This is a genomic window from Mesorhizobium sp. B3-1-8 (assembly GCF_006439495.1).
In the GTDB taxonomy this organism is placed as follows: domain Bacteria; phylum Pseudomonadota; class Alphaproteobacteria; order Rhizobiales; family Rhizobiaceae; genus Mesorhizobium.
In genome coordinates, this window is the sequence record NZ_VFTK01000027.1 from 1 (window position 1) to 95,359 (window position 95,359).

Genomic DNA, 95,359 nt, shown 5'->3' on the forward strand with positions numbered 1-95,359 from the left:
GGTCGGGCGGGTGAAAGGGACACGAGAGCTGGTCCTGGCTGACATGCCATATATAATTCCCTACCGCGTGGTCGGCGGCGAGATCGAGATACTCACCGTGATGCATGCGGCCCAGCGATGGCCGCGCCAGTTGTAGACACCGCCGCCAGCCTTTGCCTGCAGGCTTGAAACACAATTCGGGATCGTCTATATCAACCTCAAATTCTTGGTCGGTATGACGAAGAGTGGGTCCACCCGGTCCCGCTCTTTTTTATTACCTGCCGGCCGGAAGTGAAAAGCGACAGGGATCTGATGACTGCAGCGGCAAGCGAGGCCGACGACCGTATCATCCGCGAAAGCGGCATCGATGCGCGCATTGCGCTGATCGTGCAGCCGGTGCTCAAGGCCATCGGCTTCCGGCTCGTGCGGGTGCAACTGACCGGCCAGAACGGACTGACGCTGCAGATCATGGCCGAACGCGAAGACGGCACGATGACCGTCGAGGGTTGCGAAGAGGTGAGCCGCGCCGTGTCGCCGGCGCTCGATGTCGATGATCCGATCGAAAAAGCGTATCATCTCGAAGTTTCGTCGCCAGGCATCGACCGGCCGCTGGTGCGCAAATCGGATTTCACCGCCTGGACCGGACATCTGGTCAAGCTGGAGACATCGGTTCTTGTCAGCGATCGCAAGCGCTTCAAGGGCAAGATCGCCGAGGCGGATGCCGACGGCATCCTGATCGAGCGCGACAAGGCGGCCTATGGCGAAGAGCCGACGGTGCGCGTGCCTTACGACGCGATCGCAGAGGCCCGGCTGGTGCTGACCGACGATCTCATCCGCGATGCCCTGTCGAAGGACAACCGAGCACGCAAGGAAGCCAGGAAGCGCCGCGGCGAGGCGGAAGACGCCGCCGCCGGCGAGGAAAATGAAACCGAACAGGAAAGTTGATTGAGTAGCCGGGCTGCATGCCCGGCGCGAAATCGGGAGAAAGACAATGGTTGTAAGCGCCAACAGGCTTGAACTGCTGCAGATCGCCGATGCGGTCGCGCGTGAAAAGTCGATCGACAAGCAGATCGTCATCGCCGCCATGGCCGATGCGATCCAGAAGGCGGCGCGCTCTCGTTACGGCCAGGAGACCAACATCCGCGCCGACATCAACCCGAACACCGGCGAGATGAAGCTGCAGCGGCTGATGGAGGTGGTCGAGGCGGTCGAGGACTACGCGACGCAGATCGCGCTTTCCACGGCCCGCGAGCGCAATCCCGATGCCCAGGTCGGCGACTTCATCGCCGAGCAGCTGCCGCCGATGGATTTCGGCCGCATCGCCGCCCAGTCGGCCAAGCAGGTCATCGTGCAGAAGGTGCGTGAGGCCGAGCGCGATCGCCAGTATGACGAATACAAGGATCGCATCGGCGAGATCGTCAACGGCACCGTCAAGCGCGTCGAGTACGGCAATGTCATCGTCGATCTCGGCCGGGGCGAGGCGATCATCCGCCGCGACGAGCTGATCCCGCGCGAGAACTACAAGTATGGCGACCGCGTGCGCGCCTATGTCTATGACGTGCGCCGCGAGCAGCGCGGGCCGCAGATCTTCCTGTCGCGCACGCATCCGCAGTTCATGGCCAAGCTCTTCACCATGGAAGTGCCGGAAATCTACGACGGCATCATCGAGATCAAGTCGGTCGCCCGCGATCCAGGCTCGCGCGCCAAGATCGCCGTCATCTCGCGCGACAGCTCGATCGATCCGGTCGGCGCCTGCGTCGGTATGCGCGGCAGCCGCGTCCAGGCGGTGGTCGGCGAATTGCAGGGCGAGAAGATCGACATCATTCCGTGGTCGCCATCGGCCGCGTCCTTCATCGTCAACGCGCTGCAGCCGGCCGAGGTCGCCAAGGTGGTGCTCGACGAGGATGCCGAGCGCATCGAGGTGGTGGTGCCGGACGATCAATTGTCGCTGGCCATCGGCCGTCGCGGCCAGAACGTGCGGCTTGCCTCGCAGCTGACCGGCTGGGATATCGACATCCTGACCGAGCAGGAAGAGAGCGAGCGTCGCCAGAAGGAATTCGTCGAGCGTTCCGCACTCTTCATGGAAGCTCTCGACGTCGACGAGATGGTCGGCCAGGTGCTCGCCTCCGAAGGTTTCACCAGCGTCGAGGAAGTCGCTTATGTCGACTCGGGCGAAATCGCCTCGATCGACGGCTTCGACGAGGACACCGCTTCGGAAATCCAGACCCGCGCCCGCGAATATCTGGAAAAGATCGAGGCCGAGCACGACGAAAAGCGCAAGGCGCTGGGCGTCCAGGACGAGCTGCGCGAGATCCCCGGCGTTACCACCGCCATGATGGTGACGCTCGGCGAGGACGGCGTGAAGACGATCGAGGACTTCGCCGGCTATGCCGCCGACGATCTGACCGGCTGGAAAGAGCGCAAGGACGGCGAGACCAAGGTCTATCCGGGCGTGCTTGCCAGCCACGGTGTCTCGCGCGCCGATGCCGAGCAGATGGTGCTCGCCGCCCGCAAGCAGGCCGGCTGGATCACCGAAGACGAGCTTGCAGCCGAACAAGTCGCGGCTGACGAAGCCGTTGGTGCGTGAGGTGAACCCGCATCGCACACAACCCGCCCCAGGACGAGATGAACGATCGCACTTGCATCGTTACGCGCAGGCAGGCCGAACCGGATGAACTGATCCGTTTCGTCGTCGGCCCGGATTCGGCCGTCGTTCCGGATATCAAGAGAAACCTGCCCGGCCGTGGTTGTTGGGTGAGCGCTGACCGCCTACATATCGAGAAGGCAGCGGCGAAGAACCTGTTTGCCCGCGCCTTCAAGGCGCAGGTGACCGTGCCGACCGATCTTGGCGGCATGGTTGACGGGCTGCTCTCCAGATCCGCTCTGGGTATGCTTGGCCTTGCCCGCAAGGCTGGCGCTGTCGTTCTTGGCACCGCCAAGGTCGAGGGTGCGGTGCGCGACGGCCAAGCGCTTCTAGTGCTGCATGCGACCGAGGCTTCGGACGACGGTGTCCGCAAGATCAGTCAGGCACGGCGGGCAACCGTCCATCTCGGCGGCCCGGCCATCCTTGCCTACAAACTTTTCCCTGAAGCCGAGTTGAGCTTGGCATTGGGGGGTACAAATGTGATACATGCTGCCGTCCTCGCGCAGGACGCGGGACAGGCGGTTGAGAAGCGCGTTGTTGCGCTCGACCGATATCGGGGCGGTACCCCGAACGATCTGGCAATGCTTGCGGCCGTTGCTGACGAAGATGATGCCGCAGAGGATATGGAATGAACGATACGAAATCGGGCGACGACAAGACGTTGAGCGTTACGCCGAAGAAGACCTTGACGCTGAAGCGCCCCGGCCTCGAGCAGGGCACCGTGCGCCAGAATTTCTCGCATGGCCGCACCAAGTCGGTCGTGGTCGAGACCAAGAAGCGCAAGTTCTCGCTGCCCGGCGACAAGCCGGAGCCGGTGGCTGCGTCCGTCTTCACGCCGAAGCCCGCCCCTGCCCCTGTTGCCGTCGCCCCTGTCGTGCAGGAAGCACCGAAGGCGCCGCCTCCGCCGCCGGAGCGTTCCGGCATGGTTCTGAACGAACTCTCGCGCGGCGAGATGGAAGCGCGTCGCAAGGCGCTGGAAGGTTCCAAGGTCCGCGAGGCCGAGGATCGTCAGCGCGCTCAGGAAGATGCCAAGCGCCGCACCGAGGAAGAAGAACGCCGCAAGCGCGAGCGTGACGAATCCGCGCGCCGTCAGGCCGAGGAGGAAGCACGCCTGCAAACTGAGGCCGAGGCCCGCCGGCGCGCCGAGGAAGAGGCTCGCCGCCGCGCGCCGCTGGCGGCGGATGTCGCCACGGCTGACGACGAGGAAGAGGCCAAGCCGAGGCGTACCGGCGCCGGCGCCGGGGCGAGTGCGCCGCCGCGCCGTCTTGCGACGCCGGAAGTGGCGCGGCCGGCCAAGCCGACAAAGGGCGAGGAAGATCGCCGCCGTGGCAAGCTGACGCTGAACTCGGCGCTGTCGGATGACGACGCGCGCGCCCGCTCGCTGTCGTCGATGCGTCGCCGCCAGGAAAAATTCAAACGCGCGATGCATAACGAGCCGCGCGAGAAAGTCATGCGCGAAGTGATCCTGCCCGAAACCATTACCATCCAGGAATTGGCGCAGCGCATGTCCGAGCGCGCCGTGGACGTGGTCAAGTTCTTCATGAAGCAGGGCCAGATCCTCAAGCCGGGCGACGTCATCGACGCCGACACGGCCGAGCTGGTCGCCTCCGAATTCGGCCACACGGTCCGCCGCGTTGCCGAGTCCGACATCGAGGAAGGCCTGTTCAACATCGCCGACCGCCCGGAAGACCTGGTGTCGCGTCCGCCGGTCGTGACCATCATGGGCCATGTCGACCACGGCAAGACCTCGCTGCTCGACGCCATCCGCAACGCCAATGTCGTCTCCGGCGAGGCCGGCGGCATCACTCAGCATATCGGTGCCTACCAGATCGAGAAGAACGGTCAGAAGATCACCTTCATCGACACGCCCGGCCACGCCGCCTTTACAGCGATGCGCGCCCGCGGCGCGCAGGTCACCGACATCGCCGTGCTGGTGGTGGCGGCCGACGACAGCGTGATGCCGCAGACGATCGAATCGATCAATCACGCCAAGGCGGCCGGCGTGCCGATCATCGTGGCGATCAACAAGATCGACAAGCATGACGCCGACCCGCAGAAGGTGCGGACCGAACTGCTGCGCCACGAAGTGTTCGTGGAATCGATGGGCGGTGAGGTGTTGGACGTCGAGGTTTCGGCGACCAAGGGCACCAATCTCGACAAGCTGCTGGAAGCGATCCTGCTGCAGGCCGAAGTGCTCGACCTCAAGGCCAATCCTGACCGCACCGCCGAAGGCGCGGTCATCGAGGCGCAGCTGGACAAGGGACGCGGGCCTGTCGCCACCGTGCTGGTGCAGACCGGCACGCTGATGCCGGGCGACATCATCGTCGCCGGCAACGAGTGGGGCCGTGTGCGCGCGCTCGTCAACGATCGCGGCGAGCACGTTCCGGAAGCGCCGCCGGCAATGCCGGTCGAGGTGCTTGGCCTCCAGGGCACGCCGCAGGCGGGCGACCGCTTCGCCGTCGTCAACAACGAGGCGCGCGCCCGTGAGATCACCGAATACCGCCAGCGCCTGGCGCGCGACAAGGCGGTGGCCAGGCATGCCGGCCAGCGCGGCTCGCTCGAGCAGATGATGTCGCAGCTGCAGACGAGTGGATTGAAGGAATTCCCGCTGGTCATCAAGGGCGACGTGCAGGGCTCGATCGAGGCGATCAATGCCGCACTTGAAAAGCTCGGCAATGACGAGGTGCGCGCGCGCATCGTCCATGCCGGTGCCGGCGGCATCACCGAAAGCGACGTCTCGCTCGCCGAGACGTCCGGAGCGGCGATCATCGGCTTCAATGTCCGCGCCAATGCGCAGGCGCGTGCGGCCGCGGTCGCGGCCGGCATCGAGATCCGCTACTACTCGATCATCTACAACCTCGTCGATGACGTGAAGGCAGCGCTTTCCGGTATGCTTTCGCCGGAGCGGCGCGAGACCTTCATCGGCAATGCCGAGATCCTCGAGATCTTCGACATCTCCAAGGTCGGCAAGATCGCCGGCTGCCGTGTCACCGAAGGCAAGGTCGAGCGTGGCGCGGGTGTTCGCCTGATCCGCGACAACGTCGTTATCCACGAAGGCACGCTGAAGACGCTGAAGCGCTTCAAGGACGAGGTTTCGGAAGTGCCGGGCGGCCAGGAGTGCGGCATGGCCTTCCAGAACTACGAGGACATGCGTGTCGGCGACGTCATCGAGTGCTTCCGCATCGAGATGGTAACCAGAACGCTCTAATTCAGGTATACTTGCCGAATAATAACGGGCGGCGGCCGAAAGGCTGCCGCCCAGACCCCTTATGCATGTTGAGACATGTGGCGCGGTCCCATCCCGCGCCTCACGATTTCAGGACCAGAGAAAAATGCCCCGTTCGACACCGTCAGGCCCCTCCCAGCGCATGCTGCGCGTCGGCGAGCAGGTGCGCCATGCCCTTTCCGAGACCTTGCAGCGCGGTGAAATCATCGATCCGGTGATCGAGAACAGCGTCGTCTCGGTCTCCGAGGTGCGCATGTCGCCCGATCTCAAGATCGCCACCGCCTTCGTCTCGCTGCTTGGCGCCGGCGACGACGGCGCCGTGATCGAGGCGCTCAACAGGCACGCCAAGTTCATCCGCGGCCGTGTTTCCGGCGCGCTCAGGCAGATGAAGTACATGCCGGAGTTTCGTTTCAGGCTTGATACCTCCTTCGACAATTTCGCGAAGATCAATGAACTGCTGAAGTCGCCCGAAGTCGCGCGCGATCTCGGTGACGGCAAGAACAACGATAAGGACGAGGAATAGGTGGCGCGTCGCGGCAAGAAGAAGGGGCGGCCGGTCTCCGGCTGGGTGGTGTTGGACAAGCCCGTCGGCATGGGTTCGACCGAAGCGGTCTCCAAGATCAAATGGCTGTTCCAGGCCGAGAAGGCCGGCCATGCCGGCACGCTCGATCCGCTGGCCTCCGGCATGCTGCCGATCGCCTTGGGCGAGGCGACCAAGACCGTTCCTTACGTGCAGGACGGCGCCAAGGTCTATCGCTTCACCGTCGCTTGGGGGCAGGAGCGCTCGACCGACGACCTCGAAGGCCCGGTGACCAACAGTTCCGACCGTCGGCCGGACGAGGCGGAGGTGAGGGCGCTGCTGCCGAAATACACCGGCGTCATCATGCAGACACCGCCGCAATTCTCGGCCATCAAGATCGCCGGCGAACGCGCCTATGACCTTGCCCGTGAAGGCGAGACGGTCGACATACCAGCGCGCGAAATCGAGATCGGCCGCCTCGACATCGTCGAGCATGATGCCGGCAAGACCGTCTTCGAAGTCGAGTGCGGCAAGGGCACTTATGTGCGCTCGCTGGCCCGCGACATGGGCCGCGACCTCGGCTGCTTCGGCCATATCGCCGAATTGCGCCGCGTCGAGGTCGAGCCGTTCACGCCGGATGATTTCGTCACGGTCGCCGAGCTGGAAGCGGCCCGCTTTGGCGAAAAGAATGACGACAAATCGGACGAAATGGACGCCCCGATCGATTTCAGCGCCATCGATGCGCTGCTTGTCGAAACGGCGGTGGCGCTCGACTGCCTGCCGCAGGTCGCGGTCAGCGACGATGCGGCGACGAAGATCCGCCTCGGCAATCCCGTCATCATTCGCGGCCGCGACGCACCGGTCGAGGCCGAGGAGGCCTGCGCCACAGCGCGCGGCAAGCTCGTCGCCATCGGCGCCATCGAGCAGGGCATGTTCAAGCCCAAGCGGGTCTTTGTCGGGTGAATCCGGTCTAAAGCGCGACGCGCTGAAACGGATTCAGGCGACGCGCTTTAAGCCTTTGTTTTGCTGCATGTCGTCGTCCCAGAACCGCTGCACACTTCTGGGCGACATGCATTAAGTGTTTGTTATTTACGCAATTCCGGACAGAAAACCGCTGCGCAGTTTTCCTGGAATTGCTCTAATCTCGGCCGAATGCTGAGTCCCGAGGATATCTCATGGCCAAGGCTGATGCAGGCAAGAAGCGGGCATCGCTGAAAACCCGACGGCCACCGGTCGGGGCGTCGCCCGGCACGCTTATCGCCGATCCCGCGGCGCGACGCAGCGAGCTTCGGCTGACGCTGATCTCGCCCGAGAAATACAAAACCATCGACAATGCCTCGATCGACGATCTCAACGCCCATTGCGAGAAATGGCCCGTCGTCTGGCTGGATTGCACCGGACTTGCCAATATCCCGCTGATCGAGGAGATCGGCCGCATCTTCAATTTGCACCCGCTGGCGCTGGAAGATGTCGTCAACACCGGACAGCGGCCCAAGGTGGATTTCTTCGAGGATCATGCCTTCGTCGTCATGCGCATGATCGACGATGTCACCTCGCATCGTTACGAGCAGATGTCGCTGTTCTTCGGCGGGAATTTCGTCGTCACCTTCCAGGAGCGCGAGGCCGACCCGTTCGATCCGGTGCGCAAGCGCATTGCGGGCGCGATGCCCAACCGCCTGCGCTCGCGCGGCGCCGATTATCTGGCCTATGCGCTGATCGATGCCATCGTCGACAGCTATTTCCCGCCGATCGAGGCGGCGAGCGAGGCGGTCGACGGCATCGAGGACGAGATGCTGAACAAGCCGCACAAGCACCAGATGCAGCAGCTGCATGAACTCAGGCGCGACGCCAACGTGCTCAAAGGAGTGCTGTGGCCGATGCGCGATGCGCTGGCGACGCTGATCCGCAACGACGTGGCCTTCGTGAAGGCGGAGACCAAGATATTCTTCAACGACACGCTCGACCATTCGCTGCGTCTGATCGAACTGGTCGAGAACCAGCGCGACATGCTCACCGGCCTGATCGAGATGCATGTCTCGCTGACCCAGGCCCGCACCAACGACGTCATCTCCTATCTGACGATCGTCTCGGTGATCTTCATGCCGCTGACCTTCCTGGTCGGCGTTTGGGGAATGAATTTCGATCCGGAAAGCTCGCCCTGGAACATGCCGGAGCTGAAAACCTATTACGGTTATCCGGCGGCAATTCTGTTCATGGCGCTTGTCGCTGCCGGACTGATCTTCTTCTTCAAATGGAAGAAGTGGCTATAGCCGCCTGAAGCCTTTGTTTTCATGGCAAGACCTGCGACAAGCCGGCTTGATATTTGGGCTGGTGTTTTTTCCGGAATTGCACTATATGCGCCGCAGCTTCGCGCCCTGACGCGTCGCTTGCACTGGCCCCTGCTGGACGACATCCCGGCTGTGGGCGTCCCGTTTCCTCCAACAGATAAGGAAAAGCACGATGTCGATTACTGCCGACCGCAAGAAGGAATTGATGACCGAATTCGCAACCACCAAGGGCGACACCGGATCTCCGGAAGTCCAGGTTGCCATTCTTTCCGAGCGCATCAAGAACCTGACCGAGCACTTCAAGGACCACAAGAAGGATAACCATTCCCGCCGTGGCCTGCTTGCTCTGGTTTCCCAGCGCCGCAGCCTGCTTGACTACCTCAAGCGCAAGGATGACGCGCGCTATCAGACGCTGATCGACAAGCTCGGTCTCCGTCGCTGACGAATTGACCGGCGGGCTCTCCTCGGAGGGCCCGCCGGTCGCGCATTGGCGCATCGGTCGATCCGGTGCGATAATGCCGGAGCGCGACGCGCTCTTGAAATTCGCATTCGCGCAGGGCGCGTTCCGGAAACAGCGGTTTCCGGCGTCATGCGCAAGCCGGCCGATCGGTCGGCCAAACACGGTTCCGGACGCGCAGAGGGCCATTCGGAACCGCCCCATGGACGGTCATGGGGCAGGATTGCAGGATGCTCGCTTGGCTTATGAGCCGAACCTACGAGCCTCCCGTTGTCTTGCCCGTGGCTGCCCGAAGGAAGCCAGGAAAGGGAGAACCCGTGACCGTTAGGACGGCGCGGCCCTTTCCGCACATGAAGGACAAGACATGTTCAATCAACACAAAGTGGAAATCGAATGGGGCGGCCGTCCGCTCATCCTGGAAACCGGCAAGATCGCACGCCAGGCTGACGGCGCGGTGCTCGCCACCTACGGCGAGACGGTCGTTCTCGCCACCGTCGTTTCGATGAAGGAGCCGAAGCCCGGCCTCGATTTCTTCCCGCTTACCGTCAACTACCAGGAAAAGACCTATGCCGCCGGCAAGATCCCGGGCGGCTACTTCAAGCGTGAGGGCCGTCCGAGCGAAAAGGAAACGCTGGTTTCCCGTCTGATCGACCGCCCGATCCGCCCGCTTTTCGCCGACGGCTACAAGAACGACACCCAGATCGTCGTCACCGTCGTCCAGCATGATCTCGAGAACGATCCGGACATCCTGTCGATCGTCGCCACCTCCGCCGCGCTGACCCTTTCCGGTGTGCCCTTCATGGGCCCGATCGGCGGCGCCCGCGTCGGCTACATCAACGGCGAATATGTGCTCAACCCGCATATCGACGAAATGCAGGAATCCAAGCTCGACCTCGTCGTTGCCGGCACCGGCGACGCTGTGCTTATGGTCGAATCCGAGGCCAAGGAACTCTCCGAGGACCTGATGCTCGGTGCCGTCGTGTTCGGCCACAAGGGCTTCCAGCCTGTGATCGACGCGATCATCAAGCTGGCCGAGGTCGCCGCCAAGGAGCCGCGCGACTTCACCGCGCCGGATCATTCCGCACTCGAAGCCGAGATGCTGAAGATCGTCGGCGACGAGCTTCGCGAAGCCTACAAGATCACCGACAAGCAGAAGCGCTATGCCGCCGTCGACGCCGTCAAGGCGAAGGTCAAGGCCGCGTTTGCGCCGGCCGAAGGCGAAGAGGCCAAACACACCTCAGAGCAGATCGGCTCGGTGTTCAAGGAGCTTCAGGCCAAGGTCGTGCGCTGGAACATCCTCGACACCGGCTCGCGCATTGACGGCCGTGATCTCAAGACGGTCCGCAAGATCGTCTCCGAAGTCGGCGTCCTGGCGCGCACCCATGGTTCGGCGCTGTTCACGCGCGGCGAGACCCAGGCGCTGGTCGTTGCCACGCTGGGCACCGGCGAGGACGAGCAGTATGTCGATTCGCTGACCGGCATGTACAAGGAGAAGTTCCTCCTTCACTACAACTTCCCGCCCTATTCCGTCGGCGAGACCGGCCGCATGGGTTCGCCGGGCCGCCGCGAAATCGGCCACGGCAAGCTCGCCTGGCGGGCCATCCGCCCGATGCTGCCGAGCGCGGACCAGTTCCCCTACACGCTGCGCGTCGTTTCGGAGATTACCGAGTCCAACGGCTCGTCCTCGATGGCGACCGTCTGCGGCACCTCGCTGGCGCTGATGGATGCCGGTGTGCCGCTGGCAAAGCCGGTCGCTGGCATCGCCATGGGCCTGATCAAGGAAGGCGAGCGCTTCGCGGTGCTCTCCGACATCCTCGGCGATGAGGACCACCTCGGCGACATGGACTTCAAGGTCGCCGGCACTGCCAATGGCGTCACCTCACTGCAGATGGACATCAAGATCGATGGCATCACCGAGGAGATCATGGGCATCGCCCTGGCCCAGGCCAAGGATGGCCGCCTGCATATCCTCGGCGAGATGGCGCATGCGCTGTCCGGCGCCCGCGCCGAGCTCGGCGAATTCGCGCCGCGCATCGAGGTCATGCATATCCCGACCGACAAGATCCGCGACGTCATCGGCTCCGGCGGCAAGGTGATCCGCGAGATCGTCGAGAAGACCGGCGCCAAGATCAACATCGAGGACGACGGCACGGTCAAGATCGCCTCGGCGAACGCCAAGGAGATCGAGGCGGCGAAGAAGTGGATCCACACCATTGTCGCCGAGCCGGAAGTCGGCGAGATCTACGAAGGCACCGTCGTCAAGACGGCCGACTTCGGCGCGTTCGTCAACTTCTTCGGCCCGCGCGACGGTCTCGTCCACATCTCGCAGCTCGCCAATGAGCGCGTCGCCAAGACCTCCGACGTCGTCAAGGAAGGCGACAAGGTCTGGGTCAAGCTGATGGGCTTCGACGAGCGCGGCAAGGTCCGCCTGTCTATGAAGGTTGTCGACCAGGCGACCGGCAAGGAAATCGTCCAGGAAAAGAAGAAGTCGGACGGCGAGGAAGACGCCGCCTGATCGGTTTTACCGGATAATCCAAGACGGGCGCGCCGCGAGGTCGCGCCCGTTTTGTTTCGGGGCAACTCCAGGAAAAGCGGGAACCGGTTCTCCGTCCGGAATTGCGTCCAAGCAAAAAGTTCTACGGAGCTAGGTGAATGGCCGCGGAGCCGCTTAAGACGTTGTTCTACCCGTTCGAGGCCGAAGCGCTGCCCCTGCCGCGAAAGGATGCCCGCGTCCTGTTTCTCGGCGCCGAGCCCGGCTTCCGCTTGCCCGCCGGCTTCGAGGCGGCGCTGCATCTCGTGCAGGGCTTTCGGCCACATTTTCGAACGCTGCAGGCGTCTGGCTATGCGGTCACGCCGCGCGCCGAGGGTACCGGCTTCGAGCTGGCGCTGGTGCTTGCGGGCCGTCATCGTGGGCAAAATGAGTTGCGCATCGCCGACGCCATCGAACGCACCGTGCCGGGCGGGCTGATCGCGGTCGCGGGTGGCAAGGAGGACGGCATCGACAGCCTGCGCAAGCGGATCAACGCGCTGGCGTCGCTGGAAGGCCATCTGCCGAAGCACCACGGCGTCGCCTTCTGGTTCAGGCGAACCGGTACGGAGGCGGCCGCGACCCTGCGCGCCGGCAACCCCGACCTTGTCGTTGACGGCGGCTTCAAGACCGCGCCTGGCATGTTCTCTTTCGACCGTGTCGATGCGGGATCGAAATTGCTGGCCGCGCACCTGCCTGGCGATCTCAAGGGCAATGTCGCCGATTTCTGCGCCGGCTGGGGTTATTTGGCGGCCGAGGTGACAGAACGTTCGCCTGGCATCTTTGGTCTGGATCTCTATGAGGCGGACTTCGAGGCCCTGGAGGCTGCCAGGCTCAATGTTCATGCGGCAGCGGTCGAGCCCCGTTTCTTCTGGACCGATCTGCTCACCGAGACGGTCGAGCGGCGCTACGACGCGATCGTCATGAACCCGCCCTTCCACAGTGGGCGTGCGGCTGAATCCGGCATCGGCGCCGGCATGATCCGCGCCGCGTCGAAAGCCTTGAGGCCGGGCGGGCGCCTGTTCATGGTCGCCAACCGCCAGCTTCCTTACGAGCAGGTGCTTTCGGCGGCCTTTGCCAGCCATGCCGAGATTGCCCGCGACGGGATGTTCAAGGTGTTTTCGGCGCGCCGCTGAAGCAATTCCAGGGAAAGTGTGGAGCGGTTTTCCGTCCGGAATTGCGTCAGGAAAAGAGCTAGGTGCTTTATTGCACGCTGACGATGCGGGCGGGTTCGTGCGTGCCGAAGGCGGGCCGCGCTTCGCCAAGCTCGACCTTGAGCGGCGCCGGCCGGCCGAACAGATAGCCCTGCACGACCTCGCAGCCGGCCGCTCGGAGCAGGGTGGCCTGGTTCTCGGTCTCCACGCCTTCGGCGATGATGCCGACGCCCAGCGCCCGCGACAGGCCGACAATGGTCGAAACGATCGCGCCGGAGCTGGAGTCGGTGTCGATGCGGCTGACGAACGAACGGTCGATCTTCAGCTTGCCGAAGGAGAAATCGATCAGGTAGCTCAAATTGGAATAGCCCGTTCCGAAATCGTCGACGGCCACGGAGATGCCCATCTCGGCAAGCTGCTCTAGGATCGCCGCGGCGCGGTCGCGGTCCTGCATCATCGCCGTCTCGGTGACCTCGAGCTCCAGCCGCGACGGCTTGATGCCGGTCGATTCCATCACTTCCCGCACGATGCCGACGAAATCCCTGGTCATGAACTGGGCCGGCGAGATGTTGACGGCGACGAAGCAGTCCTCCGGCAGGTAGCGGGCGTCGCTGCAGGCCTTGCGCAGCACCCACTCGCCGATCGGATTGATCATGCCGGTTTCCTCGGCGATCGGAATGAATTCCATCGGCGGGATCATGCCGCGCTCCGGATGCTTCCAACGGATCAGCGCCTCATAGCCGACGATGCGGCCGCTCGGCAGGTTGAGCTGCGGCTGATAGTGAAGGCTGAAGTCGCCGCGGTCGAAGGCGGTCTTCAACTCCGACTCGATCCACTGCCGGTAGTCCGCCACCCGGCCCATGTCGGCGTGGAAGACAGACCAGTTGCCGACGCCGCTGGCGCGCGCGTTCTGCAGCGCCAGGTTCGAGCGGCGCAGGATGAGCACTGGGTCGACGCCGTCCTTCGGCATCGCCACGATGCCGACCGACAGGCTGACCGACTGCAGATGGCTCTGCAGCTGATAGGGCTCCATCATCTCGTTGATGAGCTTCTCGATGAGCCGCTCGATCGAACCCCTGATGTCGCGATCCGGCAGCAGCACGCCGAATTCGCCGGCGCCGAGGCGCCCGATCACCGCGTTCTTCGGCATGTTGTTCTTCAGCCTGCTGGTGAAGGCGCGGATCAGTTCGTCGCCCTGGCTGTAGCCGATGGCGTCATTGATCTGCTTGAAGCGGTCGATATCGATGTCGATGAGGAACACCGGCTCGCCGGTTCGGATCGTCCCGGAGGCGGCCTCGGCGATCTTGCCGACCATGGCCTGGCGCGACAAAAGGCCGGTCAGCTTGTCGAAATGGGTTTCCTTGAAGACATAGGCCGCCGATTCATCGACGCCCGCGAAGAACGACAGCGCGGCACCGCCGGCGGCCAAAGCGCAGAGCGCGGCGATGACGCCGGCCATCGTTTCGGCCGGCATGCCGGCCATGCCGTCGCCGAAGCCGAACCGCAGGCCCCATAGTCCAAGGATGAAACTGCCCATGCCCGAACTGGCGATGGTGATCAGCCGGAACAGCGGAGTCCGTTTCGGATTGCTGACTGCAGGCATGCATTGTCCCTAGATTAGGGGACCTTATAGCGGATATCTCCTTAAAATGAGTTTCCGCCAATGCATCCAATTTTACTGGAACGCTACTGTCGCGACTGCAAACTATTCGTGCGTGCCGTCGTTCTGCTTCAGTTCCTCCAGTGCCGGCATCGAAACGATGTGATAGCCGGAATCGACATAGTGGATTTCACCGGTGACGCCCGACGACAGGTCGGAGAGCAGGTAGAGCGCCGAGCCGCCGACTTCGTCGATGGTCACGGTGCGCCGCAAAGGCGAGTTGCGCTGCTGGTAGGAGAACATGTGGCGGGCATCGGACACGCCGGAGCCGGCCAGCGTCCGCACCGGACCCGCCGAGATGCCGTTCACCCTGATACCGCGTGGGCCGTAGTCGTTGGCAAGGTAGCGCACGCTGGCCTCCAGCCCGGCCTTGGCGACGCCCATGACATTGTAGTTCGGCATCACCCTGACCGAGCCGGCATAGGTGAGCGTGATCATCGAGCCGCCATTGCCCATCAGCGCGGCGGCGTTGCGGGCGATCTCGGTGAAGGAATAGCAGGAGATCACCATTGTGCGCACGAAATTGTCGCGGCTGGTGTCGGCGTAAAGGCCCTTCAGCTCGTTCTTGTCGGAAAAACCGATGGCGTGCACCACGAAGTCCAGCCCGCCCCAGGCCTTGCCGAGGGTCTCGAAGGTCGCGGTGACCGAGGCGCTGTCCTCGACATCGCAAGGCACAATCAGCGAGGCCCCTACCTTCTCGGCGAGCGGCTTGACCCGCCGGCCGAAGGCGTCGCCCTGGTAGGTGAAAGCGAGTTCGGCCCCGTGTTCCGACAGCTTCTTGGCGATGCCCCAGGCAATCGAATGGTCGTTGGCGACACCCATGACAAGCCCGCGCTTGCCCTTCATCAACCCTTCCATGCCTTGGCAATCCTTATGAAAAACGCTGGTCCTATGCGGAATAGCGCTGGAAAATCAGCGTTGCGTTGGTGCCGCCGAAACCGAATGAGTTGGACAGGACGGTGTCGATCCTGGCATCGTCGATACGCTTGCGCACGATCGGCATGCCCTCGAATTCCGGATCGAGCTCCTCGATATGGGCGCTCTCGCCGATGAAACCGCCCTGCATCATCAGAATCGAATAGATCGATTCCTGCACGCCGGCCGCCCCCAGCGAATGGCCGGTGAGCGACTTGGTCGAGGTGATGTAAGGCATCTTGTCGCCGAACACCTCGCGAATGGCCCCCATTTCCTTGGAATCGCCGACCGGCGTCGAGGTGCCGTGGGTGTTGATGTAGTCGACCGGCGAAGACACCGTGGCAAGCGCCTGGCGCATGCAGCGCATGGCGCCTTCCCCCGAAGGGGCAACCATGTCGTAGCCGTCGGAAGTCGCGCCGTAGCCGACGATCTCGGCATAGATCTTGGCGCCGCGCGCCCTGGCATGTTCCAGCTCTTCCAACACCAGCACGCCGGCGCCGCCGGCAATGACGAAGCCGTCGCGGTTGACGTCATAGGCGCGGGAAGCGGTCGATGCGTTGTCGTTGAACTTCGACGACATGGCGCCCATGGCGTCGAACAGGTCCGACATGGTCCAGTCGAGATCCTCATGGCCGCCGGCGAACATCACGTCCTGCTTGCCCCACTGGATCAGCTCATACGCATTGCCGATGCAGTGCGCCGAGGTCGAGCAGGCCGACGAGATCGAATAATTGACGCCGTGGATCTTGAACCATGTGGCCAGGGTGGCCGACGCCGTCGACGACATGGCCTTCGGCACGGCGAACGGGCCGATGCGCTTGGGGCTGTTGTTCTTGAGCGTGGTTTCGGCCGCTTCGACGATGGTTCGGGTCGACGGCCCGCCGGAACCCATCACGATGCCGGTCCGCTCATTGGTGACGTCGCCTTCGCTTAAGCCGGCATCAGCGATCGCCTGGTCCATGGCGACGTGGTTCCAGGCAGCGCCTTGGCTCAGGAAGCGCATGGCGCGGCGGTCGATCATCGGAGTGGGATCGAGCGTCGGCGCGCCCCAGACCTGGCAGCGGAAGCCGTGTTCGGCGAAGGAATTGGAAAAGCTGATGCCTGATTTGGCATCGTAAAGCGAGCTCTGCACCTCGTTGGCATTGTTGCCGATCGACGACACAATGCCGAGCCCTGTCACTACGACCCGTCTCATTCGCAACTCCTTCCCGCGTATTCGGGCGAAAGACCTAGCCGGTTTTCCCCTTGATCATACGCAAACAAACTGACGTGGCATCCGTTGGCTACGCGGGCGCCGTGGCGGAAAACGGTCAGGCGGCCGGCTGCTTGGACAGGCCGACCTTCAGATCCGTAGCCGCATATATGGGTTCGCCATCCGCCTTGAGCCAGCCATCGGCGATGCCAAGCACCAAACGGCCGCGCATCACGCGCTTGAAGTCGATGCCGTATTCGACCTTCTTCACCGACGGCGTCACCATGCCCTTGAACTTCACCTCGCCGGTCGACAGCGCCATGCCCTTGCCGGGTTCGCCCAGCCAGCCGAGATAGAAACCGGTCAACTGCCACATGGCGTCGAGGCCGAGGCAGCCCGGCATGATCGGGTTGCCGATGAAGTGGCAGGCGAAGAACCACAGGTCCGGCTTGATATCGAATTCTGCGCGGATGAAGCCCTTGTCGAAAGCGCCGCCGGTCTCGCTGATCTCGGTGATGCGGTCGAACATCAGCATCGGTGGGTAGGGCAGCTGGGCATTGCCCGGCCCGAACAGGTCGCCGCGGGCGCAGGCGAGCAGTTCTTCGTAATCGTAGCTGGACTTTTGACCCGCCATCAAATTTCTGTCCCCGTGTTCTTCGCGGGCGGCAGGGCGCCCTTGTCGTTGGTTTCCTAACACACTCTGTTTGCGGCCGGAAACCGGCGTTTGCGCTTAACCCGTGCGCCTGCCCGGGTCAATGCGCGCTATTGATCGCATTCGGACTACAGAATATATGTCGGCTGATGTCCGGTTTTGGCTTTTGACGTCTTTTTGCCATGCTGGACCTGTTGATGGGCTGGGCAACAAAGCTTCGACGTGAAGATGGATTCGGGCTATCGGAAGGAAAATGTCGCTGTGGACAAGCGGGTTCGCGAAGCCGGCCTGAGGCCGACGCGTCAGCGCATTGCGCTGGCCGACCTGCTGTTCGCCAAGGGCGATCGCCACCTTTCCGCCGAGGAACTGCACGAAGAGGCGATTGCCGCCGGCGTGCCGGTTTCGCTGGCGACGGTGTACAACGCGCTCCACCAATTCACCCAGGCCGGCCTGTTGCGCATCCTGGCGGTCGAAGGCTCGAAAACCTATTTCGACACCAACACCTCCGACCATCATCACTTCTACGTCGAGGGCGAGAACCGGATTTTCGACATCGAGAGCGGACCGGTCACCGTCTCCAACCTGCCGGCGCCGCCGGAGGGCATGGAGATCGCCAATGTCGACATCGTGGTGAGATTGCGTCCCAAACGCTGCGATTGATCCCGTGGCGATGCGGGCCGTCGACCTAATTGTCCGGTTTGAATGGGTCGCCGTCGCCGCGTTGGCTATCGTTTGCTACGCAATGTCCGGCTTTTCCTGGTGGCTGTTTGCGCTGCTCATCCTTGCGCCGGACCTGTCGATGCTGGGCTACCTCGCCGGGCCAGGCGTCGGCGCCGTCATCTACAACGCCTTGCATATCCTGATTGCCCCGCTCGCCCTTCTGCTTGCGGGCGCCTTGCTCGCCGGCCCGATCACGACCGCCGTGGCGCTCATCTGGATCGCGCACATCGCCATCGACCGTGCCCTCGGCTACGGCCTCAAGCTGCCTACCGGTTTTCAGGATACGCATCTCGGCCGCATCGGCCGCGAGCGCCCTGGCGCGGCCCAATAGGGGAGTGCCGAGATTCAGGTCAGGCCGAGCCGAGAACGGTGGGCTCCGAGAACCGGAGCGGAGCGTACTAAAAAGTACGTGAGCACCGGAAGCGCAGGAGACCGCCGTTCGCAGGCCGGCATCACCTGAATCTCGGCATGCCCTAGTTCTTGACCTTCTCGCCGGGATAAGCGCCCCACACCTGCGACTGGGCCATCCAGCCGGTATGGCCGTCGAAGGTCATCTCGCACCATTGGCCGTCGCATTTCTTGATCGAGCCGATCACGCCCGGCTCGATGATGGCGACGACACCGGCATCCTTGTCGGGCTCGTTGAGCAGGTTGATTCGCCCGCCCTTGCCGCGCTGCCAGGGCGCGACGATGGCGGTGCGGCGGCCCGAGAGCAGCGACTGGTTGATCCAGCCTTCCGAGCCGTCGGCATCGCGCACGCGGCGCCAGGTGTCGAATTCCTGGATGACTTCCATCGGCAGGCCGGCCTTCAGATACATCCAGTTGACGGAATAATTGGCGCCGGGCCCGACGCGCGAGTTGACGCGAGCCGGCTTCAGGCTGACGAAGCGCGGCAGCGGCAGGCCGCTTGGGCCGAGCGTTATGGTCTGCGCGGGAGCGGCGGCACTCTGGGCGAACGCCTGCGGCGCGCAAAGCAGGGCGCCAAGAAGGGCTGCGCTGAAGGCCAGGCGAAGCGACGCGAAACCAGACACTTTCGTTCCTTTCGGCGCCGGCCCGTCGGGACGGGCGCCCCTTTTTCTTTGTCTTCGGCGGCACCGCTTGTTACAGGAGTGGGCTGGTGCCGCGATTGGCTGCAAGTTTCGCCGGTCTTGGTTAAAGAGGTCTCAACGAGATCGGTTTCGAGGAAGCTTCGGGGATAAAATGGCAGGTAAAAAACGGCCCCTCGTCGTCATCACGCGCAAGCTGCCCGACCCAGTCGAAACGCGCATGCGCGAGCTGTTCGACGCGCGCCTGAATGTCGAGGACCGGCCGATGACGCAGCCGGAGCTGGTCGCGGCGGTCAAGGAAGCCGATGTGCTGGTCCCTACCATCACCGACCATATCGATGCCGCGCTGATCGCCCAGGCCGGCGAAAACCTCAAGCTGATCGCGAATTTCGGCAATGGCGTCGACAAGATCGACGTCGCGGCGGCGGCCAAGAAAGGCATCACCGTCACCAACACGCCGAACGTGCTCACCGAAGACACCGCCGACATGACCATGGCCCTGATGCTCGCCGTGCCGCGCAGGCTGGCCGAGGGCGCCAATGTGCTGACCGGCGAGAAGAAATGGGCCGGCTGGTCGCCGACCTGGATGCTCGGCCGGCGCATCTGGGGCAAACGTCTCGGCATCGTCGGCATGGGCCGCATCGGTACGGCCGTCGCCAGGCGGGCCAAGGCCTTCGGCCTCTCGATCCACTACCACAACCGACACCGCGTGCTGCCGGCGGTCGAGGAGGAACTGGAGGCGACCTACTGGGAAAGCCTCGACCAGATGCTGGCCCGCATGGACATCATCTCCGTCAACTGCCCGTCGACGCCGGCGACGTTCCACCTGCTGTCGGGTCGTCGCCTCGCGCTGATGCAGCCTTCGGCCTACCTCGTCAACACCGCGCGCGGCGATATCATCGACGAGGAATCGCTGGTCAAGCTCATCCATGACGGCAAGATCGCCGGTGCCGGCCTCGACGTCTACGAGCACGAGCCGGCGCTGAACACCAAGCTCATGAAGCTTGCCGCCAAGGGCAAGGTGGTGCTTTTGCCGCACATGGGCTCGGCCACGCTCGAGGGCCGCATCGACATGGGCGAGAAGGTGATCATCAACATCCGCGCCTTCTTCGACGGCCACCGTCCGCCGGATCGTGTCCTGCCGCTGAGGACCTGAAAAGGTTTAAACGGCGGTCACTGCGCCGTCCGAAGCGACCGTGACGGTGGCTCCGCGGTAGCTGTCGAACGTGCCGCGTTCGAGCCGCACCGCCATCGGCGTTGCCCAGCCCATTTCCCGGGCGACGATCAGGCCGAGCAGCAGGATGGCGTCCGGCTCCTGCAGCACCAGGGCGGCCGGCGCTCGGCCGTTGTGGACGAGCTCCATCAGCACCGCCGAAGCGGATGACGAGCCGATCGTGCCCGGCAGGAACAGCACCCGGCCGGCAATGACTTCGCCATGCTGCGGGTGGCGGACATCGGCGATGCGGCCTGTCTTCGGATCGACGCCGCCCCAGAAGCTGATCGGCGCCGTCAGCACCAGCGCGTCGCCTTCGCCTGCTCTGCCCGGCACCAGGATTTCGGCCATGGCGCTCATGCGGCGATCTCCGTGAAGACCGGCCTGCCGAGGACCGCGCTTTCGACGCAGTCGGCAAGCGAGGCGTAGAGCACCGCATAGCCGGTGTTGCCCGGCGCGTAATGCGCGAACTTGCCCGAATTGGTCATCAAAACGCCGTTGCCGAGCTCCGGCATGATCGGCGTCACCACCACGCAGGTGTCGGCGACGATGACGACGCCGCTGGCTTCAAGCTGCTTCCGCCGGCCATTCTGCTCCAGCAGGGCAAGCGCATGGCGGCCGGTGCAGGCATAGATCGGCACGGCAAGCTTGCGTCCTGCGATCAGCCGCTCCAGGCTGTCGAACTCGGCGTGCGACAGATGCGGGCTGCCGATCGCCACCGCGTCGATGGTTTTTGGCGCTGCCGCGGTCGACAGGCCGGCGCGCGCCTTCGCCACCATGTCGGGCGTCACGCGGATCACCGCTTCCGGCTCCTGCCCGGCCAGGATGGTTTCGACGTCGGGTGCCTCGGGCGTCACGCCGGCAATGTGGAACAGGCCGACCGCGCCGGACGACGCGGCCGCCGCGCCGAAGGCCTTCAACGCGTCCTCGCCGGGATGACCGGTCACGCCTCTGACGACACCGATCGTATTGCCCACTTCGCGGCCATAGAGGCTGCCCAACACCGGCCATGCGATCTCCGAAGCGAGGAAGAATGGCGACAGGCTCGAGACATCGAAGACAAGCCGCGCCCGGCGGTTATCAGGCCGGTGCAGGCCATAGTCCGGCGCGCGGCCGACAATCGCGCAGGCGATATCGAGAAAATCGCCGTAGCGGTTGGTGCGCGCGCCCAGCACCGAATTGCAGAAGACGACCGCGTTGGACTCACCCCAGGCGACGTCGCTGCCGAGCGCGGGTCTGTGTCCGGCCTGGTAGGGGGCGCAGGTCCAGCTCTGCTCGCAGCCGAGCTTGCGATAGGCCTCCATCATCCGCCGCGCCATGCCACGACGCGGCTCTTCGAGGCGGATGCGCGAGCAACCCATCAGGTCGAGCGCCCCGACATTGAGCGTCGAGCGCACCGCGACCTTCGCGCCGCCTTCGACCAGCCGCTCGGCGAACAAGGTACCGGAATCGCCGTGGTAAAGCGCTCCGTCGATATGGGTGGAAGCGATCGGGATGAGCCGCGGCGCGCCGAGCAGGCGGGCGCTTTCGGCGACGATGCGCATCGCAATTGCCGCGCCATCCTGGCCGGCGGTGATCGCCTGTTCTTGCGGGCTAAGTGCGAGGCTCAAGACAGCACCTTGCGCATGGTGACGGAGGTTGGCCTGTCATAGCCCGCATGCGCCGTGCGCGCGGTCTCGCCAAAGCCGAGCCGGGCGAAGGCCGCATGGTTTGCGGTCAATTCGATACGGGTCTGAAGCTCGATCGCGTCCTTGCCGCGCTTGCGGGCAAGATCCTCGACCGCCCGCATCAGCCGGGTTCCGATGCCTTGGCCCTGAAGCCGTGGCTCGACGGCGAGCTTGCCGACATAGAAATCTTGCGGCCGTTCCAGCGCGAAGACGCACCCGAGGATGCGGCCGTTCTCGACGGCCAGGAACCCCGTCTCCCGCTTCGCCTTCTCGCCAAGCGCCTTGGCGGTCAAAAGATACGCCGATGACGGCGGGTCGATGACGCCGTCCATATAGGCAAAAGCGCGCCGGATCAGCGCGAGCAAGTCGCCCCATTGGTCGAAATCCGCGGCAAGGCGAATTATAGAGATGCCGACGATCTGGTCCATGCTTACACGGCCTTGTAGCGGATGGTGTCGAAGCGGGCCGTGAGGCCGTCATAGAGCAGCAGCCGGCCGATGAGCGGCTCGCCTATGCCGGTGATCAGCTTGATCGCCTCCATCGCCTCCAGCGTGCCGATGACGCCCGTCAGCGCGCCGACGATGCCGGCGACGGCGCAGGATGGCACCAGCCCTTCGGGCGGCGCTTCCGGGAACAGGTCGCGATAGCTCGGATTGCGCTTGCCGTCGGCGCCGGCCTCGAACGGCTTCAGCACCGTCACCGAGCCGTCGAAGCGGCCGACGGCCGCGGTGACGAGGGGTTTCTTCTCGCCGGCACAGGCATCGGCGACCGCGTAGCGCGTTTCGAAATTGTCCGAGCCGTCGACGACGACATCGTAGCGGGCGACGAGGGCAGGGGCATTCTCCTCCGTCAGCCTCAGGCGATGCGATTCCACCGCGACGTTGGGGTTGATGCGCATGATCGCTTCCCGCGCGCTGTCGGTCTTGGCCATGCCGATCGTGTCGCTTCCATGAATCACCTGCCGTTGCAGGTTGGACAAGGAGACCGTGTCGTCATCGACGATGCCGAGCGTGCCGACACCGGCGGCGGCAAGATATTCGAGCACCGGCGCGCCGAGCCCGCCGGCGCCGATCACCAGCACCCGGGCCCGTTTCAGCTTCTGCTGGCCGGGGCCGCCGATCTCGGGCAGCACGATGTGGCGGGCGTAGCGTTCGAGCTCTTCGTCGGTCAGCGCGGCATTGGTCATCGTCGAACCATATCGCCAGCGCAGAGCCTTGTCATGTATGGGCAAGGCGAAGCCTTGTCCCGCAGCGCAAGCCGAAGCCGGGTTCTTCAAGAGATCACCCGGTCACGCCGACGCTGCCGTGATCGACCGTCAGGAACTGCGCTCTGCCCTCAAGGCTGGAAAACAGCGCGGCATCCGTGCCTGTCATGAAGGTCTGGCAATTCAACTCCTCCAGGATGGAGAACAGCGCCGCGCGCCGGCCCGCGTCGAGATGCGCGGCGATCTCGTCCAGGAGAAGGATTGGCGTCAAGCCTGACATCTCGCCGGTCAGCCTGGCATGCGACAGCACGATGCCGACCAGCAGCGCCTTCTGCTCGCCGGTCGAACAGAGCTCTGCCGGCATCGACTTCGGCCGATGCCGGACCACGAGATCGGAACGATGCGGGCCGTCCAGCGTGCGGCCGGCGGCGCGGTCGCGCTCGCGGCCATTGGCAAGCGCGCGGCGGAAGTGCTCCTCGACATCGACGGCCGGCGCGACGGCGACCTCGCTCTCCAGATCACCGGCAAGGCTGATGTCGGCCTGCGGAAACGGCCCGCCGCCAGGCAACCTGTCGATCATGGCGGCAAGCAGACGCACCAGCTCGGCCCGCGCCGCGGCGATCGCCACCCCGGTTTCGGCCATCTGCGTCTCGATCGCGTCGAACCAGGCGCCATCGCGGGAACCTTCGGTAAGCAAGCGGTTACGGCTACGCATGGCCTTCTCATAGTCGAGCGCGCGCTGGCCGTGGCCGGGGTCGATCGCCAGCACCAGCCGGTCGAGGAAGCGGCGGCGGTCCGCCGCCGGTCCAGGGAACAGCCCGTCCATCGCCGGTGTCAGCCACACGACCCGCAGCCATTCCAGCATATCCTCGGCCGATCGCGCCGGCGCGCCGTTGATCCGCACCTTCCTGCCGCCTTCACCGGCGGCGTCGCCGCCGGAAATTCCGGTGCCGATCTCCACCTGTCCCTCGGGTCCCTCGATGCGAGCATGCAAGGCGAAGCCGCCGTCGCCGCCTTCGCGCGCCACATCGCCATAGGGCGCGCGGCGCAGGCCACGGCCCGGCGTCAGGAACGAGATCGCTTCCAGGAGATTGGTCTTGCCGGCGCCATTGTCGCCCGACAGCACCACCGCGCCGGGCGCGAGTTCAAGCGAGAGCGCTGCGTAGTTACGGAAATTTGTAAGTGTTAGCTTACTTAAATGGCTCTGTTGCCGAAGCTGTTTCGCATCCGCGGTCACGACGACATATATGTCCGTGCCGAACCTAGACCCGCATCGGCATCAGCACGTAGAGCGCCGTTTCGTCGGCCATGTCGTGGATCAGCGTCGGCGAGCCGGCATCGGCCAGCATGAACTTGGCTTCCGAGCCGGTGAGCTGGGCTGCGACGTCGAGCAGGTATTTGGCGTTGAAGCCGATCTCGATCGGGTCCGACGAATAGTCGGCCGCCAGTTCCTCGGTGGCGCTGCCCGAATCCGGATTGTTGACCGCGAGCGTCACCTGGCCCTCATTGATCGAAAGCTTCACCGCCCGGCCGCGTTCGGAGGAAATGGTCGAAACGCGGTCTACCGCCGCGGCGAAGCTCTGCCGGTCGATGATCAGCTTCTTGTCGTTGCCGGTCGGAATGACGCGCTGATAGTCGGGGAAGGTGCCGTCGATCAGCTTCGAGGTCAAAACCACGCTGCCGATGGTGAAGCGAATCTTGGTGTCCGACAGCTCCGTGGTCACAGCGACGTCGGGGTCGTCGACCAGCTTCTGCAGCTCGCTCACCGTCTTGCGCGGAATGATGATGCCGGGCATGCCTTCGGAGCCTGCCGGCGCGTCGATCTCGGCCCGCGCCAGGCGATGCCCGTCGGTCGCCACCGAGCGCAGTTTCAATTTGCCGCCCACCTCATGCGTGTGCAGGAAGATGCCGTTGAGATAGTAGCGCGTCTCTTCGGTGGAGATGGCAAATTGGGTCTTGTCGATCAGGCCCTTGAGCGCCGCCGATTCCAGCCGGAAGATATGCGAGAACGAACCGGCCGAAAGCTCCGGGAAATCGGATTGCGGCAGGCACTGCAGACGGAAGCTCGAACGACCGGAGGTGACGGTCATCGCGTTGCCGTCCTCGTCCGTCTTCAGCATCACCTCGGCGCCGTCGGAAAGCTTGCGCACGATGTCGTAGAGCAGATGCGCCGGCACCGTCGTTGCGCCGCCGCGCTCGACCTTGGCGGGCGTCGCTTCCGTCACCTCAAGGTCGAGGTCGGTGGCCTTCATCTCGAGGCTGGCGCCCTCGGCGCTGAGCAGCACGTTGGACAGGATCGGTATGGTGTTGCGCCGCTCGACCACGCGGTGGACGTGGTTGAGGGACTTCAAGAGATTTGACCGTTCCAGGATAACACGCATGACGAAACAGGCTCGCTTCAATGAATGAACGGGTCACCGGCAGGCGGCATCCCGCGAAAGCCCTGAAAGGCTTTCAGAATCTGTGTAAGCTGACAGTAAAAAGCCTGCGAACGCAAGCCCGCGGCACCGGTTCCGGCCGGTAGCGCGGGCTTTCTGGGGATAAAGCCGGCGAAGCGCGTCGCCGATTATTTCTGCGCCCCTTCAGGCCTGGTCGTTGATCAGCCTTCTGAGCAGCTCGAGTTCCTGCGCCAACGTGTTGTCCCCGCCCGAAAGGTCCTCGATCTTGCGCACGGCATGCAGCACGGTCGTGTGGTCGCGGCCGCCGAAGCGGCGCCCGATCTCCGGCAATGAGCGCGGCGTCATCACTTTCGACAGATACATCGCCACCTGCCTCGGCTTGACGATGGTGCGCGTGCGCCGGTTGGACAGAAGCTCCGTCTTCGACACGTTGTAGTGGCGCGCCACGATGCGCTGGATGTCCTCGATGCGCACCCGCTTCGGCTCGCCGGAGCGGTAGATGTGGCCGAGAATCTCGTCGATGCGGTCGATGGTGATCTGCGGCTCGAAGGACTGGCGGAACAGAAGCTGGTTGAAGGCGCCTTCGAGCTCGCGCCCGCTGCCGGTCACCGTGCGCGCGACATGCTCCAGGATCTCGTCCGAGATGTCGAGCGAGGTGTCGTCGGTCTTGGTGGTGGCGCGGCGCAGTTTCAGCATGCCGAGCCGCATCGCGAAATCCGGCGCCGACATTTCCAGCGCCACGCCGCCATTGAGGCGCGAACGCACGCGCGGCTCCAGCGATTCCAGTTCCGAGGGCGGCCGGTCGGCCGCGACCACCACCTGCTTGGCGCTGTCGAGCAGCATGTTGATGAGGTGGCAGAATTCGTGCTGGATCGACTTGCCCTGCAGGAACTGCATGTCGTCGATGATCAAGAGATCGATGTCGCGCAGTTGCTCCTTCAGGGTCAGCGCGTTGTTGTCGCGGATCGCGGTGGCGAAGCGCCACATGAAATATTCCGCCGTCAGATAGACGACGCGCGACTTCGGGTTGTGCCGCAGCGATTCAGCGGCGATCGCTTGCAGGAGGTGCGTCTTGCCGAGCCCGACGGTCGCATGCAGGAAAAGCGGGTTGAAGCGCACCGCGCTCGACTGCGATTCCGCCACCGCCCTGGCCGCGGCGAAGGCCACCCTGTTCGACGGCCCTTCGATGAAGGAGGCGAACGTGTAACGCGGGTCAAGCGGCGACCCCAGCACATTGTGGCGGAACTCCGGTTCCGCGGACGCGCCCTGGCGGGGCGCCGGCGCCCGTTGTTCCACGCGCCCGGCGCTCGCGGTGCCGTTGGCGAGCGCGGTATGCGTTTGCTTGGTCATCTTGCGTGCCGGCGCGATTTCCGGCTCGACAGGGTTGCGCCCCTGCCGCGTCGCGGTGCGCACGACGATCTCGATCTTGAGGATGTCCGGATCCTCATGCCGCCACAGCTCCGCGATAAGCTCGAGATAATGGCCGTTGATCCAGGACCTCAGGAAGGCCGTAGGCACCGAGATGCGGATAATGCCGCGGGAGGCCTCGGCGACCTTCATGCGACCGAACCAGCTCGAATAGACCTCGGCCCCAAGACGCGCCTTCAGCTGGGTCTTGACCCGTTCGAACTTCTGTTCCGCGTCGCTGGATGCCGCCACGTCGCCCCCTCCGACAAAAGTTGCTGGAAATGGAAGCTCGCCCGCTAGCTCCCTCTCGATGCCGCTTTGCATGATCAAAGTTCCTTGTCTTCTCGTACCCTTTTCCACCGGGGATGCGCCTCCTGCATCCTTGGTCCGGCGACCTCATTTCGCCGCGATGCCGCTGCCGCCGCCGGCAACGATCGTCGCAACTCGCGCAAGGAACCAGCTGCCGGCTCCGCACGCCGGCCTCCGACAACGACAAGGCAATACATCACCCTCCGGCGAAAACGCCGGCGAGACATCGACTGCCATGTACAATTACGCCAGTCCCCTACCCGCACCGAAGAGACAAACCAAGCCGCACGCGGAATTGCTCCACGTCATGAATTCTGCCATTTTGTGCTGGCCGATTCAGGCTGGGTCAGGGGCTACAGCCCGTCCCTTCGATGGATGGACATTACCGAAATCGCTGTGGATAGGGCAAGGCCACATCTAACGGTTTTTTAACGAATCTGGTTACCAGACGGGGCTTGAAATCGGGTGCTGCGACGGCACATTTTGACAAAGCCATTGTGATTCAAACCCTTTTCCGGCGAATATGAAAAAGGCCGCCCGAAACGAAATATTCTGAAATAATTCTCTTGACAGCTACTTCTCCCCCGCCGCTCGATCTTGAGTTGAACAAGCTGTGGATGACCGGCTGTAAGTCTTTGAAAAAACTGAAGATTTTTTGCCAGGCAAATTTGGGCAGTTGCCGCGGGGAGGGCGTGCCGGTATCAGCGGCGTTGAATATGCCGGCAAAACATTACTGGCATTGGAATCACGTCGCAAGCGTTGCTTGCGAGCAATTTTTTTAAGTACTTGCCGGCAAACGAAAAAACCCGGCCTGTGCGACCGGGTTCAACATCGGTTGATTAAGGATTAAGTCGGTCAGGCCGACAGCGTCTTGACCCGCTGGGCAAGCCGCGAAACCTTGCGGGAAGCTGTGTTCTTGTGGACGACGCCCTTGGTGGCGGCGCGCATCAACTCCGGCTCCGCCGCCTTGAAGGCTGCCACCGCCGCGGCCTTGTCGCCGGCGGCCAGCGCCTCTTCGACCTGGCGCACATAGGTGCGGACACGCGAGCGACGGTTCTTGTTGACCGCCGCGCGGCGGGCGATCTTGCGCGTTGCCTTTTTGGCCGAAGACGTATTGGCCATGATGCCTCTCTTCCGATCTGGTGGGCGCCAGCGGGGTGCCGCAGGGCGCAAAAAACAAACGGGCAGCCACAGGGCCGCCTCGGTTGGTGCGGCTTATAGTTCAGCTTTTCCGGCGCGTCAACGCCACTTGGCGGTCTTTTTGGAGACCGAAAGCGCATCACGCCATGACCCGCCTTCAGTCATTCGGCAACGTGCCCTAGCGGTTGGTGAAATTCGGCTTCCGCTTCTCGACGAAGGCGGCCATGCCTTCCTTCTGATCATCGAGCGCGAACAGCGAATGGAACAGGCGCCGCTCGAAGCGCAGCCCTTCGGCAAGCGTCGTCTCGTAGGCGCGGTTGACGGCCTCCTTGGTCATCATGACCGACGGCAGCGAGAACTCGGCGATCTTGGCCGCCGCCTTCAGCGCCTCGTCGAGCAGTTCGGCGACCGGCACCACGCGCGATACCAGCCCGCTGCGCTCGGCTTCGGCCGCGTCCATCATCCGCCCGGTCAGGCACATGTCCATCGCCTTCGACTTGCCGACGAAGCGGGTCAGCCGCTGCGATCCGCCCATGCCCGGCATGACGCCGAGCGTGATTTCGGGCTGGCCGAACTTGGCGTTGTCGCCGGCGATGATGAAGTCGCACATCATGGCCAACTCGCAGCCGCCGCCGAGCGCGTAGCCCGCAACCGCCGCGATGATGGGCTTGCGCGTGCGCGTGAATTCCTCCCAGCCGACGAAGAAGTCCTGCGTGTAGGCGTCGGCGAAGGATATCGCCTGCATTTCCTTGATGTCGGCGCCGGCGGCAAACGCCTTTTCCGAGCCGGTAAGCACCATCGCGCCGATCCCGGGATCGGCATTGAATGCGCTCGCCGCCGCCACGACCTCCGCAAGGATTTGCGAATTCAGCGCATTGAGCGCCTTGGACCGGTTCAGCGTGATCAGTCCGACCTTGCCGCGTGTCTCGACGATAATGGTTTCATGGGCCATGGTTCGCTTCCTTCCGCGGCAGTGGGATGATCGATACCGTTCCTAGCTCACCGCTGACAGGTCCGGCAATAGAAGGTCGAGCGGCCGCTTTGCACGATGCGCTCGATGTGGCCGCGGCAGCCTGGCTTCGGACATGGCTCGCCCTCGCGATCGTAAACCGCGAAGGAATGCTGGAAATAGCCGAGCGATCCGTCGGCCTGGACATAGTCGCGCAGCGAGGAGCCGCCGGCGGCGATCGCGTCGGCAATGACCGAGCGGATCGCCTCGGCAAGGCGCGCGCTTTGCTCTTTCGCCTTCTTGGCCGACCCGGCGATGGTGCCAGCTTCGCGCAGCGGCGAGAGGCCGGCGCGCCACAAGGCCTCCGCCACATATATATTGCCGAGTCCGGCAATCAGACGCTGATCGAGCAGTGCCGCCTTGAGCGGCGATCTGCGATCCTTCAGCAGCGAGGCAAGCAGGGGACCGTCGAGCGCGTTGCCGGTCGGCTCGATGCCGAGCCCAGCCAGCATCGGATGCGTGTCCGGCGCCCCTTCGGCAAACAGCATGAATCCGAAGCGGCGCGGGTCGTTGAAGATGACGCGGGAGCGCTCATGCTTCGGCGAGACGACGTCGAAAACGACATGGTCGTGCGCGGCGCTTTTCGAGCGCTCGTGGTGGAAGGCGCCGGGGATGTCGCTGCCCGCGGCGGCTTCGACGCGGAACGATCCCGACATGCCGAGATGACAGATCAGAACCGGGCCGTTCTCGATATGCATCGTCAGGTATTTGGCGCGCCGGCCAAGCGCCGTCACGGTCTTGCCGGTAAGCCGCTCCGAAAAGCGTTCGGGAAAAGGAAAGCGAAGGTCGGGCCTGCGCGCCTCGACCTTGACGAGCCGCGCTCCTTCCAAGACCGGCTGCAGCCCGCGCCGGACGGTTTCGACTTCGGGCAGCTCAGGCATGGCCGCCTATCGTTGCGAGGAAGGATGTTCCGTGGCGACCGGCCGCCAGGCCGAGGTGGTCCGCGACGGTTTCGCCTATATCGGCGAAGGTCGGCCTGAGCCCGATGTCGCCGCCCGCCAGCCCCGGCCCCGTGCCGATCACCGGAACGCGCTCGCGCGTATGGTCGGTGCCGCGCCAGGTCGGATCGTTGCCATGGTCGGCGGTGAGGATCAGGAGGTCGCCTGGCCCGATGCGCGACAGCGCCTCCGGCAGCCGACGGTCGAACGCCTCGAGCGCGCCGGCATAGCCGGCGACGTCGCGCCGGTGACCGAACTCGGTATCGAAATCGACGAAATTGGCAAAGACCAGGTCGCCGTCGCCGGCGTCGTCCATCACGCCGAGCGCCTTGTCGAACATCGCCATGTTGCCGCCGGCCTTGCGCACTTCCGAAATGCCGCGATGGGCGAAGATGTCGCCGATCTTGCCGACGGCGATGACCTTGCTGCCGCGCCCGGTCAGCCGGTCGAGCAGGGTCGGCTCCGGTGGCGGCACCGCATAGTCGCGGCGGTTGTGGGTGCGCTGGAAGGTGACGGGCGTCTCGCCCACGAAAGGTCGCGCGATCACGCGCCCGATCTTGAACGGATCGACCAGCCGACGCACCGTGAGACAAAGCTCATAAAGCCGCTCCAGGCCGAAATGCGTTTCATGCGCGGCGATCTGCAGCACGGAATCGACCGACGTGTAGCAGATCGGTTTGCCGGTGCGGATATGCTCTTCGCCGAGCCGTTCGATGATCTCGGTTCCGGGTGCATGGCAATTGCCGAGGATTCCCGGCAGCTTGCCTTCGCGGATGATCGCTTCGGTCAGTTCGGCCGGAAAGGCAGGCACGGTGTCGGGGAAATAGCCCCAGTCGAAGCGCACCGGCAGGCCGGCGATTTCCCAGTGGCCGGAGGGCGTATCCTTGCCGCTTGACACTTCCTGGGCGGCCCCGTGGAAGGACGAGGCAAGCATCGGCGTATCGACGTCGAACGTGAGCCCGGTCGCCGTCTGCGCCGCTCGGCCAAGACCGAGCGACATCATGTTGGGCACGGCCAGCGGCCCGTTGCGCAAACCTTCCCGATCGGCGCGACCATCGGCGCAGGCCTGAAAAATATGTCCGAACGTGTCGGCTCCGGCATCGCCGTAGCGTTCTGCGTCGGCCGCGCCGCCGATGCCGAAAGAATCGAGAACGAACAGGAACGCGCGCGCCATGGGTATCTTTGTTGTCAGTCCTGGTTGCCAGACATAAGGTTCCCCAGCGGCCTTGGCAAATCGGAAACCAAACCGCAACGGCTTGGCGCCATAGTTGCGGCGAGACGCGGATGCGGCGGGAGCGAAGCAGGTATGGCAAGGCGCGGCAGAACCGCGGCAAGGCAGGCCGTGAAAATGTGCGCGGCCGCTCTCGCGGCGTTCGGCGCCGCCGCCGGGCCGGCACGCGCCGACTGGCGTGACGACATCGGCACGTTCCGCGTCGGCGTCGTTGCCGAACCGGGCGGCGGCAACACCGTCCCCGGGCTCGCGCGCCTGACCGACGCCTATGCCAATGCGCTCGGCATGAAGGTCGAGTTCGTCGTTGCGCGCGACTATGCGGCGCTGATCGAGGCGCAGGCGAGCGGGCGCGTGCAATATGCGGTCTATTCGGCTCTTGCCTATGCCACGGCCTCGGAGCGCTGCGGCTGCGTCGAACCGCTGGTGGCGCCGGTCGATGCCGACGGCGCCGTCGGCATCCGTTCCGTCCTGGTGACGCGCGACGGCAGGCTTCCGGACCTTGCGGCGATCGCTTCGCACCGGATCGCGATTGCGCCGGTCGAGAATGTCGGCGGCGCGCTGCTGCCGATGGCGGCGCTGTCGGCCGAAGGCGTCAAGATCGCGCGGGATTCGCCCTTCCTGGCGCGCGCGGCTTCGGCCACCGCGGCCGAAACGATGCTGAGCGGCGGCGAATCCGACGCGCTGTTCGGCTGGGAACCGGCCGATGCCGATGGCCGGTCCGCCCGTTCCGAGGGCACCGTCGCGCGGCTGGAGGCTGCCGGCATCCCCGAGGCGTCGCTTCGGGTGTTATGGACCTCGGGCCTGTTGCGCTATGGCCCGCACGCCGTCCGCAGCGATCTCGATCCGGAGGCAAAGCGGCGACTGACGGTCTTCCTGACCAGTCTCAGGTCTCAGACGCCCGACGTGTACGACCTGCTGGAGGGCGCGCATTCCGGCGGTTTCAGGCCGGCCGCGCGGAAGGACTATGCGATGGCCGTGGCGATCGTGCGGCAGGAAACGGCAGGGCAGGAATAGCGTGTCAGCAGTCGCTGCAGGGAATCGTCGGACTCCGGCGCGGCCTTAGATAATAGGTTTCGCTCATCGATATGTTGTTGAAGGCGGAGGTCAGCCCGAGCGTCTGCGAATTGCTGGCGGACCAGGTGATGATCGGCTTGTAGCCGAGGTCGCTCTCCACGCGGACCAGGAAGGTGTTGCGGATTATCAGCGTCGCCGGCACCGTGGTGGTCGCGTTGACGGCCGCATCGGCGCTGTAGGTAGTGCCCACCACCTTGCGCGACCATGCAACCTGCACCCTCGGCGGTGCTTCGTCGGTGATCTGTATGCCTGTGATGATGATCGTCGGCAATGAACGGTTGTAAGGCTGCAGCGTCGATGTGCCGATCTTCATCATTGCATCGAGATTCGCCTTCACGACGGTCTGCTGTTGGGTGACGAGGTCCGCGACCATGCTGCCGATGCGGCTGACCTTCTTGCTGGTCTCGATGGCCTGCGAGGCCTCCATCGTGATGAAATACATGATGAGGAGCACCGGCACGATGAACGCGAACTCGATCGCCGCGACGCCGCGGCGATCGCGGCAAAACCGCTCCATCCTCGCCAAAATCCCCCCGAGTGCCCCCGCACTATGCATATCGTCCTCCACGCCCGCGGCTTAGCTGTCGAGCAGTCTCAATTGTCGTCGAACGGTTCGTTCTGCCAGGTCACGGACGCGAAATGCAGCGTTTTGCTGTCCTTCAGGTTTGCCATCGACTTGGCCAGGAAATCGGTCATCACCGGCCATTTGTAGAACACCCGCAGCATGTTGATGGATTCCGCCAGTCCGGGCGAGACTGTAGGAGACATCGTGTTCGCGCCCTGCGTCAGCACGATATCGCCGCTCACGATCTTGAAACCCGCCGTCGCGGCGTCCGCGAAGCTCGAATATTCGCGCAGATCGACCAGCAGTGGAGCATTTGGCCCGGTATCGGTGCAGTTGTTGGAAACCATGATCTGCAGGCGATTGCAGATCAGTTGCTTGATCGAGGCTTCGGTGACGTTGTTCTGCTGAAGCTGCCCGGTGCGCAACTGGCGGGCGACATCGTCGGTGACGTTGGCCATCACCTCCTGGCCGGCGAACGAAATGCAGCTCTCGAGGATGGCGAAGACGAGAAGGGCGAACGGGATGGCAAGCATCGCGAATTCCATCGCCGTGCTGCCGCGCCTGTCGCTGAAGAAGCCGGGGTGGGCTTTGGCGCGCGCCTTGCTGTCCATGCCGTTGCCGGATGAGGCATCCTTGCTCATATCAAAGTTCCTGCCGATCGCCTTTGCGGTACCGGCGGCAAGGTTAGCGAAAACCCATTGAGTTCCGGTTTGGATGATCGTTAAATTCGTCGGGCAAGCTTTAAGCTGTCTTTAATGCCCGTGGGTTCGCGCTCGCAGGGCTCAGTGACCGGCGCTCATTTCGGCTTCGGAAGCCTTCTCGGCCTCGCTCTTGAACGCGCTCTCGCAATAGGGCGTGCAGGACATGGTCTGGACTTCGGCGCGTCTGTAGATGCGCACCGAGGAGGCGGCTTGTCGCACGACGGTCACCTGTTCATCGATGATCGGGCTGCCGTCCGAATCGAGCACGACCATATTGGTGACACCGAAGCCCTTGCCAGTGAGGACGATGGTCGAGGCGTCCTGCACGGCGGCGTCGGCGATCGCCGGATTGCCGATGACGACCGTGTCGGCCGCGCGTGACAATTTGACGATCTTGGCCTGGTTCATGGTGACTTCTATACCCGCGCCGGCCCTGGCCGGCATGACCAAGGCGGCAGTTGCCAGCAGCGCGGCGACTGGAAACAGCGATCTCGACAACGTCATTGAAGCGCTCCCCGCGGGCAGATTCTTCAACGGAACATGAACGAGATTGGTGAACCAACGGTTAAGCCGGGCCTGGCCATGATTAAGGATCGGCTCGCCTGGCGCGTCATGCGTCGGTGGTGCTTACTGTTTTAGGAATATTGCACAAGCGCCGGTTTCCGGGAGGCCGAGCTGGCTGGCGATGTTTAGGCCACGGTTAACCACACAGCGCGTTCGCCACCGGAAAGGAATCGGTAAGGCTGTTTATTAAGCCGATCGAAACGGCTTCTCCATAGATTTGCAGCATCCGATCAACCGCAAGAGAAAAGTTGACGGAAGTGCTGTAACACGTGGAGTAGGAGCTCTCGAATGTCTAACCTCATTGCACGTTTCGTGAAGGACGAATCCGGCGCGACCGCCATCGAATACGGTCTGATCGCCGCTCTCATCGCGCTCGCCATCATGGTTGGCGCTACCCAGCTCGGCGGCGCGCTGAACGCCAAGTTCGCCAACATCGCCGCGACCCTCAACGGTGCTGGCGCGGCTGCCCCGGCTACGCCGTAATAGGCTAGGCAGCGTCGCCTTTCGACAAATGAAGGGCCGCCCTCCGGCGGCCCTTCTGCGTTAGAGCGATCCCGGGAAAAATGCGAGAAGCTTTCCGGCCCGCCGTCACCGGCGATTTGAACGTCCAACCCACATCAATCATTAATCGAACCCGCCTAGACTGGCGGCAAGATTTTCACCGCAGGCCTCGCGTCCATGATCGAAGCTGCCATCTTCGTCGTCTTCCCCTTCTGCATGTTGTATGCAGCCATATCGGACACGCTTTCGATGACGATCGCCAACCGTGTACCCGTTATTTTGCTGGCGACTTTCGCGCTGGTCGCTCCTCTCACCGGCATGGATTGGACAAGCTACGCTTGGCATTTCGCGGCGGGCGCCCTGGTGCTCGCGGTGACATTTGGCCTCTTTGCGCTCGGCGGCATGGGCGGCGGCGATGCCAAGCTTCTGGCCGCGACGGCCGTCTGGATGGGCCTCGACATCAATCTTGTCGGATATCTGGTGACGTCGGCTTTCATCGGCGGCCTGCTGACCGTTGCCATCTTGGTTTACAGGAAATCGCCGCTGGCGGCGTATACCGGCCACAGCCGCTTCTTGCGCTATTTCGCCGATGAGAGCGTCGGCGTCCCATATGGCATCGCGCTCGGACTCGGCGGACTGATCACCTTTCCGGATTCATCGCTGATGGTCTGGGCGCTGGACAGGCTCACGACTTGAGTCCCGCGCCCCTTGGCATCGCTCCTTGAAGGCGGCACTGCCGCCTTTATTCGTTAAGGACAGGCCGTTCAGTCGAATTTGAGTAAACCTTAAATTAATCACGATCGTAAGCATTACATTAACCTTGTTTTGACGATTGCGGCTGCAAAGTCCGGCCTGGCGAGGTGGTTTGCCTTGAGGCGAAGGGTTTCGGACGAATGCCAGCATCCCGATTGATTATTCTGGGCGTGGCTGCGGTCGCGGCGGGTGGCGCGGGCTATGTGGCGAAGAACATGGTCGTGGCGCCGCCGCCCCAGGTCGTTGTCGATGCGCCCAAGCAGCCGGCGATCGCATTGCAGGATGTGCTGGTGCTTTCCGGTGACGTGTCGATGGGCAGCCAGCTCGGCACCAACATCAGCTGGGAAGAATGGCCGGCCGATGGCGTCAACGCCAACTTCATCACGCGCGCCGCCGAGCCTGACGCGGTCGAAAAGCTCAAGGGCTCGGTCGCCCGCGTAGCCATGTATACCGGCGAGCCGTTGCGGCGCTCCAAGCTGGTCGGCGAGGGACAGAGCTTCATGTCGTCGATCCTGCCTTCCGGCACGCGCGCTGTCGCGACTGCGATATCGGCCGACACGTCCGCCGGCGGCTTCATCCTGCCCAACGACTTCGTCGACGTCATCATGACCCGCCGCGCCGACACCGGCAACGGCGGCAGCGGCTTCAACACCGAGACGATCCTCAAGAACATCCGCGTGCTGGCCATCGACCAGACCATCCAGGAAGACGAGGAAGGCAAGAAGACCAGGGTCGGCCAGACCGCGACGCTGGAGCTGACGCCGCAGCAGGCCGAGATCATCACCGTGGCGCAGCAGATGGCGGACCGCCTGACGCTGGCGCTGCGCCCGATCACCGACATCCATGAAAAGAATACGGACGAAGCCGACTATCTGGTCAGTGGCAACGGCCGACGCGGAACCGTGCGGCTGATCAAGTCCGGCGAGGTTTCCGAGGTGGGAGCAAGGAAATGAGGCCAAACGGTAAACTGCTGCCCTTCCTGGCCGCCGCGGCGATCGGTTTTCTCCTGCTCGGCACCGGCGCCCCGGGACTGGTCGAAGCCAAAGCCGCGGGCGCCGGCGTCTCGGCTTCCGTCGCCACGCAGCGCGTCAAGCTCGGCCTCAACAAATCCGTGGTCATCGACCTGCCGAGCGACGCCTATGATATCCTCGTCGCCAATCCGGCGGTTGCCGATGCCGTGACCCGCACGGCGCGGCGCATCTACCTGTTCGGCAAGGCGGTCGGTGAAACCAACATCTTTGTTTTCGGCCCCAATGGCGAGCAGATCGTCAGCCTGGATCTGGCCGTCGAGCGCGACGTCGCAGGGCTGGAAGACTATCTCAAGCGCTTCCTCCCGTCCTCGCAGATCAAGGTCGAGCTTCTCAACGACAACGTCGTCCTGACTGGCATGGTCGACACGCCGCTCGATGCCAAGCGCGCCGTCGACCTCGCAACCATTTTCGTGTCCGGCGGTGAAGCGACGACGGGTCAATATTCGCAGACTGCCGCCGGCGGCTCCGTCAATGGCGGCGTCGACATCAACAATCCCGACCAGGAGCGCCGGACCTCCAAGATCGTCAACCTCCTGCAGATCATCGGCGACGATCAGGTAACGCTCAAGGTGACCGTCGCCGAGGTCAGCCGCTCGGTGATGAAGCAGCTCGGCGTCAATATGGTGGGCAACGGCGGCAGCAACGGCATCAGCTACGGCGCGATCAGCGACAATTTCATGGGCTTGGGCAAGCAACTGTCGAATTCGGGCCTAAGCATCGGCAACTCGTCACTGATGGCCTACATCAACGCCATGGAACAGTCGGGGGTCATGAAGACACTGGCTGAACCGACCTTGACGGCTGTGTCCGGCGAAAAGGCCACCTTCAAGGTGGGCGGCGAATACAATATGGTGTCGGGTGTTTCCGCCAACGTGTCCTCCGACAATCAGACTGGTTTGAGGAACTATTCGATCGATAAGATCGAGTACGGTATCGGGCTGGAATTCCAGCCGGTGGTGCTGTCTCCCGGCCGCATCAGCCTGAAGGTCAGAACCGCGGTTTCAGAGCCGACGACCGAAGGATCCGTGTCGCTCTCGTCTGGCGTGACGAGTCCCGGCACGAACGTCCTGTCGCTGCGAAAGCGCCTGGCGGATACGACAGTCGAGCTGCCCTCGGGCGGGTCCATGATGATCGCCGGCTTGGTTCGCGACGACGTCAGGCAGGCCGTCAACGGCTTGCCTGGCCTGGCAAAGATCCCCGTCCTCGGCACGCTGTTTCGCAGCCGCGATTTCGTGCGCAACGAAAGCGAGCTCGTCATCATCATCACGCCCTATCTGACGCGGCCGGTGGCGCGCAACGACCTGGCCAAGCCGGACGACAACTTCAACGCGGCAAGCGATGGCGCCGCCATGTTCCTCGGCCGCGTCAACCGCGTCTACGGCACCATGCAGACCGACCGGCCAGCCGGCCGCTATCACGGTGTCGTGGGCTTCATCTACAAATGAGTGGGAATGCGGATATGTCCAAGTCAGCATCGAAGGTCATGACGGTCCGGACAGCATCCGGTATCGCAAGGATCCGTCGGCAGGTGGTCCCGGCACTGGCGGTCATGCTTGCAGCGTCGCTCACAGGCTGCGCCAACTGGCACCGCGACAGCGTTACGGTCGGGTCGATACCGGACGATTACCGCACGACCCATCCGATCGTCATCGCCGAGAAGAACCAGAAGATCGACCTGCCGGTCGGCGCCGGCGATCGCGGCATGACCGGCGCGCAGCGCGACACGCTGCTCGGTTTTCTCGACGGCTACGACAAGGGAGCCGCCCCGTCGCTGACCATCGCAATCCCGCGAGGCTCGGCCAACGAGGTGGCGGCATTGGTGGCGGGACGCGACTTCGCACGGGTCGCCATGGCGGCGGGCGTCAAGCGCAATCGTATCGTCATGACGTCCTATCAGTCGGCTGTGCCCGAGGCGTCGGCGCCAGTGCGCGTCGCCTTTGTCGCGGTGCGGGCCCAGACCGACAAATGCGGCCGTTGGCCCGACGACCTGACCGAGACGTCGGAGAACAAGCACTATGCCGACTTCGGCTGCTCGTACCAGAACAACATCGCCGCCCAGGTGGCCAATCCCAACGATCTGCTCGGGCCGCGCAAGCAGTCCGATATCGATGCCGAGAACCGGGGCGCAGTAATCGACCTTTATCGCTCGAGAGGCATTTCGAACGAATTCCTCAGCAATTCGGAAGTAACCTACTGAGCCGCGCCGGACGACGAAGAGAGCAGTCACGGAAAGAGCATGACGATGAGCAATCTTGCCTACGACACGCCCGCGGAAACCGGCGACCTTTCGCAGCAGGACATCGCCGCCATGCAGGCGCTGCGTCCCGTGCCGCGCATTTCGATCCAGGCCTTCTGCGAGACCGAGGGGGTCGCCAATCCCGTCGAGCGCGCCGGCGAGGATCGCCGGATGGCCAAGGCCCATCTCAAGGTCCATATGGGCGGCATCCCGACCGCGATCGAGTTCTACCAGTCCGCGCCGACACCGAACCTCATCCTGCTGGAATCGCGCAGCGAACCGCAGCAGTTGCTCGAACAACTCGGCCAGCTCGCGGAATATTGCGATCCGTCCTCCAAGGTCGTGGTCATCGGCCACTACAATGATGTCGGGCTCTATCGCGAGCTTATCCGGTCCGGCATTTCCGAATATGTCATCGCGCCGGTCTCGATGACCGACATCGTCAGCGTCGTGTCGTCGATCTTCGTCGATCCGGAATCGGAGCCGATCGGCCGGTCGATCGCGTTCATCGGCGCCAAGGGCGGCGTCGGCTCGTCGACCATCGCTCACAATGTCGCCTGGGCTATGTCTTCGCTGTTCAAGTCCGAAGTCGTCATCGCCGATCTCGATCTCGCCTTCGGCACCGCCAACATCAATTTCGACCAGGATCCGGCGCAAGGCATCGCCGAGGCGGTGTTTTCGCCCGAGCGGGTCGACGAGGTCTATCTCGACCGTCTGCTTGCGCAATGCGCCGAGCATCTGTCGCTGCTCGCGGCCCCCTCCACGCTCGAGCGCGTCTATGATTTCGACTCCGAGGCCTTCTCGCAGATCATAGAGACAGCGCAGCGCAGCGCGCCCCTGCTGGTCCTCGATGTCCCTCACGTCTGGAGCGGGTGGACGAAGAGCACGCTGATCAAGGCGGACGAGATCGTCATCACGGCCACGCCCGAGCTCGCAAATCTTCGCAACACCAAGAACATGGTTGACATGCTGAAGCGGTTGCGTCCGAACGATCCGCCGCCGAAGCTGATCATCAACCAGGCGGGGGTACCGAAACGGCCCGAGATCGCGGCGTCCGATTTCGCCGAACCGCTCGGCATCACGCCGATGGCCGTGATCAACTTCGAACCGCTGCTGTTCGGCAATGCCGCCAACAACGGCCGTATGCTGAGCGAGATGGACGCAAAGAGCCCGGTCGTCACCACCATCAATGAAATAGCGCATGTGCTGACCGGACGCAGCGAAATCAAGGCAAAGAAGAAGGCAGGCCTGGGCTCGATCCTCGGCAAGCTCTCGCGCAACAAGAAGTGACGCTGATTGAGCGGCATCGGGTAGTCGATCATGTTTGGTAAAAGAGGCAAAGACGACGGCAGCCGGGCAACGCCCGAATTCCGTCCGCCGGCAGCTGCTCCCGCCGCGCCCGCTTCGACGGGGACGATGACGGCCGAGCGGCCGGCTGCGCCGACCTCCAGCCCGCCCGTCGCCCCGCCGGCGCGCCGTCCTGTCGAGCCGCCGCCTATGGCGCCGGAGCCGCCAAGAAAGGTCCAGCGCGAGCGCTCGGAAACCTATTACGACACCAAGAGCCAGGTTTTCTCCGCACTCATCGACACGATCGACCTGTCGCAGCTCGCCAAGCTCGATCCCGAGAGCGCACGCGAGGAAATCCGCGACATCGTCAACGACATCATCGCGATCAAGAACTTCGCAATGTCGATCTCCGAGCAGGAAGAACTGCTCGAGGACATCTGCAACGACGTTCTGGGCTATGGACCGCTGGAGCCGCTGCTTGCCCGCGACGACATCGCCGACATCATGGTCAACGGCTCCAAGAACGTCTACATCGAAGTCAACGGCAGGGTCGAGCAGACCGGTGTGCGCTTCCGCGACAATCAGCAGCTGCTCAACATCTGCCAGCGCATCGTCAGCCAGGTCGGCCGCCGCGTCGATGAATCGAGCCCGATCTGCGACGCGCGCCTTCCCGATGGCTCGCGCGTCAACGTCATCGCGCCGCCGCTGTCGATCGACGGCACTGCGCTCACCATCCGCAAATTCAAGAAGGACAAGCTGACGCTGGACCAGTTGGTCAAGTTCGGCGCCATCTCGCCGCAAGGCGCGGAGGTTCTCAAGATTATCGGGCGTGTCCGCTGCAACATCGTCATCTCGGGCGGCACAGGCTCCGGCAAGACGACGCTGCTCAACTGCCTGACCAACTATATCGACCGCGAGGAGCGCGTCATCACCTGCGAGGATTCGGCGGAACTGCAGCTGCAGCAGCCACATGTGGTCCGTCTCGAAACCCGGCCGCCCAATCTCGAGGGCGAGGGCGAGGTGACCATGCGCGATCTGGTCAAGAACTGCCTGCGCATGCGGCCGGAGCGGATCATCGTCGGCGAGGTGCGCGGACCGGAAGTGTTCGACCTGCTGCAGGCGATGAACACCGGTCACGACGGCTCGATGGGAACGATCCACTCGAACAGCCCGCGCGAATGCCTCAACCGTATGGAATCGATGATCGCCATGGGCGGTTATTCACTGCCGCAGCGCACGGTGCGCGAGATCATCGTCGGCTCGATCGACGTGATCATCCAGGCGGCCCGCCTGCGCGACGGCTCGCGCCGCATCACCCACATCACCGAGGTGGTCGGCATGGAAGGCGACGTCATCATCACCCAGGATCTTGTGCTCTACAACATCAAGGGTGAAGACGCCGGCGGCCGGCTGGTCGGCGAGCACGTGTCGACAGGCATCGGCCGTCCGCATTTCTGGGACCGCGCCCGCTATTATGGCGAGGAACAGCGCCTCGCCAACGCGCTCGAGGCGATGGAGAAACGCGCTGACTGATGCAGCTGGAGGTCTGAAGCAATTCCAGGAAAAGTGTGAAGCGGTTTTCCGCCCGGAATTGCGTCTAAACGAAGACATAGGTCGGTTCGCCGTTTCATTGGAACGGCGAAATGCCCTGGGGATCCAGGTCGATGTTCGGAATTGACACCACCGTACTGGCTTTCATCGTGCTTGCCGGCTTCAGCGCCGGTGCGGTGGCCTATGCTTTTCTGTTCACGCGCATCGACAACGAGAAGCAGGCCGGCAAGCGGCTTCAGACCGTCAAGACAGCCGAAACCGACCGGTCGGTGGTGAAAGCGACGCGCGACCGCGCAGCGGAAGCGGTCAAGCGGCGAAAAAACGTCCAGGACTCGCTGAAGCAACTCGACGAGAAACAGAAGACCAACGATCGCAACGTCAAGAAACCGCCGCTGAAGACTCAGATCCGCCAAGCCGGCATGCAGGTTCCGATCGAGCGTTTCTATATCTATTCCGCTGTCTGCGGGATCATCCTGACGGCCGTTCTCTTTTTCCTCGGCGCGCCTCTATGGGCTCTGCCCGGTGCCCTGCTGGTGGGCGGCCTCGGCCTGCCGCGCTGGTTCGTGTCGTTTCGCCGCACACGTCGCGTCAAGGCCTTCCTGGAAGAATTTCCGAACGCGCTCGACATCATCGTGCGCGCGGTCAAGTCCGGCCTGCCGCTCAACGATGCGATCCGCCTGATCGCCAACGAATCGCCCGAACCGGTCCGGTCCGAATTCCGCCGCATCGTCGATTCCCAGCAGATGGGCATGTCGGTGCCCGACGCCGCCATGCGCATGACGGAGACGATGCCGTGCAGCGAGGCCGGCTTCTTCGGCATCGTCATCCAGATTCAGTCACAGGCCGGCGGCAATCTGTCCGAGGCGCTGGGCAACCTTTCGCGCGTCCTGCGCGACCGCAAGAAGATGAAGGCCAAGGTCCAGGCGCTGTCGATGGAAGCCAAGGCATCGGCCGTCATCATCGGCGCCTTGCCCTTCGTCGTCGCCTTCCTCGTCTATCTGTCGAGCCCGAACTACATCATGCCGCTGTTCACCACCAACGTCGGCAACCTGATCCTCGGCTGCTCGGGTGTGTGGATGTCGATCGGCATCCTGGTGATGCGCAAGATGATGAACTTCGAAGTCTAGGGGGGCGGATCCAGTGACAGAGCAGGTCGTCAAAACACTCACCGACCCTTCCTTCCTGATCGCGATGCTGGTCGGCATTGCCGTGTTCGCGACCGTCTTCACGCTCATGCCGGCGTTCGGCGGCACGTCGCTCAAGTCGCGCATGAAGAGCGTGGCGCTCGAACGCGACAAATTGCGCGCCGAGCAGCGTACGCGACTGGCCAACGAGGCCGACCGCCGTCGCAAGGGCCTGCGCGAGGAACAGTCCATCGGCATGCGCAACATCGTCGACCGCCTGGATCTGAGGCGCGCGCTTGCCGATGAAAGCACGATCCAGAAGCTCAAGGTCGCGGGCTTCCGCGGCCAGAACCCGCTGACGCGTTTTCTCTTCTTTCGCCTGGTCCTGCCATTCGTCGGTTTTGCCTTGGCGGCCATCTATCTGTTCGTGCTCGGCGGCCTGCCGCAGCAACCGGCTTTCATCAAGCTGTTCGTCTGTGTCGTTGTCGCCTATGGCGGCTTCTACACGCCGATCCTCTATGTCAACAACCGCGCGACCAAGCGCAAGCAGTCGATCCAGCTGGCCTGGCCGGACGCGCTCGACCTGATGCTGATCTGCGTGGAATCCGGCATGTCGGTGGAAGCGGCCTTGCGCAGGGTTGCCGACGAAATCGGCACGCAGTCGGTGGCGCTTGCCGAGGAATTCGTGCTCACCAATGCAGAGCTGTCCTATCTGCAGGATCGCAAGATCGCCTATGAGAACCTGGCAAGCCGCACCGGCCTGGAATCGGTGAAGTCGGTGTCGCAGGCCCTGGTCCAGGCCGAACGCTATGGCACGCCGGTGGCGCACGCGCTGCGCGTGCTCGCCTCGGAAAGCCGCGACATGCGCATGAACGCCGCCGAGAAGAAGGCCGCCGCACTTCCGCCAAAGCTCACCGTGCCGATGATCCTGTTCTTCCTGCCGGTTCTGTTCGCCATCATCCTGGGTCCGGCCGGCATCCAGGTCAGCCAGCGCGGCATCTTCGGCGACCAGCACAGCTCCTCCAGCCAGTAGGCGGGCCGTACGCATCGATGAAAAAAGCCGCGCGGACCCCCGCGCGGCTTTTTTCATTGTCGAAGCGGTCGGCGCTTGGCAGCGTCCGTCAGTTCGTGGCGACTTTCGCCTTGTCCTTGTCCTGATCCTTCAACTGGCTCCAGGCATTCTGCTGGGCAAGCATCTGGCGCAGATAGGCGACGTTGGCCTGCGCCTGTTCGGGCGACAGTTCCTGCGAGGCGATCTTCTCGGCCTCGTCGAAGCGGCCCTGCAGTCCGACGACCAGCGCGAGGTTCTGCCGCACCCTGCTGTCGGCACCAGGCTGCTGCGCGGCCGAGCGCATATAGGTTTCCGCCGTGCGCAGGTCGCCTTCGAGCACATAGGACATGCCGAGATTGGACAGCACCGAGGGCTCGTTCGGCTTCAACTCCAGCGCCTTGCGATAGTCCTGCCGCGCTTCGTCCTTCTGTCCCATCTGGTCGAGAATGGCGGCTTCCGCCGAGACCAGCTTCCAGTCCGGATATTCGGGCGTCTGCGCGCGCCGCACGGCATCGAGGGCCGGCTCGAACTGGCCGTTGGCGGCAAGCGCCTTGCCATAGGCCGCAAGCACCTCGCGATCCTTGGGATAGGCGATCGCCAGCTTGCGCATCACCGCCAGCGACTGGTCGGCGTCGCCGTCCATCTGCAGCGCCGCCGCGAAGTTCATCGCGATGCGCTTGTCGTTCGGACTGCGGGCGTAGGATTGGCCGAGCCTGGACGTGGCGGTACGCAATTCGCTGGACGACATCGTTTCCAGCGGCCTGCTGTCGGAGCGCGAGATGGAACCCGTAGTGAACTTGCTGGTGCTGCCGCAACCGGCCACACTGGCCGCCAGCGCCGCCATGAAAGCCGTGGTGATCAGACGCTTGGCTGTAAGGTTCAACGCTTTGGTAGGCATCGGCGCCCGGTCTCCATTCCTGTGCGGCCATTGGCTGGCCGTCTTCCCTCCCGCAGAAATATTCTGTTAACCCTAACGGACCGTTAAGAAGCGCCGACTCAGCAGCTCGGCCGGAGATCATTGCATGCCTGTCGAACTTGTCGAGCAGAAGCCGGAAGCCGCCTTGCCTGTCTTTCTGGTGGCAAAGGACGCCCTTGAAGCCGCGGCGTTGCCGCCGCCCGCTATCGCCTGGGCAAGGGCCAACGGTTTTTCCGGCGAGGCAGGGCGCACGCTGGCCCTGCCGGGCGAGGGCGGCGGCCTTGCCGGCGCGCTGTTTGGTATCGGCGACGGCGACAGCGCCCTTGCCCTCGGCGCGCTCGCAAGGGCGCTGCCGGAAGGCGACTGGCATTTCGCGTCGGGCCCGGCCCAGCCCGAACTCGCGGCGCTCGCGCTTGTCCTGGGCGGCTATGTCTTTACACGCTACGGCAAGAAGCCCGGCAAGGCTCTGCGCTTTGCGCTTCCCGACGGCGTCGACGCCGCGCATGTCCGCCGCGTCGCCGACAGCGTGTTCCTCGCGCGCGACCTCGTCAACACGCCGACCAGCGACCTCGGTCCGGTCGAGCTGGAAGAAGCCGCCCGCAAGCTGGCGGCCGCCCATGGCGCCGATATCGCCGTGATCCACGGCGACGATCTCCTGGCGCGGAACTTCCCGATGATCCACGCCGTGGGCCGGGCCTCGACCGGCGCGCCGCGGCTGATCGACATGAGCTGGGGGCCGGGCGATGCGCCGAAGGTGACGCTGGTCGGCAAGGGCGTCTGCTTCGATACCGGCGGCCTCGACATCAAGCCGTCGTCGGGCATGCTTCTGATGAAGAAGGACATGGGCGGCGCCGCCAACGTGCTGGGCCTCGCCGCCATGATCATGGCGGCGAAACTCAATGTCCGGCTGCGCGTGCTGATCCCCGCCGTCGAGAATTCGATCGCCGGCAATGCCTTCCGGCCCGGCGACGTGTTGCGCAGCCGCAAGGGCATCACGGTCGAGATCGGCAACACGGACGCCGAAGGCAGGCTGATCCTGGCCGACGCGCTGGCGCTGGCCGATGAGGAACAGCCCGCTTTGCTGATCGACATGGCGACGCTGACCGGTGCCGCCCGCGTCGCGCTGGGGCCCGATTTGCCGCCTTTCTACACCGCTGACGAGACGCTTGCCGCCGATCTGGCCCAGGCATCGGTCGCGGTCGAGGATCCGCTCTGGCGCATGCCTTTGTGGCGCCCCTACGATGCGAAGCTTTCCTCAAGGATCGCCGACATCAACAATGTGACGACTGACGGCTTTGCCGGATCGATCACTGCGGCCCTTTTCCTCAAGCGCTTCGTCGAGAAGACCCACAGCTGGGCGCATTTCGACATCTTCGCCTGGAACCCGGCCGACCGCTCCTACGGCCTGACCGGCGGCGAGGCGCAAGGCATTCGCGCGCTGGAGCGCGTCATCGCCAATCGCTTTGGCTAGATCATCGAACCGGAGGTCAGCGCAGCAAAAAGTGGGGACCGGTTTTCGGATAAGATCATGGTCGAACAAACAAATCGTCACTGAAACGGAACCGAAACAATTTGCCGGCATGCTTGGGCGATGTCGATCTCGATGCGCCCGAGCCAGGCCTTGCGACTGTGGCAGCAGGTGATGCTGGCCCAGGTGCGCGACGGCGTGCCGGATCTCACCATGCGCCAGACGGCGATCCTGTTCACCATCTACCTCGATCCGCCGCCCCATACCGTGCGCGGGCTGGCCGCCAAGCTCAACGTCACCAAGCCGGTCATCACCCGGGCGCTGGACACGATGGGCGCGCTGATGCTGGTCTCGCGCCACCGCGACGAGCTCGACAAGCGCAACGTGCTGATCCGGCGCACGGTGGAAGGCGCGCTCTTTGTCGAGCGCTTCGGCGATGGTATCGTCGCCCGCGCGCATGAATTGCCCATCTAGAGCATGATCCCGAAAAGTGGGAACCGGTTTTCGGATAAGATCATGCTCCAACAAAGAATTTGACTGGATTTATCGATTTGACTGCCAGGGATGCCCGCCTTCATGCCTTCCGCTCCGACCTTGCCGATGCGAGGCTGAAGGGCGAGGTCGCCGCCGACCGCTTCGTCACCGGCCGCCCGGCGCGGGTCACGGTGTCGGTCGCCGATCTGCGCAAGGCGCCGCGCCCGGATGCGGGCGTGAACACACAGGCGCTGTTCGGCGACGACGTGCTGGTGTTCGAGGATGCCGAAGGCTGGGCTTGGGTGCAGGCCGAACGCGACGGCTATGTCGGCTATGTGGCCGATAGTCTGATTGGCGCGCGCGACCATGCGCCGACTCACATCGTATGCGTGCCGCGCACCTTCCTCTATCCGGGACCGGATCTGCGCTTTCCGACAAGCGGGCAGCTGTCGATGGGCTCGACCGTGGCCGTGACTGGTTCGGCCGAAACGCGCGGCACGCATTATGCGTTGCTGCCCTCCGGCCAGGCGATCATCGCCGGCCATCTGCGGCTGATCGCCGAGCGGGCCGAGGACTACGTCACCGTCGCAGAAACCTTCCTGGGGACCCCCTATCTCTGGGGTGGCGTCTCCGGCTTCGGCATCGACTGTTCCGGGCTTGTGCAGTTGGCAATGCGCATGGCCGGCAGGCAAGTGCTGCGCGACTCCGACATGCAGGCGGCATCGGTCGGCACGCCGTTCGAGCCGGGTCCGGACTTTGCCGGACTTCAACGCGGCGACCTCGTCTTCTGGAAAGGCCACGTCGCGATCATGACCGACGCTCGCGACATGATCCACGCTAATGGCCACACCATGCTGGTCTCGCGCGAGGGGCTGAAAGAGGCGGTCGATCGCATCGGCTACCTCTATGGCGGCCCGACGGGGTTTCGCAGGCCCTGATCTTTCCTTCTCCTCGTTCACGGGGAGAAGGTGCCCGAAGGGCGGACGAGGGGCAGCGCGAACCTGCGATTGCTCGCGCTGACCAAGCCGACCTCCGATCGTTGGTGCAGCCCCTCACCTGCCTGCCGGCATCCTCTCCCCGTAACGGGGCGAGGAAACTGATCCCCTTTTGTTCCGATTTTCCTTGGCGATTGCGCGCCGCCGCGCTACCTCTTGCGCGTGACCGAGCAGCCGCGCCTTGCCGAGCAGAATGCCGCTGTCCTGCTGCCTGAGCCATTCGTCAGATGGTTCGGCGAAAAGGGCTGGTCGCCGCGCGTCCATCAGCTCGAGCTGCTGGCGAAGGCTCAAAGCGGTCAATCGGTGCTGCTGATCGCCCCGACCGGCGCCGGCAAGACATTGGCCGGCTTCCTGCCGTCGCTGACCGAGCTCGCCAACCGTCCCAAGCGAAAACCAGGCCAGGCGCATCGCGGCATCCACACGCTCTACATCTCGCCGCTCAAGGCTCTGGCCGTCGACATCGAGCGCAATCTCGGCAAGCCGGTCGAGGAGATCGGACTGCCCGTCACCATCGAAACGCGCACCGGCGACACGCCTTCGCACAAGCGCCAGCGGCAAAAGCTTGTACCGCCCGACATCCTGCTCACCACGCCCGAGCAACTCGCGCTGCTGATCGCCTCGAACGACGCCAGGCGCTTCTTCGAGGATTTGCGCTATGTCGTGCTCGATGAGCTGCATTCGTTGGTCACCTCCAAGCGCGGGCATCTGCTGGCACTTGGCCTGGCGCGGCTGCGCGCCTTTGTGCCCGGATTGCAAACCATAGGCCTGTCGGCCACCGTGGCCGAGCCGGACGAATTGCGGCGTTGGCTGGTCAGTCAGGCTTCTCCCGGCGCCATGTCCGAGCTCATCGTCGTCACGGGCGGTGCCAAGCCCGAGATATCAATCCTCGATTCAGAAGAACGGGTGCCTTGGGCCGGGCACTCGGCCCGCTACGCCACTCCCGAGATCTATCGCGAGATCAAGCGGCACAAGACCACGCTGCTGTTCGTCAATACGCGCAGCCAGGCCGAGCTTTTGTTCCAGGAGCTTTGGCGCGTCAATGAAGACACTTTGCCGATCGCGCTCCATCACGGTTCGCTGGACGTCGCTCAGCGCCGCCGCGTCGAGAAGGCCATGGGTGAAAACGCGTTGCGCGCCATTGTCGCTACATCCACCTTGGACCTCGGCATCGACTGGGGCGACGTGGATCTGGTCGTGCATGTCGGTGCGCCGAAAGGCGCCAGCCGCCTGGCGCAGCGCATCGGCCGTGCCAACCATCGTATGGACGAGCCGTCGAAGGCGATCCTTATTCCCGCCAACCGCTTCGAGGTTCTGGAATGTCGCGCCGCGCTCGACGCCAATTATCTCGGCGCGCAGGACACGCCGCCGCTGGTCGATGGCGGGCTCGATGTGCTGGCGCAGCATGTGCTGGGTTGCGCCTGTGGGGCGCCGTTCCATGCCGATGCGTTGTTCGAAGAGGTAAGGACGGCCGCACCCTACGCCAGCCTGGACAGGCCGACATTCGACCGGGTCATCGACTTCGTCGCCACCGGCGGCTACGCGCTGAGAAATTACGAGCGCTATGCCCGCATCCGGCAGACGAAGGAAGGCCTGTGGCGGGTTTCAAATCCGGGTGTCGCCCAGCAATACAGGCTGAATGTCGGCACCATCATCGAAGTGCCGGCGCTCAACGTTCGCTACGTCCAGGCCGGCAGCAGGGGAGCGGCCTCGCGCGGCGGCAGGATGTTGGGAAAGATCGAGGAAGCGTTTCTGGAGACCTTGACCCACGGTGACACCTTCATGTTCGCCGGCAAGATCTTGCGCTTCGAAGGCATCCGCGAGAACGAGTGCTTCGTCTCGAACGCGCCCGGCAGCGATGCGAAAGTTCCCTATTACGGCGGCGGCAAATTCCCGCTTTCGACTTACCTGGCCGAGCAGGTGCGGGCCATGCTCGACGACCCGCAACGCTGGAAGAAGCTGCCCGAGCAGGTCGCGGATTGGCTGCGGTTCCAGGCGGACAAGTCGGTGCTGCCGAAACGCGACGATCTGTTGATCGAGACTTTTCCACGCGGTAACCGATATTACCTCGTCGCCTATCCGTTCGAAGGCAGGCTTGCGCATCAGACGCTCGGCATGCTGCTCACGCGACGGCTCGATCGTGTGGGAGCCAAGCCGGTCGGCTTCGTCGCCACCGACTATGCGCTGGCCATCTGGTCGCTGGCCGACATGGGCTGGATGTTCGAGAACAGGAAACCGTCGCTGGCCACACTGTTCGATCAGGACATGCTTGGGGATGACCTCGAAGCCTGGTTTGCCGACAGCTGGCTGCTGAAGCGCACCTTCCGGAACTGCGCGCTGATTTCCGGCCTGATCGAAAAGCGCCACCCAGGCAAGGAAAAAAGCGGTCGCCAGGTCACTGTGTCGACAGACCTGATCTATGACGTGCTGCGCAGCCATGAACCCGACCATATTCTGCTGCAGGCCACCCGTACCGATGCCGCGACCGGGTTGCTCGATGTCAGCAGACTTGCCGAGATGCTCTCGCGCATCCGCGGTCGAATCATGCATAAGAATCTCGAGCAGATATCGCCGTTGGCCGTGCCGATCATGCTTGAAATCGGCAAGATGCCGGTGAATGGCGAGGCGGACGAAACACTGCTAATGGATGCCGCCACCCTCGTCGAAGAGGCCATGGGGCCGGAAATGGCGGACTGAAAGAAGGCCTGGAGGGGATGAATTTTTCGCTGTCGCGCGCAACGCTGATCGCCGAGGCCGACCTTGTCGGCATCGCCGGCGAGCGCGCGGTCTGCGATCGGCGCGGCGTGCTCTATTTCCCCGACCTGCGGCTGCTCGCCGTCTCTGACCTGCATCTCGAAAAGGGCTCGTCCTTTGCCAGGCGCGGCGCGCTGATCCCGCCTTACGACACGGGCGCCACCTTGCTGCGGTTGCAGGCGGTCATCGCCGACTACCAGCCGCGGATCGTCCTCAGCCTGGGCGATTCCTTCCACGACGGCGGCGGTGCCGGGCGCATGCACCAGAGCTTCCGCGAGCGCCTGGAAGCGATGATGGCCAGCCGCGATTGGTTCTGGGTCGCCGGCAACCACGACCCGGATGCTCCCGCCGACCTGCCGGGCGAGACCGTCAAGGAACTCGCCATCGGCTCGCTGCTCTTCCGTCATGAGCCGTCGAAGACGTGGGTAGAGGGCGAAATCGCCGGCCATCTCCACCCTTGCGCGCGCATCGTCCAGCGCGGCCGCTCCGTCAGGCGGCGCTGCTTCGCCGGCGACGGCGGCCGCATGATCATGCCGGCCTTCGGCGCCTATACCGGCTCGCTCAACGTGCTCGACCGCGCCTATTCCGGCCTGTTCCGGCTGGAAACATTGATGGCCTATATGCTCGGCGCCGAGCGCATCTTCGCCATTTCCGGCTCGATGCTGCGGCCGGGCTGAGGTCGCTTGGTTCGCCGATTCAAGTTTTCTTAAGGGCTGTCTGTATTCGATCGAGCGCCCCTTGCGCACCAACGTATCCTTGCGCGGCCGAGCGTTTGAGCCATTGGGTGGCAAGCTCCAAGTTTTTCTCGGTGCCAACCCCCTTCAAGTACATTATGCCCAAATTGAACTGCGCTTTCCCGCTATTTTGCTTTGCCGCCTTTTCATACCAAAAAAAAGCCAAATTAAAATCCTTTTCAATCACATCTCCATTGAGATAGGCGGTCGCAAGATTTACTTGCGCAGAAGCTTCACCCTGCTCTGCGGCCTTGGTCCACCAAAAAACCGCGTCCGTACCGCTCTGAGGTAGTCCTTTGCCGAAAAAGTACAACTCTCCAAGATATTGCTGAGCTTTGGCTAAGCCTTTAACTGCAGCCTTGCGGTACAGTTCAGCTGCCCGAGCATCGTCTTGAGCAACCCCTCTGCCGGACGAGTACAAGAGGCCAAGACCGAGTTCGGCTGTCGGAAAATCCTGCGCCGCTGCTTTGGCCCACCACTCGGCCGCCTTGGAATAGTCCAACGGCACACCCAGGCCCTCGGAATACATAAAGCCGGTATTGTATTCGCCAACGGGATCGCCGGTCTTGGCAACCTTCTCCCATTCATTGAAGGCGTCCACATAATTCTTAGCGTGGAATGCAGCGTCAGCTTCCTGCGCGCCTGCAAGGGAATTTTGAGAAGAAAAACACAAAACGCCCGCCAAGAAAATTCCGCGAGCAAAATGCTTCGTCAAGCTAAAGCCAATGACGATCATTACCGATATCCAGTTTCAAGGTATCTTTCAAAAATAATCCAGCAGCCTACCGGGGGGAACAATAGGACGCCTTATCTGCCATAGTAAAGCGTGACCGTGTGCTTCGCCTCGGCGAAGAACAGCCAGCGCTCGACGAGCATGCCGGCGAGCTGGGACATAGCCGCGAGCGCCGACGCAATCGCCACGAAGGGCCACGGCAAGGCGAACGCGACGGCAAGCAGGACAGCCGGCGCGATGAAAGCCAGGCCTTGGGCGATCCGCCTCAGCTTGGCGCTGTGCTTGCGGGCGATGCGGAAGCCCATTTCCTTCAGCAGATAATTTTCTTCGGTGTGCGGCCATTCGATCGACCGCACCGTGCCGCCGGCGAGGCCAGTCGCCGTGTTGGCCGTGGTCGGGATCTCCAACCGGTCGTTGTAGCGCCAGGTCGCAAGCTTCCAGGTCCAGCCGGCGAGCGTGGCAAGCAGAACCGCGATCAGCACCGCCGTTGAACCCAGCTTGAACCCCTGGAGCAAAGCGTTGGCGAGAACGCTTCCGGTCATCGCTGCGAAGATGAGATAAGCCGGCAAAGTATAGCGGCTATGCCACTGCGCGATCGGCTTCAGCGAGGCGTAGATCATGCCCGTCGTGCAGACTGTCGTCACCGCGCCGGCCGCCGCCAGCAGGCCGGCGATCGCCACCCAGCCACCGTTGCGGCCGAGAAACACCCAGCCGATGCCGAACATACAAGCCGGAACGAAGGTAGCGACCGACGCCACGCCTTCGCGCGACAGCCAGGAACTGCGCCATTGCGAGAAAGCACGCCAAGCCCGCTCGGGCCGGCCGAGATGGCCAGTCGATGACAGCAATCCGGCCGCGATCAGGCCGAGCGCCAACCCCATGCCGACAAAGCCCAGCCAGAAATCGGCTGGGATGTACCCCAACCCGCCAAGCAGGCCGAGCAGCGCCAGCAGGCCGTAGCCGGCCCCTGTGGCTGTGGTGAAGAAGACGACCGAGAAAGCGGGATGCATGTTCGGTCAGTTCGAAAGCATGCGGTCGATCCAGCCGAGAAAGCCGCCCTCGGCCTTGATCGGCTCCAGTGCCGGTGCGTCCACCTTCGCCGCCCGCTCGCTGCGGGCACGCGGCGGCAGATATCTGTTGGTCGGCTTGTAGCCAAGCTCCGGCATCAGCGCGACGCCGCCACGTTCCTCGACAAGCTGCGAGATCGCCGAAGCCGGATCGCCGAGATCGCCGAAATGCCGGGCGCTGGTCGGGCAAGCGGCAACGCAGGCGGGCACGCGATCCTCCTCGGCCAGATTGTCATTGTAGATGCGGTCGACGCAGAGCGTGCATTTCTTCATGACGCCGACGTCGGTGTCGAACTCGCGCGCGCCATAGGGGCAGGCCCAGCTGCACAATTTGCAGCCGATGCATTTATCCTCGTCGACCAGCACGATGCCGTCCGAGGCGCGCTTGTAGGAGGCGCCGGTCGGGCACACGGTGACGCAGGCCGGCGTCTCGCAATGCAGGCAGGAGCGCGGGAAGTTGACGGTGCGGCCGCCCATCTCAGTGGTGTGCTCATAAGCGTGCACGCGGTTGAACCAGACGCCGTCGGCATGGCCGCCATAGGGGTCGATGTCGGTCAGCGGCGCCATGTGCCCGCCGGTGTTCCATTCCTTGCAGGCGGTCACGCAGGCCTGGCAACCGACGCAGGTGTCGAGGTCGATGACGAGGCCGAGCTTCTTATCGGTCCGGGCCGGAAGGCAGGTCATTCGGCGGCTTCCCTGTTCATGCGAAACGCGGCGCCGAAGCGAAGCACTTCGGGCGAAGGTTCGAAATGCGGCGGCTGGCGGAAACGCTCGAATTGCGGCTCGGTGAAGCCGGCTTCGTCCGCCGCGCATTTGACGATGCGCACGCGCACGTCGAACCACGCCGCCTGGCCGGTGACCGGATCGGAGTTCGAATAGCGCCTGCCGCTGGCGTCGGCCGATGTCTGGTCGCCGATGATGTGGTTGAGCAGGAAGCCGCGATTGCTCTCCGCCGCGTCGTCCTTCAGGCCCCAACTGCCGCGCCGCTTGCCGACCGCGTTCCAGGTCCACACCGTGTCCGGATTCACGCCGTCGATCAGCTTGATCTGGCCTTTCACCCGGCCGTTGATGCTCTCGATCCACACCCAGTCATCGTCGGCAAAGCCGAGACCGGCGGCCGTCCGGTGATGGACGAACAGCCTGTTCTGGCTGGTGATCTGCCGCAGCCACGCATTCTGCGAGCCCCAGGAATGGTACATGTGCATCGGCCGCTGCGTCAGCGCATGCAGCGGATATTTTTCGAGGTCGACGGCGTCGTCCTCGAAGGGCGCGTACCAGAATGGCAGCGGGTCCATATAGGCTTCGATGCGGCCGCGTTCGGCGTCCGGCGGCTGCACTTTTCCATGGCCGCGCGCGGCAAGCCTGAACCGCTGCATCGGCTCCGAGTAGAGCTGGAAGACAATAGGCTCGGCCTTGGGGATGAAACCCATCTCGACGGCGAAGTCGAGATAGGCGCGGTTGCCCATTTTGTAATAGCGCTGGTCGTCGGAGAAATCGTGATGCCAGAAGCCGCCATTGTCGATGTAGCGCTGCAACTGGTCGGGGTTGACGTCGCCCCTGCCGATCATGCCGCCATTCTTGCCGCGCCAGCCGGCTAAAGGGCCGATGCCGGGCGTGCGCTCATGGTTGACGATGTAGTCGGCATAACAGCTGTATTTGGCCGAACCGTCCTCGTCGACGAAGCCTGGCAGGCCAAGCCGCGCGCCGAGCTCGATCAGCACCGACTGGAACGGCCGCACGTCGCGGTCAGGCTGCACCACCGGATGGCGAATGGCGTCGGCGGCCCCGTCGGCATGGCTGATCGGCCGGTCGAGCAGGCTGATGCAGTCGTGCCGCTCGAGATAGGTGGTGTCGGGCAGCACTAGGTCGGCGAAGGGCACGGTCTCGGAATAATAGGCGTCGGAATAGATGATGAAGGGGATCTTGTAGGCGCCGGCCTCGTCCTTGTCGGTCAGCATGGCAATCGTCTCGACGGTGTTCATCGACGAGTTCCACGCCATGTTCGACATGTACATCATCAGCGTGTCGATCGGATAAGGATCGCCGGCCCAGGCATTGCGTATGACCGAGTGCATCAGCCCATGCGCGGCCAGGGGGGCTTCCCAGGAATAGGCCTTGTCGATGCGGGTGGGCTGGCCGGCGTCGTCGACGAGAAGATCGTCCGGTCCGCAGACGAAGCCGAGCGGCATGCCGTCGAGCGGCGTCATCGGCCGAACGCTTTTTCCGCATGGCTTCGGCCCCGGCGGCGCTGGGCGCGGATAAGGCGGCTTGAAGCGGAAGCCGCCGGGGACATCGACGGTGCCGAGCAGCACCTGCAGCAGATGGATGGCGCGGCAGGTATGAAAACCGTTGGAATGGGCCGAGATGCCGCGCATGGCATGCATCGAGACAGGCCGTCCCTTGATCGTCTCGTGCCGCCGGCCCGCCCAGTCGGTCCAGGCTATCGGCAGTTCGATCGTCTGCTCGAAGGCGACATGCGCCAGCTCCGCCGCGATGCGCCGGATCGTTTCCGCGCTGACGCCGCAGCGCTCCGCCACGGCGTCCGGCGAATACGTCTCGTCGAGATAGCGTTCGGCGATGAGCTGGAAGACAGGCACGCAGCGCTGCCCGCCGACCTCATGGCAGCCGGTCAGCGCTGGCTTTGCTTCGGGGTCGGCCGCATTGACCGGTTGCTTGGCCGCCCTGTCCCAGGCAAGCGGGTTGCCGTCCACGTCGCGAACGAACAGCCCGTCATCGGCGGCCCCCGGCTCCTGCACGACCAGCGCAGACGCGTTGGTGTAGCGCAGCAGGTAGTCGAGATCGACGCGGCCGGCCTTGAGCAGTTCATGGACCAGCGCCAGCACGAACAGCCCGTCGGTGCCCGGCCTGATGCCGATCCAGTCGTCGGCGATCGCGTTGTAGCCGGTGCGGCAGGGGTTGATCGAAACCACCTTGGCGCCGCGCGCCTTGAGCTTGCCGAGGCCGATCTTGATCGGATTGGAATCATGGTCCTCGGCGACGCCAAACAGCATGAAGTATTTCGTGTTGTCCCAGTCGGGCTCGCCGAATTCCCAGAACGAGCCGCCGATCGTGTAGAGCCCGCCGGCCGCCATGTTGACGGAGCAGAAGCCGCCATGCGCGGCGAAATTGGGCGTGCCGAATTTCGAGGCCCACCAGCCGGTCAGCGATTGCGACTGGTCGCGTCCGGTGAAGAAGGCGAGTTTTTTCGGGTCGGTGCGCCGGATCGCCGACAGCCTTTCGGTGGCGATGGTCAGCGCTTCGTCCCACTCGATCTCGCGGAACTCGCCCGAGCCGCGCGGCCCGGTCCTCAGCAGTGGTTTCTGCAGCCGCGCTGGGCTGTAGTGCTGCATGATGCCGGCGCTGCCCTTCCCGCAGATCACGCCGCGGTTCACCGGATGGTCCTTGTTGCCGTTGATGTAGCGGACCTTGCCGTCCTTGATGTGGACGTCGATGCCGCAGCGGCAGGCGCACATGTAGCAGGTGGTCTTGGCCGTGCGGTCGGAGACGCTTGGCGAGGTCTCGACGCCGTCGCCCTCGTCCGGCGCTCGGCTGTCGGCCAGCGGCCGCTGCGAGGAGGCGGAATTGGCGCCGCGCGGCGCGGCTTTGCTCATGATCCGCGAACGCTCTTGCCGTTCGCCATCTTGGCCTTCGTCTTGGGTCCCGGGCCGCGCATGTAATGGAGTTCAGGATGATAGCGCTCGCCGGCGAGCCGCCGCTTCAGACGGCGGTTCCAATGCGCGAACAGGGATTTGAAGCGCCCTATCATTTCCCACTCTTGGTCTCTGGCGACCAATTTTTTCCAACTTCAGGCAAAAACTTAGAACAAAGCCATTGATGCGTCTAACAAGCGGCTCTTGTAATTCCGATCGATTTTGCTTCTTAGTTGCGCCATGACTCTCGACCAGTTGCGCATCTTCGTCGCCGTCGCCGAGCACGGCCATATGACCAAGGCCGCCGAGCGGCTCGGCATCTCGCAGTCGGCGGCCTCGGCCGCCATCCGCGCGCTCGAAAGCCAGCATGGCGTGCGCCTGTTCAACAGGGTTGGCCGCAACATCGAACTGGCGCAGACCGGCCATCGCTTCCTGCCGGAGGCCAAGGCGGTCCTGGATCGCGCCGCCGCTGCCCGCGGCGTTCTGGAGGATGTCTCGCAGACCGTCGCCGGCAGCCTGTCGATCGCGGCGAGCCAGACCATCGCCAGCTACTGGCTGCCGCGTCGCCTGGCTGCCTTCCACGAAGCCTATCCGGCCGTGAAGCTGAGCGTGACGATCGGCAACACCAGGCAGGTTGAGACCAATGTGCTGGACGGCCGCGCCGATTTCGGCCTGGTCGAGGGCCGCACCGAGTCCGACATCCTGCGCCGCGTCACGGTCGACGAGGACCGCCCGATGCTGGTTGTGGCGCGCTCGCATCCCGAGATTCCGATGACGCGGGCGGGAAACCTCGACATCAGGGCGCTGCGCTGGATCATCCGGGAAGGCGGGTCGGGCACGCGCGAGGCGCTGGAGGATTTCGCGCTCAGTCAGGGGGTTCCGCCGGCGGAATTGCAGATTTTCCTCGTCCTGCCCAGCAACGAGGCCGTGCGTCAGGCCGTCGAGGCCGGCGCGGGGGCGACGATCATCTCGGAACTCGTCGTCGCGCGCTCCCTGGCGGAGGGCAGCCTCAGGGCCGTGCCGGTCGAATTGCCGAAGCGCGACTTCGCCATGATCACGCACCGCGACCGCCAGGCGAGCCTCGCCCAGATGGCGCTGAAGGCGCATCTGGGCGGAAAGGTCGGCTGAGCCCAGGCGGCACCCGGACTATGTTCTTGGGATGCTGATCATCGCGAACGTTCGCGATTGTCCGAAGCCTCCGAACGTCGTCATCCACGGGCGGAGCGACGCGAAGCGGAGCGTAGACCCGAGGATCCATTCCGTGACCTTCGACGTGGAGTGCACCGGACCAGAATTCTGCATCGCAGCGGCGCTTATACGTCACAGAATGGATCCTCGGGTCTGCGCCGCGTCGCTTCGTTCCTTGCTCCGCCCGTGGATGACGAAGCGGCCGGCGTCTTAGTCCCCTCCAGCCCTCACGCGTATTTCCGCTGCGCATCGAGCGCCAGCCCAAGGCCGACCGAGCCGAACATGTCGCCTTCGATGACGGCGGCCTGCGGCACCAGGGAAAGAATCTGCCGCTTCGCCAGCGGGATGGCGGTCGAGCCGCCGGTGAGGAACACGGCGGTGATGGCCGAGGCATCAACGCCGGCATCGGCGATCGTCTGTTTGACCGTCGCGGCCACGCGTTCGATGTCGCCGGCAATGGTCTCTTCGAGGCCCGCGCGCGTGATCTCGGCCGCGAAGCGCGCGCCGGGCAGCGACACCTTCACTTCGGCGGGAGACTGGTCTGTCAGCAGTATCTTCGCCCTTTCGACCAGGCCGGCCATCGCATGGCCGTAGCGGTGCTCGACGACATGGATGAAGCGGTCGACAAGGTCGGCCCGCTCGGCCTCGTAGCGGATCTGCCGCAGGTCGTTCATTGCCTTGGCTGTGTAGACGAGGTTGATGCGCTGCCAGGTTGCCAGGTCGATGAAATAGGCCGCCGGCAGGTTGCGCTTGTGGTCCTTGGTCCGTGTCAGATAGCCGAGCTTGGGCATGACATGGGCGATGCTGAGCAGCCGGTCGAAATCGGTGCCGCCGATATGGACGCCGCGATTGGCCAGGATGTCGGCCTTGCGGTCGGTCGAGCGAGCGCGCTCCGGCGAGACCCGCACGATCGAAAAGTCGGATGTGCCGCCGCCCATGTCGACGATCAACGCCAGCTCCTCGCGGGCGACCTTCTGCTCGTAATCGAGCGCCGCCGCGATCGGCTCGAACTGGAAAGCGATGTGCTTGAAGCCCTGCGCGCGCGCCGCCTTTTCAAGCTCGCCCTGCGCCTTCGCATCGGCGGCCGTGTCGTCGTCGACGAACTGCACGGGCCTGCCAAGCACGACACTTTCGACCGGACCGCCTGCGTCCTCTTCCAGCCGCTTCTTGAGATGATCGATGAACAGCCCGATGATGTCGATGAAGCCGATCTGGCGCGCCTTGATGCGCGTCTTTTCATTGGCGAGCGAACTGCCGAGCACGCTCTTCAGCGAGCGCATCAGACGCCCTTCGATGCTGTCGGTGTAGTCGCTGATCGCACGGCGGCCGAAATAGGTGTAGCCGTCCTCGAAGTTGAAGAACACGGCGCTTGGCAAGGTCGGTTGCTCGCCTTCCAGCGCCACCAGTCGCGCCCGGCCGTCGCGGATCACGCCAACGGTGGAATTGGACGTGCCGAAATCGATGCCGCCGAATGCCGATCGCATCGCAGCCTCCTGTCGTTGCCTGGGGCAGGGTTGCCGACGACGCGAAGCGCGCCGTCGTCCGGAAAGCCGGACGCTCTGCCGAAAATCGAAATGTGTGTGCTTGTCCCTAGGGCTGGGAGGCGGCGATGTATCGCAAAACCGGGAAAAGGGAAACCCTCTTTTCACAGGAAAATGGGTCTTCCCATTTTTCCCGCGGGTATCAATCCTTGCGGAAGATGAGCCGGCCCAGCCAGCCGGTCAGCATGGCGAGCGATATCGCGAACACGCCATAGAGGAAGGAATAGTCGTGCGCGACGCGGAAGATCGATTGCTCGAAACCGGACTTGCGGATTTCGAGCTGGGCCGAGCTTTCCTTGACGAACATGCCGCTCTTGAACAGGAACGCGCGGGCTTTATGGGTCCCGACCGGAACATTGGGCGCCAGCCGCACGGTGGCGCGAAACAGGTTCTGCGACAGGAACTGCACGCCGCCGACATTTTCGCTGTAGAGGCCCGTCGCCGCCTTGCGGTCGCGTAGCGCGGCCGTGAATTCCTCGATGGTTGCCGGGCTGTCGGTCTCGTCGGCGGGCTTCATATAGAGGTTCTGCGCGCCGAGCGAGAGCTGCTTGTATTTGGCAGGCTCGGCGATGTCCTGCAACGGGCGCGTCGTCGCGACGGAATAGGAGACCGGCACATTCTCGAACGTCTCCGAGTCCAAGTTGACCCAGACGCCGAGCACCCGGTCCTTGCGCCGAACGACAACAGGGCGTGGCGGGCCTTCGAGCACGACGATCACGTCATAGCGCCCCTGGCGCGCGACCAGCGGATCGGGATTTTCCAGCGATCCGAAGATGGTCAGGTCGGCGCCGGAGAAACCCGCCGTGATCGAAACGGCGTCTGTCGACAGGCCGATCTGGATGCTTTCGGCAAGCGGCGTTTGCGCGGTTGCCGGGGAAAGGGCAAAGAGCATCGACAACGAGGCGGCGGTTGCGAATGCTCTCAGTCCCGCCATCAGTTCAGGCCCGCGGCGGAAAGCGAATAAAGATTCGGCGGCGTCACGAAGAGATCGACGGCAAGGCGGATGGCGACGGCCAGCACCAGCATCGCCAGCAGCGCCCGCAACTGTTCGCCGCGCAGCCTCTGGCCGGCCTTGGCGCCGTATTGCGCGCCGGCGACGCCGCCGGCCATCAGCAGGAAGGCCAGGATCACGTCGACCGTCTGGTTGGTCGTGGCGTGCACCAGCGTCGTATAGGCCGAGGTGAAGATGATCTGGAACAGCGAGGTGCCGATGACGACATTGGTCGGCACTTTGAGCAGGTAGATCAGCGCCGGCACCATGATGAAGCCGCCGCCGACGCCCATGATCGACGACAGGAAGCCGATCCCGGCGCCGAGCCCGAGCACCGGGATGACGCTGACGAAGAGCTTCGAGGCGCGGAAGCGCACCTTGAACGGCAGCCGGTGGATCCAGTTGTGCTGTCCGGATTTCTTGAGCACCGGCGCCGCGCCGCTGCGGCTGGCGCGCAGCGCGTTGACGCTCTCGACCAGCATCAGTCCGCCGACGGTACCGAGCAGCACGACGTAGAGCAGCGAGATGAACAGGTCCAACTGGCCGAGGCGGCGCAACAGCGCAAAGACGAAGATGCCGGCCGTCGAGCCGACGATGCCGCCGGCCAGTAGCACGCCCCCCAGCTTGAAATCGAGCGTGCCGCGCTTGAAATGCGAAAGCGCGCCGGAGAAAGAGGAGGCGATGACCTGGTTTGCGCCGGTGGCGACGGCGATCGCCGGCGGGATGTTGTAGAAGATCAGGAGCGGGGTGATCAGGAAGCCGCCGCCGACCCCGAACATGCCCGACAGGAATCCCACCGCCGCGCCCATCGCCAGCAGCACGAAGACGTTGACGGAAATTTCCGCGATCGGGAGATAGATGCCCACCCGTCTGTCTCGATCAGTTTGTCTGTCGGCCCAAAGTGCCGTCCCCGGACAATAAAGCACCGAAAAGCCAATTTTTTCTTGCGACGGCGCGGCGGCGGGTTCAACCCCCGCCGCCGCGCCGAAACAAAAACCATCTCAATCAGTTAACAGGCAAATGTGTGGCAAGGCGTCGCGTATGCGACGCGGCTGCCGTTATTTCTTTGCCAGGAGCGCCTTGACGAGCGGCGCGTCGATCTCGCCGGTCGGCTTCATCTTGTTGTCGGTCTGGAAGGCCATGATGGCGGTCTTGGTCTTGCCGCCCATCACGCCGTCGGCGCCGCCGGCGTCATAGCCGTTCTTGTTGAGGATCAGCTGGATGTTCTTCACCGCCTTCTTCATGTCGATGCTGGCGGTGGTCTGCGGTGCGCTGTCCTGCCAGGACTCCGGAACGTCGGCCGAGTTGGCGGCCGCGTTGAGCGGCTTGGCCTTCCACAATTCCGTGGCCGCGCGCGCCCGCTCGAGCTGCTCGGGCCGCAAAGCGTTGGCGATCTCGTCGCGCTTGGCGGCGGCGTCCTTGTCGCCGGTCTTGGCCACCAGCGCGAACCATTTGTAGGATTCTTCCAGGTCCTGCTTCATGCCGACGCCCTTGGCGGCCAGGATGCCGAGGTTGAACTGGCTGTCCTTGACGCCGAGGTCGGCGGCTTCCTGGAACCAGTGCGTCGCCGATTCATTGTCGGTCACGCCGTCCGCCGCCATGGCGAACAGCACCGCCAGATTGTGCATTGCGCTGGCGTTGCCCTGTTCGGCGGCGAGTTGATAGTAGGTCTTGGCCTTCTTGATGTCGCGCGCGACGCCGATGCCTTTTTCGTAGAAATTGCCGATACGGTATTCGGCCGGCGCGAAGCCGAGCTCGGCCGACTGCTCATACCATTTGGCGGCTGCCTTCATGTCTTCCTTCACGCCGCGCGATTCCGCGTAGCGCGAGCCGATCTCGAACAGCGCCTTGGCGTCGCCGCCGGCGGCCGCGTCGCGCAGCGCCACCGGACCGATTTCGGAGGGAATGTCGAATTTGGCCGCGGCCGTCTGGCTTGCCGCGGGCGGCACGGCGCCTGTCGTGTCGGCGGAGGTGACAGCCGGCGCGCCGGCGGGGGCGCTCCCGGCTGCGGGGCTGGCCGTCTCCGGGGCCTTGGCCATCGGCTGCGTGTCGCCATCCGTGTCCGTCGCGGTGGCGGCTGCGGCAGGTTCGGACGGCGTCGCCGACGCCATCGGGGCCGGCGCCGGCGCGGCAGGCGCCACTGGCGCGGGCGTCGGTTCGGCCGGCATGGCGGTGGCAGCTTCAGGACTTGCGGGGAAGGAAGCGGCCGGCGCCGCGTCCTTGACGGGCTCTGCCTGCCTGACGGAGCGTGCCGGGGTGCTTTCGGCCTGCGCGGTGTCCGTGTCGGCCTTCGGTGCGGCTGTGGCATCGAGCGAAGCCGTATCGACCGTCTGCGTGGAGACGATCGGGGCGGGCTGGTTGTTGGCCGTTTCGACGGGATCGGCCAAGAAGGCCTTGCCCAGCTGCAGGCCCGCCAGCGCCATCATGATCGCCGCCGCCGCCATCAGGATCGGCTTGCGCCGCGCCTTGAGCAGGTCGCCTATCCTCAGCGCCTTCACCGGGCCGGTCATGGTCGATTGCCGCTTCAGCGTGTCGGCTTCCGCAGCGGCGGCCTGGGCCGCGCGGCGGGCCGCGGCGATGAAATCGGACTTGGCGGCGTCGCCCTCGGCGCGCCGGGCCGGCTGGCCGCCACGCTCGTCGCGCACACGCTTCATGATGGCGTTGAGGTCCGGCGCGCCGGAACCTGGTTCCAAGGGCCGGTTGGCGGCCTTGGGGTCGAGCGGCTCATCGATGTCGACGCTTGGCACGTCGCCCACCGGCGCCGAGCCGGCAAGCGGCTGCGTATCCGCATCCTTCTTGCCCTTGAAGGCGCGCGCCAGGCCGCTGAACATCGATTTCCTGCGGCCGGCCGTCTCGCTCTTGTCGCCGATCACGTCCGGTCCGAGCGCTGCCATGGCCGCTGCGGCCGCGGCTTCCGCCGGCGTGCGCGGCGCATCTGGCTCATCGCGCATGATCGCCGCCGCGCGGCCTTCCAGGCTGGCCATGTCTCCCGTGAGCGGCAGCGGCTGGTCGATGTCCATCGAAGGCGCGTCCTGCACCGCTATCTTGCCGCCGCGGCCGCCGCGCTTGCCGGCCGGTTGCGGATCGACCAGCTCGCTGACCGCTTCGCTGGCCTCGCTCGTTTCCAGCGAGCCCAGCCGGTCGACGATCTTCAGCAGCGTATCGTGGATCGCCTCGAATGTCCGCGAGTTGCGCTCGTCGGAGCGCCGGGTGAGCGCCTCGAGCGTCTTCAGATCCTGGGCGAGGCCGGCAACGGCGGTCGCGTTGGTCTGGGCCGTGCTGGACGTCGAGTCGGAAAGCGATTTGACGGCGCTCTCGGCCGCCTCGCGCGCCACGCTCAGGATGGAATCGCGCGTGCCGGCCAGCGACTTCTCGATCTGGTTGAGGCGCGGGCTTATGTCTTCGAACTCGGGCAGCGGCGTGCCCGGCTTGGAAAGATGCGCCGACAGGCCGGCGACCTGCGCTTCCAGGCTGCGGATCAGTGCCGGATCGATGCCCGCGACCTGCTGCGCGGACGATTCCAGCCGGCTGGAAATGTCCTCGAGCCGGCTTTCCAGCCCCCGGATCGCCATCTCGTTGGCGGGATCGGGCGTGCGCGTCTCGATGCGCTTGGCCAAAGCGGTGAAGCGGGCGTCGATCGCCTCCATGATGCCGGCGCTCTCATCCCGGCGCATGCGCTGGTCAAGCCTGTCCGCGACCTCGTCCAGCCGACGCTCGAGATCGCGGAACAGCATATTGCCCTGTTCGATCGCATCGCCCTGGCGGCGCTCAAGCAGCATTGACAGCGCATCGAAGCGCTGCTCAAGGCCCTGGAAGATCTGGTCGGCATCTGGCATCGCCGGCGCGCGGTCCATCTTGTCGGTGATCAAGGCGATCTGCTTGCCGAGCCGCTCCATGGCCTGCTCGGGCAGGTCCGCCCTGCCGGCCAGTTGATCCACACGGCTGGACAGGAGACTGAGGCGATCCAGAACTTCCGCTCCAGGCCGCGACTGTGCGACCTCTTCGATCTGAATCGCCAGGGAGGCCATGCGCTTCTCGATCCGGCCGAAGCTTTCGGGATCGAAGGCATTGGCCTGCGCGGCCACCGTCGACGCGACGATGGCGCGCGAAATCTCATCCAGCCGCTCGTCGATCATCGCGAGCGTCTCGCCGCCGCGCGCGGTCTGCTGGCCGGCGAAACGGTCGACCGCGCCGGCAAGCGTGCGCACCTTCTCCTCCAGCGAGCGCAGCGAAAGCGATTCCGGCAGGTTGCTGACGGCGCTGCTGATCTGTTCGAGCCGATCGGTCAGCACCGAAAGGCTCGGGCCTTCGGCGCGCTTGCGCTGGTCGGCGTCGACGCGGTCCTCGAAGGCGCTCCAGCGGCGATCGAAGTCGTCCCAACGGCGGTCGACCTTCTGCAGGCTTTCCTCGCGCGCCAGCGTGTCCAGCGCGCCCTTCACCTGTTCCAGTTCCAGCCGCAGCAAGTTGACGCTGCGGTCGTCGCTTTTTTCGGCGAGCGTCTGGATGGCTCCCGAAAGCCGCTCGAATTCGAGGCCGAGCTCGGCGCTGCTCTTGTCGGGCATGCCGCTCGACGGAGCGCCGCCGTGGCTGTTGGCCTGCATGGCGCGATCGATGTCCTGGCGGAACGCTTCGAATTCGCGCTGCAGGCCGACGGTCATCTGGTGGCGCAGTTCCTCGCGCAGGCCGCGCAGTTCGACGGCGATCTTGCCGACCATGGCGACGCTGTCTTCCTGGCCGCGCACCCGGTCGATGTCACGCGCGATCGCCTGGTAGCTCTGGCCGAAGGCGGGCGCGGCGGGCGTCGGATTTTGCGGGGCGCGATTTTGCGGCCATTGGTTCTGCGGGCCGGGATTTTGCGGTGCCGGATTCTGCTGCGGCCGGTCCAGCGGCCTTTGCGCGGAATAGGTATCCTCGTACCAGCGCGGCTGGCCGTAAGGCTGCGTGCTTGGATAACGCGGCTCGACCGGCCGCCGCAGGTCGGGGTGATCGGGCATGTCGGCGCGCGTCCGGTCCAGCCGCTGCTCCAGCGTTTCGAGCGAGCGGTTCAGTTCTTCGAGCGAGGGCTGCGGCCGGCGTTGCCTGCCGGCGTTGAGTGTATCGAGATAGGACCGCTTGCTGTTCATCGATGCGCCCGTGTTCAGAATGGCCGGCCAAAGGCCGGTTTCCCAAAGTCCTGTCGGGAACGAAGCGAGCCGGGCGGTTTTGCCGCGGAGGAAGACGGGCTTCCCGGGTTTTCACCCGCGCTTCGAAAAACCGTGAAAAATTCGCTACAGGATAACCACGGGTGACCGACATGCGCACATTTCGCCCAACGTGGTAAACAAGGCGTTAACCAAGCTTAAGAAGCCGCGCATAAATCGTGAGGCGCGTGACCAGTGCGGCGTAAACTCCGCCCAACAGCATGGGCCCGACGGACGTTTACGATCTCGACAGATAGACTCCATCGAGAAATGCGATTGCCTTATCTCAATCCGCAAAGGCCACTACGCAGGAGGGTCTCTTCGTCGTGACCAGTTCCAGGTGACTTCGACAAAGCCATTGAATACGTCGCTAGGCTTGCTCTGAGGAATTGAATTCCTCCACGCCACTGCCTTGGGCGAAGGCAGGTTGGCCTGCGCTGCTCATTGATTGACCGGACCGGCCGACTTCAGCGACAAAGGGATCAGCATCGGTACTCGCTGTGCGTATTGGTGATAGTCAGGGAATGCGCTGCGCAGCACCCGTTCTTCATTCATCGCGCGTTGAAACTGGAGCATAAACCAGCAAATGCCGACAATCACCGAAGCAACCGACCAGTTTACGATTACGACGCCGGATATGGTGATCGCCTCCGCAGCATAAAGAGGGTGCCTAACGATGCTGTAAGGTCCCGTGGTCACGAGCTTTCGTGCCGTTGCCATGATCGAAAAGGAACGGCCCAGCCAGAATAGGCAATACGCCGAAAGCAGTGTGCCCAGTACGATCATGGCAGTGCCGAGTAAAAGGACCTCGGCTGTGACGGTCCCCACTGGAAGCACGACCAGCAGCGACATCAAAAAAGTTCCGGCGATCGCTACGACGCGAGTCGAAAGGCCGGATGCATTTGCTTTGGCTGGGAGCCTTACAAGGGTGAAAAAGAGAGACATCGAGATAAAGATCAAGGTAGTAATTCTTGAGGTCAGGATGAGCGATGCGCCAGGTAGTATATCGTTCGCCCGTATCATTGCTGAAATAGTGACGATCTCCTTCAGCATCAACAACGAGAAGATGATCAGTATCGCGGCGCGCCCGGCAAGGTCTTCAAATCGACTGGTCATAAATGATCTCCACAACTGGAATACAACGGACCCTTTCTTGGACGGGGTGAATGGATAGGTGAGTTGCCCGATGTACGCATCCGGCACCGGATCGTCGACTCCGTATTTCTTTGGCATCGCTTCGGGCATGTACATCGTCCCAAATACGGCATCGATGATGGAAAGCTGGCCGGCGAAGTTCTTGTCGTAAGCTTCGCGCTCGTTGGCATGATGCCAGTGATGAAAGAGCGGCGACGCGACCACCCATCGGAATGGCCCGAACCCGATCCTGATGTTCGAATGAATTAGTAGCGCCTGCCACTGGTAGATCAGCGCGGACACTATGATTGGTCCGATCGAGAAGCCGAGGGCGTAGACCGGCAGGAGCGACACCGTCTTGACGAAGAGCTGGTCGAGGGGATGGACACGATGGGCCGCCAGAACGTCCATTTCCTCAATGCTGTGATGAATCGCGTGAAAACGCCAAAGGAATGGCACGGAATGAAGTGCTCTGTGGGCAGCGTAGAAGCCCAGGTCGGATATGACGACTATCTCGATGGTCTGCAGCCACACCGGCTGCCACCGCACGGTTTCGCCTACAATGCTTGGCATGGCTGAATCGATGCCTACCATGCATATCGCCACAAGAATCAGGAACCCGAGCTTAAACAGCAGTCCGGTCACCACCAGGTGAACCATATCCGTTACGAAGCCTTGTCGAAAGTATCGCCGCCCTTCATGCAACGGGATCAGATGCTCGAGTGGAACGAGAATCATGAATACGATCGCGATCGCTTTCAGATCGACCAATTCAAACATTATCGCCGCCGCCGCATAGGTGTCCTGTGATACGCCAGATTAAGGCTACAGCCAGGATTGAAACGTAACCGTCAACGGCGTAGTGCCAGCCAAAATAAACAGAGCAAAGAAGCGTCAGGGCTGCGAAACCCCAGGCAATGTAGCCGAGCCGCCGGTTGAGCTGCGAAAAAAAGAGAGCGTTGAGCGTGGCCATGGCCACGTGGATGCTCGGCATGGCAGAGATTCCGACGAAGACGTCCTTCGCGCCGTGCATGTGTGCCGAGTAGAGACGATCGGCTATGGCAAGAACTGGCCGTGCCGCGTCGCTTTGGCCGAGAGCGGCCCTCAGATCTGCGAACCGATCTCCGCCAAAGAAGGCGTCATAGAAGATTGGTCCGACCGATGCCAGCAAAGCCGCCATCACTGTTCCAAGTCCAATGGTCGTAACAGCGAACGCGAACATGTATCTGGTCCGCAGAGGCTCACTGCAAAGCGCAGCGGACGTGATCGCTGCAAAGTATAGAAATAGCCAAACCGGAAAGTAGATGATGACCAACATCGGCATCGCACCGGCAGGTATTATTGCATGCAAGAGGCGCCACGGGTCGCCAAAGTGCAAGGTGGCGTCAAGGTTGGCAAGCAGGGGGTCGGCGTAGAACGGAACGATATCCGGGATGTGGTATTTAAAGGTCCAGAAAGCGGCCACCCCGACGGTTGTCCCGAACGCCACCGCGATCGCTCCAAGTCCTCGCGCGGCCATAATTTCTGCAAGGTAGGATAGAGGGGACGCAGGCCGCCGAAGGATACCTGTTCCTAACAGCCCTATAAAACAAATAAGCAGCGCCGTGGGCAGGAAATCAAGCAAGAACGCCTTGAAGTTCTCCAGATACAATTCGGGAAAGAGAATTCCGGCTAGAAGCGAATATGTACCGACAAACATGCCCAGCCAGACAGCTGTCCGATTGGCAGCTCGGCGATCGCGCAACAATCTCAGATCGGCCTTCGCCGCAAGCCCTTCCTGCATCGCCATGCCCACCCATCTCAAAGGTGCATTCTTGCGGCAATCAGCAAAGAACGTCCTAAACAACATCCTTAGTAAAAAGTTAATCGTAGTAATTTAGCGAGCACTTGGTGGTGGGGCGTTCGTGGTAGGTGCTTAGGTGTGCGGGCTACGCCAGTCTGCCACCTCTGATGCTATCGCCATTGGCGCCAAGCAGATGCTCAAATTTTCGGATGGCGAGGCGGCCCCACGGTTAGTTGAAACGTCAGTTGCTTACTGCCCTTTTTTATGCAGCAAGGAAGTTTGCCCGGAACCCAAAAGCTTTGGGCTCTCATGGGTCATCTCCGAGGTGCGGCATAAAGGTCCGTTTTGACAACGCCCTTGCGTCACCCCGTGGCTGTCGATATAGAATTGACGTAAACGTAAAAGGTGCGAAGCCGTGCCTCTTGCGATTGACTTGTTGCAACCACGATTGGAAGCACGCCCCCGCTTCCATTCAGGCGACGCTTGGTCCGAGACCGCGACGCCACCAGGGGAAAGCCAGTGACCATGAAACTTGTTTCGCCCGGCGAAGCCGCGGCCAATACCAATGACATACCGCTCGAAGCCGGCGAGGAATTCGTCCGCATCGGCGAGATGGCCAAGAAATACGGTGTGACGCTGCGCACGCTGCGTTTCTATGAAGACAAGGGCCTGCTCAATCCGCATCGCGACGGCTCGACCCGTCTCTATACGCGCCGCGACAAGGCCCGCCTGAAGCTGATCTTGCTCGGCCGCAAGGTCGGGTTCTCGCTGCGCGACGTCAAGCAGATGATGGATCTCTACGATCCGACCGGCACCAACACCAAGCAGTTGCGGCTGGCTCTCGACAAGTCGGAGAAGCAGCTCGCCCGCCTGCAGAAGCAGCGCGCGCTGATCGACGACGCCATCAACGAGTTGAGCACGTCGATGACGGCGGTGCGCCAGATGCTCGTCGAGCGCACCGCGGCGCCGCAGGCCAGCGCCGCCGGCTGAACGCTGGCCCTCAACAGGGACAATCCCGGAAATGGAGAGCCGCGCGGCTATAGCCGCGCGGCTTTTTTGTCGCCACAATGCCGAACCGCTCACATAAATTTTTGGCTGCGACGAAGTTGACGTTTACGCAAACGTCAATATTTGCTATCGGGGCATCGACATTGGCCCGGCCTCCTGTCCAGGACGTGGATAAGGAACTTGCTGGCCGGCCGGCACTATAAGGGTGGAGGAAGGCATGACGATCTATAGGGCGCCGGTCCAGGACACGCTGTTCGTTCTCAACGACGTGCTGGGCTATCAGCGCTATTCCAACCTTCCGGGCTTCTCGGATGCGACGCCCGACGTGCTCGAGGCGATCCTCGCCGAGGGCGCCAAGCTTGCCGAAAACGTCATGCATCCGTTGAACCGCGTCGGCGACATGGAAGGCTGCGTACGCCATGACGACGGCTCGGTGACGACGCCCAAGGGTTTCAAGGATGCTTACGACCAGTATCGCGAAGGCGGCTGGATGGGGCTTGCAGCGCCTGCCGAGTTCGGCGGCCAGGGCCTCCCTTACGCCGTCCACACCGCCGTCTCCGAATATATGATCTCCGCCAACATGGCGCTGATGATGTATCCCGGCCTGACGCAAGGCGCGATCGCGGCCATCGTCACCCACGGCACGGACGAGCAGAAGGCGACATGGCTGCCCAGGCTAATCGAGGGCACCTGGACCGGCACCATGAACCTGACCGAGCCGCATTGCGGCACCGACCTCGGCCTGTTGCGCACCAAGGCCGTTCCCAACGGTGACGGCACCTACAGCATTTCCGGCCAGAAGATATTCATCTCCGCCGGCGAGCACGACATGTCGGACAACATCGTCCATCTGGTGCTTGCCCGCGCCGAGGGCGCGCCGGAAGGCGTGAAGGGCATCTCGCTGTTCATCGTGCCGAAGCTCAAGCTCGATGCCTCGGGCAATCCCGGCCAGCGCAACACGCTCTCCTGCGGCTCGATCGAGGAGAAGATGGGCATCCACGGCAACTCGACCTGCGTCATGAATTATGACGAGGCGGAGGGCACGCTGCTCGGCGAATTGAACGGCGGCCTGAAGGCCATGTTCACGATGATGAACGAGGCCCGCCTCGGTGTCGGCCTGCAGGGGCTTTCGGTCTCCGAGATCGCCTATCAGAACGCTGTTTCCTATGCCAAGGACCGCTTGCAGGGCCGTTCGCTGTCGGGCGCCAAGGCGCCGGACAAGAAGGCCGACCCGATCATCGTCCATCCCGACATCCGCCGTTCGCTGATGACCATGAAGGCCTTCAACGAGGCCGGTCGCGCGCTGGCGTTGTGGACGGCGATCAAGTCCGACGTCGCACATCGCTCGGGCGACGACAAGGACCGCCAAGCGGCCGACGACTACACCGGCCTGATGACGCCGGTGGTCAAGGGCGTGCTCACCGATAAGGGTTTCGATCATGCGGTGATGGCGCAGCAGGTGTTCGGCGGCCACGGCTACATCGAAGAGCACGGCATGAGCCAGTTCGTGCGCGACGCCCGCATCGCCATGATCTATGAAGGCGCCAACGGCATCCAGGCGCTCGACCTCGTCGGCCGCAAGCTGGCGCAGAATGGTGGCCGCGCGGTGCAGGCCTTCTTCAAGGAAGTCGGTGAATTCTGCGAGGAAAACCGCGCCGACGAGAAGATGGCGTCCTTCACCAAGGCGCTGAAGAAGGGTCTCAACGATTTGCAGGCGGCCACCATGTGGCTGGTGCAGAACGCCGTGGCCAAACCCGACAATGCCGGTGCCGCCTCGACCGACTATATGCATCTCTTCGGCTTGGTGGCGCTGGGCTATATGTGGGCGCAGATGGCGAAGTCGGCGCAGGCGAAGCTCGCGGAAGGCGCCAACGGCGCTTCGGTATTCTACGACACCAAGCTGGTGACCGCGCGCTTCTTCATGGAGCGGGTCATGCCGGAAACGGCGACGCGTCTTGCCCGCATCTCGAGTGGCGCGGACACGCTAATGGCGCTGCCGGCGGAAGCGTTCTAGGTTCGGCGGACCGGCACCGCCGGCCCACAATTGTCGGAACGCGGAGGAAATCGTGGCGACAAATCCAGCCGAAATTCTTGGCCTGCCGAAGCCCGCCTGGGCGGCGGACGAAGTCGGCATGCTCTACGACATGGCGTCCCGCTTCATGTCGGAAGAAATCGCGCCGCGCTATGACGAGTTCGAGAAGAACGAGATGTTCGACCGCGAGAGCTGGCTGAAGGCCGGGGCCGCCGGCCTGCTCTGCGCTTCCATGCCGGAGAAATACGGTGGCTCGGGCGGCACCTTCGCCCATGAGAGCGCCATCATCGAGGCGATCGGCCATGTCGGCGTCGACGGCTTCGGCATCGGGCTGCACAATTCGATCGTAGCACCCTACATCCTGCATTACGGTTCCGAGGAGCAGAAACAGAAATGGCTGCCCAAGCTCGCGACCGGCGAGCTGATCGGCGCCATCGCCATGACGGAACCCGGCGCCGGCTCCGACCTGCAAGGCGTCAAGACCCGCGCCGAGAAGGACGGCAATCACTACAAGATCAGCGGCTCGAAGACCTTCATCACCAATGGCCAGCTCGCCAACCTGGTCATCGTCGTCACCAAGACCGAGCCGGACAAGGGCGCCAAGGGCACCTCGCTGATCGTCGTCGAGACCGGCGAGGCCGAGGGTTTTCAGCGCGGCCGCAATCTCGACAAGATCGGGCTGAAGTCGAACGACACCTCCGAGCTGTTCTTCAACGACGTGCGCGTGCCGACCTCGAACCTGCTTGGCCACGAGGAGGGCAAGGGCTTCGTCCAACTGATGCAGCAACTGCCGCAGGAGAGGTTGCAGATCGGCACCGGCGCGATCGCCATGATCGAGCGGGCGCTGGCGCTCACCATCGACTACGTCAAGGAACGCAAGGCCTTCGGCAAGGCCGTCATCGATTTCCAGAACACCCAGTTCAAGCTGGCCGAACTGAAGACGGAGGCCACCATCGGCCGCGTCTTCTACAATGATTGCGTCGCCCGCCACATCGATGGCGGGCTCGACCCGGTGACCGCCTCGATGGCCAAATACTGGCTCAGCGACCTGCAGGGCAAAGTCGTCGACGAATGCCTTCAACTGCATGGCGGTTATGGCTACATGAATGAATATCCGATCGCCCGCATGTACCGCGACGCCCGCGTCCAGCGCATCTACGGCGGCACCAACGAAATCATGAAATTGCTGATCGGGCGCTCTCTCTGAGCGCGGCGGTCGGCAAAGCCAAGGAGCACGAAAATGACTGAGGCTTACGTCTATGACGCCGTGCGCACGCCGCGCGGCAAGGGCAAGAAGGATGGCTCGCTGCACGAGGTGCCGGCGGTCAGGCTCGCCGCCAGGACGCTCGAGGCGCTGCGCGACCGCAACGGGCTCGACACCGGCACTGTCGACGACATCATCTTCGGCTGCGTCGACCCGGTCGGCGAGGCTGGCTCCGTCATTCCGCGCGCCGCGGCCTTCGAGGCCGGCTACGACACAAAGGCGCCTGGCATGCAGATCTCGCGCTTCTGCGCCTCCGGTCTCGACGCAATCAATTTCGGCGCCGCCAAGATCGCGCAAGGCGCGGACGAGATCGTCATTGCCGGCGGCGTCGAATCCATGTCGCGCGTCGGCATGGGCATGTCCGGCGGCGCCTGGTTCATGGACCCTTCCGTCGGCCTGCCCGGCTGGTTCGTGCCACAGGGCATCTCGGCCGACCTGATCGCCACCAAATACGGTTTTTCCCGCGACGACGTCGACGCCTATGCCGTCGAGAGCCAGAAGCGCGCCGCGAAAGCCTGGGCCGACGGCCGTTTCAAGAATTCGGTGATCCCGATCAAGGACCAGAACGGCCTCACCATTCTCGACCATGACGAGCACATGCGGCCCTCGACCGACATGCAGTCTCTGGCCTCGCTCAACCCGTCCTTCGTCATGCCGGGCGAAATGGGCGGCTTCGACGCGGTCGCCGTGCAGAAGCATCCTGAGGTCGAGGAGGTCAATCACGTCCACCACGCCGGCAATTCCTCCGGCATCGTCGACGGCGCCGCCGCCGTGCTGCTCGGCTCCAAGAAGGCCGGCAAGGCGATGGGACTGAAGCCGCGCGCCCGCATCCGCGCCTTCGCCAACATCGGCTCGGAACCGGTGCTGATGCTGACCGGTCCGGTCGACGTCACCGAGAAGCTGTTGAAGCGCGCCAAGATGAAGCAGTCGGACATCGACCTGTTCGAGCTCAACGAGGCTTTCGCTTCCGTGGTGCTGCGCTACATGCAGGCCTTCGACATCCCGCATGACCAGATCAACGTCAATGGCGGGGCGATCGCCATGGGCCATCCGCTCGGCGCCACCGGCGCCATGATCCTGGGCACGGTGCTTGACGAGCTGGAGCGTCGCGACCTCAACACCGCGCTGGTCACGCTCTGCATCGGCGCCGGCATGGGCACCGCCACCATCATCGAACGCGTCTGACGGGGAGAGAAGAAGATGACCTATACCAATTTCACCCTCGACACCGACGCCGACGGCATTGCGCTGATCACCTGGAACATGCCGGACCGCTCGATGAACGTGTTCACCGAAGAGGTGATGCGCGAGCTCAACGACATCGTCGATAAGGTGGCCGGCGATGCCGCCATCAAGGGCGCCGTCATCACCTCCGGCAAGGATAGCTTCTCCGGCGGTGCAGATATCACCATGCTGCAGAAGATGCTGGCGACCTTCGCTGCCGCGAAGGAGAATGATCTCGACAAGGCGGCCAGGGCGCTGTTCGAGAATGCCGGCTACATGACCGGCCTGTTCCGCAAGCTCGAGACCTGCGGCAAGCCGTTTGTGTCGGCGATCAACGGCACCTGCATGGGCGGCGCCTTCGAGATGTCGCTCGCCTGCCACGGCCGCGTCGCCGCCGATTCCGACAAGGTGAAGATGGCGCTTCCCGAAGTGAAGATCGGTATCTTCCCCGGTGCAGGTGGCACCCAGCGCGTGCCGCGGCTGACCGACCAGCAGCAGGCGCTGCAGATGCTGACCACCGGCCAGAACCTGACGCCGCAGAAGGCGAAGGCGATGGGCCTGATCCACGAGATCGCCGAGCCTTCGAAACTCGTCGAGACCGCCAAGGCGATGATCAGGAACGGGCTGAAGCCGGTGGCGCCCTGGGACGAGAAGGGTTTCAAGCTGCCCGGCGGTCCGATCTATTCGGCCGCCGGCGCCAATCTCTGGCCGCCGGCGATCGCCATCCTGCGCCGCGAAACCTACGGCAATTATCCGGCTGCGGCCGCTATCCTGAAATGCGTCTATGAAGGCCTGCTGGTGCCCTTCGACACGGCGCTCAGGATCGAGCAGCGCTATTTCACCGAGATCATGCAGTCGAAGGAAGCGGCGGCGATGATCCGCTCGCTGTTCCTGTCGCTGCAGGAACTGAACAAGGGCGCGCGCCGGCCGGCCGACGTGCCGGAGACCAAGTTCAAGAAGATCGGCATCCTCGGCGCCGGCTTCATGGGCGCCGGCATCGCCTATGTCACCGCGCGCGCCGGTATTCCGGTGGTGCTGCTCGACCGCGACCTGCCGTCGGCCGAGAAAGGCAAGGCGCATTCCGACAGCCTGTTGGCCGATCAGGTCAAGAAGGGCCGCGCCAAGCCGGAAGACAAGGACAAGCTCCTGTCGCTGATCACGCCGACGGCGGATTATGCCGACCTTGCCGGCTGCGATCTCGTCGTCGAGGCGGTCTTCGAGGATTCGAGCGTCAAGAAAGAAGCCACCGAGAAGGCGGAAGCGGTGCTGAAGTCGTCGGCGATCTTCGCTTCGAACACGTCGACGATCCCGATCACCGCTCTGGCGAAGAACTCGGCGCGGCCGAAGAACTTCATCGGCATCCACTTCTTCTCGCCGGTCGACAAGATGATGCTGGTCGAGATCATCCTCGGCAAGAAGACGGGCGACAAGGCCTTGGCCGTCGCCTTCGACTTCGTGCGCGCCATCAACAAGACGCCGATCGTCGTCAACGACACGCGCGGCTTCTACGTCAACCGCTGCGTGCTGCGCTACATGTCGGAAGCCTACAAGATGCTGATCGAGGGTGTGCCCGCGCCGATGATCGAGAACGCCGCCAAGGCTGCCGGCATGCCGGTCGGCCCGCTGGCGCTGACCGACGAGACGGCCGTCGACCTTGCCCAGAAGATCATGAAGCAGACCATCCGGGATCTCGGCGAGAAGGCCGTCGATCCCAGGCAGATGGCGTTGATCAACACCATGGTCGACACGCATGGCCGCTTCGGCCGCAAGAACGGCAAGGGTTTCTACGACTATCCGGCCAAGCCGGCGAAGAAGAAGCTGTGGCCGGGCCTGAAGGATCTCTATCCGCAGCTCAACCCCGACAAGGTCGACTATGAGGAGCTGAAGCAGCGCCTGCTGGTCGCCATCGCGCTGGAAGCGGCGCGCGTGATGGAAGAGGGCATCGTCACCGATCCGCGCGAGGCGGATGTCGGCTCGATCCTCGCCTTCGGCTTTGCGCCCTTCACCGGCGGCGCGCTGTCCTACATCGACGGCATCGGCGCCAAGCGTTTCGTCAAGATCGCCAAGGGCCTGCAGAAGAGATACGGCGCCGAGTTCAAGGCGCCGAAGCTTCTGCTCGACATGGCCGAGAAGGGCGAGACCTTCTACCAGCGCTTCGATCCCTACCAGAAGGGTGAGGTCAAGCAGGCGGCCTGACGAACGAAGCCGGGATGTATGTCTGGGCGCGAATGGCCCGCACCATGGCCACGGCGTCGAGCCGCGGCCCCTACAGGGTCGGCGACGAAAGCCGGCTGGCCTTCCGCTGCCTGCCGATCGACATCGATTTCAACCTGCATCTGAACAATGCCCGCTACATGATGCTGGCCGATCTCGGCCGCATCGATATCTTCCTGCGCGTCGGCCTTATCGCGCTTGCACGCAAGAATGGCTGGGCGCCGATGATCGGCGGGCTGCAGGTGGCCTATGTACGCGAGATCAAGCTGTGGCGCCGCTTCGAGGTGGTCTCGTCGATCGAGACCTGGGAAGGCGCCTCCGTCATCGGCAGACATCGTTTCGTCCTCGATGGCGGCGAGACGGCGGCGCTGATCCTGACCACCGGCGGCGTCTATGACCGCGGCGGCCGCCGCTTCCTCGACATCGACGAGGTCGTCGCGGCGCTCGGCCACGCCGCCAGTCCACGCCCGCCGACCGAAGCCGAGCGGGCCTTCATGCTTTCGCACCGGAATTTGCGCGAACAGGCCAAGGCCGCCTGATGGCGCTGACGTGGTCAGTCCGACTTGCCGGGTCAACAACGGCTTGGATCACATTTTAGAGGCGCGGGCGTCGTCGGCCTTTTGGCGAAGGATTTGGATGATATATTAGTTTCATCTAACAAAACTGTTGACCACGGGAGCGATCATCATGCGCATGATGTTGAGAATTTCCGTTCCGACCGTCGAAGGCAACAAGGCACTCAAGGACGGCAGCATGGCGAAGTTCATCGAACATACCCTGTCGGACCTTAAGCCGGAGGCCGCCTATTTCACCGCCGAAAAAGGTCAACGAACGGCTTACCTGTTCGTCGACATAAAGGACAGTTCCGACATGCCTCATTTCGGCGAGCGGTTCTTCCTGGCTTTCAATGCCGCCGTGGATTTCGTGCCGGTCATGAATGCCGAGGAACTCAAGAAGGGCCTGCCCAAGGCTTTGGCCGGGATCGGATAGGTCGCGTAAGGACGCGAAAGCCACGCAGATTTCTCGATGATCCATCAGCCACGCCGATGGACAATGGTGTGGTCGCGCGCTAGACAGGCTTGAGGCATTTTTTCCTGTTCTGAAGGAGAGCGCGCGTGCTCTCACACGACCGCGTATGGGCCGCAATCGACGCTCTCGCCGAGCGCTATTCGCTTTCGGCTTCCGGCCTTGCCCGGCGTGCGGGCCTCGATTCGACGGCCTTCAACAAGTCGAAGCGCCTGTCTTCCGACGGCCGGCCGCGCTGGCCCTCGACCGAATCGCTGGCCAAGATCATCGAGGCCACCGGCGCTTCGCTGGAGGAATTCACTGGACTGGTCGAAGGACGCGGCGGGGCTTCCGTCGCCCAACATCGCAGCGCGGTTCCGTTGCTCGGCTTCGCCCAGGCCGGCGCGGGGGGCTTCTTCGACGATGCCGGCTATCCGGCGGGGCAGGGCTGGGATCTGGTCGAGCTTCCGGCGCGGGCGACCGAGACGTCCTACGCGCTGCAGGTGCAGGGCGATTCCATGCTGCCGCTCTACCGCAACGGCGACGTGCTGATCGTCGAACCGGGCGCGCCGACGCGCAAGGGCGATCGTGTCGTGGTCAAGACCACCGCCGGCGAGGTGATGGCCAAGGTGCTCGATCGGCAAACGGTGAAATCGATCGTGCTGGTTTCGCTGAACCCCGCCCACCCGGACCGTGACATCCCGGCGCGCGACATCGAATGGGTGGCGCGCATCGTTTGGGCGAGCCAGTAGGTCCGGACCGGTGCGGCTTCTTCAAACAGTCCTGGCGGTTCTGGCGCTTCCGGTCATGGCGGCGCTCGTCGTGACCGGCGGGCGCGCAATCAAAGGCCATGAGAGCACGATCGCGGTGGATCAGATCGATCCGGAGGCGCTTGCAGATCCAGGCACTGAGACGCCGCCGGACGAGCCGGCGACCTCGGCCATTCCCGCGCCTGCCGCTCCGCAGCCACCTGTTCATTCGAGGGCCATCGATCCCGAAGTGGTGGCGCCGCCCGCTCTTTCGGACAACGAACTCGAACGGGTGGGACCGCGCGCGCCGCTCAGCGATCTGGCGCTGGCCGGGCCGCCCAAGCCGCCCAAAACGAAGATGCCAGGCGACTGGAACGGCACGAAATTGTTCCAGCCGGTCGCCATCGCCGCCGGGCTGATCGAGTCGAAGGGCTATGCGGTCGCCGTGTCCGGCGTGGATGTCGTCAAGGCGGACGAAACCTGCGCCGACGAGGGCAAGAGCTGGGCCTGCGGCGCGTGCGCCAGGACAGCCTTCCGCGCTTTCCTGCGTGGCCGGGCGGTCGCCTGCACCGTGCCGCCCGAGGGCGGGCGCGACACCATTTCCGCCGAATGCCATATAGGCAATCAGGACGTCGGCCAGTGGCTGGTCGAGAATGGCTGGGCGCGCGCGGCGCAAGGCGGTCCCTATGTCGAGGCCGAGAACAAGGCCCGCACGGCCAGGAAGGGTATTTTCGGCTCCGCGCCGAAGCTTGACGGTCTGCCGGCGCTGCCGGCCGCGTCAGGTCCGGCGCCGGTTGCGCCGGATTCGATCCTGCCGGCCGATGGCGGCGACGTTACGCCGCCAACTGACCAGCCAGCGCCCGCTCAATGAGCGCGCGTGTCTCGGCGATGCCGTAAAGCGCCGCGAACGAACCGAAGCGCGGCCCGCGCTCCTGGCCGATCAGCACCTGGTAGATCATCTGGAAGAAGGCGACCGACACGCCTGGTCCGCCCTCAGGGCTCTGCTTGGAATGGTCCTGGTAGCGGTCGATCTTGCGCGCGACGTTGAGCGCCGCGTTCTGGATCGCCTCGCCGTCGGCGCCCTGCGGCAGCGCGCCGAGCGCGTCGGAAAGCTTGGCCAGCGCCTCGCGCTCCATCTCGTCGGCGGCACGGTAGATCTTGGTCGGCTTCACGAAGTCGTCGAAATAGCGGATCGCGTAGCCGGTCAGCCGGTCGAGTTCCGGATGCGTCTTCGGCGTCACGCCCGGCGCGTGCCGCGAGATGAAGCCCCACAGCACGGCCTTGTCATGCGCGTTGGAGGCGCTCACCAGGTTGAGCAGCAGCGCGAACGGTACCGGCAGGTCGATAGCCGGCGGGTTGCCGTCATGCATGTGCCATACAGGATTGCCGAGCCGCTCCTTCCAGTCCTGGCGCGGATAGGCGCCAAGGAAAGCGTAATACTCGTCAACCGCCTTCGGGATGACGTCAAAATAGAGCTTCTTCGCCTGCCGCGGCCGCTGGTACATATAGAGGCCGAGGCTCTCGGTCGGCGCGTAGGTCAGCCATTCGTCGATGGTCAGGCCATTGCCCTTCGACTTCGAGATCTTCTGGCCTTCCTCGTCGAGGAACAGCTCGTAGACGAAATGCTCCGGCGCGCGGCCCCCGAGGATGTTGCAGATGCGGTCGTAGATCCCGGCGTTGGTCTGGTGGTCCTTGCCGAACATCTCGAAGTCGACGCCGAGCGCCGCCCAGCGCATGCCGAAATCCGGCTTCCACTGCAGCTTCACATGGCCGCCGGTGACCGGCAGCGTCGTCTCCGTGCCTTCGTCGTCGAAGGTGACGGTGCCGGCCTTGGCGTCGACATTTATCATCGGCACATAGAGCACGCGGCCGCTCTTCGGCGAGATCGGCAGGAACGGGCTGTAGGTCGCCTGGCGCTCCGGCCCGAGCGTCGGCAGCATCACGCCCATGATCTCGTCATAGCGCTCCGCGGCGCGCAGCAGCACCTCGTCGAAGCGACCGGCCTTGTAATACTGCGTCGCGCTGGCGAATTCGTAATCGAAGCCGAACGTATCGAGGAAACGGCACAGCATCGCGTTGTTGTGGTCGGCGAAGCTCGCATAGTCGCCGCCGAACGGATTGGGCACCGAGGTCAGCGGCATATGCAGGTAGGGTTCCAGCGCCGCGCGGTCCGGCACGTTCTCCGGGATCTTGCGCATGCCGTCCATGTCGTCGGAGAAGCACAGAAGCTTGGTCTTGACCTTGTCCTGCGTCAGCACGCGGAAGGCGTGGCGCACCATGGTCGTGCGCGCCACCTCGCCGAACGTGCCGATATGCGGCAGGCCGGACGGGCCGTAGCCGGTCTCGAACAGCACGGTTTCGGGAAAATCCTTGCCCTTGTAGCGGGCGATGATCTTCTTGGCTTCCTCGAACGGCCAGGCCTTGCTCTCGGCCGCCGCGGCAAGCATCTCGGGATTGAGATCGATGATGTTTGATCCCGTCATGTCGGAGTTCCAGTCATGGCCGTCTGCGCGGCGGATAAGGTTTGTCGACCGGTCTCTAGGCGCGCGAGACCGGAGCGTCAACGATTTGCGGCGGTTTTCCTTGCGGCGCCACAATCGCGCTCCTACGTTCGAGCCTCACTTTCAAGGAGTTTTGAATGCCTTTGCTGACGCCGCACGAAGCCCTGATCCACCTGATGGTCATCACGTCGGCTTCCGATCGCGACATGACGGATGTCGAACTGGCGCGGATCGGCGATGTCGTCCGCTCCTGGCCGGTCTTCGTCGATTTCAACCAGGACAGGCTAATTGCGGTGGCGCAGGCCTGCCAGAAGGCGCTGCACGACAAGGACGGGCTGGAAGGCGTGCTGGCGCGCGTCTCCCAAGCGCTACCCGAGCGGCTGCGCGACACTGCTTATGCCGCTGCCTTTGAAGTAGCCGCCGTCGATCTCGAAATGCGTATGGAGGAAGTCAGGGTGCTGCAGCTCATCCGCCTCAAGCTCGACCTCGACACGCTGACCGTCGCCGCGATCGCGCGTGCGGCGAAAGCCCGCCTGCGCACGCTCACCTGAAGAAAGGCTGCGGGCTTAAAAGAAGCTGACAGGAAAATAGCGCAGGTAGAACTCGGCGAAGCTGCCTTTGATCGAGATTTCCTGCAGCGCGTAGTCGAAGGCGGCGGCAAGCGCGGTGTCGCTCTTGCGGGTGGCGATCGCCATGCCCGAGCCCAGATATTCCGGCGCCAGATACGGACCGCCGGCGAAGCGGCAGCAGCCGGCGGCGTCCGAACCGCCCAGCCAGAAGGCGAAGCGCATGCCGTCGCCGAAGGCGGCGTCGATCTTGCCGGCCTTGAGGTTGGTATAGAGGTCTTCCGGCGTGTCGAAGGTCACCACCTGGACGGTGTTGAAATAATCGCGCAGCATTTTCTCATGCGCCGAGCCGGCGACGACGCCGACCCGCTTGCTGCGCAATTTGTCGAGGATCGGCTCGGCGAAGGCCTTTGCCTTCGGCATGATGAAGCGGGCTGGAAATTGCATGTAGGAGCGCGAGAAGGCGTATTTCTCACGGCTTTCCGGCGTCGCGGCGATGCCGGCGATGATGGCCTCGCCTTCGCCTTTCTGGAGAGCGCCCTCCAGTTCGTTCCACGGCAAGGCCTGGACCTGGCATTTCTCGACGACGTCCAGTTCCGCGCAGATCGCCCGCGCCAGATCGATGTGGAAACCCGACAGCCGGCCAGCGCCATCGAGGAAGTTGAAGGGCGGAAAATCGGTGGTGGTGAGGAATCTGAGCCGCGGCAGCGCGGAGAGGTCGGGTTTCGGCAGCCGCTCCTTGGCGTCCCACAGCACCGGCACCTGCGGCTCCGCCGCCTGAGTCGCATCGGCGAGAGGCAACGCGCCGCCCACCAGCGACATCAGGGCCAGAAATATCCACCGCAAGATCACGATATGGCTCCGCGCCTGTCCCCGTTCCTCGGCTTTTCGTATGAAAATGGGGCAGGCACAACGGTTTTTGATTTCAGGCGGCCGAATTAAGCGTATGATTCGGCGTGTTTGCAAGTGACCTGCGTGCCGGAAGGGGGAAGCTACCGGCTTTGCTGAGGCAATTGCGACCCGAGGTTGATGGCGAAGGGGTGTTCGGGCATCTACCGTCGGCAATGAGAAAAATAGAAGCAACATGGGGTAGATGTTGCGATGGGCCTGTTTGACAGAACTCTGGAATACATAGACCAGTTGCAGCATGCTGGCACCGCGGCCGCGGTCTGCGAGAGGTTGCTCGGCGTCACCTCGAACTTCGGCCTGACCGCATTGATGGCGGGAACCGTGCCGCAGCCGGGCACGCCGCGTGGCCGGCAGAAACAGCATGTGATGCTTTGCGATTGGCCCGGCGATTGGCTGGAGCGCTATGTGGCGCGCAACTATGTCGACCACGATCCGGTCGTCAGTCACATGAAGCAGCTTCAGGCGCCGTTCCAATGGCGGGACGCTTCAAAAAACGCCCTGATCGACAAGAGCAGCGACGAAGTCATGGGCGACGCCCGCGAGTTCAAGCTGCGCGACGGCCTGGCATTTCCGCTGGTCACGCTCGACGGCCAGATCGTCATGGTCTCGCTGGGTGGCGAATCCGTTGACTTGTCGGATGCGGAATTCGGAATGGTGTCGCTCGCATCGACCTATGCGATCGGCCGCGCCATGCAACTGCACACCAAGGCCGAGAGCGTCATCGATCACATAGAATTGACGGCGCGTGAGCGGGAATGCCTGCAATGGGCCGCAGTCGGCAAGTCTGAATGGGAGATATCTCAAATTTTAGGCATCTCGGAACACACATCTGAGAAACATCTTCTTAACGCCAAGAGCAAACTGGGCGCAGCCAACCGGGTGCAGGCAGTCGCGGAGGCGATTAGACGTGGCTATATTAGCTAGGTCGGCCGTGCCGACCTAGAAATTCTTGCCTGCGCATTCGCGCAATATTTTAAGGGACATCACGGCCGTATCTTCCTCTTAAGCCTAGGAGACGGCTAATGCTTTTTGCCCTTACCACTCAGGAATTGATGGAACGTCCCGACCTCTGGGAGGCGGTCCATCGCTTGCGCTACAAGATCTTCGTCGAGGAGATGGGATGGACCGATCTTGATCGTCCGGACCAGCTCGAGATCGACCAGTTCGATCATGACGAGGCCGAGCACCACCTCGTCATCCGCAACGGCGAGCTGGCTGGCTACCAGCGGATGCTGCCGACCACACGGCCGCATCTGCTCACGGACGTGCTGTCGGATCTCTGTGAGGGACCGTCTCCCTCGGGGCCGAATGTCTGGGAACTGACCCGCTACGCGGTGGCTCCGGGTTTTCGCGACGGCAAGCGCGGCGTCTCGACGGTCGGCACCGAACTGATCGCCGGCTTCGTCGAATGGGGCCTCAAGCGCTCCGTCAATCAGGTCATCATCGAGTTCGAGCCGATGTGGGTGCTGCGGGCGCTGCAACTGCACTTCCTGGCAAAGCCGCTCGGCTACCAGCGCACCTATGGCAACCAGCAGGTCGTGGCGACGCTGCTCACCTTTACCGAGCATACGCTCGATGTCGTGCGGGCCCGCCGCAACCACCACCTGCCGGTGCTGAATCGGGGTTATCCCGGTCTGCTCGGCCTCAAGCAGGCTTCGTGATGGAGGCGGTCATGAGTTTCCATCCCGAACCGGAACTGCGCGGCCATACGCTTGTCGTCACCGTGTCCTCGCATGATGGCCGGCCGGTGCTCGACAGGCATGCCTATGCGAGCCTTGCCAGGACCTTGCACGAGGCAGCCGTCAATGACGAGGTCCGCGTCGTCATGTTGCGCGGCCTTGCCGGATGCTTCTGCCTTGGCGGCGACTTCTCGGAGTTCCTCGACGCCACCAAGCACCAAGAGCTGATCGCCGCCGTCACCGACATGTTCCGCATGTTGGCGACCTTCCCCAAGCCGGTCCTTGCCTGCGTCGACGGCGACGCCGTCGGTGTCGGCTGCACCATCCTGTTCCATTGCGACATGGTGATCGCTTCCAGGGGCAGCACCTTCAGGGTGCCGTTCGTCGATTTCGGCCTGGTGCCGGACGCGGCGACCAGCATCCTGGCACCCCAAAAGCTCGGCTATGCCGGCGCATTCCGCTTCTTCTGCCTGGGCGACACGCTGGGCGTCGAAGACGCCAAGGCGCTCGGCCTGGTCGGCGAGATCGTGATGCAAGGCAGCGCCGAGGAAGCAACGCTGGCGAGGGCGAAACAGCTGGCCAAGAAGCCTGTGGCGGCACTGCTGCAGACGCGCAGCCTGCTCAAGGGCGACACGGACGTCTTGTGCGACCGCATCGACCACGAGATCACGCTGTTCCAGCAGGCGCTTCAGGATGACACCACGCTGAAGCGGCTGCAGCGGATCGCCCGCCTGGCTGCCTGAGCGCCTGGCTTAAAAACCTCAGCGCCGCGCGAGCCGAAAGGCGCGCGGCGCTGTAATTCGTCCGGAACTGCGTAAAAACAAAGAGATAGGCGTTTCGCCGTTTCCATGAAACGGGGAAAAGCACTAGTCCTTCAGGAATTCCGGTCCCTCGCCGATGATCTTCTTGTCGGGCTTGCCGATGGCATTGAGGTCGCGGCCGTCATAGGGCAGGGAAAGCAGGATACGTTGCATCACCGCGAGCCGGGCGCGGCGCTTGTCGTTGGCGCGCACGACGATCCAGGGCGAGAATTCCTTGTGCGTGCGCTCGATCATCTGGTCGCGCGCCCTGGTGTAGTCGTCCCACTTGCCGACGCCGGCGATGTCGATCGGCGAGAACTTCCAGTTCTTCAGCGGCGACCAGCGGCGGTCATGGAACCGTTCGAGCTGGGTCTCGCGGCCGATGTTCAGCCAGAATTTGAAGAAATGGATGCCCTCGTTGGAGATCATCCGCTCGAAATGCGGCGTCTCGTCGAGGAATTTCTCGTGCTGCTCCGGCGTGCAGAACCCCATGACCGGCTCGACGCCGGCGCGGTTGTACCAGGAGCGGTCGAAAGTGACGAACTCGCCCGAGGTCGGGAAATGGTCGACATAGCGCTGGTAATACCACTGCCCCGCCTCGGTCGGCGTCGGCTTGGTCAGGGCGACGTTGCGCGCCGTGCGCGGGTTCAAATATTGCCGCAGCACGAAGATCGTGCCGCCCTTGCCGGCCGCGTCGCGCCCTTCGAAAAGCGCCATCACCCGCTTGCCGGTGGCCTGCAGCCAGGCCTGGGCCTTGACCAGTTCGATCTGCAGAGTCTCGAGTTCCTTTTCGTACTCCTCGCCTTTCATCTTCTTGTCGTAAGGATAGCCGCCGGCGGTGAGCTTGTTGTCCTCGATCCAGTCCGGGAGCACCGGATTGTCGATGTCGAACTCGCGCTCCTTGCCGCCGATCTTGATCTTGATCGGCGCCGTGACCGGCACTGCTTCAGCCGTTTCCTTGGCCTTTTTCATCCAGACGAACCTTTCCAGTTTGCGGACTCATGCTATGGAGCCTGTGCAGCGCAGCGCGCATTCGGGTGCAAAAACGCTGTAGCATTTTGATTTTGCGCATGAACCTTCGCGAAAATCGATCCTGATTTTCACGGTCCCATGCGTCAGGCCGGTCCAGCGAGCCGCTGGCCGGTCGAACGGGATGCGGGGTGGCGCGGGCTTATGGCAGAGACGGGCGCGGGACAAAACAACAGGGGGCAAGCCTTGGCGGCGCGGCTGTCACGCAACCGCTGGCTGCTTGGCGCGGGTGTTCTCGCGGTCCTTGCCGTTTATTTTTTCGCCGGCGTCTCCGTCTATGTGCTGATGCTGGCCCTGGCCGCGCTGGCGGCCGCCGCGATGCTGCCGGCAAATACCGAACGCCAGCCAGCCGATACGGGAGCAGCGATCGAGGCAAGCGGGCTGCAGCGGCTCTCCGGCGAGTATCTGGCGGCCGCGGTCGCCGATCCGCTCATCATATTCGATCGCTCCGCCGCCATGGTTCACGCCAACGCCGCCGCCTTCGCCGCCTTCGGCGGGCTGGCTCCGGGGATGTCGCTTGCATTGAAGTTTCGCGCGCCGGAAATGCAGGCGCTGCTCGACGGCATTCTGTCGGGTCAGGTCGCCGCCGATGCGGTCGACTACACCGAGAAGCTGCCGGTGGAGCGGACATATCGGGTCAGCGCGTCCACGGTCGGCCATGCCACCGGCCTTTACGTGCTGGTGTTCAAGGATCAGAGCGAGACGCGTCGCATCGATCGCATGCGAGCCGATTTCATCGCCAATGCCAGCCATGAGCTGCGCACGCCGCTCGCCTCCATCGCCGGCTTCATCGAGACGCTGCGTGGGCCGGCCCGCAACGATCCGGCGGCGCGCGACCAGTTCCTGCAGATCATGCAGAACCAAACCGGCCGCATGGCCCGCCTGATCGACGATCTGCTCTCGCTGTCGCGGTTGGAGATGAAACCCTATCTGAGGCCGGGCACGGAGGTCGATCTTCGCCAGACGATCGATAGCGTCATCGATTCGCTCGGGCCGCTGGCCGGTGAGAACGGCGTCGTCATCGAGCGGGAGTTCGCCAACGGGCCGCTCGTCGTTCCAGGCGATCGCGACGAACTGTTCCAGGTCTTCGAGAATCTCCTAGAGAACGCCTGCAAATACGGCCAGTCAGGTGGGCACGTCACCGTATCGATCGCCGGCGGCGAGGATAGCCAACAGCCGGGCTTCGACGTCACGATAAGGGACTATGGTCCGGGCATTGCCGAAGAACACATCCCGCGCATCACCGAGCGCTTCTACCGCGTCGATGTCGAAAACAGCCGCACCCAGAAAGGCACCGGGCTTGGCCTTTCGATCGTCAAGCATATATTGACCCGTCATAACGCAAGGTTGTCGATCAAGTCGGAAGTCGGCAAGGGCGCGGCGTTCACGGTTCATTTGCCGGCTCGCTGATCGTGTATCGGTTGCCAACCGGGATTTTCTTCTTTCTGTCATGCGGTTCGCGTATCAGCGACGGATTGAGGGAACGCACCAGCCGGCACAAACCGGGAAGGCATATCCATGCAGTCCGTCCATATCGCCAGTGCCTATGATGAAGAGCTGAAGTTCCTGTCGAAGCGCATCGCTGCGATGGGCGGCCATGCCGAGCGCATGGTCGAACAGGCGGTCGCGGCCCTGGTGAACGTCGACCATGGCCTCGCGCAGAAGGTCATCCAGGACGATCTCGTCCTCGACGAAGGACAGCGCGAGATCGACGACAAGGCCATCATCATCATCGCCAGGCGCCAGCCGATGGCGACGGACCTGCGCGAGATCGTCGGCGCGATCCGCATCTCGGCCGATATCGAGCGCGTCGGCGACCTGGGCAAGAACGTCGCCAAGCGCGTGGCCTCGGTCGACGGCCGCCAGCCGAATAGCCTTTTCCGCGGCCTGGAGGCCCTTGCCAATCTGGCGCTGACGCAGCTCAAGGAAGTGCTCGATGTCTATGCCTCGCGCTCGGTCGAGAGGATCGGCCTCGTGCGCGACCGGGACGACCAGATCGACGCCATGTACACCTCGCTGTTCCGCGAGCTTTTAACCTACATGATGGAAGATCCGCGCAACATCACGCCCTGCACGCATCTTCTGTTCTGCGCCAAGAACATCGAGCGCATCGGCGACCACGCGACCAACATCGCCGAGACGATCTATTACATCGTCACCGGCGACCAGATGCCGGCCGATCGGCCGAAGGGGGACAAGACCGACAAGGTCGTGCTTCCGGGCACGGTGCCGGCTAAGTGAACCGGCGCCTCTCGAACGGCTTCCTGATTTAGGATAAGCTCCTCCAGACACAGCGATTTTGTCAGTCGCAGTCTCGGGAGGTTTGCGATGGAACAAGTTCGGAACCTGACCCCGGCCCCAACGTCGGGCATCATTGCATCCAGCGTCTATTCGGGCGGCAAGCGCGTCGCCGACATCGCCGTCGAACAAGCCGGCGAATGGGCGGCAAAACCCGGCCACGTCGTCTGGATCGGCCTGCTCGAGCCCGATCGCAACCTGCTGCTCAGGGTGCAGGCGCAATTCCACCTGCATGATTTGGCGATCGAGGATGCCGAGCATCCGCATGCACGCCCGAAGATCGAGCAATATGGCGACGCCCTCTTCATCGTTGCCCGCACCGCGCAATTGATCGACGGCCGCGTCACGTTCGGCGAGACGCATCTGTTCGTCGGCACCGGCTACATCGTCAGCGTCCGGCACGGCCCGTCGACCTCCTACGCCGCCGTGCGCCAGCACTGGGAGAGCTGCCCGCATTCGCTCGCCAAGGGCGAGGACTTCGTCCTCTACGCCATCCTCGATTTCATCGTCGACAATTACATGCCGGTGCTGGAGCAGATCGAGGACGAGGTCGAGGCGATCGAGGACAAGGTGCTTTTGAAGCCGATGACCGGTTCCGATATCGAGCGGCTTTACATGCTGCGCCGCGATCTGCTGCGCCTGCGCAATGCGGCGCTGCCGCTGGTCGAGGTCTGCCGTCGGCTGACCAGTGCCGAGCTGCCGCAGATCCATGCCGCCATGCATCCGCTGTTTCGCGACGTGACCGACCACATCCGCACCGTGCAGGAAAAGATCGACTCACTGCGCGAGGTTCTGGCCTTCGCCTTCGAAGCCAGTCTGCTGGTCGGGCAGAGCCAGGAAACCGCAATATCCAAGAAGCTCGCCTCATGGGCCGCCATTCTGGCGGTGCCCACGGCCTTCGCAGGCATCTACGGCATGAACTTCTCCGACATGCCGGAACTGAAGATGGAATACGGTTATCCAATCATCCTGCTGGTGATGGCCGCGATCTGCTCGTTCCTGTACTGGCGGTTCAAGAAGAATGGGTGGCTGTGAAATATGGGAGTAAGGGAGTAGGGCAGTAAGGGAGTAGGTAATAGGGAGCGACTGACTGCGAAACGTAGCGCATGAAGCGCTCTTTCCCCTACTCCCCTACTGCCTTACTCCCCTATTCCCCTATCTTGCCCTGCGCCGCTCCCCCGCCGGCTGGAACGCCACCCGGGAATGATACTTGCAATAGGGTCCCGTTTCGGCGGCGTCGTTGCCGCAGAAGTTGAAGTCTTCCGACAGCGGATCGCCGTTCGGCCATTTGCAGGTGCGTTCGGTCAGCTCGACGAGCTGCAGATGCCGCGAGATCGGCACGACCACGTTCTCGACCGGTCGGATATAGTGGCGCGCGACCGGCTCTGCGTCGAACTGCACCTGCAGCGCGGTGGCGCCGATGGTGGCCGTCACGTGACGCGTAGCGCTTGCGGCGCGGGTCACCGATTTCTGCATCGTGGCGCCTTGCGTCGCCTTTTTCTGGCGCGCCGGGGCGGCCGTCGCGCGGCCGCGGCCCGACAGCTTCAGGCGATGCACCTTGCCGATGACGGCGTTGCGGCTCACTCCGCCAAGCTGTGCGGCAATCTGGCTGGCGCTCAGGCCCTCCGACCACAGTTTCCTGAGAAGTTCTACCCGCTCGTCAGTCCAGTTCATGGGGCCGCGCTCCTGCTGAGGCGTGCGGTAGTCAGAATCCGTTCCCGACCCGGCTCCCGCCGGGCAAACGACACCACATATACCGGGTGATTAGGTCCGCCGCACGAAATCTAGTTATTTCTCGACTACAAATACCTTATGCGCTGACTCGGTGACAAGAGTCCCCAGGGCAACACGATTCGGTTTTTTCGGTTTTCCCCAACTTGCCGGTCTACTTATGAGCCGGCGTGGCGTCGGAGGTTCGCCACGCGCTTCTGCGTGACGTTTTCGTTGACTTCATGGCCGAAAAACATGATAAGCCGCAAAGGCCGCCGCATTGGCGGCTTTTTTGATTTCCGGTTCCGGAGACGCATATAATGAGCGGTTCGGCGCTTTACGAGACCTTTGCTCGCGCCCCCCTGGCTTTCGACCGCGGGGAGGGGACTTGGCTGGTCACCGACAAGGGCGAGCGATATCTCGACTTCGCGGGCGGCATCGCGGTGAATTCGCTGGGCCACAGCCACCCGCATCTGGTGGCGGCGCTCACCGAGCAGGCCGCCAAGCTGTGGCACGTCTCCAATCTCTATGAGATCCCGGAACAGCGCCGGCTGGGCGAGCGGCTGTCCGAAGCGACCTTTGCCGACAAGGTGTTCTTCACGAATTCGGGCGCCGAGGCGCTGGAATGCGCCATCAAGACGGCCAGGCGCTATCAATTCGTCAAGGGCCATCCCGAGCGTTTCCGCATCATCACGTTCGAGGGCGCCTTTCACGGCCGCACGCTGGCGACGATCGCCGCCGGCGGCCAGTACAAATATCTCGAAGGCTTCGGCCCGAAGGTCGAGGGGTTCGACCAGGTGGCTTTCGACGACATCGACGCCGCGGAAAAGGCGATTACGCCGGAGACCGCGGCGATCCTGATCGAGCCGGTGCAAGGCGAGGGCGGCATACGCCCGGTGCCGACGCAGTCCGTGAAGCGGCTGCGGCAACTCTGCGACAAGCATGGCCTGCTGTTGATCTTCGACGAGGTCCAGTGCGGCATCGGCCGCACCGGCAAGCTGTTCGCGCATGAATGGACAGGCGTCACGCCCGACCTGATGGCAATCGCCAAGGGCATCGGCGGCGGCTTTCCGATGGGCGCCTGCCTTGCCACCGACGAAGCGGCGACCGGCATGACGGCCGGCGTGCACGGCACCACCTTCGGCGGCAATCCGTTGGCGATGGCCGTCGGCAACGCCGTGCTCGACATTGTCCTGGCCGACGGCTTCCTCGAGGACGTGCAGCGCAAGGCGCTGCTTCTGAAGCAGGGCCTTGCGGCGGTGGCCGATGAATTTCCCGACGTCATCGAGGGCATCAGGGGAACCGGCCTGATGCTCGGCCTGAAATGCGCCATGCCCAACACCAAGGTGAACATGGCGCTGCGCGACCAGCACCTGCTTGCCGTGCCGGCGGGCGACAATGTCATCCGCCTCCTGCCGCCGCTCACCGTCACCGACGAGGAGATCGGCGAGGCGCTGGAGCGCATCCGCGGTGGCGCCAAGAGCTTGACCGACGCGATTGCGGCCGAAGCCGCCAAATAATTTCTGGAACCTGCCGATGAGTGTTCGCCACTTCACCGATCTATCCGCCGTTTCCGCAGGCGACCTGCGCATCATGCTGGACGACGCGGTGGCGCGAAAGACCAGGCTCAAGGCGGGCGAGCGTTCAAAACCGCTCGATGGCAAGATGCTGGCCATGATCTTCGACAAGCCGTCGACGCGCACGCGCGTTTCCTTCGATGTCGGCATGCGCCAGCTCGGCGGCGAGACCATCATGCTGACCGGCACCGAGATGCAGCTCGGCCGGTCGGAGACGATCGCCGACACGGCAAAGGTGCTGTCGCGTTACGTCGACGCCATCATGATCCGCACCACCTCGCATGACCGGCTGCTGGAGCTCACCGAGAGCGCCACCGTTCCGGTGATCAACGGGCTGACCGACGACACGCACCCCTGCCAGCTCATGGCCGACATCATGACCTTTGAGGAACATCGCGGGCCGGTGGCCGGCAAGACCTTCGCCTGGACCGGCGACGGCAACAATGTGCTGCATTCGCTCCTGGAAGCCTCGGCGCGGTTCCGCTTCAATCTCAATGTCGCGGTACCGGAAGGCAGCGAACCGTTCGAGAAATATGTCGACTGGTCGAAAGCCAATGGCGGCAAGGTCCGGTTTTCCAGGTCCGCCGAGGAGGCCGTCGACAAGGCCGACTGCGTCGTCACCGACAGCTGGGTCTCGATGGGCCAAGAGCATCGCGCCCGTGGCCACAACGTCTTCCTGCCCTATCAGGTCAATGCGGCGCTGATGGCAAAGGCCAAGGCCGATGCCTTGTTCATGCACTGCCTGCCGGCGCATCGCGGCGAGGAGGTCACCGACGAGGTGATCGACGGGCCGCATTCGGTGGTCTTCGACGAGGCCGAGAACCGGCTGCACGCCCAGAAGGCGGTGCTGGCCTGGTGCCTGGGCGCTTGAGAAGGGCCGACCTGACCGCTTCCGGCCCGATCGGGCTCAACTTGATCTGGGGATATGTGATGCCTATTTGCGGGCCATCACGTAAATTGAACGCGCTTCGACGCATGCGGCTCATCGGGTTGCATGGCTGCGCCCCGGAGTTTTGTCATGTTGGAAACCCAGACCTTGGCTGAGCATAAACCCCAACTCGGTGAATTCGGCTTCGCCGGCGACGATCACGTCGTGCCTTACGAGGTCGCGCCGCTCGATGTGCGCGGCCGCACCGTGCAGCTCGGGCCGATGCTCGACGCTATTTTGAGCCGCCACAATTACCCAGAGCCGGTCGCCCGCCTACTGGCGGAAGCCTGCGTGCTCACCGTGCTGCTCGGCACCTCGCTGAAGTTCGAAGGCAAGTTCATCCTGCAGACCCGCACCGACGGTCCGGTCGACATGCTGGTGGCCGATTTCACCACGCCGCATGCGCTGCGCGCCTATGCGCGTTTCGATGCCGACCGGCTGCAGGCGCTGACCGCCGCCGGCGAGACCTCGCAGCAGACGCTGCTCGGCAACGGCGTCCTGGCTCTAACCATCGACCAGGGCGCGCATACGCAGCGCTACCAGGGCATCGTCCAGCTCGACGGCACCTCGCTGGAGGATGCAGCGCGTACCTATTTCCGGCAGTCGGAGCAGATCCCGACCGAGATCAAGATGTCGGTCGCCAAGCTGGTCACGCCCGGCCCGGCGGGCGCACGCGAACAGTGGCGCGCCGGCGGCATCCTGGCGCAATTCCTGCCGCAATCGCCGGAGCGCATGCGCGTTCCCGATATTTCCGGTGGCGACGGCGATCCGCGTGACGTTGCGGACCACCCGGCCGACAATTCCTGGCAGGAGTTGCTGGCGCTGCTCGGCACGATCGAGCCGACGGAGTTGATCGACCCGACGGTGGGCGCCGAGCGGCTGCTTTACCGGCTGTTCCACGAACATGGCGTGCGCGTCTTCCGCGGCGTGCCGGTCGCCGACCAGTGCTCCTGCTCGCGCGACAAGATCCGCGGCATTCTCGAAGGCTTCTCGGCCCAGGAGATCAAGGACTCGACCGAAGACGGCGGCATCCACGTCGCCTGCGAGTTCTGCTCGACGCAATACGACTTCGACCCGGCCGAGTTCGCGAAGTAGCGTCTTTACCTTCTCCCCGTTCCACGGGGAGAAGGTGCCCGAAGGGCGGATGAGGGGCAACGCCTTGGTTGGTGGTGATAGCGACACGCTGGCGACGCGGTCGTCTGCCTCAAAAAATCTCAGAAATTTGGCGCTGCCCCTCATTGCCCTGCCGGGCATTTCTCCCCGTGGAACGGGGAGAAAGACGCTAATCGCCGACGCCTAATTCACCGTGCGCCTTGTCCCCGGCATATCGAGCGAGAAAGCCGGAATGGCGATATCGAACGTCTCGCCGCGGCCGTTGCGCATCGTGTAATGGCCGACCATGATGCCCGACGGCGTCGAGAGCGGGCAGCCCGAGGTGTACTGGTAGCTGTCGCCGGGATTGAGTTCCGGCTGGTCGCCGACGACGCCGGCGCCGCGCACCTCCTCGACCCGGCCCCGACCATCGGTGATGTGCCAGTAGCGCGACACAAGCTGCACGAACTCGTCGGAGCGGTTGTCGATCGTCACCTGATAGCCCCAGACATAGCGGTTCTCGGACGGATCGGAGCGGTCCTCCAGATAGAAGGGCCTGACCAGCACTTCGATGTTGCGCGTCACTGCGCGATACATGGGCCACTCCGGTTGCCGCTGCGGAACATTCGTTGCGCTTCGCTGTTAGGCGCTCAACGCCGACCATCCTGCCAGCCTTGTAGCGCACGTGCCGAAAAACAATGTCATTTAAGTGACACATGACAATGTTGGTGTGCACAAACCGTGCCGGGCGACTCGGGCGCTCTGTAACTGATGAAATGGGCGCATGCGGCCGAGAGCAATTCCAGGAAAAGTGTGAGCAGTTTTCCGTCCGGAATTGCGTGAAAACAAAGAGATAGAGAGTGACCAGATCTCGATGGAACTGACTATCGCAGCCGGCCTGGCTTCGTCAGCCCTTCTTCTGTCCAATCTCGCCAGCATCCTGCTCGCCGCGTCGCGGCTCGAACGGCGGCGTGTCATTGCGCCGCCCGTCGGCGCACAGCCGGTCTCGATCATCGTGCCGTCGCGCGGCGTCGAGCCGTTCACACAGGAGACCCTGCAGCGCGCCTTCTCGCTCGATTGGCCGCGCTACGAGCTGATCTTCTGCGTCGCGCATGCCGAAGACCCGGTGGTCATGCTGATCGATGCGGCGATCGCGCGCTATCCGAAGGTGCCGGCGCGACTCCTGATCGGCGACGACCGCGTCAGCGCCAATCCCAAGCTCAACAACTGCATCAAGGGCTGGCAGGCTGTGCGGCACGATTGGGTGGTCCTCGCCGATTCCAACGTTCTGATGCCGAGGGACTATGTCCAGCACCTGATGGCGGCATGGCGCCCGGATACCGGCCTCGTCTGCTCGACGCCGATCGGCTCGCGGCCGGACGGGTTTTGGGCCGAAGTCGAATGCGCCTTCCTCAACACGCTGCAGGCGCGCTGGCAGTATGCCGGCGAGGCGCTTGGGCTCGGCTTCGCCCAAGGCAAGAGCATGCTGTGGAACAAGCCGATGCTCGATGCCAATGGCGGTATCCAGGCTTTGGCCGCCGAGATCGCCGAGGACGCGGCCGCCACCAAGCTGGTCAACAGCCTGGGCCTGCGCGTCAATCTCGTCGCTTCGCCTTTCGAGCAGCCGCTCGGCCAGCGCCGGCTCGCCGAGATCTGGTCGCGCCAGGCGCGCTGGGCGCGGCTGCGCCGCGTCACCTTCCCGCTGTTCTTCGCGCCGGAGATCCTGACCGGCGCCGCGGTGCCGCTGCTGCTGGCGCTGATTGCGGCGGCAAGCGCCGGCGTCAGCCTGCCCACGACGGCCTTGGGCGTGCTGGCGATCGCCTACCTGCCGGAATGCCTGCTTGCCTGGGCAAAAGGCTGGTACCTGTCGCCGCGCAGCGTCACCGCGATGCTCACGCGCGACGCGATGCTTCCGGCCATCTGGGCGCGCGCCTGGTTCGGCGGCGCCGTCGAATGGCGCGGCAACGCCATGACCATCCGCACCAAGGCGATGACCGAACTGGAAGAGCTTGCCTAATGCATGTCGCGCAAAAGTGTGCAGCGGTGTTGCGACAACGACATGCATGAAAACAAAGCCTTAAAGCGCGTCGCCTGAATCCGCTCACAGTACACGACTCATTGGGTTTTGATGGTCTTAGGGAAAGTGCTGAGCCATGTGGTTAGCGCGTTTTGGGGTGAGAAGTTGATCCATGCCCTGAGGGCGTCTAGTCCGATGCGGAACCATGACTTTTCGC

86 protein-coding genes are annotated in these 95,359 nt (G+C 63.7%); 51 read left to right on the forward strand and 35 right to left on the reverse strand.

The window, feature by feature from the left end; translation table 11 throughout:
• The 11 genes from FJ424_RS34135 to FJ424_RS23160 all read left to right on the forward strand — a co-directional run.
• A partial coding sequence (locus tag FJ424_RS34135) for a type II toxin-antitoxin system RelE/ParE family toxin (protein WP_140786378.1) occupies nt 1-136 on the forward strand: 136 nt, incomplete at its 5' end.
• A gap of 155 nt (nt 137-291) precedes the next feature.
• Nucleotides 292-924 (forward strand): ribosome maturation factor RimP, encoded by a 633-nt coding sequence (gene rimP / locus FJ424_RS23115; RefSeq protein WP_140656227.1) that lies wholly within the window; start codon nt 292-294, stop codon nt 922-924.
• Nucleotides 925-970: 46 nt separating this feature from the next.
• Nucleotides 971-2,566: a transcription termination factor NusA gene (gene nusA, locus FJ424_RS23120; RefSeq protein WP_140645339.1), complete on the forward strand. Its 1,596-nt coding sequence runs from the start codon at nt 971-973 to the stop codon at nt 2,564-2,566.
• A gap of 38 nt (nt 2,567-2,604) precedes the next feature.
• Nucleotides 2,605-3,255 (forward strand): RNA-binding protein, encoded by a 651-nt coding sequence (locus FJ424_RS23125; RefSeq protein WP_140656230.1) that lies wholly within the window; start codon nt 2,605-2,607, stop codon nt 3,253-3,255.
• Nucleotides 3,252-5,831, forward strand: coding sequence for a translation initiation factor IF-2 (gene infB, locus FJ424_RS23130; protein ID WP_140645337.1), 2,580 nt, complete (start codon nt 3,252-3,254; stop codon nt 5,829-5,831). The genes FJ424_RS23125 and infB overlap by 4 nt, the downstream gene beginning before the upstream one ends.
• 124 nt (nt 5,832-5,955) lie before the next feature.
• Nucleotides 5,956-6,372 carry a 30S ribosome-binding factor RbfA gene (gene rbfA, locus FJ424_RS23135; RefSeq protein WP_140656233.1) on the forward strand — a complete coding sequence of 139 codons (417 nt, stop codon included), beginning with the start codon at nt 5,956-5,958 and terminating at the stop codon, nt 6,370-6,372.
• Nucleotides 6,373-7,332 (forward strand): tRNA pseudouridine(55) synthase TruB, encoded by a 960-nt coding sequence (gene truB / locus FJ424_RS23140; RefSeq protein WP_140656235.1) that lies wholly within the window; start codon nt 6,373-6,375, stop codon nt 7,330-7,332. It begins immediately after the preceding gene.
• A gap of 212 nt (nt 7,333-7,544) precedes the next feature.
• Nucleotides 7,545-8,639, forward strand: a complete 1,095-nt coding sequence (gene corA, locus FJ424_RS23145; RefSeq protein ID WP_140656238.1) for a magnesium/cobalt transporter CorA — start codon at nt 7,545-7,547, stop codon at nt 8,637-8,639.
• A gap of 148 nt (nt 8,640-8,787) precedes the next feature.
• Nucleotides 8,788-9,099, forward strand: a complete 312-nt coding sequence (gene rpsO, locus FJ424_RS23150) for a 30S ribosomal protein S15 (RefSeq protein WP_281405321.1) — start codon at nt 8,788-8,790, stop codon at nt 9,097-9,099.
• 379 nt (nt 9,100-9,478) lie between these two features.
• Nucleotides 9,479-11,629, forward strand: a complete 2,151-nt coding sequence (gene pnp / locus FJ424_RS23155; protein ID WP_140645332.1) for a polyribonucleotide nucleotidyltransferase — start codon at nt 9,479-9,481, stop codon at nt 11,627-11,629.
• A gap of 137 nt (nt 11,630-11,766) precedes the next feature.
• Complete coding sequence (locus tag FJ424_RS23160) at nt 11,767-12,777, forward strand: class I SAM-dependent methyltransferase (RefSeq protein WP_140656241.1); 1,011 nt, start codon at nt 11,767-11,769, stop codon at nt 12,775-12,777.
• A 67-nt stretch (nt 12,778-12,844) separates the two neighbouring features.
• Here FJ424_RS23160 and FJ424_RS23165 read toward each other — a convergent pair whose 3' ends face one another.
• From FJ424_RS23165 to fabA, 4 genes are all read right to left on the reverse strand, one after another.
• Nucleotides 12,845-14,398 (reverse strand): bifunctional diguanylate cyclase/phosphodiesterase, encoded by a 1,554-nt coding sequence (locus FJ424_RS23165; protein WP_140656243.1) that lies wholly within the window; start codon nt 14,396-14,398, stop codon nt 12,845-12,847.
• A 102-nt stretch (nt 14,399-14,500) separates the two neighbouring features.
• Nucleotides 14,501-15,313 carry an enoyl-ACP reductase FabI gene (gene fabI / locus FJ424_RS23170; RefSeq protein WP_140656246.1) on the reverse strand — a complete coding sequence of 271 codons (813 nt, stop codon included), beginning with the start codon at nt 15,311-15,313 and terminating at the stop codon, nt 14,501-14,503.
• A gap of 31 nt (nt 15,314-15,344) precedes the next feature.
• A complete protein-coding gene (gene fabB, locus FJ424_RS23175; RefSeq protein WP_140656249.1) occupies nt 15,345-16,565 on the reverse strand; it encodes a beta-ketoacyl-ACP synthase I in 1,221 nt (406 codons plus the stop codon).
• 115 nt (nt 16,566-16,680) lie between these two features.
• Nucleotides 16,681-17,196: a 3-hydroxyacyl-[acyl-carrier-protein] dehydratase FabA gene (gene fabA / locus FJ424_RS23180; RefSeq protein WP_095765952.1), complete on the reverse strand. Its 516-nt coding sequence runs from the start codon at nt 17,194-17,196 to the stop codon at nt 16,681-16,683.
• Nucleotides 17,197-17,442: 246 nt separating this feature from the next.
• Here fabA and irrA point away from each other — a divergent pair, with 246 nt between their 5' ends.
• Nucleotides 17,443-17,874, forward strand: a complete 432-nt coding sequence (gene irrA, locus FJ424_RS23185; protein WP_140645394.1) for an iron response transcriptional regulator IrrA — start codon at nt 17,443-17,445, stop codon at nt 17,872-17,874.
• Between the two features lie 10 nt (nt 17,875-17,884).
• Nucleotides 17,885-18,265: a DUF4260 domain-containing protein gene (locus FJ424_RS23190; RefSeq protein WP_140656317.1), complete on the forward strand. Its 381-nt coding sequence runs from the start codon at nt 17,885-17,887 to the stop codon at nt 18,263-18,265.
• Nucleotides 18,266-18,407: 142 nt separating this feature from the next.
• On the opposite strand, the gene FJ424_RS23195 is transcribed toward FJ424_RS23190, so the two are convergent.
• On the reverse strand, nt 18,408-18,965 hold the full coding sequence (locus FJ424_RS23195; protein WP_140645326.1) for an SH3 domain-containing protein: 558 nt from the start codon (nt 18,963-18,965) through the stop codon (nt 18,408-18,410).
• A gap of 169 nt (nt 18,966-19,134) precedes the next feature.
• Between FJ424_RS23195 and FJ424_RS23200 the strand changes: the two genes are divergently transcribed.
• A complete protein-coding gene (locus tag FJ424_RS23200) occupies nt 19,135-20,136 on the forward strand; it encodes a D-glycerate dehydrogenase (protein ID WP_140645325.1) in 1,002 nt (333 codons plus the stop codon).
• A 6-nt stretch (nt 20,137-20,142) separates the two neighbouring features.
• Here FJ424_RS23200 and FJ424_RS23205 read toward each other — a convergent pair whose 3' ends face one another.
• The 11 genes from FJ424_RS23205 to FJ424_RS23255 all read right to left on the reverse strand — a co-directional run bounded on the left by FJ424_RS23205 (nt 20,143) and on the right by FJ424_RS23255 (nt 31,440).
• Entirely contained in the window at nt 20,143-20,553 is a 411-nt protein-coding gene (locus FJ424_RS23205) for a DUF126 domain-containing protein (protein ID WP_140656252.1), read from the reverse strand.
• Entirely contained in the window at nt 20,550-21,803 is a 1,254-nt protein-coding gene (locus tag FJ424_RS23210) for an aconitase X catalytic domain-containing protein (RefSeq protein ID WP_140656255.1), read from the reverse strand. The genes FJ424_RS23205 and FJ424_RS23210 overlap by 4 nt, the downstream gene beginning before the upstream one ends.
• A complete protein-coding gene (locus FJ424_RS23215) occupies nt 21,800-22,288 on the reverse strand; it encodes a GNAT family N-acetyltransferase (protein WP_140656258.1) in 489 nt (162 codons plus the stop codon). The genes FJ424_RS23210 and FJ424_RS23215 overlap by 4 nt, the downstream gene beginning before the upstream one ends.
• A gap of 2 nt (nt 22,289-22,290) precedes the next feature.
• Entirely contained in the window at nt 22,291-23,046 is a 756-nt protein-coding gene (locus FJ424_RS23220) for a molybdopterin-synthase adenylyltransferase MoeB (RefSeq protein ID WP_140656320.1), read from the reverse strand.
• A 94-nt stretch (nt 23,047-23,140) separates the two neighbouring features.
• On the reverse strand, nt 23,141-24,301 hold the full coding sequence (recF, locus tag FJ424_RS23225; RefSeq protein WP_140656261.1) for a DNA replication/repair protein RecF: 1,161 nt from the start codon (nt 24,299-24,301) through the stop codon (nt 23,141-23,143).
• Between the two features lie 25 nt (nt 24,302-24,326).
• Nucleotides 24,327-25,445 (reverse strand): DNA polymerase III subunit beta, encoded by a 1,119-nt coding sequence (gene dnaN, locus FJ424_RS23230; RefSeq protein WP_140645319.1) that lies wholly within the window; start codon nt 25,443-25,445, stop codon nt 24,327-24,329.
• 201 nt (nt 25,446-25,646) lie between these two features.
• A complete protein-coding gene (dnaA, locus tag FJ424_RS23235; protein ID WP_140645318.1) occupies nt 25,647-27,194 on the reverse strand; it encodes a chromosomal replication initiator protein DnaA in 1,548 nt (515 codons plus the stop codon).
• 840 nt (nt 27,195-28,034) lie between these two features.
• A complete protein-coding gene (gene rpsT / locus FJ424_RS23240; protein WP_140645317.1) occupies nt 28,035-28,301 on the reverse strand; it encodes a 30S ribosomal protein S20 in 267 nt (88 codons plus the stop codon).
• A gap of 196 nt (nt 28,302-28,497) precedes the next feature.
• The gene (locus tag FJ424_RS23245; protein WP_140656263.1) at nt 28,498-29,271 is read right to left on the reverse strand and encodes an enoyl-CoA hydratase; all 774 of its coding nucleotides are present in this window, start codon (nt 29,269-29,271) and stop codon (nt 28,498-28,500) included.
• 47 nt (nt 29,272-29,318) lie between these two features.
• Nucleotides 29,319-30,209: a bifunctional DNA-formamidopyrimidine glycosylase/DNA-(apurinic or apyrimidinic site) lyase gene (gene mutM, locus FJ424_RS23250; protein ID WP_140656266.1), complete on the reverse strand. Its 891-nt coding sequence runs from the start codon at nt 30,207-30,209 to the stop codon at nt 29,319-29,321.
• Nucleotides 30,202-31,440 carry a phosphopentomutase gene (locus tag FJ424_RS23255; protein WP_140656269.1) on the reverse strand — a complete coding sequence of 413 codons (1,239 nt, stop codon included), beginning with the start codon at nt 31,438-31,440 and terminating at the stop codon, nt 30,202-30,204. Before FJ424_RS23255 ends, mutM begins: the two co-directional genes overlap by 8 nt.
• A 174-nt stretch (nt 31,441-31,614) precedes the next feature.
• On the opposite strand from FJ424_RS23255, the gene FJ424_RS23260 reads away from it, so the two are divergent.
• Nucleotides 31,615-32,511 carry a PhnD/SsuA/transferrin family substrate-binding protein gene (locus FJ424_RS23260; protein WP_140656272.1) on the forward strand — a complete coding sequence of 299 codons (897 nt, stop codon included), beginning with the start codon at nt 31,615-31,617 and terminating at the stop codon, nt 32,509-32,511.
• Nucleotides 32,512-32,515: 4 nt separating this feature from the next.
• Here the strand turns inward: FJ424_RS23260 and FJ424_RS23265 are convergent, their stop codons facing one another.
• The 3 genes from FJ424_RS23265 to FJ424_RS23275 all read right to left on the reverse strand — a co-directional run bounded on the left by FJ424_RS23265 (nt 32,516) and on the right by FJ424_RS23275 (nt 34,341).
• Complete coding sequence (locus FJ424_RS23265; protein WP_246677330.1) at nt 32,516-33,088, reverse strand: TadE/TadG family type IV pilus assembly protein; 573 nt, start codon at nt 33,086-33,088, stop codon at nt 32,516-32,518.
• Between the two features lie 77 nt (nt 33,089-33,165).
• On the reverse strand, nt 33,166-33,747 hold the full coding sequence (locus FJ424_RS23270; RefSeq protein WP_226892267.1) for a TadE/TadG family type IV pilus assembly protein: 582 nt from the start codon (nt 33,745-33,747) through the stop codon (nt 33,166-33,168).
• A gap of 171 nt (nt 33,748-33,918) precedes the next feature.
• Nucleotides 33,919-34,341 carry a pilus assembly protein N-terminal domain-containing protein gene (locus FJ424_RS23275; RefSeq protein WP_140656278.1) on the reverse strand — a complete coding sequence of 141 codons (423 nt, stop codon included), beginning with the start codon at nt 34,339-34,341 and terminating at the stop codon, nt 33,919-33,921.
• A gap of 348 nt (nt 34,342-34,689) precedes the next feature.
• Here FJ424_RS23275 and FJ424_RS23280 point away from each other — a divergent pair, with 348 nt between their 5' ends.
• The 9 genes from FJ424_RS23280 to FJ424_RS23320 all read left to right on the forward strand — a co-directional run bounded on the left by FJ424_RS23280 (nt 34,690) and on the right by FJ424_RS23320 (nt 43,917).
• Nucleotides 34,690-34,884 (forward strand): Flp family type IVb pilin, encoded by a 195-nt coding sequence (locus FJ424_RS23280; protein ID WP_140645309.1) that lies wholly within the window; start codon nt 34,690-34,692, stop codon nt 34,882-34,884.
• A gap of 195 nt (nt 34,885-35,079) precedes the next feature.
• Entirely contained in the window at nt 35,080-35,598 is a 519-nt protein-coding gene (locus FJ424_RS23285) for a prepilin peptidase (RefSeq protein ID WP_140656281.1), read from the forward strand.
• Nucleotides 35,599-35,795: 197 nt separating this feature from the next.
• Entirely contained in the window at nt 35,796-36,608 is an 813-nt protein-coding gene (gene cpaB / locus FJ424_RS23290) for a Flp pilus assembly protein CpaB (RefSeq protein WP_140645307.1), read from the forward strand.
• Nucleotides 36,605-38,131 carry a type II and III secretion system protein family protein gene (locus FJ424_RS23295; protein WP_140645306.1) on the forward strand — a complete coding sequence of 509 codons (1,527 nt, stop codon included), beginning with the start codon at nt 36,605-36,607 and terminating at the stop codon, nt 38,129-38,131. Before cpaB ends, FJ424_RS23295 begins: the two co-directional genes overlap by 4 nt.
• Nucleotides 38,132-38,145: 14 nt before the next feature.
• A complete protein-coding gene (locus FJ424_RS23300; RefSeq protein WP_140645305.1) occupies nt 38,146-38,883 on the forward strand; it encodes a CpaD family pilus assembly protein in 738 nt (245 codons plus the stop codon).
• A gap of 45 nt (nt 38,884-38,928) precedes the next feature.
• The gene (locus tag FJ424_RS23305) at nt 38,929-40,212 is read left to right on the forward strand and encodes a CpaE family protein (RefSeq protein ID WP_181175225.1); all 1,284 of its coding nucleotides are present in this window, start codon (nt 38,929-38,931) and stop codon (nt 40,210-40,212) included.
• Nucleotides 40,213-40,242: 30 nt separating this feature from the next.
• Nucleotides 40,243-41,742, forward strand: a complete 1,500-nt coding sequence (locus FJ424_RS23310) for a CpaF family protein (RefSeq protein ID WP_140656283.1) — start codon at nt 40,243-40,245, stop codon at nt 41,740-41,742.
• A 131-nt stretch (nt 41,743-41,873) separates the two neighbouring features.
• Entirely contained in the window at nt 41,874-42,887 is a 1,014-nt protein-coding gene (locus FJ424_RS23315; protein ID WP_140645302.1) for a type II secretion system F family protein, read from the forward strand.
• Nucleotides 42,888-42,900: 13 nt separating this feature from the next.
• Nucleotides 42,901-43,917, forward strand: coding sequence for a type II secretion system F family protein (locus FJ424_RS23320; RefSeq protein ID WP_140645301.1), 1,017 nt, complete (start codon nt 42,901-42,903; stop codon nt 43,915-43,917).
• A gap of 88 nt (nt 43,918-44,005) precedes the next feature.
• Here FJ424_RS23320 and FJ424_RS23325 read toward each other — a convergent pair whose 3' ends face one another.
• Complete coding sequence (locus FJ424_RS23325; protein WP_140656286.1) at nt 44,006-44,833, reverse strand: tetratricopeptide repeat protein; 828 nt, start codon at nt 44,831-44,833, stop codon at nt 44,006-44,008.
• A 124-nt stretch (nt 44,834-44,957) separates the two neighbouring features.
• Here FJ424_RS23325 and FJ424_RS23330 point away from each other — a divergent pair, with 124 nt between their 5' ends.
• The 5 genes from FJ424_RS23330 (at nt 44,958) to pdeM (ending at nt 51,216) form a co-directional block, all read left to right on the forward strand.
• Nucleotides 44,958-46,322, forward strand: coding sequence for a leucyl aminopeptidase family protein (locus FJ424_RS23330; protein ID WP_140656289.1), 1,365 nt, complete (start codon nt 44,958-44,960; stop codon nt 46,320-46,322).
• A gap of 120 nt (nt 46,323-46,442) precedes the next feature.
• A complete protein-coding gene (locus tag FJ424_RS23335) occupies nt 46,443-46,793 on the forward strand; it encodes a MarR family winged helix-turn-helix transcriptional regulator (protein ID WP_140656292.1) in 351 nt (116 codons plus the stop codon).
• Nucleotides 46,794-46,870: 77 nt separating this feature from the next.
• Entirely contained in the window at nt 46,871-47,731 is an 861-nt protein-coding gene (locus tag FJ424_RS23340; protein WP_140656294.1) for an NlpC/P60 family protein, read from the forward strand.
• A 219-nt stretch (nt 47,732-47,950) separates the two neighbouring features.
• Complete coding sequence (locus FJ424_RS23345) at nt 47,951-50,482, forward strand: ligase-associated DNA damage response DEXH box helicase (protein WP_140656297.1); 2,532 nt, start codon at nt 47,951-47,953, stop codon at nt 50,480-50,482.
• 17 nt (nt 50,483-50,499) lie between these two features.
• Nucleotides 50,500-51,216, forward strand: coding sequence for a ligase-associated DNA damage response endonuclease PdeM (gene pdeM, locus FJ424_RS23350; RefSeq protein WP_140656299.1), 717 nt, complete (start codon nt 50,500-50,502; stop codon nt 51,214-51,216).
• Between the two features lie 19 nt (nt 51,217-51,235).
• Here pdeM and FJ424_RS23355 read toward each other — a convergent pair whose 3' ends face one another.
• The 4 genes from FJ424_RS23355 to FJ424_RS23370 form a co-directional block, all read right to left on the reverse strand.
• Entirely contained in the window at nt 51,236-52,009 is a 774-nt protein-coding gene (locus FJ424_RS23355) for a tetratricopeptide repeat protein (RefSeq protein ID WP_140656302.1), read from the reverse strand.
• A 71-nt stretch (nt 52,010-52,080) separates the two neighbouring features.
• Nucleotides 52,081-53,016: a DmsC/YnfH family molybdoenzyme membrane anchor subunit gene (locus FJ424_RS23360; RefSeq protein WP_140656305.1), complete on the reverse strand. Its 936-nt coding sequence runs from the start codon at nt 53,014-53,016 to the stop codon at nt 52,081-52,083.
• A 6-nt stretch (nt 53,017-53,022) separates the two neighbouring features.
• Entirely contained in the window at nt 53,023-53,757 is a 735-nt protein-coding gene (locus FJ424_RS23365; protein WP_140656308.1) for a 4Fe-4S dicluster domain-containing protein, read from the reverse strand.
• A complete protein-coding gene (locus FJ424_RS23370) occupies nt 53,754-56,684 on the reverse strand; it encodes a molybdopterin oxidoreductase family protein (RefSeq protein WP_140656310.1) in 2,931 nt (976 codons plus the stop codon). Before FJ424_RS23370 ends, FJ424_RS23365 begins: the two co-directional genes overlap by 4 nt.
• 77 nt (nt 56,685-56,761) lie before the next feature.
• Here FJ424_RS23370 and FJ424_RS33685 point away from each other — a divergent pair, with 77 nt between their 5' ends.
• Together FJ424_RS33685 and FJ424_RS23375 are read left to right on the forward strand one after the other, a co-directional pair.
• On the forward strand, nt 56,762-56,908 hold the full coding sequence (locus tag FJ424_RS33685) for a hypothetical protein (RefSeq protein ID WP_181182103.1): 147 nt from the start codon (nt 56,762-56,764) through the stop codon (nt 56,906-56,908).
• A 55-nt stretch (nt 56,909-56,963) separates the two neighbouring features.
• The gene (locus FJ424_RS23375) at nt 56,964-57,851 is read left to right on the forward strand and encodes a LysR family transcriptional regulator (RefSeq protein ID WP_140656313.1); all 888 of its coding nucleotides are present in this window, start codon (nt 56,964-56,966) and stop codon (nt 57,849-57,851) included.
• Nucleotides 57,852-58,138: 287 nt separating this feature from the next.
• Here FJ424_RS23375 and FJ424_RS23380 read toward each other — a convergent pair whose 3' ends face one another.
• The 6 genes from FJ424_RS23380 to FJ424_RS23405 all read right to left on the reverse strand — a co-directional run bounded on the left by FJ424_RS23380 (nt 58,139) and on the right by FJ424_RS23405 (nt 68,546).
• Complete coding sequence (locus FJ424_RS23380; protein WP_140659422.1) at nt 58,139-59,395, reverse strand: Hsp70 family protein; 1,257 nt, start codon at nt 59,393-59,395, stop codon at nt 58,139-58,141.
• 199 nt (nt 59,396-59,594) lie between these two features.
• Nucleotides 59,595-60,386, reverse strand: coding sequence for a TIGR02186 family protein (locus tag FJ424_RS23385; protein ID WP_140659421.1), 792 nt, complete (start codon nt 60,384-60,386; stop codon nt 59,595-59,597).
• A complete protein-coding gene (locus FJ424_RS23390; protein WP_140659420.1) occupies nt 60,386-61,309 on the reverse strand; it encodes a sulfite exporter TauE/SafE family protein in 924 nt (307 codons plus the stop codon). The genes FJ424_RS23385 and FJ424_RS23390 overlap by 1 nt, the downstream gene beginning before the upstream one ends.
• 192 nt (nt 61,310-61,501) lie before the next feature.
• The gene (locus FJ424_RS23395; protein ID WP_140659419.1) at nt 61,502-65,566 is read right to left on the reverse strand and encodes an SEL1-like repeat protein; all 4,065 of its coding nucleotides are present in this window, start codon (nt 65,564-65,566) and stop codon (nt 61,502-61,504) included.
• Nucleotides 65,567-66,064: 498 nt separating this feature from the next.
• Complete coding sequence (locus FJ424_RS23400; RefSeq protein WP_140786379.1) at nt 66,065-67,537, reverse strand: sterol desaturase family protein; 1,473 nt, start codon at nt 67,535-67,537, stop codon at nt 66,065-66,067.
• Nucleotides 67,530-68,546: a phosphatase PAP2 family protein gene (locus FJ424_RS23405; RefSeq protein WP_181182228.1), complete on the reverse strand. Its 1,017-nt coding sequence runs from the start codon at nt 68,544-68,546 to the stop codon at nt 67,530-67,532. The genes FJ424_RS23400 and FJ424_RS23405 overlap by 8 nt, the downstream gene beginning before the upstream one ends.
• Before the next feature lie 519 nt (nt 68,547-69,065).
• On the opposite strand from FJ424_RS23405, the gene FJ424_RS23410 reads away from it, so the two are divergent.
• The 9 genes from FJ424_RS23410 (at nt 69,066) to FJ424_RS23450 (ending at nt 78,907) form a co-directional block, all read left to right on the forward strand.
• Nucleotides 69,066-69,530 carry a MerR family DNA-binding transcriptional regulator gene (locus tag FJ424_RS23410; protein ID WP_140659424.1) on the forward strand — a complete coding sequence of 155 codons (465 nt, stop codon included), beginning with the start codon at nt 69,066-69,068 and terminating at the stop codon, nt 69,528-69,530.
• Nucleotides 69,531-69,765: 235 nt separating this feature from the next.
• Nucleotides 69,766-71,562: an acyl-CoA dehydrogenase gene (locus tag FJ424_RS23415; protein ID WP_140659417.1), complete on the forward strand. Its 1,797-nt coding sequence runs from the start codon at nt 69,766-69,768 to the stop codon at nt 71,560-71,562.
• Nucleotides 71,563-71,614: 52 nt separating this feature from the next.
• Nucleotides 71,615-72,787 carry an acyl-CoA dehydrogenase family protein gene (locus tag FJ424_RS23420; protein ID WP_140659416.1) on the forward strand — a complete coding sequence of 391 codons (1,173 nt, stop codon included), beginning with the start codon at nt 71,615-71,617 and terminating at the stop codon, nt 72,785-72,787.
• A 33-nt stretch (nt 72,788-72,820) separates the two neighbouring features.
• Entirely contained in the window at nt 72,821-74,029 is a 1,209-nt protein-coding gene (locus FJ424_RS23425; protein WP_140645285.1) for an acetyl-CoA C-acetyltransferase, read from the forward strand.
• Nucleotides 74,030-74,044: 15 nt separating this feature from the next.
• On the forward strand, nt 74,045-76,264 hold the full coding sequence (locus FJ424_RS23430; protein WP_140659415.1) for a 3-hydroxyacyl-CoA dehydrogenase NAD-binding domain-containing protein: 2,220 nt from the start codon (nt 74,045-74,047) through the stop codon (nt 76,262-76,264).
• A gap of 14 nt (nt 76,265-76,278) precedes the next feature.
• Nucleotides 76,279-76,821, forward strand: a complete 543-nt coding sequence (locus FJ424_RS23435) for a thioesterase family protein (RefSeq protein WP_140659414.1) — start codon at nt 76,279-76,281, stop codon at nt 76,819-76,821.
• 148 nt (nt 76,822-76,969) lie between these two features.
• The gene (locus tag FJ424_RS23440) at nt 76,970-77,272 is read left to right on the forward strand and encodes a hypothetical protein (RefSeq protein WP_140659413.1); all 303 of its coding nucleotides are present in this window, start codon (nt 76,970-76,972) and stop codon (nt 77,270-77,272) included.
• A gap of 125 nt (nt 77,273-77,397) precedes the next feature.
• The gene (locus tag FJ424_RS23445; RefSeq protein WP_140659412.1) at nt 77,398-78,039 is read left to right on the forward strand and encodes a helix-turn-helix transcriptional regulator; all 642 of its coding nucleotides are present in this window, start codon (nt 77,398-77,400) and stop codon (nt 78,037-78,039) included.
• Between the two features lie 55 nt (nt 78,040-78,094).
• Entirely contained in the window at nt 78,095-78,907 is an 813-nt protein-coding gene (locus FJ424_RS23450; RefSeq protein WP_140659411.1) for a thermonuclease family protein, read from the forward strand.
• Here the strand turns inward: FJ424_RS23450 and FJ424_RS23455 are convergent.
• Entirely contained in the window at nt 78,870-80,519 is a 1,650-nt protein-coding gene (locus FJ424_RS23455) for a lysine--tRNA ligase (RefSeq protein WP_140659410.1), read from the reverse strand. The genes FJ424_RS23450 and FJ424_RS23455 overlap by 38 nt on opposite strands.
• Before the next feature lie 155 nt (nt 80,520-80,674).
• Here FJ424_RS23455 and FJ424_RS23460 point away from each other — a divergent pair, with 155 nt between their 5' ends.
• On the forward strand, nt 80,675-81,088 hold the full coding sequence (locus tag FJ424_RS23460; RefSeq protein WP_140659409.1) for a tellurite resistance TerB family protein: 414 nt from the start codon (nt 80,675-80,677) through the stop codon (nt 81,086-81,088).
• Nucleotides 81,089-81,103: 15 nt separating this feature from the next.
• On the opposite strand, the gene FJ424_RS23465 is transcribed toward FJ424_RS23460, so the two are convergent.
• Nucleotides 81,104-81,925, reverse strand: coding sequence for a transporter substrate-binding domain-containing protein (locus FJ424_RS23465; protein WP_140659423.1), 822 nt, complete (start codon nt 81,923-81,925; stop codon nt 81,104-81,106).
• Nucleotides 81,926-82,204: 279 nt separating this feature from the next.
• Between FJ424_RS23465 and FJ424_RS23470 the strand changes: the two genes are divergently transcribed.
• The 3 genes from FJ424_RS23470 (at nt 82,205) to FJ424_RS23480 (ending at nt 84,434) form a co-directional block, all read left to right on the forward strand.
• Nucleotides 82,205-82,936, forward strand: coding sequence for a LuxR family transcriptional regulator (locus tag FJ424_RS23470; protein WP_140659408.1), 732 nt, complete (start codon nt 82,205-82,207; stop codon nt 82,934-82,936).
• Nucleotides 82,937-83,034: 98 nt separating this feature from the next.
• The gene (locus FJ424_RS23475; RefSeq protein WP_140645276.1) at nt 83,035-83,673 is read left to right on the forward strand and encodes an acyl-homoserine-lactone synthase; all 639 of its coding nucleotides are present in this window, start codon (nt 83,035-83,037) and stop codon (nt 83,671-83,673) included.
• Between the two features lie 11 nt (nt 83,674-83,684).
• Nucleotides 83,685-84,434 carry an enoyl-CoA hydratase-related protein gene (locus tag FJ424_RS23480; RefSeq protein WP_140659407.1) on the forward strand — a complete coding sequence of 250 codons (750 nt, stop codon included), beginning with the start codon at nt 83,685-83,687 and terminating at the stop codon, nt 84,432-84,434.
• A 123-nt stretch (nt 84,435-84,557) separates the two neighbouring features.
• Here the strand turns inward: FJ424_RS23480 and ppk2 are convergent, their stop codons facing one another.
• The gene (ppk2, locus tag FJ424_RS23485) at nt 84,558-85,463 is read right to left on the reverse strand and encodes a polyphosphate kinase 2 (RefSeq protein ID WP_140659406.1); all 906 of its coding nucleotides are present in this window, start codon (nt 85,461-85,463) and stop codon (nt 84,558-84,560) included.
• 201 nt (nt 85,464-85,664) lie between these two features.
• Here ppk2 and FJ424_RS23490 point away from each other — a divergent pair, with 201 nt between their 5' ends.
• From FJ424_RS23490 to FJ424_RS23500, 3 genes are all read left to right on the forward strand, one after another.
• Nucleotides 85,665-86,930, forward strand: a complete 1,266-nt coding sequence (locus FJ424_RS23490) for an ATP-binding protein (RefSeq protein WP_140659405.1) — start codon at nt 85,665-85,667, stop codon at nt 86,928-86,930.
• 108 nt (nt 86,931-87,038) lie between these two features.
• Nucleotides 87,039-87,761: a phosphate signaling complex protein PhoU gene (gene phoU / locus FJ424_RS23495; protein ID WP_140659404.1), complete on the forward strand. Its 723-nt coding sequence runs from the start codon at nt 87,039-87,041 to the stop codon at nt 87,759-87,761.
• An 87-nt stretch (nt 87,762-87,848) separates the two neighbouring features.
• Entirely contained in the window at nt 87,849-88,853 is a 1,005-nt protein-coding gene (locus FJ424_RS23500; protein WP_140659403.1) for a magnesium and cobalt transport protein CorA, read from the forward strand.
• Between the two features lie 120 nt (nt 88,854-88,973).
• Here FJ424_RS23500 and FJ424_RS23505 read toward each other — a convergent pair whose 3' ends face one another.
• Complete coding sequence (locus FJ424_RS23505) at nt 88,974-89,492, reverse strand: GcrA family cell cycle regulator (protein WP_140659402.1); 519 nt, start codon at nt 89,490-89,492, stop codon at nt 88,974-88,976.
• A gap of 356 nt (nt 89,493-89,848) precedes the next feature.
• Here FJ424_RS23505 and FJ424_RS23510 point away from each other — a divergent pair, with 356 nt between their 5' ends.
• The 3 genes from FJ424_RS23510 (at nt 89,849) to FJ424_RS23520 (ending at nt 93,128) form a co-directional block, all read left to right on the forward strand.
• Nucleotides 89,849-91,048, forward strand: coding sequence for an aspartate aminotransferase family protein (locus tag FJ424_RS23510; RefSeq protein ID WP_140659401.1), 1,200 nt, complete (start codon nt 89,849-89,851; stop codon nt 91,046-91,048).
• A 16-nt stretch (nt 91,049-91,064) separates the two neighbouring features.
• Nucleotides 91,065-91,976 (forward strand): ornithine carbamoyltransferase, encoded by a 912-nt coding sequence (gene argF / locus FJ424_RS23515; protein ID WP_140659400.1) that lies wholly within the window; start codon nt 91,065-91,067, stop codon nt 91,974-91,976.
• Between the two features lie 123 nt (nt 91,977-92,099).
• The gene (locus FJ424_RS23520; protein ID WP_140659399.1) at nt 92,100-93,128 is read left to right on the forward strand and encodes an Hsp33 family molecular chaperone; all 1,029 of its coding nucleotides are present in this window, start codon (nt 92,100-92,102) and stop codon (nt 93,126-93,128) included.
• A gap of 201 nt (nt 93,129-93,329) precedes the next feature.
• Here the strand turns inward: FJ424_RS23520 and apaG are convergent, their stop codons facing one another.
• Nucleotides 93,330-93,722, reverse strand: a complete 393-nt coding sequence (apaG, locus tag FJ424_RS23525) for a Co2+/Mg2+ efflux protein ApaG (RefSeq protein ID WP_140647374.1) — start codon at nt 93,720-93,722, stop codon at nt 93,330-93,332.
• Between the two features lie 277 nt (nt 93,723-93,999).
• On the opposite strand from apaG, the gene FJ424_RS23530 reads away from it, so the two are divergent.
• Nucleotides 94,000-95,142 (forward strand): ceramide glucosyltransferase, encoded by a 1,143-nt coding sequence (locus FJ424_RS23530; RefSeq protein ID WP_140659398.1) that lies wholly within the window; start codon nt 94,000-94,002, stop codon nt 95,140-95,142.
• Nucleotides 95,143-95,359: the final 217 nt, after the last annotated feature.

Coding starts and splice junctions, on each gene's coding strand:
- rimP (WP_140656227.1), top strand. CDS start 292: ATGACTGCAGCGGCAAGCGAGGCCGACGACCGTATCATCCGCGAAAGC.
- nusA (WP_140645339.1), top strand. CDS start 971: ATGGTTGTAAGCGCCAACAGGCTTGAACTGCTGCAGATCGCCGATGCG.
- FJ424_RS23125 (WP_140656230.1), top strand. CDS start 2,605: ATGAACGATCGCACTTGCATCGTTACGCGCAGGCAGGCCGAACCGGAT.
- infB (WP_140645337.1), top strand. CDS start 3,252: ATGAACGATACGAAATCGGGCGACGACAAGACGTTGAGCGTTACGCCG.
- rbfA (WP_140656233.1), top strand. CDS start 5,956: ATGCCCCGTTCGACACCGTCAGGCCCCTCCCAGCGCATGCTGCGCGTC.
- corA (WP_140656238.1), top strand. CDS start 7,545: ATGGCCAAGGCTGATGCAGGCAAGAAGCGGGCATCGCTGAAAACCCGA.
- pnp (WP_140645332.1), top strand. CDS start 9,479: ATGTTCAATCAACACAAAGTGGAAATCGAATGGGGCGGCCGTCCGCTC.
- FJ424_RS23160 (WP_140656241.1), top strand. CDS start 11,767: ATGGCCGCGGAGCCGCTTAAGACGTTGTTCTACCCGTTCGAGGCCGAA.
- FJ424_RS23165 (WP_140656243.1), bottom strand. CDS start 14,398: ATGCCTGCAGTCAGCAATCCGAAACGGACTCCGCTGTTCCGGCTGATC.
- fabI (WP_140656246.1), bottom strand. CDS start 15,313: ATGGAAGGGTTGATGAAGGGCAAGCGCGGGCTTGTCATGGGTGTCGCC.
- fabB (WP_140656249.1), bottom strand. CDS start 16,565: ATGAGACGGGTCGTAGTGACAGGGCTCGGCATTGTGTCGTCGATCGGC.
- fabA (WP_095765952.1), bottom strand. CDS start 17,196: ATGGCGGGTCAAAAGTCCAGCTACGATTACGAAGAACTGCTCGCCTGC.
- irrA (WP_140645394.1), top strand. CDS start 17,443: ATGGATTCGGGCTATCGGAAGGAAAATGTCGCTGTGGACAAGCGGGTT.
- FJ424_RS23190 (WP_140656317.1), top strand. CDS start 17,885: ATGCGGGCCGTCGACCTAATTGTCCGGTTTGAATGGGTCGCCGTCGCC.
- FJ424_RS23200 (WP_140645325.1), top strand. CDS start 19,135: ATGGCAGGTAAAAAACGGCCCCTCGTCGTCATCACGCGCAAGCTGCCC.
- FJ424_RS23205 (WP_140656252.1), bottom strand. CDS start 20,553: ATGAGCGCCATGGCCGAAATCCTGGTGCCGGGCAGAGCAGGCGAAGGC.
- FJ424_RS23215 (WP_140656258.1), bottom strand. CDS start 22,288: ATGGACCAGATCGTCGGCATCTCTATAATTCGCCTTGCCGCGGATTTC.
- FJ424_RS23220 (WP_140656320.1), bottom strand. CDS start 23,046: ATGACCAATGCCGCGCTGACCGACGAAGAGCTCGAACGCTACGCCCGC.
- dnaN (WP_140645319.1), bottom strand. CDS start 25,445: ATGCGTGTTATCCTGGAACGGTCAAATCTCTTGAAGTCCCTCAACCAC.
- dnaA (WP_140645318.1), bottom strand. CDS start 27,194: ATGCAAAGCGGCATCGAGAGGGAGCTAGCGGGCGAGCTTCCATTTCCA.
- rpsT (WP_140645317.1), bottom strand. CDS start 28,301: ATGGCCAATACGTCTTCGGCCAAAAAGGCAACGCGCAAGATCGCCCGC.
- FJ424_RS23245 (WP_140656263.1), bottom strand. CDS start 29,271: ATGGCCCATGAAACCATTATCGTCGAGACACGCGGCAAGGTCGGACTG.
- mutM (WP_140656266.1), bottom strand. CDS start 30,209: ATGCCTGAGCTGCCCGAAGTCGAAACCGTCCGGCGCGGGCTGCAGCCG.
- FJ424_RS23255 (WP_140656269.1), bottom strand. CDS start 31,440: ATGGCGCGCGCGTTCCTGTTCGTTCTCGATTCTTTCGGCATCGGCGGC.
- FJ424_RS23260 (WP_140656272.1), top strand. CDS start 31,615: ATGTGCGCGGCCGCTCTCGCGGCGTTCGGCGCCGCCGCCGGGCCGGCA.
- FJ424_RS23265 (WP_246677330.1), bottom strand. CDS start 33,088: ATGGAGCGGTTTTGCCGCGATCGCCGCGGCGTCGCGGCGATCGAGTTC.
- FJ424_RS23270 (WP_226892267.1), bottom strand. CDS start 33,747: ATGGACAGCAAGGCGCGCGCCAAAGCCCACCCCGGCTTCTTCAGCGAC.
- FJ424_RS23275 (WP_140656278.1), bottom strand. CDS start 34,341: ATGACGTTGTCGAGATCGCTGTTTCCAGTCGCCGCGCTGCTGGCAACT.
- FJ424_RS23280 (WP_140645309.1), top strand. CDS start 34,690: ATGTCTAACCTCATTGCACGTTTCGTGAAGGACGAATCCGGCGCGACC.
- FJ424_RS23285 (WP_140656281.1), top strand. CDS start 35,080: ATGATCGAAGCTGCCATCTTCGTCGTCTTCCCCTTCTGCATGTTGTAT.
- cpaB (WP_140645307.1), top strand. CDS start 35,796: ATGCCAGCATCCCGATTGATTATTCTGGGCGTGGCTGCGGTCGCGGCG.
- FJ424_RS23295 (WP_140645306.1), top strand. CDS start 36,605: ATGAGGCCAAACGGTAAACTGCTGCCCTTCCTGGCCGCCGCGGCGATC.
- FJ424_RS23300 (WP_140645305.1), top strand. CDS start 38,146: ATGTCCAAGTCAGCATCGAAGGTCATGACGGTCCGGACAGCATCCGGT.
- FJ424_RS23305 (WP_181175225.1), top strand. CDS start 38,929: ATGAGCAATCTTGCCTACGACACGCCCGCGGAAACCGGCGACCTTTCG.
- FJ424_RS23310 (WP_140656283.1), top strand. CDS start 40,243: ATGTTTGGTAAAAGAGGCAAAGACGACGGCAGCCGGGCAACGCCCGAA.
- FJ424_RS23315 (WP_140645302.1), top strand. CDS start 41,874: ATGTTCGGAATTGACACCACCGTACTGGCTTTCATCGTGCTTGCCGGC.
- FJ424_RS23325 (WP_140656286.1), bottom strand. CDS start 44,833: ATGCCTACCAAAGCGTTGAACCTTACAGCCAAGCGTCTGATCACCACG.
- FJ424_RS23330 (WP_140656289.1), top strand. CDS start 44,958: ATGCCTGTCGAACTTGTCGAGCAGAAGCCGGAAGCCGCCTTGCCTGTC.
- FJ424_RS23335 (WP_140656292.1), top strand. CDS start 46,443: ATGTCGATCTCGATGCGCCCGAGCCAGGCCTTGCGACTGTGGCAGCAG.
- pdeM (WP_140656299.1), top strand. CDS start 50,500: ATGAATTTTTCGCTGTCGCGCGCAACGCTGATCGCCGAGGCCGACCTT.
- FJ424_RS23355 (WP_140656302.1), bottom strand. CDS start 52,009: ATGATCGTCATTGGCTTTAGCTTGACGAAGCATTTTGCTCGCGGAATT.
- FJ424_RS23360 (WP_140656305.1), bottom strand. CDS start 53,016: ATGCATCCCGCTTTCTCGGTCGTCTTCTTCACCACAGCCACAGGGGCC.
- FJ424_RS23365 (WP_140656308.1), bottom strand. CDS start 53,757: ATGACCTGCCTTCCGGCCCGGACCGATAAGAAGCTCGGCCTCGTCATC.
- FJ424_RS23370 (WP_140656310.1), bottom strand. CDS start 56,684: ATGAGCAAAGCCGCGCCGCGCGGCGCCAATTCCGCCTCCTCGCAGCGG.
- FJ424_RS33685 (WP_181182103.1), top strand. CDS start 56,762: ATGATAGCGCTCGCCGGCGAGCCGCCGCTTCAGACGGCGGTTCCAATG.
- FJ424_RS23375 (WP_140656313.1), top strand. CDS start 56,964: ATGACTCTCGACCAGTTGCGCATCTTCGTCGCCGTCGCCGAGCACGGC.
- FJ424_RS23380 (WP_140659422.1), bottom strand. CDS start 59,395: ATGCGATCGGCATTCGGCGGCATCGATTTCGGCACGTCCAATTCCACC.
- FJ424_RS23385 (WP_140659421.1), bottom strand. CDS start 60,386: ATGGCGGGACTGAGAGCATTCGCAACCGCCGCCTCGTTGTCGATGCTC.
- FJ424_RS23395 (WP_140659419.1), bottom strand. CDS start 65,566: ATGAACAGCAAGCGGTCCTATCTCGATACACTCAACGCCGGCAGGCAA.
- FJ424_RS23400 (WP_140786379.1), bottom strand. CDS start 67,537: ATGTTTGAATTGGTCGATCTGAAAGCGATCGCGATCGTATTCATGATT.
- FJ424_RS23405 (WP_181182228.1), bottom strand. CDS start 68,546: ATGGCGATGCAGGAAGGGCTTGCGGCGAAGGCCGATCTGAGATTGTTG.
- FJ424_RS23410 (WP_140659424.1), top strand. CDS start 69,066: ATGAAACTTGTTTCGCCCGGCGAAGCCGCGGCCAATACCAATGACATA.
- FJ424_RS23415 (WP_140659417.1), top strand. CDS start 69,766: ATGACGATCTATAGGGCGCCGGTCCAGGACACGCTGTTCGTTCTCAAC.
- FJ424_RS23425 (WP_140645285.1), top strand. CDS start 72,821: ATGACTGAGGCTTACGTCTATGACGCCGTGCGCACGCCGCGCGGCAAG.
- FJ424_RS23430 (WP_140659415.1), top strand. CDS start 74,045: ATGACCTATACCAATTTCACCCTCGACACCGACGCCGACGGCATTGCG.
- FJ424_RS23435 (WP_140659414.1), top strand. CDS start 76,279: ATGTATGTCTGGGCGCGAATGGCCCGCACCATGGCCACGGCGTCGAGC.
- FJ424_RS23440 (WP_140659413.1), top strand. CDS start 76,970: ATGCGCATGATGTTGAGAATTTCCGTTCCGACCGTCGAAGGCAACAAG.
- FJ424_RS23450 (WP_140659411.1), top strand. CDS start 78,095: ATGGCGGCGCTCGTCGTGACCGGCGGGCGCGCAATCAAAGGCCATGAG.
- FJ424_RS23455 (WP_140659410.1), bottom strand. CDS start 80,519: ATGACGGGATCAAACATCATCGATCTCAATCCCGAGATGCTTGCCGCG.
- FJ424_RS23460 (WP_140659409.1), top strand. CDS start 80,675: ATGCCTTTGCTGACGCCGCACGAAGCCCTGATCCACCTGATGGTCATC.
- FJ424_RS23465 (WP_140659423.1), bottom strand. CDS start 81,925: ATGTCGCTGGTGGGCGGCGCGTTGCCTCTCGCCGATGCGACTCAGGCG.
- FJ424_RS23470 (WP_140659408.1), top strand. CDS start 82,205: ATGGGCCTGTTTGACAGAACTCTGGAATACATAGACCAGTTGCAGCAT.
- FJ424_RS23475 (WP_140645276.1), top strand. CDS start 83,035: ATGCTTTTTGCCCTTACCACTCAGGAATTGATGGAACGTCCCGACCTC.
- FJ424_RS23480 (WP_140659407.1), top strand. CDS start 83,685: ATGAGTTTCCATCCCGAACCGGAACTGCGCGGCCATACGCTTGTCGTC.
- ppk2 (WP_140659406.1), bottom strand. CDS start 85,463: ATGAAAAAGGCCAAGGAAACGGCTGAAGCAGTGCCGGTCACGGCGCCG.
- FJ424_RS23490 (WP_140659405.1), top strand. CDS start 85,665: ATGGCAGAGACGGGCGCGGGACAAAACAACAGGGGGCAAGCCTTGGCG.
- phoU (WP_140659404.1), top strand. CDS start 87,039: ATGCAGTCCGTCCATATCGCCAGTGCCTATGATGAAGAGCTGAAGTTC.
- FJ424_RS23500 (WP_140659403.1), top strand. CDS start 87,849: ATGGAACAAGTTCGGAACCTGACCCCGGCCCCAACGTCGGGCATCATT.
- FJ424_RS23505 (WP_140659402.1), bottom strand. CDS start 89,492: ATGAACTGGACTGACGAGCGGGTAGAACTTCTCAGGAAACTGTGGTCG.
- FJ424_RS23510 (WP_140659401.1), top strand. CDS start 89,849: ATGAGCGGTTCGGCGCTTTACGAGACCTTTGCTCGCGCCCCCCTGGCT.
- argF (WP_140659400.1), top strand. CDS start 91,065: ATGAGTGTTCGCCACTTCACCGATCTATCCGCCGTTTCCGCAGGCGAC.
- FJ424_RS23520 (WP_140659399.1), top strand. CDS start 92,100: ATGGCTGCGCCCCGGAGTTTTGTCATGTTGGAAACCCAGACCTTGGCT.
- apaG (WP_140647374.1), bottom strand. CDS start 93,722: ATGTATCGCGCAGTGACGCGCAACATCGAAGTGCTGGTCAGGCCCTTC.
- FJ424_RS23530 (WP_140659398.1), top strand. CDS start 94,000: ATGGAACTGACTATCGCAGCCGGCCTGGCTTCGTCAGCCCTTCTTCTG.